This window comes from Micromonospora fiedleri, assembly GCF_016774385.1.
Lineage (GTDB): Bacteria > Actinomycetota > Actinomycetes > Mycobacteriales > Micromonosporaceae > Micromonospora > Micromonospora gifhornensis.
In genome coordinates, this window is sequence record NZ_JAETXL010000013.1 from 1 (window position 1) to 115343 (window position 115343).

General features: G+C 71.8%; 107 protein-coding genes and 1 riboswitch (1 of these 108 running past the window's edge). Of the genes, 21 read left to right on the top strand and 86 right to left on the bottom strand.

Going from position 1 to position 115343, the window contains the following annotated elements; all coding sequences use genetic code 11:
* Nucleotides 1–569: 569 nt before the first annotated feature.
* Complete coding sequence (gene tyrS / locus JMF97_RS27475) at nt 570–1871, bottom strand: tyrosine--tRNA ligase (RefSeq protein WP_203224257.1); 1302 nt, start codon at nt 1869–1871, stop codon at nt 570–572.
* A 97-nt stretch (nt 1872–1968) separates the two neighbouring features.
* Here tyrS and JMF97_RS27480 point away from each other — a divergent pair, with 97 nt between their 5' ends.
* From JMF97_RS27480 to JMF97_RS27495, 4 genes are all read left to right on the top strand, one after another.
* The gene (locus JMF97_RS27480) at nt 1969–2361 is read left to right on the top strand and encodes a PaaI family thioesterase (RefSeq protein ID WP_203224172.1); all 393 of its coding nucleotides are present in this window, start codon (nt 1969–1971) and stop codon (nt 2359–2361) included.
* A gap of 129 nt (nt 2362–2490) precedes the next feature.
* Entirely contained in the window at nt 2491–3717 is a 1227-nt protein-coding gene (locus JMF97_RS27485; protein WP_203224173.1) for an NRAMP family divalent metal transporter, read from the top strand.
* The gene (locus JMF97_RS27490) at nt 3714–4094 is read left to right on the top strand and encodes a hypothetical protein (protein WP_203224174.1); all 381 of its coding nucleotides are present in this window, start codon (nt 3714–3716) and stop codon (nt 4092–4094) included. The genes JMF97_RS27485 and JMF97_RS27490 overlap by 4 nt, the downstream gene beginning before the upstream one ends.
* Nucleotides 4081–4389, top strand: coding sequence for a PRC-barrel domain-containing protein (locus JMF97_RS27495; RefSeq protein WP_203224175.1), 309 nt, complete (start codon nt 4081–4083; stop codon nt 4387–4389). Before JMF97_RS27490 ends, JMF97_RS27495 begins: the two co-directional genes overlap by 14 nt.
* Here the strand turns inward: JMF97_RS27495 and JMF97_RS27500 are convergent.
* From JMF97_RS27500 to JMF97_RS27510, 3 genes are all read right to left on the bottom strand, one after another.
* Complete coding sequence (locus JMF97_RS27500; protein ID WP_203224176.1) at nt 4337–5710, bottom strand: hemolysin family protein; 1374 nt, start codon at nt 5708–5710, stop codon at nt 4337–4339. The two genes, JMF97_RS27495 and JMF97_RS27500, sit on opposite strands and share 53 nt — an antisense overlap.
* 102 nt (nt 5711–5812) lie before the next feature.
* Nucleotides 5813–6430 (bottom strand): hypothetical protein, encoded by a 618-nt coding sequence (locus tag JMF97_RS27505; RefSeq protein WP_126712505.1) that lies wholly within the window; start codon nt 6428–6430, stop codon nt 5813–5815.
* A gap of 72 nt (nt 6431–6502) precedes the next feature.
* Entirely contained in the window at nt 6503–6982 is a 480-nt protein-coding gene (locus tag JMF97_RS27510; protein WP_203224177.1) for a GNAT family N-acetyltransferase, read from the bottom strand.
* A gap of 182 nt (nt 6983–7164) precedes the next feature.
* Between JMF97_RS27510 and JMF97_RS27515 the strand changes: the two genes are divergently transcribed.
* From JMF97_RS27515 to JMF97_RS27525, 3 genes are all read left to right on the top strand, one after another.
* The gene (locus JMF97_RS27515) at nt 7165–9756 is read left to right on the top strand and encodes a cation-translocating P-type ATPase (protein ID WP_203224178.1); all 2592 of its coding nucleotides are present in this window, start codon (nt 7165–7167) and stop codon (nt 9754–9756) included.
* Between the two features lie 19 nt (nt 9757–9775).
* Nucleotides 9776–10669 (top strand): universal stress protein, encoded by an 894-nt coding sequence (locus tag JMF97_RS27520; RefSeq protein WP_203224179.1) that lies wholly within the window; start codon nt 9776–9778, stop codon nt 10667–10669.
* 159 nt (nt 10670–10828) lie between these two features.
* Entirely contained in the window at nt 10829–11668 is an 840-nt protein-coding gene (locus JMF97_RS27525; RefSeq protein ID WP_203224180.1) for a universal stress protein, read from the top strand.
* A 69-nt stretch (nt 11669–11737) separates the two neighbouring features.
* Here the strand turns inward: JMF97_RS27525 and JMF97_RS27530 are convergent, their stop codons facing one another.
* From JMF97_RS27530 to JMF97_RS27545, 4 genes are all read right to left on the bottom strand, one after another.
* On the bottom strand, nt 11738–12361 hold the full coding sequence (locus JMF97_RS27530) for an FMN reductase (RefSeq protein ID WP_203224181.1): 624 nt from the start codon (nt 12359–12361) through the stop codon (nt 11738–11740).
* Nucleotides 12358–13473 carry an LLM class flavin-dependent oxidoreductase gene (locus tag JMF97_RS27535; protein ID WP_203224182.1) on the bottom strand — a complete coding sequence of 372 codons (1116 nt, stop codon included), beginning with the start codon at nt 13471–13473 and terminating at the stop codon, nt 12358–12360. The genes JMF97_RS27530 and JMF97_RS27535 overlap by 4 nt, the downstream gene beginning before the upstream one ends.
* A 163-nt stretch (nt 13474–13636) precedes the next feature.
* Nucleotides 13637–14005, bottom strand: coding sequence for a DUF805 domain-containing protein (locus JMF97_RS27540; protein WP_203224258.1), 369 nt, complete (start codon nt 14003–14005; stop codon nt 13637–13639).
* A 90-nt stretch (nt 14006–14095) separates the two neighbouring features.
* Entirely contained in the window at nt 14096–14713 is a 618-nt protein-coding gene (locus tag JMF97_RS27545) for a DNA-3-methyladenine glycosylase (protein ID WP_203224183.1), read from the bottom strand.
* 181 nt (nt 14714–14894) lie between these two features.
* On the opposite strand from JMF97_RS27545, the gene JMF97_RS27550 reads away from it, so the two are divergent.
* Both JMF97_RS27550 and JMF97_RS27555 read left to right on the top strand, forming a co-directional pair.
* Complete coding sequence (locus tag JMF97_RS27550) at nt 14895–15608, top strand: alpha/beta fold hydrolase (RefSeq protein ID WP_203224184.1); 714 nt, start codon at nt 14895–14897, stop codon at nt 15606–15608.
* 85 nt (nt 15609–15693) lie between these two features.
* Entirely contained in the window at nt 15694–16110 is a 417-nt protein-coding gene (locus JMF97_RS27555) for a DNA-binding protein (RefSeq protein ID WP_203224185.1), read from the top strand.
* 133 nt (nt 16111–16243) lie between these two features.
* Here JMF97_RS27555 and argH read toward each other — a convergent pair whose 3' ends face one another.
* From argH to JMF97_RS27620, 13 genes are all read right to left on the bottom strand, one after another.
* A complete protein-coding gene (gene argH / locus JMF97_RS27560) occupies nt 16244–17707 on the bottom strand; it encodes an argininosuccinate lyase (RefSeq protein ID WP_203224259.1) in 1464 nt (487 codons plus the stop codon).
* 46 nt (nt 17708–17753) lie between these two features.
* On the bottom strand, nt 17754–18269 hold the full coding sequence (locus JMF97_RS27565) for an arginine repressor (protein ID WP_013732826.1): 516 nt from the start codon (nt 18267–18269) through the stop codon (nt 17754–17756).
* Nucleotides 18270–18275: 6 nt separating this feature from the next.
* Nucleotides 18276–19196 (bottom strand): ornithine carbamoyltransferase, encoded by a 921-nt coding sequence (gene argF / locus JMF97_RS27570; protein WP_203224186.1) that lies wholly within the window; start codon nt 19194–19196, stop codon nt 18276–18278.
* A complete protein-coding gene (locus JMF97_RS27575; protein WP_203224187.1) occupies nt 19193–20458 on the bottom strand; it encodes an acetylornithine transaminase in 1266 nt (421 codons plus the stop codon). The genes argF and JMF97_RS27575 overlap by 4 nt, the downstream gene beginning before the upstream one ends.
* Nucleotides 20455–21390 carry an acetylglutamate kinase gene (argB, locus tag JMF97_RS27580; RefSeq protein ID WP_203224260.1) on the bottom strand — a complete coding sequence of 312 codons (936 nt, stop codon included), beginning with the start codon at nt 21388–21390 and terminating at the stop codon, nt 20455–20457. Before argB ends, JMF97_RS27575 begins: the two co-directional genes overlap by 4 nt.
* A 2-nt stretch (nt 21391–21392) precedes the next feature.
* Nucleotides 21393–22565 (bottom strand): bifunctional glutamate N-acetyltransferase/amino-acid acetyltransferase ArgJ, encoded by a 1173-nt coding sequence (gene argJ, locus JMF97_RS27585; protein ID WP_203224188.1) that lies wholly within the window; start codon nt 22563–22565, stop codon nt 21393–21395.
* On the bottom strand, nt 22562–23563 hold the full coding sequence (gene argC, locus JMF97_RS27590) for an N-acetyl-gamma-glutamyl-phosphate reductase (protein ID WP_203224189.1): 1002 nt from the start codon (nt 23561–23563) through the stop codon (nt 22562–22564). Before argC ends, argJ begins: the two co-directional genes overlap by 4 nt.
* 147 nt (nt 23564–23710) lie before the next feature.
* Nucleotides 23711–24736 carry an NAD-dependent epimerase/dehydratase family protein gene (locus tag JMF97_RS27595; protein WP_203224190.1) on the bottom strand — a complete coding sequence of 342 codons (1026 nt, stop codon included), beginning with the start codon at nt 24734–24736 and terminating at the stop codon, nt 23711–23713.
* A gap of 8 nt (nt 24737–24744) precedes the next feature.
* Nucleotides 24745–25524: a glycosyltransferase family 2 protein gene (locus JMF97_RS27600; protein WP_203224191.1), complete on the bottom strand. Its 780-nt coding sequence runs from the start codon at nt 25522–25524 to the stop codon at nt 24745–24747.
* Nucleotides 25521–26723: a nucleotide sugar dehydrogenase gene (locus tag JMF97_RS27605; RefSeq protein WP_126712520.1), complete on the bottom strand. Its 1203-nt coding sequence runs from the start codon at nt 26721–26723 to the stop codon at nt 25521–25523. Before JMF97_RS27605 ends, JMF97_RS27600 begins: the two co-directional genes overlap by 4 nt.
* 182 nt (nt 26724–26905) lie before the next feature.
* Nucleotides 26906–27574 (bottom strand): hypothetical protein, encoded by a 669-nt coding sequence (locus JMF97_RS27610; RefSeq protein ID WP_013732817.1) that lies wholly within the window; start codon nt 27572–27574, stop codon nt 26906–26908.
* Between the two features lie 149 nt (nt 27575–27723).
* Entirely contained in the window at nt 27724–30060 is a 2337-nt protein-coding gene (locus JMF97_RS27615; RefSeq protein WP_203224192.1) for a hypothetical protein, read from the bottom strand.
* Nucleotides 30057–30923: a hypothetical protein gene (locus JMF97_RS27620; protein ID WP_203224193.1), complete on the bottom strand. Its 867-nt coding sequence runs from the start codon at nt 30921–30923 to the stop codon at nt 30057–30059. Before JMF97_RS27620 ends, JMF97_RS27615 begins: the two co-directional genes overlap by 4 nt.
* Before the next feature lie 127 nt (nt 30924–31050).
* Here JMF97_RS27620 and JMF97_RS27625 point away from each other — a divergent pair, with 127 nt between their 5' ends.
* Nucleotides 31051–31935, top strand: coding sequence for a Crp/Fnr family transcriptional regulator (locus JMF97_RS27625; RefSeq protein ID WP_238360287.1), 885 nt, complete (start codon nt 31051–31053; stop codon nt 31933–31935).
* A gap of 52 nt (nt 31936–31987) precedes the next feature.
* Here JMF97_RS27625 and pheT read toward each other — a convergent pair whose 3' ends face one another.
* The 11 genes from pheT to JMF97_RS27680 all read right to left on the bottom strand — a co-directional run bounded on the left by pheT (nt 31988) and on the right by JMF97_RS27680 (nt 42273).
* On the bottom strand, nt 31988–34564 hold the full coding sequence (gene pheT / locus JMF97_RS27630; RefSeq protein ID WP_203224194.1) for a phenylalanine--tRNA ligase subunit beta: 2577 nt from the start codon (nt 34562–34564) through the stop codon (nt 31988–31990).
* A 38-nt stretch (nt 34565–34602) separates the two neighbouring features.
* The gene (gene pheS / locus JMF97_RS27635; RefSeq protein ID WP_013732812.1) at nt 34603–35670 is read right to left on the bottom strand and encodes a phenylalanine--tRNA ligase subunit alpha; all 1068 of its coding nucleotides are present in this window, start codon (nt 35668–35670) and stop codon (nt 34603–34605) included.
* A 223-nt stretch (nt 35671–35893) separates the two neighbouring features.
* Complete coding sequence (locus tag JMF97_RS27640; RefSeq protein ID WP_203224195.1) at nt 35894–36691, bottom strand: TrmH family RNA methyltransferase; 798 nt, start codon at nt 36689–36691, stop codon at nt 35894–35896.
* Nucleotides 36692–36759: 68 nt separating this feature from the next.
* Nucleotides 36760–37152 carry a 50S ribosomal protein L20 gene (rplT, locus tag JMF97_RS27645; protein ID WP_013732810.1) on the bottom strand — a complete coding sequence of 131 codons (393 nt, stop codon included), beginning with the start codon at nt 37150–37152 and terminating at the stop codon, nt 36760–36762.
* A 32-nt stretch (nt 37153–37184) separates the two neighbouring features.
* Nucleotides 37185–37379: a 50S ribosomal protein L35 gene (gene rpmI / locus JMF97_RS27650; RefSeq protein ID WP_013732809.1), complete on the bottom strand. Its 195-nt coding sequence runs from the start codon at nt 37377–37379 to the stop codon at nt 37185–37187.
* 20 nt (nt 37380–37399) lie between these two features.
* Nucleotides 37400–38062 carry a translation initiation factor IF-3 gene (gene infC / locus JMF97_RS27655; RefSeq protein WP_013732808.1) on the bottom strand — a complete coding sequence of 221 codons (663 nt, stop codon included), beginning with the start codon at nt 38060–38062 and terminating at the stop codon, nt 37400–37402.
* A gap of 381 nt (nt 38063–38443) precedes the next feature.
* The gene (locus JMF97_RS27660) at nt 38444–38902 is read right to left on the bottom strand and encodes a PH domain-containing protein (RefSeq protein WP_238360307.1); all 459 of its coding nucleotides are present in this window, start codon (nt 38900–38902) and stop codon (nt 38444–38446) included.
* 155 nt (nt 38903–39057) lie between these two features.
* On the bottom strand, nt 39058–39903 hold the full coding sequence (gene hisG, locus JMF97_RS27665; protein WP_203224196.1) for an ATP phosphoribosyltransferase: 846 nt from the start codon (nt 39901–39903) through the stop codon (nt 39058–39060).
* A 44-nt stretch (nt 39904–39947) separates the two neighbouring features.
* The gene (locus JMF97_RS27670) at nt 39948–40211 is read right to left on the bottom strand and encodes a phosphoribosyl-ATP diphosphatase (RefSeq protein WP_436278259.1); all 264 of its coding nucleotides are present in this window, start codon (nt 40209–40211) and stop codon (nt 39948–39950) included.
* Between the two features lie 107 nt (nt 40212–40318).
* Nucleotides 40319–41692: an IS607 family element RNA-guided endonuclease TnpB gene (gene tnpB, locus JMF97_RS27675; protein WP_203224197.1), complete on the bottom strand. Its 1374-nt coding sequence runs from the start codon at nt 41690–41692 to the stop codon at nt 40319–40321.
* A complete protein-coding gene (locus JMF97_RS27680; RefSeq protein WP_203224198.1) occupies nt 41689–42273 on the bottom strand; it encodes an IS607 family transposase in 585 nt (194 codons plus the stop codon). The genes tnpB and JMF97_RS27680 overlap by 4 nt, the downstream gene beginning before the upstream one ends.
* Nucleotides 42274–42394: 121 nt before the next feature.
* On the opposite strand from JMF97_RS27680, the gene JMF97_RS27685 reads away from it, so the two are divergent.
* The 4 genes from JMF97_RS27685 to JMF97_RS27700 all read left to right on the top strand — a co-directional run bounded on the left by JMF97_RS27685 (nt 42395) and on the right by JMF97_RS27700 (nt 46973).
* On the top strand, nt 42395–43261 hold the full coding sequence (locus tag JMF97_RS27685) for an ABC transporter substrate-binding protein (RefSeq protein ID WP_203224199.1): 867 nt from the start codon (nt 42395–42397) through the stop codon (nt 43259–43261).
* Nucleotides 43258–44103, top strand: a complete 846-nt coding sequence (locus tag JMF97_RS27690) for an amino acid ABC transporter permease (protein ID WP_203224200.1) — start codon at nt 43258–43260, stop codon at nt 44101–44103. The genes JMF97_RS27685 and JMF97_RS27690 overlap by 4 nt, the downstream gene beginning before the upstream one ends.
* A gap of 2 nt (nt 44104–44105) precedes the next feature.
* Entirely contained in the window at nt 44106–44849 is a 744-nt protein-coding gene (locus tag JMF97_RS27695; RefSeq protein WP_238360289.1) for an amino acid ABC transporter ATP-binding protein, read from the top strand.
* 132 nt (nt 44850–44981) lie between these two features.
* Nucleotides 44982–46973, top strand: coding sequence for an acyl-CoA dehydrogenase family protein (locus tag JMF97_RS27700; protein WP_203224201.1), 1992 nt, complete (start codon nt 44982–44984; stop codon nt 46971–46973).
* Nucleotides 46974–47043: 70 nt separating this feature from the next.
* On the opposite strand, the gene ribH is transcribed toward JMF97_RS27700, so the two are convergent.
* The 6 genes from ribH to rpe form a co-directional block, all read right to left on the bottom strand.
* Entirely contained in the window at nt 47044–47544 is a 501-nt protein-coding gene (gene ribH / locus JMF97_RS27705) for a 6,7-dimethyl-8-ribityllumazine synthase (RefSeq protein WP_203224202.1), read from the bottom strand.
* Between the two features lie 5 nt (nt 47545–47549).
* A complete protein-coding gene (locus JMF97_RS27710; RefSeq protein ID WP_203224203.1) occupies nt 47550–48830 on the bottom strand; it encodes a bifunctional 3,4-dihydroxy-2-butanone-4-phosphate synthase/GTP cyclohydrolase II in 1281 nt (426 codons plus the stop codon).
* 103 nt (nt 48831–48933) lie between these two features.
* Nucleotides 48934–49563: a riboflavin synthase gene (locus JMF97_RS27715; protein WP_203224204.1), complete on the bottom strand. Its 630-nt coding sequence runs from the start codon at nt 49561–49563 to the stop codon at nt 48934–48936.
* A 2-nt stretch (nt 49564–49565) separates the two neighbouring features.
* Nucleotides 49566–50627: a bifunctional diaminohydroxyphosphoribosylaminopyrimidine deaminase/5-amino-6-(5-phosphoribosylamino)uracil reductase RibD gene (ribD, locus tag JMF97_RS27720; RefSeq protein ID WP_203224205.1), complete on the bottom strand. Its 1062-nt coding sequence runs from the start codon at nt 50625–50627 to the stop codon at nt 49566–49568.
* 140 nt (nt 50628–50767) lie between these two features.
* A riboswitch (FMN riboswitch) is annotated at nt 50768–50940 on the bottom strand.
* 57 nt (nt 50941–50997) lie between these two features.
* Complete coding sequence (locus tag JMF97_RS27725; protein ID WP_013732795.1) at nt 50998–51978, bottom strand: GGDEF domain-containing response regulator; 981 nt, start codon at nt 51976–51978, stop codon at nt 50998–51000.
* Between the two features lies 1 nt (nt 51979).
* Nucleotides 51980–52660, bottom strand: coding sequence for a ribulose-phosphate 3-epimerase (gene rpe / locus JMF97_RS27730; RefSeq protein WP_203224206.1), 681 nt, complete (start codon nt 52658–52660; stop codon nt 51980–51982).
* A gap of 249 nt (nt 52661–52909) precedes the next feature.
* Between rpe and JMF97_RS27735 the strand changes: the two genes are divergently transcribed.
* Nucleotides 52910–53797, top strand: a complete 888-nt coding sequence (locus JMF97_RS27735; protein ID WP_203224207.1) for a septum formation family protein — start codon at nt 52910–52912, stop codon at nt 53795–53797.
* A gap of 73 nt (nt 53798–53870) precedes the next feature.
* The gene (locus JMF97_RS27740; protein WP_203224208.1) at nt 53871–54755 is read left to right on the top strand and encodes a septum formation family protein; all 885 of its coding nucleotides are present in this window, start codon (nt 53871–53873) and stop codon (nt 54753–54755) included.
* Between the two features lie 57 nt (nt 54756–54812).
* Here JMF97_RS27740 and JMF97_RS27745 read toward each other — a convergent pair whose 3' ends face one another.
* The 19 genes from JMF97_RS27745 to pyrR form a co-directional block, all read right to left on the bottom strand.
* Nucleotides 54813–56270, bottom strand: coding sequence for an RsmB/NOP family class I SAM-dependent RNA methyltransferase (locus JMF97_RS27745; RefSeq protein ID WP_238360310.1), 1458 nt, complete (start codon nt 56268–56270; stop codon nt 54813–54815).
* A complete protein-coding gene (fmt, locus tag JMF97_RS27750) occupies nt 56225–57151 on the bottom strand; it encodes a methionyl-tRNA formyltransferase (RefSeq protein WP_203224210.1) in 927 nt (308 codons plus the stop codon). Before fmt ends, JMF97_RS27745 begins: the two co-directional genes overlap by 46 nt.
* Nucleotides 57152–57156: 5 nt before the next feature.
* Nucleotides 57157–57717, bottom strand: a complete 561-nt coding sequence (def, locus tag JMF97_RS27755) for a peptide deformylase (RefSeq protein WP_102658449.1) — start codon at nt 57715–57717, stop codon at nt 57157–57159.
* A 43-nt stretch (nt 57718–57760) separates the two neighbouring features.
* Nucleotides 57761–59029, bottom strand: a complete 1269-nt coding sequence (locus JMF97_RS27760) for a cytochrome P450 (RefSeq protein WP_203224211.1) — start codon at nt 59027–59029, stop codon at nt 57761–57763.
* A gap of 152 nt (nt 59030–59181) precedes the next feature.
* On the bottom strand, nt 59182–60165 hold the full coding sequence (locus JMF97_RS27765; RefSeq protein WP_203224212.1) for an AAA family ATPase: 984 nt from the start codon (nt 60163–60165) through the stop codon (nt 59182–59184).
* Nucleotides 60166–60487: 322 nt separating this feature from the next.
* Entirely contained in the window at nt 60488–62518 is a 2031-nt protein-coding gene (locus JMF97_RS27770; protein WP_203224213.1) for a primosomal protein N', read from the bottom strand.
* A gap of 29 nt (nt 62519–62547) precedes the next feature.
* A complete protein-coding gene (gene metK / locus JMF97_RS27775) occupies nt 62548–63741 on the bottom strand; it encodes a methionine adenosyltransferase (protein WP_013732785.1) in 1194 nt (397 codons plus the stop codon).
* 73 nt (nt 63742–63814) lie between these two features.
* On the bottom strand, nt 63815–65041 hold the full coding sequence (coaBC, locus tag JMF97_RS27780) for a bifunctional phosphopantothenoylcysteine decarboxylase/phosphopantothenate--cysteine ligase CoaBC (protein ID WP_203224214.1): 1227 nt from the start codon (nt 65039–65041) through the stop codon (nt 63815–63817).
* Nucleotides 65042–65055: 14 nt separating this feature from the next.
* Entirely contained in the window at nt 65056–65319 is a 264-nt protein-coding gene (rpoZ, locus tag JMF97_RS27785) for a DNA-directed RNA polymerase subunit omega (RefSeq protein ID WP_007075826.1), read from the bottom strand.
* Between the two features lie 51 nt (nt 65320–65370).
* Nucleotides 65371–65904: a nucleoside/nucleotide kinase family protein gene (locus JMF97_RS27790; protein ID WP_203224215.1), complete on the bottom strand. Its 534-nt coding sequence runs from the start codon at nt 65902–65904 to the stop codon at nt 65371–65373.
* Nucleotides 65905–65929: 25 nt separating this feature from the next.
* Nucleotides 65930–66247 (bottom strand): integration host factor, actinobacterial type, encoded by a 318-nt coding sequence (gene mihF, locus JMF97_RS27795; RefSeq protein WP_007458370.1) that lies wholly within the window; start codon nt 66245–66247, stop codon nt 65930–65932.
* A 171-nt stretch (nt 66248–66418) separates the two neighbouring features.
* The gene (pyrF, locus tag JMF97_RS27800) at nt 66419–67255 is read right to left on the bottom strand and encodes an orotidine-5'-phosphate decarboxylase (protein WP_203224216.1); all 837 of its coding nucleotides are present in this window, start codon (nt 67253–67255) and stop codon (nt 66419–66421) included.
* 73 nt (nt 67256–67328) lie between these two features.
* Nucleotides 67329–68603, bottom strand: a complete 1275-nt coding sequence (locus JMF97_RS27805) for an adenosylmethionine--8-amino-7-oxononanoate transaminase (protein WP_203224217.1) — start codon at nt 68601–68603, stop codon at nt 67329–67331.
* A gap of 222 nt (nt 68604–68825) precedes the next feature.
* Entirely contained in the window at nt 68826–69866 is a 1041-nt protein-coding gene (locus tag JMF97_RS27810; protein ID WP_203224218.1) for a quinone-dependent dihydroorotate dehydrogenase, read from the bottom strand.
* Between the two features lie 100 nt (nt 69867–69966).
* Complete coding sequence (gene carB, locus JMF97_RS27815; protein WP_203224219.1) at nt 69967–73335, bottom strand: carbamoyl-phosphate synthase large subunit; 3369 nt, start codon at nt 73333–73335, stop codon at nt 69967–69969.
* On the bottom strand, nt 73328–74491 hold the full coding sequence (gene carA / locus JMF97_RS27820) for a glutamine-hydrolyzing carbamoyl-phosphate synthase small subunit (RefSeq protein WP_203224220.1): 1164 nt from the start codon (nt 74489–74491) through the stop codon (nt 73328–73330). The genes carB and carA overlap by 8 nt, the downstream gene beginning before the upstream one ends.
* Nucleotides 74488–75819, bottom strand: coding sequence for a dihydroorotase (locus JMF97_RS27825; protein WP_203224221.1), 1332 nt, complete (start codon nt 75817–75819; stop codon nt 74488–74490). The genes carA and JMF97_RS27825 overlap by 4 nt, the downstream gene beginning before the upstream one ends.
* Complete coding sequence (locus tag JMF97_RS27830) at nt 75816–76742, bottom strand: aspartate carbamoyltransferase catalytic subunit (protein ID WP_013732776.1); 927 nt, start codon at nt 76740–76742, stop codon at nt 75816–75818. Before JMF97_RS27830 ends, JMF97_RS27825 begins: the two co-directional genes overlap by 4 nt.
* On the bottom strand, nt 76739–77326 hold the full coding sequence (gene pyrR / locus JMF97_RS27835; protein ID WP_203224222.1) for a bifunctional pyr operon transcriptional regulator/uracil phosphoribosyltransferase PyrR: 588 nt from the start codon (nt 77324–77326) through the stop codon (nt 76739–76741). The genes JMF97_RS27830 and pyrR overlap by 4 nt, the downstream gene beginning before the upstream one ends.
* Nucleotides 77327–77643: 317 nt before the next feature.
* On the opposite strand from pyrR, the gene bldD reads away from it, so the two are divergent.
* The gene (gene bldD / locus JMF97_RS27840) at nt 77644–78132 is read left to right on the top strand and encodes a transcriptional regulator BldD (RefSeq protein WP_007458348.1); all 489 of its coding nucleotides are present in this window, start codon (nt 77644–77646) and stop codon (nt 78130–78132) included.
* A 101-nt stretch (nt 78133–78233) separates the two neighbouring features.
* Here the strand turns inward: bldD and nusB are convergent, their stop codons facing one another.
* The 4 genes from nusB to aroB all read right to left on the bottom strand — a co-directional run bounded on the left by nusB (nt 78234) and on the right by aroB (nt 81178).
* The gene (gene nusB / locus JMF97_RS27845) at nt 78234–78644 is read right to left on the bottom strand and encodes a transcription antitermination factor NusB (protein WP_199180211.1); all 411 of its coding nucleotides are present in this window, start codon (nt 78642–78644) and stop codon (nt 78234–78236) included.
* Between the two features lie 23 nt (nt 78645–78667).
* Complete coding sequence (gene efp, locus JMF97_RS27850) at nt 78668–79225, bottom strand: elongation factor P (RefSeq protein ID WP_203224223.1); 558 nt, start codon at nt 79223–79225, stop codon at nt 78668–78670.
* Nucleotides 79226–79589: 364 nt separating this feature from the next.
* The gene (aroQ, locus tag JMF97_RS27855) at nt 79590–80030 is read right to left on the bottom strand and encodes a type II 3-dehydroquinate dehydratase (RefSeq protein WP_203224224.1); all 441 of its coding nucleotides are present in this window, start codon (nt 80028–80030) and stop codon (nt 79590–79592) included.
* Nucleotides 80031–80101: 71 nt separating this feature from the next.
* The gene (gene aroB / locus JMF97_RS27860) at nt 80102–81178 is read right to left on the bottom strand and encodes a 3-dehydroquinate synthase (RefSeq protein ID WP_203224225.1); all 1077 of its coding nucleotides are present in this window, start codon (nt 81176–81178) and stop codon (nt 80102–80104) included.
* 128 nt (nt 81179–81306) lie between these two features.
* Here aroB and JMF97_RS27865 point away from each other — a divergent pair, with 128 nt between their 5' ends.
* Together JMF97_RS27865 and JMF97_RS27870 are read left to right on the top strand one after the other, a co-directional pair.
* On the top strand, nt 81307–81876 hold the full coding sequence (locus JMF97_RS27865; protein WP_203224226.1) for a DUF2243 domain-containing protein: 570 nt from the start codon (nt 81307–81309) through the stop codon (nt 81874–81876).
* Entirely contained in the window at nt 81873–82652 is a 780-nt protein-coding gene (locus tag JMF97_RS27870) for a cytochrome c oxidase assembly protein (RefSeq protein WP_203224227.1), read from the top strand. Before JMF97_RS27865 ends, JMF97_RS27870 begins: the two co-directional genes overlap by 4 nt.
* Here JMF97_RS27870 and JMF97_RS27875 read toward each other — a convergent pair.
* From JMF97_RS27875 to JMF97_RS27935, 13 genes are all read right to left on the bottom strand, one after another.
* Nucleotides 82630–83145, bottom strand: coding sequence for a shikimate kinase (locus JMF97_RS27875; RefSeq protein WP_203224228.1), 516 nt, complete (start codon nt 83143–83145; stop codon nt 82630–82632). The genes JMF97_RS27870 and JMF97_RS27875 overlap by 23 nt on opposite strands.
* A complete protein-coding gene (gene aroC, locus JMF97_RS27880) occupies nt 83142–84320 on the bottom strand; it encodes a chorismate synthase (protein ID WP_203224229.1) in 1179 nt (392 codons plus the stop codon). The genes JMF97_RS27875 and aroC overlap by 4 nt, the downstream gene beginning before the upstream one ends.
* Before the next feature lie 73 nt (nt 84321–84393).
* Nucleotides 84394–85317, bottom strand: coding sequence for a glycosyltransferase family 2 protein (locus tag JMF97_RS27885; RefSeq protein ID WP_203224230.1), 924 nt, complete (start codon nt 85315–85317; stop codon nt 84394–84396).
* A complete protein-coding gene (locus JMF97_RS27890) occupies nt 85314–85889 on the bottom strand; it encodes a glycosyltransferase (protein ID WP_238360317.1) in 576 nt (191 codons plus the stop codon). Before JMF97_RS27890 ends, JMF97_RS27885 begins: the two co-directional genes overlap by 4 nt.
* A gap of 104 nt (nt 85890–85993) precedes the next feature.
* Nucleotides 85994–86467 (bottom strand): UDP-N-acetylglucosamine--LPS N-acetylglucosamine transferase, encoded by a 474-nt coding sequence (locus JMF97_RS27895; protein ID WP_203224232.1) that lies wholly within the window; start codon nt 86465–86467, stop codon nt 85994–85996.
* 72 nt (nt 86468–86539) lie between these two features.
* Nucleotides 86540–87784, bottom strand: a complete 1245-nt coding sequence (locus tag JMF97_RS27900; protein WP_203224233.1) for a hypothetical protein — start codon at nt 87782–87784, stop codon at nt 86540–86542.
* Nucleotides 87781–88683, bottom strand: coding sequence for a sulfotransferase domain-containing protein (locus tag JMF97_RS27905; RefSeq protein ID WP_203224234.1), 903 nt, complete (start codon nt 88681–88683; stop codon nt 87781–87783). Before JMF97_RS27905 ends, JMF97_RS27900 begins: the two co-directional genes overlap by 4 nt.
* 7 nt (nt 88684–88690) lie before the next feature.
* The gene (locus JMF97_RS27910; RefSeq protein ID WP_203224235.1) at nt 88691–90292 is read right to left on the bottom strand and encodes a lipopolysaccharide biosynthesis protein; all 1602 of its coding nucleotides are present in this window, start codon (nt 90290–90292) and stop codon (nt 88691–88693) included.
* On the bottom strand, nt 90289–91641 hold the full coding sequence (locus JMF97_RS27915) for an O-antigen ligase family protein (protein WP_203224236.1): 1353 nt from the start codon (nt 91639–91641) through the stop codon (nt 90289–90291). The genes JMF97_RS27910 and JMF97_RS27915 overlap by 4 nt, the downstream gene beginning before the upstream one ends.
* Nucleotides 91642–91643: 2 nt before the next feature.
* Entirely contained in the window at nt 91644–93242 is a 1599-nt protein-coding gene (locus JMF97_RS27920) for a P-loop NTPase family protein (RefSeq protein WP_203224237.1), read from the bottom strand.
* 150 nt (nt 93243–93392) lie between these two features.
* Nucleotides 93393–95315: a delta-60 repeat domain-containing protein gene (locus JMF97_RS27925; protein ID WP_203224265.1), complete on the bottom strand. Its 1923-nt coding sequence runs from the start codon at nt 95313–95315 to the stop codon at nt 93393–93395.
* Nucleotides 95316–95540: 225 nt separating this feature from the next.
* Complete coding sequence (locus JMF97_RS27930) at nt 95541–97259, bottom strand: glycoside hydrolase (RefSeq protein WP_203224238.1); 1719 nt, start codon at nt 97257–97259, stop codon at nt 95541–95543.
* A gap of 181 nt (nt 97260–97440) precedes the next feature.
* Complete coding sequence (locus JMF97_RS27935; RefSeq protein ID WP_307817124.1) at nt 97441–98274, bottom strand: shikimate dehydrogenase; 834 nt, start codon at nt 98272–98274, stop codon at nt 97441–97443.
* A 45-nt stretch (nt 98275–98319) separates the two neighbouring features.
* Here JMF97_RS27935 and JMF97_RS27940 point away from each other — a divergent pair, with 45 nt between their 5' ends.
* Nucleotides 98320–99576, top strand: coding sequence for an endo-1,4-beta-xylanase (locus tag JMF97_RS27940; protein WP_203224240.1), 1257 nt, complete (start codon nt 98320–98322; stop codon nt 99574–99576).
* A gap of 18 nt (nt 99577–99594) precedes the next feature.
* Here the strand turns inward: JMF97_RS27940 and mltG are convergent, their stop codons facing one another.
* The 8 genes from mltG to JMF97_RS27980 all read right to left on the bottom strand — a co-directional run bounded on the left by mltG (nt 99595) and on the right by JMF97_RS27980 (nt 110242).
* Entirely contained in the window at nt 99595–100791 is a 1197-nt protein-coding gene (gene mltG / locus JMF97_RS27945) for an endolytic transglycosylase MltG (RefSeq protein ID WP_203224241.1), read from the bottom strand.
* The gene (gene ruvX, locus JMF97_RS27950) at nt 100792–101250 is read right to left on the bottom strand and encodes a Holliday junction resolvase RuvX (protein WP_126712544.1); all 459 of its coding nucleotides are present in this window, start codon (nt 101248–101250) and stop codon (nt 100792–100794) included. It abuts the gene before it with no gap.
* 73 nt (nt 101251–101323) lie between these two features.
* Nucleotides 101324–104002: an alanine--tRNA ligase gene (gene alaS / locus JMF97_RS27955; protein ID WP_203224242.1), complete on the bottom strand. Its 2679-nt coding sequence runs from the start codon at nt 104000–104002 to the stop codon at nt 101324–101326.
* Nucleotides 103999–104304: a hypothetical protein gene (locus JMF97_RS27960; protein WP_102658476.1), complete on the bottom strand. Its 306-nt coding sequence runs from the start codon at nt 104302–104304 to the stop codon at nt 103999–104001. Before JMF97_RS27960 ends, alaS begins: the two co-directional genes overlap by 4 nt.
* Before the next feature lie 19 nt (nt 104305–104323).
* Nucleotides 104324–104785, bottom strand: coding sequence for a DUF948 domain-containing protein (locus JMF97_RS27965; RefSeq protein WP_013732746.1), 462 nt, complete (start codon nt 104783–104785; stop codon nt 104324–104326).
* A gap of 154 nt (nt 104786–104939) precedes the next feature.
* On the bottom strand, nt 104940–105692 hold the full coding sequence (locus tag JMF97_RS27970; RefSeq protein ID WP_412101329.1) for a hypothetical protein: 753 nt from the start codon (nt 105690–105692) through the stop codon (nt 104940–104942).
* Nucleotides 105693–108457: 2765 nt separating this feature from the next.
* Nucleotides 108458–109969, bottom strand: coding sequence for a replication-associated recombination protein A (locus tag JMF97_RS27975; RefSeq protein WP_203224243.1), 1512 nt, complete (start codon nt 109967–109969; stop codon nt 108458–108460).
* A 75-nt stretch (nt 109970–110044) separates the two neighbouring features.
* Nucleotides 110045–110242, bottom strand: coding sequence for a hypothetical protein (locus tag JMF97_RS27980; protein WP_013732742.1), 198 nt, complete (start codon nt 110240–110242; stop codon nt 110045–110047).
* Between the two features lie 164 nt (nt 110243–110406).
* On the opposite strand from JMF97_RS27980, the gene JMF97_RS27985 reads away from it, so the two are divergent.
* A complete protein-coding gene (locus JMF97_RS27985; RefSeq protein WP_203224244.1) occupies nt 110407–111150 on the top strand; it encodes a GNAT family N-acetyltransferase in 744 nt (247 codons plus the stop codon).
* Here the strand turns inward: JMF97_RS27985 and JMF97_RS27990 are convergent.
* The 4 genes from JMF97_RS27990 to aspS form a co-directional block, all read right to left on the bottom strand.
* Entirely contained in the window at nt 111108–112454 is a 1347-nt protein-coding gene (locus JMF97_RS27990; protein WP_203224245.1) for an MFS transporter, read from the bottom strand. The two genes, JMF97_RS27985 and JMF97_RS27990, sit on opposite strands and share 43 nt — an antisense overlap.
* Nucleotides 112451–113044 carry a helix-turn-helix domain-containing protein gene (locus JMF97_RS27995; RefSeq protein WP_203224246.1) on the bottom strand — a complete coding sequence of 198 codons (594 nt, stop codon included), beginning with the start codon at nt 113042–113044 and terminating at the stop codon, nt 112451–112453. The genes JMF97_RS27990 and JMF97_RS27995 overlap by 4 nt, the downstream gene beginning before the upstream one ends.
* 209 nt (nt 113045–113253) lie before the next feature.
* Nucleotides 113254–114066, bottom strand: a complete 813-nt coding sequence (locus JMF97_RS28000) for a sugar nucleotide-binding protein (protein WP_203224247.1) — start codon at nt 114064–114066, stop codon at nt 113254–113256.
* Between the two features lie 122 nt (nt 114067–114188).
* Nucleotides 114189–115343: the 3' portion of an aspartate--tRNA ligase gene (gene aspS, locus JMF97_RS28005; RefSeq protein ID WP_203224248.1), read on the bottom strand. 651 nt of this gene lie beyond the right edge of the window; only the last 1155 of its 1806 coding nucleotides appear in the window; its start codon lies beyond the right edge, outside the window; it ends in the stop codon at nt 114189–114191.

A 115343-nucleotide genomic window follows, 5' to 3' on the forward strand; every position in this document is an offset into this window, starting at 1 on the left:
CCAACCCAGTCCGGGGTATCAAACTACTTGGCACTGGCTTATCAAGCACCCTGTTGAGTTCTCAAAGAACAACCACACACCATCAAGCAACCCACCAAGGCCACCATCCGGGGCATCTGCTCCGTACTCGCACCCGCCGCTCTCGCGCCGGGCACTTTTACTACGTTAACCGCTGGTTTCCGCCGTGTCAAATCGGCTTGCGCCGGTTTGACACGCTTCCACCCTTTCTCCGGGCATCATGAGCGAATCGGCTGACGCCGTTGCGTTCATGATTTCCGGCAGGCCAGCCGCCGCGGTTTCCCGCTAGCGCGCCTGGGCCCCTGCCAGCGGCCAACCATACCCGGTCGGCTCCGCCTCGCAAAATCCGCCTCGCAGCGGCTCTGGGGCACCACCCGGTCCCGTCTCGAAGCGGCTACGCCGCCCGCTCGGGAAGGTTGACCTGCGCTCCGGCCTTCAGGTCTTTCGACCTGTTTCGTCCGGTCCGCGCTGGCAGAGAGAAAGTTACGCGCCCGGCGGATTGATCGTCAAATCCGCCGGGCGCGTTGCGCGTCACACTCTCCGACAGCGGCTCATTCGACTGTGCCGGAAGCGCCCAGTTCGACACCGGCGAACGACCGCTTGCCCCGGCGCAGCACCAGGTAGCGGCCGTGCAGCAGCTGGTCGGCCCCGATCACCGCGTCCGCCTCGGTGACCCGGACGTTGTTGACGTAGGCGCCGCCCTCGGCGATCACCCGGCGGGCCTCCTTCATGCTGGGCACCAGGCCGGACTCCTTGAGCAGGGCGGCCGCCTCCGGCAGTGTGTCGAGGCGTACCAGGCCGGCTTCGGTGAGGGCGGCGCGCAGAGTCGCCGCCGACAGGTCCGCCAGGGAGCCTCGACCGAACAGCGCCTGACTGGCGGCCACCACCTGGGCCATCTCCCGCTCGCCGTGCACCAGGGTGGTGAGTTCCTCGGCGAGGGCACGCTGGGCGGCACGTGACGCCGGCCGTTCCGCGGTCTCCTTCTCCAGCGCTTCGAGCTCTTCGCGGGAGCGGAAGCTGAAGTAGCGCAGGTAGCGCCCGACGTCGCGGTCGTCGACGTTGATCCAGAACTGGTAGAACGCGTACGGGCTGGTCATCTCGGGGTCCAGCCAGATCGCGCCGCCCTCGGTCTTGCCGAACTTCGAGCCGTCCGACTTGGTGACCAGTGGCGTGGTGAAGCCCTGCACCGGGCCGGCGCCCCGACGTCGGACGTAGTCGACGCCGGCGGTGATGTTGCCCCACTGGTCGGAGCCGCCGAACTGGAGTTGGCAGCCGTGCCGGCGGTGCAGTTCGAAGAAGTCGTTGGCCTGGAGCAGCTGGTAGCTGAACTCGGTGAAGCTGATGCCGCTCTCCAGCCGGGCCCGGACCACCTCCCGCGCCAGCATCTTGTTCACCGGGAAGTGCTTGCCCACGTCCCGGAGGAACTCGACCACCGACATCTCGCCGGTCCAGTCCAGGTTGTTGACCAGCTGGGCTGCGTTGTCGCCGGTGTACGACACGAAGGGCGCGAGCTGGTCGCGGATCCGCTGCACCCAGCCGGCGACCACCTCGGGCGGGTTGAGGGTGCGCTCGGCGCTCTCCTTCGGGTCGCCGATCTGACCGGTCGCGCCACCGACCAACAGCAGCGGACGGTGGCCGGCGAGTTGCAGACGACGTGCCGTGGCGACCTGCATCAGATGGCCGACGTGCAGGCTGGGCGCGGTCGGATCGAAGCCCACATAGAAGACGGCCGCCGGGCCGTCGAGCAGTGCGCGCAGCTCGTCGGGGTCGGTGGAGTCCTGGATCAGGCCACGCCACCGCAGGTCGTCGGTGAAGGAGTCCCGCCCGACCGGCGGGAGGTTGCTGTCGGTCACGGTCACCGATTCTCCCCCATCAGCGCCTCTGGGCCCTACCGGGTTAGCAGCGCTGCAACCTCGGTAGGGTGACGTTGCCAAGATCGAGGAGGCCGCCATGGAGATGTCCGAGCTCTCGACCGGGTTCTTCGCCCTGCTCGGCTTGGAGTACGGCGAGGCCAGCGGTGATCGGGTGACGGTCCGCTGGCGGGTACGCCCGGAGCTGCTGCAGCCGTACGGCATCCAGCACGGCGGGGTCTACTGCTCGGTGGTGGAGACCGCGGCCAGCGTGGGTGCCGGCCTCTGGTTGGGTGAGCGCGGACGGGTGGTCGGCGTGTCGAACCAGACGGACTTCCTGCGGCCCGTCGGCGACGGCGAGTTGACCGCGGTCGCCACTCCCGTGCACCGGGGACGCAGTCAGCAGTTGTGGCAGGTGGAGATCACCGACGCCAAGGATCGCCTGGTCGCCCGGGGACAGGTCCGCCTCCAGAACCTCTACCCCGACAGCTGAGCCCGGCCGGATCACCGTGTGATCCGGAAGTCGTCGAGCCGCAGAGCCAGCCCTATGACCGTTTCACGGTAGTTTGCGGCTTGGCGGCGATATTGTCGCGTCGATGACCGAGCCCGCGACGCCGTCGACGTGAAGAAGCTGCTCGCCGCCACGCTCGGCATCCTCTCCGCGGTCGGTGGCTTCGTCGACATCGGCGACCTGGTCGCCGCCGGTCAGGCCGGTGCCCGCTTCGGCATGGCCCACTCCTGGGTGCTGCTGCTCGGCGTGATCGCGATCTGCGCGTACGCCGAGATGGCCGGACGGATCGCGGCGGTGACCGGCCGGGCGGTGTTCGACCTGGTCCGGGAGCGGCTCGGGGCCCGCATGGCGCTTGTCAACCTGGTGGCGTCGTATGTGGTCACGGTGATCACCCTGGCCGCCGAACTGGGCGGTGTGGCGCTGGCGTTGCAACTGGCCAGCGGGGTGCCGTACCTGCTCTGGGTGCCGGTCGCCGGGGCGGCGGTGTGGCTGGTGCTGTGGCGGGTGCGCTTCCCGGTGATGGAACGGCTCTTCGGACTGGCCGGCCTGACCTTGGTGGTCTTCGCCGTGGCGCTGTTCTGGTTGCCGACCGACTGGGCGGCGCTCGGGCGTGGCGCGGTGAGCATCGACGACGGCGGGCAGGGGTGGGGAGCGTACTGGTTCGTCGCGGTGGCGCTGTTCGCCTCGACGGTCAGCCCGTACGAGGTGTTCTTCTTCTCCTCCGGCGGCGTGGAGGAGCGGTGGAGCGCCGCCGACCTGGCCGACGCCCGGTTCAGCGTGCTGGTCGGCTTCCCGATCGGCGGGTTCCTGGCGCTGTCGCTGATCGCCACCGCGACCGTGGTGCTGCGGCCCGCCGGTCTGACGGTCTCCGACCTCGGCGATGTCGCCCACCCGGTCGTGCTGGCCTTCGGCGGGGTCGGCCTGGCGGTCGCGGCGCTGGCGTTCTTCGCGGTCACCTTCGGCGCCGCGCTGGAGACCGGACTGTCGGCCGCGTACGCCGCCGCGCAGTACTTCGGCTGGCAGTGGGGTAAGCGGGTCAGCCCGCGTGAGGCGGCCCGGTTCCACACCGTGTTGCTGGTCAGCGTGCTGCTCGGGGTGCTTCTGCTGCTCACCAGGATCGATCCGGTGACGCTCACCGAGTACATGTTGATCATCAGCGCGGTGGCGTTGCCGCTGACATACCTGCCGATCCTGGTGGTGGCCAACGACCGCACCTATCTCGGCGACCGGGTCAACGGGCGGTGGCTCAACGCGCTGGGGGCCGTACTGCTGCTGATCATCGTGGCCGCGGCGATCGCCGCCATTCCGGTGGCCATCGGGACCAGAATGGGGCAGTGAGGATCCAGGTCAGCCATGATCTGCTCGATCGCCAGCTCGTCGACGTCGACGGCCGGCTGATCGGCAAGGTCGACGACGTGGAGTTCGCCCTGGACGCCCACGGGACGCCGTACCTGCGGACGCTGCTCACCGGGCCGGGCGCGCTCGGGCTGCGGGTCGGTGGCCGCATCGGCCGGATGCTGGCGTTGACCGCGGAACGGTTCGTCTCCGACCGGCCGATGGTGCCGCTGCGCATCCCGTACGGATTCGTCGCACGCATCGACAGCGCGGTGTGGCTGCGGATCCGGGCCGAGGACCTGCCCACCTCGCCGGTGGAGTTGTGGCTGCGTCGCCACCTGATCGGCAGGATTCCCGGAGCCGGCCGTGCGGGCGGGTGAGCTGCTCGGCCGCACCGCGTACGACGAGCAGGGCCGGCGGCTGGGTCGGGTGGTGGATCTGGTGGTGCGCGGCACGCCGGGCGGACCGCTGCGGTTGACCGATCTGGTGGTCACCCGGCACTGGTACGGGCGGCTCAGCGGCCGGTTGATCGGGCCGGAACGCCATCCCTCCGGGCCGTGGGCGATCCGCGCCGCCGCCCGGTTGCTCGGCCGCAGCACCGTTCAGGTGCCGGTGCACCGGCTCAGGCTCGATCCGCCGGTGCCAGGTCTGCCCGAGGTTCCCCCGAGCCGTTGACGACAGCGGATTCCGGCGCATTCTGCTCGGTCGACTCCGGGTCGGCTGCCGATTCGGCGGCGCGGCACAGTCGTACGCCGGTGATGGCACGATCGTCGACCTGGGTGATCTCCAGCCGCCAACCGTCGACGGTGAGGTGCTCGCCGACGGTGGGGATCCGCCCGAGGGCGGCGAGCACCAGGCCGGCGACCGTGGTGTAGTCGCCGGCCGGGCGGGCCGGCAGTTCCACGCCGATGTCCGGCAGGTCGTGCACCGGGAAGGTGCCGGGCAACGCCAACGCGCCGTCGGCGTCGGTACGCACCTCGCGGACGTCCCGGTCGGTCTCGTCGTAAATTTCCCCGACGATCTCCTCGAGGATGTCCTCCAGCGTGACGATGCCGTCGACGGCGCCGCGTTCGTCCACGACCAGCGCCATGTGCTGGCGTTCCGACTTGAACTGGCGCAGCGCGTCGACCACCGACACCGAGTCCGGCAGCAGCATCGGTGGTCGTACGCACTCGTCGACGGGCTGGTCGTCGCGGACGCCGACCAGGTCCCGCAGGTGGATGACGCCGACCGTGTCGTCCAGTCCGCCGTGGCGGACCACCGGTGCGCGGGAGTGCCCGGAGGCGGCCAGCACCAGCCGGGCCGCCTCGGCGGTGGTGCCGCTGTCCAGGCAGAAGACGCTCAGCCGGGGCACCAGCACGGCGCGCAGCTTCCGGTCGGCGATCTCCACGGCACCGGCGATGATGGTCTGCTGTTCCTTGGTGAAGCCGTGGTGGCCGGCGACGATGTCCCGTAGTTCGTCGGGGCTGATCTCGTCGCGTTCCGGCTCCGGGTTCAGCCCCGCCATCCGGACCACCAGGTCGCTGGTGGCGCCCAGCAGCCACACCGCCGGGCGGGTGAGCGTGGCGAGCAGGTCCAGCGGACGGGCGACGAGCAGTGCCCAGCGCTCGGGGATCTGCATCGCGATCCGTTTGGGGGCGAGTTCCCCGAAGACCAGGGTGACGAAGGTCAGCACCAGGGTGACCAGCACGATGGCGACCGGTTCGGCGGCTCGACCGAGCACGTCCAGCAACGGTGTCAGGGGCCGGGCCAGTGACACCGCCGCCGCCGCCGAGGCGAGGAAGCCGGCCAGGGTGATGCCGATCTGGATGGTGGCCAGGAACCGGTTGGGGTCGCGGGCCAGGCGGGCCAGCACCTGTCCGGCTCGGCTGCTGCGGGCCAGCCGCTGGATCTGGCTGTCGCGCAGCGACACCAGAGCCAGCTCACTACCGGCGAAGATCGCGTTGATGACGATCAGGACCGCGACCAGGGCCAGCTGACTCCAGTAGCTCTGCACGCCCGGCTCCCTCGTTGGACCGCGCCCGGTGGCGCCGCCGGTGGAAGTCCCACCGGCGTAGCGGTGCCTATGCCCATTGGTCCCGACGGTGAATCATCGTCATCATCCGGGCAGGTCGAGCACGTACGACTGGCCGTGCGGACGGAATCCGATGCGCTGGTAGTAGGGGGCGCGCATGCCCGGCGGACTGATCACCCGACGGAAGCCACGGTCGGTGAACAGGCTGCTGCGTCGGTAGACGAACTCGCCCGGGGTGAAGTCCCGGAAGGCCGGGGTGACGTAGTCCAGGTCGACCTGGGCCACGCCGTCTCCGGCGTCGTGGGCGAGCACCACACCGACGACCTCGTCGGCGCGTACCACCAGGAAGGCCGAACGGCCGGTCACCCGGTCGGGGTGGAAGCCCGGGTTGAACCGGGCGATGTCGGCGGCGTGCACCCGCAGCGTGTGCGCCAGGAACGCGTCGTCGGCGCCCACCTCGACCACCTGGTAGGTCTGCTCGTCGTGCCGGGTGGCGAGCAGTCGGCGCAGATACCAGATGTTGATCACCGCCAGGACGATGTTGAGCCCCACCATGGGCCACACCCGCAGCGCGCCGTTGTAGCCGATGAGCACCAGGCAGCCGATCAGGTTGACCGCCCGCAGCCGCAGGATGCGCGTCTGCAGCAGCGACCAGACCAGCAGCGCGGAGCCGGCCCAGCCGACGAGTTCCAGCCAGTTCACCCCGCGAGAGTAGTGCCGCCCAGCCCGGGCCGCCGCCTGGTGGGGTCGGGCCGATCAACCCGGCGGGGGGGGTCAGGCCGGCAACTCCAGCAGGTACTCGTCGATCTCCTCGCCCCGGCCGGGGGCGTACGCCCGTTCGGTGGACCGGACGACGAACCCGCAGCGGCGCAGCACGGTCAGCGAGCCGACGTTGTCGGTGGCCGTGCGCGCGTACAGCGGGCGACGGGTCACCTCGCGCAGCAGGGCGGCCAGCGCGCGGGTGGCGTACCCGCGACCCCACCGGGCCGGGTCGATCCAGTAGCTGACCTCGGTGCGGCCCTCGGCGGGGAACGCCAGCACGTGCCCGACCACCGCGTCGTCGACGGTCACGGTCCAGGCGAGGTTCTGCGGGTCGGTCAGGACGCGCATCCAGTGCGCGGCGAACGCCCGGGTGTCGGCCGGGTCGGCGGCACCGAAGGCGGCCATCCGGCTGGCCTCGGGGTCGAGTTGGTGGGCGTAGAACTCCGGCAGGTCGTCCTCGGCGACGGCACGCAGCCGTAAGTCGTCGCTCATCGCCGACGACGATACGCCGTACGACGGCAGGGCCGTTGGTCCCGTGCCGAGCGGGCCGTCGACTCTGCCGGACACCGGCGGTGGCACGCCACGCTGGTGGTGCAGGGCAGCCGTCGGGGCACGGCCTCGGGGCAGGGGTGAAGCGGTGACGAGGGGTACGAGGGCGTGGGCAGGGGTGCACCGTGAGCACTGACACCGTGACCCGGCCGGTAGCGGTCAACGGACTCAGCGCCGCCGAGGCCGCCGAACGATTGCGCCTCGACGGGCCGAACGCCGCCGAGGCGCCACCCCGCCGGCACCTGACCGTCCGCGTCCTGCGACAGCTCACCGACCCACTGGTCGCCCTGCTGCTGGCCGCCGCCGTGGTCACCACGCTGCTGCGGGACTACCCCGACACGGCGGTGATCCTGCTCGTCGTCGCGGTCAACACCCTCATCGGCGTCATCCAGGAGGTACGCGCCGAGCGGGCGATCGCCGCCCTCGACCAACTGGCCGCACCCACCGCCCGGGTGGTGCGCGACGGCCAGGACCTGATGCTGCCCGCCGCCGAACTGGTCCGCGGCGACCTGGTACGCGTCGAAGCCGGCGACGTGGTCCCCGCCGACCTGCTGCTCGACGAGACCAGCCGGCTGCGCCTGGACGAGTCGGCGCTCACCGGCGAGTCGCTGCCGGTGGCCCGCGACGTCGGCGAGGAGGCCAGCGCCGGCACGGTGGTCACCGTGGGGCGGGCCACCGGCACGGTGGTACGCACCGGCACGGCGAGCGCGCTGGGCCGGATCGCCACCCTGGCGGCCACCACCCGGCCGGGTCCCACCCCGCTGCAGCGGCGTCTGGCAGCGCTCGGCCGGGTCCTCGGCCTGGTCGCCGTACTGCTGTCCGGGCTGGTCTTCGTCGTCGGTGTGCTCGGCGGGCGACCGCTGGTGGACATGGCGGTCACCGCGGTGAGCCTGGTGGTGGCCGCGGTCCCGGAGTCGCTGCCCGCGGTGGTCACCCTCGCGCTCGCGCTCGGTGCGCGGCGGATGGCGCAGGCCCGGGCAATTCCCCGGCGGCTGCACGCGGTGGAGACCCTCGGTTCGGTCACCGTGATCGCCTCGGACAAGACCGGCACCCTCACCGAGGGACGGATGGCCGTGCAGCACGCCCGTACCGCCGACGGCGCCGGCTTCGACGTCACCGGCACCGGGTACGCCCCGCACGGCGCGATCCACCGCGACGGCCAGCGGATCGCGGTCACCGACGAGCTGCGTCAGCTGGCCCGAGCCGGGCTGTTGTGCAACGACGCGACGCTGACCCCACCGGACGACCAGCGGCCCGAGTGGGGTGCCGTCGGCGACCCGTTGGAGGGGGCCCTGCTGGCCTTCGCGGCCCGGTGCGGCCTCGATCCGCAAGCCACCCGCCGCGCGTGGCCGCGCGTCGCCGAGCACCCCTTCGACCAGGAGTTGCGCCGGATGACCACGGTGCACCGCTGCTGCGACAACCGGTATCTGGTGGTCTGCAAGGGCGCGCCGGAGAGCGTGCTGGCCGCGCCGCTGGTCGACGCCGGCGCCGAGGAACTGGCCGAGCTGGCCGCCGCGGCACAGGAGATGGCGGGCGCGGGGCTGCGGGTGCTCGCGCTGGCGGCGGCGCTGGTGGACACCCCGCCGGTCGACCCCGCCCACCCGGTCGGGCTGCGAGCGGTGGGCCTGGTCGGTGTCGGCGATCCGCTGCGCGCCGGCGCGCCGGAGATCGCCGGCAGCTTCACCGAGGCCGGGGTGCGGCTGGTGCTGGTCACCGGCGACCATCCGGCGACCGCGGCGGCCATCGCCGGTCAGCTCGGCGTCTGGGACACCGGCGACCCGGTGGTACGCGGCGACGACGGTGACCCGGCCGAGGCCGACCCGGCGGCCCGGGTGTTCGCCCGTACCCGCCCGGAGCAGAAGCTCGACATCGTCGCCGCCCTGCAGGCCCGCGGGCACGTGGTGGCGATGACCGGCGACGGGGTCAACGACGCGCCGGCGCTGCGCCGCGCCGACATCGGCGTGGCCATGGGCGGCGGCACCGAGGTGGCCCGGCAGGCGGCCGACCTGGTGCTCGTCGACGACGACCTGTCGACCGTGGCGACCGCCATCGGCGAGGGGCGGCGGATCTACGACAACATCCGGCGGTTCCTGCGCTACGCCCTCTCCGGCGGGCTGGCCGAGATCGTGGTGATGCTGATGGGTCCGCTGTTCGGGCTGGCCGTGCCGCTGCTGCCGGCGCAGATCCTCTGGATCAACCTGCTCACCCACGGGCTGCCGGGTGTCGCCCTGGGCGCCGAACCGGCGGAACCGGGGACGCTGCGCCGGGTGCCGCGCTCGCCGCAGGAGTCCGTGCTCGGGGCGGGCCTGGGCCGACACATCCTCATCGCCGGCACGTTGATCTCTGCGGTGACCCTCGGCGCGGGTGTGCTGGCCGCCCACTGGGACCGGCCCTGGCAGTCGGTGGTCTTCGTGGTGCTGGGTCTGGCCCAGCTCGGGGTGGCGTTGGCGGTACGCGCACCGCGCCCGCCCGGTGGGCGGCGGGGCAACCCGGCGCTGCCGCTGGCGGTGGCGATCTCCGCGTTGTTGCAGGTCGCCGGGGTGCTGGTGGCACCGCTGCGGGACCTGCTCGGCACCGAAGCGCTGGGTGCCGTGGAACTGCTCGCCTGCGCCGCGGTGAGCGTCCTGCCCGGCCTGCTGCTGCGGCTGACGATGGTGATTCGTCGCCGGAAGGCGGGGTCGGTGAACCTGACCTCCCCGAATGGGTCAGGCTGGTAGTGAGCCGAAGGAGGACTCGATGAGCAGCAACAGCGCCCCCGTCGTGGTGGGTGTGGACGGTTCCGAGACGGCCCTGCACGCGGTGCGGGCCGCCGCCCGGGAGGCCGCGTACCGGCAGCGACCGCTGCGGGTCGTGCACGCGTTCATCTGGCCGCTGATGCGGGTGCCGCTGGGCCCCGCGCCGGGCGCGCCGGCCGACGCCGGCCTGCGCAACCAGGCCGAGCAGTTCGTGGCCGACGCGGTGGCCGAAGCCACCAAGGTCGCCCCGGAGGTGTCGGTCACCGGCGCGGTGGTGCACGGCGCGGCGCCGGCGGTCATGCTCGCCGAGGCCGCCGACGCCGCGCTGCTGGTGCTCGGCAGCCGGGGCCTGGGCGGTTTCGCCGGGCTGCTGCTCGGCTCGGTGGCCGTGCAGCTCAGCGCCCGGGCCAGCTGCCCGGTGCTGGTGGTCCGGGGTGAGCAGCGCGCGGACGGGCCGGTGATGGTCGGCGTCGACGGCTCCCCCGCCTCCGATGAGGCGATCGGTTTCGCGTTCGAGGAGGCCGCCCGGCGCGACACCGAACTGGTGGCGGTGCACTCCTGGCTCTACCCGGCGCCGGCCGGCCCGGGCGACATCCTGCCGCTGGTCTACGACCTGGACGCCTTCCGGGAGCAGGAGGAACAGGTCCTCGCCGACGCCGTGGCCAGGTGGTCGCCGCGGTACCCGCAGGTGCCGGTGCGGCAACTGCTGGTCCGTGGCTCCCCCGCCCGCGCACTGGTGGAGCAGTCCCGCGACGCCCAGTTGGTGGTCGTCGGCGCGCGGGGACGCGGGGCGCTGGCCGGGCTGCTGCTCGGCTCGGTCAGCCACGCGGTCCTGCACCACGCGGACGCTCCGGTGGTGGTGGTCCGCGAGCCGCGTACCGTCGAAGGTTCGTGATCCGGTGGGGTCGCGCCGCTCCCCCGGCGCCACCTCACCACGGGTGGCAGGCCATCGGCCCGCCCGGCCGCCGGTGGACCGGCCCCGCATCAGGTGTGTCGGGGGCCGGTCTACCGGCCGGCGACGTTCGACAATGGCGTGACGACGTCTGGAGGCATCATGAACCGACCTGTCGTGGTGGGGGTGGACGGCTCCCCGCCGAGCCTGGTCGCCGCGGAGCACGCGGCCCAGGAGGCGGTGTGGCGGTCCCGCCCGCTGCACCTGGTGCACGGCTACCTGCATCCGCTCGGCTACGGGGTGCCGATCAACCCGTACGAGATGGGTCTGCCGGCGCCCTCCGAGGACGGTCGGAAGATGCTCGAACAGACCGCCGCCGAACTTGTCGACCGGTGGCCGTCGCTCACCGTCGAGGTGCGACAGGTGGCCGGTGGACCCGGCGCGACCCTGGTCGAGGAGTCACGTCGGGCCGAGTTGGTCGTGGTGGGCAGCCGGGGCCTGGGCGGCTTCGCCGGCCTGCTGCTCGGCTCGGTCGGCACCCAGGTCGCCGCGCACGGGCACTGCCCGGTGCTGGTGGTGCGGCCCCCGGACCGGCCGCTGCCGACCGACGGGCCGGTGCTGGTCGGGGTCGACGGCTCCTCCTCGGCGGAACTCGCCGTCGGTCACGCCGCCGAGGAGGCCGTCCGACGCGGTGGCTCGCTGCTGCTGGTGCACGTCTCCGGTGAACGGGACGTCGACGGCGAGCACCTGCTGGCCACGGCCGCCGCGGCCACCCGGGGCAGCCATCCCGGCCTGACCGTCGAAGAGCGGGTGATCACCGGCCGCAAGCCCGACGAGGCGCTGATCGAGGCCTCCGGGAACGCGGCGCTGGTGGTGGTCGGGTCCCGGGGCCGGGGCGGGTTCGCCGGCCTGCTGCTCGGCTCGGTCAGCCAGGCGCTGGTGCACCACTCCCGCTGCCCGGTGCTCGTCGCCCACCCGCACGCGGCCGAGCACGCCGTCTGACATCTCGTCGCCCCGCACCACGACGGGTGGTGCGGGGCGATGCCGTACGCCTGCGCCTCGCTCGCCGGGTCAGGCGTCCCCGCCGCGCAGCAACTGCTCGAAGTCGGTGGTCAGCGCGAACGGGTCGACCGGGCCGGACGACGGGGCGCTGCGGTGCACCTGCCCGGCCAGTTCCTCGGCGGCCCGCGCGATCCGGGTCCGCAACACGCCCTGCGCGGTACCGCCCGACCAGTCCTCGGGGGCCGCGAAGACGGCGGTCGGCAGCACCACCGCCCGCAGGTAGGTGAACATCGGCCGGATCGCGTGCTCCAGGGCCAGCGAATGCCGGGCGGTGCCGCCGGTGGCGCCGATCAGCACCGGCCGGCCGCCGACGGCGTCGGCGTCGACCAGGTCGAAGAACGACTTGAACAGCCCGCTGTACGAGGCGTTGAAGATCGGCGTGACGGCGATCAGCCCGTCCGCGCCGGTGACCTGTTCCAGCACCTGCCGCAGCGGCTCCGACGGGAAGCCGGTGAGCAGGTGGTTGACGATGTCGTGGGCGTGCTCGCGCAGCTCGATCGGGTGCAGCGTGACCTGTTCGCCGTACCCGACCAGCTCGTCGCGGGTGGCGGCGGCGAGCTGGTCGGCGAGCAGCCGGGTGGACGACGGCTGGCTGAGCCCGGCCGAGACCACGGCGAGGGTACGCACGGTCACCGACCGGCCTCCGTCCCCGCGCTCTGGTCGGTGGCGGCCTGCTCGGCGGCGGCGCGCAGCGAGGCGTGCGTGGGCGCCGGCGGCACGTGCGCCGGACGCAGCGACTCGAACTCCTTGCGCAGCACCGGTACGACCTCCTCGCCGAGCAGGTCGAGCTGCTCCAGCACGGTCTTCAGCGGCAGACCGGCATGGTCCATGAGGAACAACTGCCGCTGGTAGTCGCCGACGTAGTCACGGAAGCCGAGGGTCCGGTCGATGACCTGCTGCGGGCTGCCCACGGTCAGCGGGGTCTGCGCGGTGAACTCCTCCAACGACGGACCGTGCCCGTAGACCGGGGCGTTGTCGAAGTAGGGGCGGAACTCGCGTACCGCGTCCTGGGAGTTGCGCCGCATGAACACCTGGCCGCCGAGGCCGACGATGGCCTGGTCGGCGGAGCCGTGCCCATAGTGCTCGAAGCGCTGCCGGTACAACCCCACCATCCGGCGGGTGTGCTCGGCGGGCCAGAAGATGTGGTTGGCGAAGAAACCGTCGCCGTAGTACGCGGCCTGCTCGGCGATCTCCGGGCTGCGGATCGAGCCGTGCCAGACGAACGGCGGCACACCGTCGAGCGGACGCGGCGTCGAGGTGAACGACTGCAACGGCGTACGGAACTTGCCCCGCCAGTCGACGACGTCCTCGCGCCAGAGCCGGCGCAGCAGGTCGTAGTTCTCGATGGCGAGGGGGATGCCGTTGCGGATGTCCTGCCCGAACCAGGGGTACACCGGGCCGGTGTTGCCGCGCCCCATCATCAGGTCGACCCGCCCGTCGGCCAGGTGCTGCAACATCGCGTAGTCCTCGGCGATCTTCACCGGGTCGTTGGTGGTGATCAGCGTGGTCGCGGTGGACAGCAGCAGCCGCTCGGTACGCGCGGCGATGTAGCCGAGCATGGTGGTGGGCGACGAGGGCACGAACGGCGGGTTGTGGTGTTCGCCGGTGGCGAAGACGTCGAGGCCGACCTCCTCGGCCTTGAGCGCGATGGTGACCATCGCCTTGATGCGCTCACGCTCGGTCGGCTCCCGCCCGTTGGTCGGGTCGACGGTGACGTCACCGACGGTGAAGACTCCGAACTGCATGATGCGCTCCTCGTGTCGTCCGACCGGGGCGAGGTGGCCCCGGTGCCCCCGACAACATATTTGACGAGTCAACTATTCCGCGACCCGGGCTCCCCTCGTCTCCCCCGGCAGGCCGCTTCCAACCGGCTACCCAGCGGATCGTCGACCCGCACCCAGCGACCCCCTACGACTTCGGGCTGGGACCGAAGCGGTTCGGACCGGGCGTGCCGTTCTGGAGCGCGAACACCAGCAGCACGATCCACCCGACGATCGGGATGAAGGCCAGCAGGAGCCACCAGCCGGTGCGGTCGATGTCGTGCAGCCGCCGCGCGGCGACTGCCAGCGACGGCAGCAGGAGCGCCAGATTGACGAGCAGGGAAACCGGCCCGCCCGATCCCTCGAAGTCGACACCCAGCGCGCTGTCGAGGACCGAAGCCACAATCCCGACCAGGAGAAGGAACAGCGAGAACCACCAGTACTCGGAGCGACGGGCCCGCCCTCGGAACGTGGCGTACTTCGATAAAACGGAACGAATGGCATCGGGGAAGGACACGACCAGCTCCATTCACAGGAAGCGATGCTGATGCCAGCAGGGTAGGTCGTCGTGTCACGCAGCAGTGGCCCATGATCGGCCACGAGAGCGTCAGCGGATCGACGCCGGACGCCGCCGTGGGACATGGCGGCGGTAAGGGCTGACGGTCGGGTCGCCGGTGATCCAGAAGCGCCACGGCACGTCGTGGGCGGCGGCCACGCCGACACGCGGGCCGGCGGAGACGGCCGACGGCGCGACCGGCCGGGTCGGCGGAGTCAGCAGCAGCGGCCCGGTCCCGTCCAGCATGCTGGTGCCGTTGGCCGCCGCCGTCACCCCCAGCGCCATCACCAGCCGGGCCGGTCCACGGGCCAGGTCCCGGTCGGGCACCCCGCCGCGCCGATCACGGGCCAGATCCAGCCCGTCGACCACCTCGCCCGCGCGCAGCAGCACCGCCGCCGCCTCCCCCTCCGCGCCGCAGACAAGATTCAGACACCAGTGCATACCGAAGACGAAGTACGTGTAGGCGTAGCCCGCCGGACCGAACATGACCTTCGTACGGGGCGTCGGACCACGATGGGCGTGCGAGGCCGGGTCCTCGCCGGTGCCCGCGTACGCCTCGACCTCGGTCAACCTGATCCGCACACCGTTGGCCGTCACCTCCCAGCCGAGCAGCGACCGCGCGGCCTGCGCGATGTCGGCGGCGGGGGCGCTCAACCAGGGATGGTCCACCCGTCCAGGTAACCCGGTCCCGCCCTGACCGGCAACCGCGCCCGCACGCTCGGTACGGGTGCCTCCGGTCGAAGAGCGGACCCTGCCGCAGTTGACCAGGGGTTTCGCTCCTACATGACGGGTAATCGCGGGTACCGGCGCTGCCGGCGGTGAACAGGTCTCGGAGTGAGGGAGCGTGCGCATGTCCGATCAGCAGCCCACCATCATTCTCGTGCACGGAGCGTTCGCCGAGTCGGCAAGCTGGAACGGTGTGATCGACCGGCTGGGCGCCGGCTACCACGTGGTCGCGCTCGCCAACCCGCTGCGGAGCCTTCCCGGTGACGCCGCGTACCTGCGGGACGTGATGCGGTGGGTGGATGGCCCGGTCGTGCTCGTCGGCCACTCGTACGGCGGCATGGTGACCACGCAGGCGGCGGCCGACAATCCGTCGGTGCGGGCCCTCGTGTACGTCAACTCGTTCGCGCCGGACACCGGTGAGTCGGCGCTGTCGTTGTCTTCGCAGTTCCCCGGCAGCACGCTCGCCGGCACGCTGGTGCAGTATCCGGTGTCGACCGGCGGCAACGAGGTGGCGATCTCCCAGGAGGCCTACCACAAGCAGTTCGCCGCGGACGCGCCCGCCGACGTCGCCTCACTGATGGCCCGGACCCAGCGGCCGGCCACCGAGCAGGCTCTCAACGACGCTCTCGTCGGCGACCCCGCCTGGCGGTCGCTGCCCAGTTGGTTCGTGTTCGGCGACGCCGACATGAACATCCCGGTCGCCGCGCACCGGTTCATGGCGGAGCGGGCCAACCCGCGGGGCCAGCGCGAGATCGAGGGCGGCTCGCATGCGATGGCGGTGGCCCGACCGGGTGAGGTCGCGGAGACCATCATCGAGGCGGTCCGGGGTTCCAGCTGATCTGGCGGGGTGACGTGCAGCGGCCAGACGGGCCGCCCATCAACGGAGTGTTGACAACACTTCGTTGAGGTGCTGGAGTTGGCGCATGGCCGACTCCAGTTCCACGTTCGAGGACCGAGCGCACCGCAGCTATGCCGCGCTGCAACGACTCACCTCACGGCACGCCGCCAGCGAACAGCAGCGGCGACGGCACACCAACCCGTACGCCGCCGACCCGTACGAGGCGATCGCCGTGCTCCTGGCGCTGGCTGCCGGGGCAGCTCAGCCGGAACCGGGCGAGGAGCCGGTGGACGAGGCGGACCTGCTCGCCGCGCTGGCCCTCTTCCCGCACCTGCGCGCGGAGATCGACACCATGGAGGCGGGCCTGTTCCACCTGGCCCGCAGCCGAGGCCTGACCTGGCAGGCGATCGGCCAGGGCCTCGGCCTGGGCAGCGCCCAGGCCGCCAAGCAACGCTACGACCGCCTCACCGCCCGCACCCCGCCACCCCAACCCGCCCCCTGAACCGCCCTGCCCCCAAGGACCGCAACGCCCTCGTCGATACGTCGGCAGCAAGTTCGGGGAAGATGCGGTCTCGATGGACCTGGAGGCAGCATCTTCCCCGAAGTTGCAGGCACCGCACGCAGCAGCGGAGGGGTCAGCGGGGGACGACGGTTTCGGCGGCCCACTCGCGCCAGGTGGCGAGGTGGTCGGCGGCGGCGGCGAGTTGGTCGGCGACCGGGCCAGGGCCGGTGGAGCCGGGGGTGATCCGGGCCGCGAGGGCCGAGCGGACCGACAGCACGTCGCGTACGGACGGGTCGAGGTGTTCGCTGACGGTGGCCAGGTCGTCGTCGGAGACCTCGTCCAGGGCACAGTCGCGGGCGGCGCAGAGCGCCACCAGCTTGCCGGTGATCTCGTGGGCGTCGCGGAACGGCACACCCTTGCGGACCAGCCAGTCGGCCACCTCGGTGGCCAGCGAGAAGCCCACCGGCGCGGCGGCGACCAGGCGGTCGACGCGTACCGTCATGGTGGAGATCATTCCGGCGAGGGCCGGCAGCAGCAGTTCCAGGGTGTCGACCGCGTCGAAGGCCGGCTCCTTGTCCTCCTGCATGTCCCGGTCGTAGGTCATCGGCAGGCCCTTGAGCATGGTCAGTACGGCGACCAGCCCGCCGACCAGCCGGCCGGACTTGCCCCGGGCCAGCTCGGCGATGTCCGCGTTCTTCTTCTGCGGCATGATCGACGAGCCGGTGGCGAAGGCGTCGTCCAACTCGACCCAGCCGAACTCCTGCGACGTCCAGAGCACCACTTCCTCGCCGAGGCGGGACAGGTGCACGCCGATCATCGCGGTGATGAAGAGGAACTCGGCGACGAAGTCCCGGTCGGCGACCGCGTCCATCGAGTTGGCGAACGACGTCCGGAAGCCCAGTTCCTTGGAGACCGCCACCGGGTCCAGCGGCAGGCCCGAGCCGGCCAGCGCGCCGGCGCCGAGCGGGCTGACCGCGGCGCGGTGGTCCCAGTCGCGCAGCCGCTCCAGGTCCCGCAGCAGCGGCTGGACGTGGGCCAGCAGCCAGTGGCCGAAGGTGACCGGCTGGGCGTGCTGGAGGTGGGTCATGCCGGGCGCGGCGGTGTCGACGTGCCGCTCGGCCTGCTCGACAAGCGCCTCGGCCAGCTCGACCAGCCGGGCGGCCACGCCTCGGGCGTGGTCACGCAGGTAGAGCCGCAGGTCGGTGGCGACCTGGTCGTTGCGGGACCGCCCGGCGCGCAGCTTGCCGCCGAGGCTGCCGAGGCGCTCCAGCAGGCCGCGTTCCAGCGCGGTGTGCACGTCCTCGTCGTCGACGGTCGGCCGGAAGGCGCCGGAGGCGCAGGCGGCTTCCAGGTCGTCCAGGGCGGCGAGGATGCGGCCCAGTTCCTCCGGGTCGAGCAGGCCGGCGCCGGCCAGCACCCGGGCGTGCGCCCGGGAACCGGCGATGTCGTACGGGGCCAGTCGCCAGTCGAACTGGACGCTCACCGACAACCGGGCGAGCGCCTCCGACGGGCCACCGGCGAACCGGCCACCCCACAGGCTCGTCCGGTTGGCTGCGGTGCTGTTCTCGGTCAGGGTCTTGTCGTCCACCCCGCCCATTCTGGTGGTCACGATCGCACCTCATCCAACCGGGCGTACCGAGCGTTCATGGTGTGACACTCCCGTCGACGTTCTCGTCGCGGCGGGCCCAGCCGGCGAGCCGTTCGCCGAGCGCGGCGCCGCCGTCGCTCTCACGGGCCACGACGAGGATGGTGTCGTCGCCGGCGATGGTGCCGACGACCTCCGGCAGGCCAGCCCGATCCAACGCGCTGGCCAGATACTGGGCGGCTCCCGGCGGGGTACGCAGCACGGCGATGTTGCCGCTGGAGTCGACCTCGTTGAGCAACTCGCGCAGCAGCCGTACCAGCCGGGCCGGGGCTGCCTCCGCGTCGCGCAACGGGCGGTGCCCGTCCTCCGGGATGACGTACACGGCGCGTCCGTCGCCGCCGCGGGCGGTGACGGCGCCGAGTTCCTTCAGATCCCGGGAGAGGGTGGCCTGGGTGACCTGGACGCCCTCGTCGCCGAGCAGTTCGGCGAGTTCGGTCTGCGACCGGATCGCCTTGTCACGGATCAGCTCGACGATGCGGGCATGCCGGGCGGCACGGGTCAGCGGTGTCGTCATGGGCTCCTACCCTGCCAGGAGGAAGGCCAGCAGCGCCTTCTGGGCGTGCAACCGGTTCTCCGCCTGGTCGAACACCGCGCTCTGCGGGCCGTCGAGCACCTCGTCGGTGATCTCCTCGCCGCGATGCGCGGGCAGGCAGTGCAGCACGATCGCCTCCGGCGCCGCGTGCCCGAGCAGCGTCTTGTTGACCTGGTAGGGCAGGAACGGGGTGATCCGGTCCAGCCCGTCGCTCTCCTGCCCCATCGAGGTCCAGGTGTCGGTGGCGACCACGTCGGCGTCCCGGACGGCGGCCACCGGGTCGGTGAACACCTGCGCCGAGCCGCCGGTTTCCGCAGCGATCTCCTCGGCCCGGGCCACCACCTCGGCGGCGGGCTGGAAGCCGTCCGGCCCGGCGACCCGCACGTGCATGCCGGCGGTCACCCCGGCCAGCAGGTACGAGTGGGCCATGTTGTTCGCCGCGTCGCCGACGTAGGTCAGCGTCCGCCCGACGGTGCCGCCGCACCACTCCCGCACGGTGAGCAGGTCGGCCAGCAGTTGGCAGGGGTGGAAGCCGTCGGTCAGCGCGTTGACCACCGGCACGGACGCACCGGCGGCCACCTCGGCGATCCGGTCGTCGCCGTGGGTCCGCAGCACGATCGCGGCCACGTACCGGGACAGCACCCGGCCGGCGTCGCTCAGGGCCTCACCCCGGCCGAAGTGCGTGACCTGGGTGTCCACCACGAGGGGGTGGCCGCCGAGTTCGGCGATGCCGACGTCGAAGGAGATCCGGGTCCGCAGGCTCTGCTTGTCGAACAGCACGGCCACCGCGCGGGGCCCGGCCAACGGGGTGTGCGCGAAGCGGTCGGCCTTCATCCGGGCCGCCAGGTCGAGCACGGCGGACTGCTCGGCCGGGGTGAGGTCGTCGTCGCGCAGGAAGTGCCGGGTCATGCGGGGGCCTCCGTCGGGGTCGGGTCCGCCTCGGTCGGCGTGGTTTGTACGGCGATCGGTCCGCGCGGGTGCTGGTCGGTGGCGCCCGGAGCCACCGACGCGGCGGCGGTCAGCGCGATGGGCAGGGCGGCCAGGAAGGCGTCGACCTGCGCGGCGGTGAGGATCAGCGGCGGGGCGAGCCGGAGCACGTCCGGCTGCACCGGGTTGACCAGGAAGCCGGCCGTCCGCAGCGCCGTGGCGGCGGCGGGTGCTACCGGGGCGGTCAGCGTCACGCCGAGCAGCAGCCCGGCGCCCCGGACCCCGGCGACCAGCGGGTGCCCGAGCGCGTCGATGCCCCGGCGGATCCGTTCACCGACCCGCTTGACGTGGTCGAGCAGCCCTTCGTGGGCGATGGTGGAGATCACCGCGAGGGCGGCGGCGCAGCTGACCGGGTTACCGCCGAAGGTGGTGCCGTGCGAGCCGGGGACCAGCAGGTCGGCGGCCGGGCCGAAGGCGAGGGTGGCGCCGATGGGCAGCCCACCGCCGAGCCCCTTGGCCAGGGTCACCACGTCCGGTTCGACGCCCTCGGCCTGGTGGGCGAACCAGTGCCCGGTGCGGCCGATGCCGGTCTGCACCTCGTCGAGCACCAGCAGCGCGCCGTGCCGGGCGGTGATCCGCCGCGCGGCGGCGAGGTAGCCGGCGGGTGGGACGACGACGCCGTTCTCGCCCTGGATCGGTTCCAGGATCACCATGGCGGTGGCGTCGGTGACCGCCGCCTCCAGCGCGGCCACGTCGCCGTACGGGACGTGGGTGACCTCGCCGGGCAGCGGGCGGAACGGGTCGGCCTTGGCGGGCTGGCCGGTCAGGGCCAGGGCTCCCATGGTGCGGCCGTGGAAGCCGCCCACGGTGGCCACCACGTGGGTGCGTCCGGTGCGCCGGGACAGTTTGAACGCCGCCTCGTTGGCCTCCGCGCCGGAGTTGGCGAAGAAGACCCGGCCGGGCCGGCCGGCGAGGGCCAGCAGCAACTCGGCCAGGGCCACCGGCGGCTCGGAGATGAACAGGTTCGACACGTGCCCGAGGGTGGCGACCTGCTTGGACACGGCGGCCACCACTGCCGGGTGGGCGTGCCCGAGGGAGTTGACGGCGATGCCGCCGAGCAGGTCGACGTACTCCTGGCCGGTCTCGTCGACCACGACGGCGCCGGAGCCGGAGACGAGGGCCAGCGGTGGGGTGCCGTAGTTGTCCATCATGGACTGACGCCACCGGTCGCTGAGGGCGGTCATGACGCCACCGAGCCTTCCTGGTTCGCGGGGCCGGCAACCTCGCTGGGCGCGCTCACGACCATGGTTCCGAAGCCTTCCGAGGTGAATACTTCCAGCAGCGTGGAGTGGGCGACCCGGCCGTCCACGACGTGCGCGGCCGGCACTCCGCCGATGACCGCCCGCAGGCAGGCCTCCATCTTGGGCACCATGCCCGACTCCAGCGACGGCAGCAGCTTCGCCAGATCGTCGGTGGTGATCTCGCTGATCAGGCTGGAGGTGTCCGGCCAGTTGGCGTAGAGGCCGGGTACGTCGGTGAGCACGACCAGCTTGCGGGCCTGCAGCGCGATCGCGAGCGCGGCGGCGGCGGTGTCGGCGTTGAGGTTGTGCAGCACCCCGTCGGCGTCCGGCGCCACGGTGGAGATGACCGGGATGCGGCCGGCCGCGATCAGGTCCGTCACCGCGGAGGCGTTCACCGACTCGACGTCGCCGACCTGCCCGACGTCGACCGGCTCCCCGTCGACGTACGCGGGGCGGCGTACCGCGGTGAACAGGCCGGCGTCCTCACCGGAGAGCCCGACCGCGAGCGGGCCGTGGGAGTTGATCAGCCCGACGAGTTCCCGCCCGACCTGGCCGACCAGCACCATCCGGACCACGTCCATCGCCTCCGGCGTGGTCACCCGCAGGCCGCCCCGGAACTCGCTGTCGATGCCGAGTCGCCCGAGCATCGCCGAGATCTGCGGACCGCCGCCGTGCACCACGACCGGCTTGAGACCGACGTGGCGCAGGAACACCATGTCGGCGGCGAAGGCCCGCTGCAACTCCGGGTCGATCATGGCGTTGCCGCCGTACTTGACCACGACGGTGGCGCCGGAGAACCGCTCCAGCCAGGGCAGCGCCTCGATCAGGGTGGCCGCTTTGGCCTGGGCGCGGGTCAGGTCCGTGTTCAGGTTCATGCTCATGTCGAGTAGGCCGAGTTCTCGTGCACGTACGCGTGCGACAGGTCGTTGGTCCACACCGTCGCCTCGGTGGCGCCGGCGTGCAGGTCGATGCGGATGGTGACGTCACGGCCGGTCAGGTCGACCTTCGAGCGGTCCTCGGCGGCGGCGCCGCCCCGGCAGACCCAGATCCCGTTGACGGCCACGTCGACGGCGTCCGGCTCGAACTCGGCGGCGGTGGTGCCGACGGCGGCGAGGATCCGGCCCCAGTTCGGGTCGTTGCCGAACAGCGCGGTCTTCACCAGGTTGTTGCGGGCCACCGACCGGCCCACCTCGACCGCGTCGTCCTCGCCGGCTGCGCCGACGACCTCGATGGCGATCTGCTTGGTGGCGCCCTCGGCGTCGGCGATCAACTGCTGGGCCAGGTCGTGGCAGGCGGCGGTGACCGCCGCGGTCAACTCGTCCGGAGTCGGGGTGACCCCGGATGCGCCGCTGGACAGCAGCAGCACGGTGTCGTTCGTGGACATGCAGCCGTCGGAGTCGACCCGGTCGAAGGTGACCCGGGTGGCGGCGCGCAACGCGGCGTCGAGCGTCTGCGGGTCGGCGACCGCGTCTGTGGTCAGTACGCAGAGCATGGTGGCCATCGCCGGGGCGAGCATGCCGGCGCCCTTGGCCATGCCACCGACGGTCCAGCCGGCACCGGAGATCACCGTGGTCTTCGGCCGGGTGTCCGTGGTCATGATCGCCTCGGCGGCGGCGTCCCCGCCGTCGACGGTCAGGCCCGCGATGGCGGCGCTGACTCCCGGCAGGAGCTTGTCCATCGGCAGCCGCTCGCCGATCAGGCCGGTCGAGCAGATCGCCACCTCACCCGCCCCGAACGGCTGGTCGGGGTGCTGCGCGGTCAGTTCGGCGGCGGCGTGCTCGGCGGTGGCGTGGGTGTCCTGGAAGCCGGCCGGACCGGTGCAGGCGTTCGCCCCACCGGAGTTGAGCACCACCGCGCGGACGATGCCGCCGTGCAGCACCTGCTCGCTCCATGCCACCGGTGCGGCCTTGACCCGGTTGCTGGTGAAGACACCGGCGACCCCGACGTCCGGGCCGTCGTTGACGACCACCGCGACATCCGGGGTGCCGCTGTTCTTGAGACCGGCCGTGACCCCGGCCGCCCGGAACCCGGCCGGCGTGGTGACGGTCATGGCGTGACCCCCAGCGGGGACAGGCCCGTGGTCTCGGGCAGGCCGAACATCAGGTTGGCGTTCTGCACCGCCTGACCCGCGGCGCCCTTGCCGAGGTTGTCCAGCGCGGCGACCACGATCAGCCGACCGGAGTCGACGTCGACGGTGGCCTGCAGGTGGCAGGAGTTGCTGCCCAGGGTGGCTGCGGTGTGCGGCCAGCGGCCCTCGGGCAGCAGGTGCACGAAGGGGCTGTCCGCGTACGCCTGCGCCAGCACCGCCCGGGGGTCCGCCGAGCCGGTCGGGCGGGCGGTCACGGTGGCCAGGATGCCGCGCGGCATCGGCGCGAGCACCGGGGTGAAGGACAGGCCGGTCGCGCCGGTGGCCTGCTTGATCTCCGGTACGTGCTGGTGGGCGCCGACCTTGTAGGGCGACAGGTCGCCCATCACCTCGCTGGCCAGCAGGTGGGTCTTGGCGGCCCGGCCGGCCCCGGAGGTGCCGGACGCGGCGACGACCACCACGTCGGCCGGGTCGGCGACACCGGCGGCGATCAGCGGCGCGAGCGCCAGGGTGATCGTCGCGGCGTAGCAGCCGGTGTTGGCGACCCGGGTGGCGGCGGCGATCCGCTCGGCCTGCCCGGGCAGTTCCGGCAGGCCGTAGGTCCACGCGCCGGCATGCGGGCCGCCGTAGTAGCGGGCCCAGGCGTCACCGTCGGCGAGGCGGTGGTCCGCGCCCAGGTCGACCACCCGGACGTCGGTGGGCAGCTGCGCGGCGAGGGCGGCCGACTGGCCGTGCGGCAGCGCGAGGAAGACCAGGTCGGCCTCGGCGAGCGTCTCCGGTACGGTCTCGGCGAAGGTGTGGTCCAGCCCGACGAGCTGCGGGTGCACGCTGTCGACGCGCTGCCCCGCCTGGCTGTGCGCGGTGGCGGTGACCAGGTCGAACTCAGGGTGCCCGGCGAGCAGGCGGAGTAGTTCACCGCCCGCGTAGCCACTTGCCCCGGCGACCGCGACCCGGATTCCCATGCCTACCTCCGTATGACTATGCAGGGAGGTTAGCAGCAGCGAGACTGGCGCTGCAAGTTCATGCAGTCGACCGTATGAGAATACTTGCTGTGTTAAGAAGGGACCCCTGCTCTACCGGAGGCGTTAACAGGGGGCCCTTCCTTACCCCTACAGGCGGCCGGCGTGCACGGCGTCGGTGACCCAGGGGATGACCTCATCGAGCATCTCGTCCAGCGAGGTGGTCGCGGTGAAGCCGAGCACCTCGGCGGCCTTCGTGGTGTCCGGCACCCGCTTGCGGACGTCGTAGCGGAACGGTTCGTCGCTGACGTACCGGAACGGCACCTCAGCGCCCTTGATCTTGTGCCAGATCAGCTCGGCCAACTCCAGCACCGTGGTCGACCGGGCGGTGGAGAGGTTGAAGTCCTCGTTGTGGGCCGCCGGGTGCTCGATGGCCAGCGCGATACCCCGGGCCAGGTCACCGCCGTAGGTGTAGTGCCGCACCTGGTCGCCCTCGCCCAGGATGTGCAGCGGATCCTGCCCCTTGACGATCTTCTGCACCAGGTCGGGCACCACGTGGGACATGGCCAGCTTCACGTTGCCGGAGAGCACCTCGGCCTGCCCCAGGGCCCGCCCCTCCCCCACCCCGACGCAGTTGAAGGGCCGCACGATCGTGTACGGCAACCGGTACTGCTCCCAGGCGGCCCGGGCGTAGTACTCCACCGCCAGCTTCTGGAACCCGTACGACGACAGGGGTGGCGGGATGCGCCGCTCGTCGCCCTCCCGACTGGGCCAGTGCTCCGTCGACTCGTACACCATCGAGGAGGAGAGGTAGGTGACCTTGCGCAGCGTGCCGTCGCGGTGCGCCCGCAGCGCTGCGTCGCAGGTCGCGGCCATGATCCGCTCGTTGGTGGCGAGCAGGTCGTAGGCGTACGCGTGGAAGTAGGAGATCCCGCCGATCATCGCCGCCCCGGCGACCAGGTGGTCGCAGCCGTCGAGCAGCTCGGTCAGCAGGTCGGTGTCACGGGCGTCGCCCTCGACGAACCGGAACCGCGGATGGGTGTCGTAGCTGTGGCTGACCGGGCCGTACTTGGAGAAGTTGTCCACCCCGACGACCTCGTGGCCCCGGTCCAACAGCTCCGCGACAAGATAGCCGCCGATGAAGCCGGCCGAACCAGTTACCAGGACCTTCGCCACGTGCGCTCCTATGCGGTCTTCTCGTACTCGGTGGACTCGACGCTCTGCACCGCCGCCGGTCGGGTCCGGGCGGCCAGCTTCTCCCGGCTCAGCCGTCGACCGTAGGCGAACAGGTACCAGCGCAGGTAGCCGGGGAGGAACCGGCCCAGGTCGAAGTGGGACTCGCCGAGCGGCCGGTCCAGCCAGATCGTCGGGATCTCGGCCACCGGCAGCCGCAACCGGGTCGCCTTGGCGGTCAACTCCAGCCCGATCTCGAAACCGGTCCGCGACTCGATGCCCACCTCCCGAACGAAGGCGGTGTCGTACGCCTTGAAGCTGTTGGTGGCGTCCCGGGTGCCGACCCGCGCCAGGGTGTAGAGGCTGCGCCCCGCCCAGCGGGACATCAGTCGCTTCAGCCGGGGCCCGCCCACCTGCTGGCCGCCGGGCATGTAGCGGGAGGCGGCGGCGACGACCACGCCCCGGTCCACCAGCCGGGCCAGCTCGTCGATCTGCCGGGGATCGTCACAGCCGTCGGCCATCGTCACCACCACCACCGGGGCCCGCGCCACGTCGATGCCGAACCGGATCGCGTTGGCCGGCCCGCGCCCGTAGGTGTTGAGCACCGCCCGTACCCGGGGGTCGGTGCGGGCGGCCTGCTCGACGTACGGGACGGTGGTGTCCTCCGGCATGTCGTGCACGATGAGCACCTCGGCCGGCAGCAGCATCTCCCGCAGCATCCGCTCCAGACAGCGCACGATCGCCGCGCCCTCGTTGTAGACCGGCACGATCACCGAGACCCGGGGGATCACACCCGCACCCCCTGCCCGGTCAGACCCCACATGTCGATCACCGGTTTGTCGGTGTCCAGGCGGGCGTACTGCTCGTGCGGGGCGGCGATGACCAGCAGATCGGCCCGGCGCAGCACCTCGTCGAGGTCGACGAAACGCTCGTCGATGACGTACGGGTCGGTGCAGAGCGTCTCCCGGGTCTTCAACGCCAGGATCTTGCGCAGCTTGTACGCCAGACTCTCCCGGGGATCGTCGCTGCCACCCTTGAACGCCATGCCGAGGATGCCCACCGTCGAGCTGGCCAGGTCGAACCGGTCCTCCAGCCGCGAGACCAGGTACAACGGCAGACCCTCATTGATCAGCATCGCCGAATGGCCGAGCACGAAGTTGTTCCGGTTGAACGCGGCCAACTGCATGGTGTCCTTGAACAGGCACGGCCCGGCCGCGAACCCGGGCATCGGCAGGTCGGCGGCGCGGGGGTACTCGTACGCCACGGCGTGCCGGATCCGGGCGAAGTCGAGCCCGAAGTCGTTGGCCATCATCCAGAACTGGTTGGCGGTGGCGAACTTGATGTACCGCCAGGTGTTGGTGAACAGCTTCGCCAGCTCCGCCTCCTCCGGCGTCAGCGTGACGATCCGGTCGGTCAGGTGCCGGAACAGCTTCTCCGCCCGGGCCAGCGACTGCGGGGTACGCGCCGCCACGATCTGCGGCAGCGTGAACAGCTCGGTCATCGCGTGCCCCTCGGCGATGCGCTCCGGGCAGAAGGCGACATCCGCCTGCACTCCCCGGCCGACCAGCAACTTCTCGGTCAACGCGGTCACTCCGGGGTAGACGGTGCTGCGCAGCACCACCAACTGCCCGTCGCGCAGATGCTCCGCACAGCGTTCCAACGCCCGCGGCACGGCCCCCAGGTCCGGGTTCAGATGCTCGTCGACCGGGGTGCCGACCACCACCACCAGATGCTCGGAGGTGCCGACAGCGGCCGGGTCGGTGGTGGCCCGCAGCCGCCCGGCGGCCACCGCCTCCGCGAGGGGCTCGGCCGCCCCGGCCTCGGCGAACGGCAGGGTCGCCGAGTTGACCGTGGCGACGGCGTCGGCGTTGATGTCGTACAGCACGACGGAGAGCCCGCGGGCGGCGAACGCGATGCCCAGTGGCAGGCCCACCCGGCCGCAACCACCGACTATGCAGACGTCGACCGAGGCGGGTGGCTCATCGGGCATGAGGGGGCTCCCGTGGGGGTGGCGGGTGTGATCCCAGGGTCATCGGGGTCACAGCAGGCTAACCCCTCAGAGGTGACTCGTGGGTAACCAAATAATCCAACCGTCGTGACCTTTCGGCCGATGCCGCCCGCCGCCGACTCCTCCCCCGCCCGATCAGGGGGAAGAGTCGACGACCCGAGTTGTCACATCGACTGTCGGGTAAGCCCCTGCTGCCGCTCGTAGGTGCGCAGCGCGATGTCCCATGCCTGGGTGTACTCGGACGGGCCGAGACCGAGATCGCCGTGTCCCTTGACGGCCTCCCGCAGCAACTCCACAAGCTTCGGAACGATGTCGCGGCGTTCCGTGACGTAGCGCTGGAACACCTCGGCGAACTCCGCGCCGGTCAGTCTGGCGGCGTACGCGGTGACCGGTTCGTCCTGGAGGTTCTGCAACACCGCCGCCCACCGACGGGTCAGATCGTCGGCCTGCCGGGTACGGATCTTCTCCAGTTCGTGCTCACACTCCAGCGCGATCCGCTGTTCCCAGTACGGACGCAGCCATTCCCGCACCCGCTCGTCCGGGCTGACCCGGAGCCGCACCGTGAACTGGGGCAGGTGCGCTTCCTGCGGCCAACGCTGGTGCATCAGCAGATCGTTCAGCGCCCGTTCGAGGTCGTGGGAACGGTGCGGCTCATGCTCGCGAGCCAGGTCCACAGCACGCTCACGGACGATCCCCATCGCCCAGGGCAACAGCGCCTCGGCCCGCAGCCGCAGCCCGTCGAAGGTCATGTTGGTCGCGGTCCACAGGTAGACGACGTGCAGGTTGAAGTCGAATGCGTCGCCCTTCGCCGGCACCAGCAGGGGTTGTGGCACGTCCTGCCGAAAGGTGACCCGGGTAGGTGCCGGGGGCGGCAGTGCGGGGGCGGGAACCGGGGCGGGCGGAAAGATCGCGTGCCACCAGCGGCGAGGCCGCGGCGGCACACCCTGCCGCACGTGAGACGTCCCGGAAGGTCCAGTGGTCATCAGGCATCCTCAAAGGTCAGAGTTTCGACGTCGTTGAGCAGGGCGCACCCGGGCATGACCGGGCGCCAGACGTGACGCAGCTGGTGATGGAGCCGACGACGCAGCGGAGGCCGTCCGGCCAACACCAGCCGCAGCAGCGCCAGCACGTGCGCGGACACCTCGGCCTGACCGTCCGCCCGGCTGAGCCAGAAGCCGAGCGTCCGCCAGGATCGGTACGCCGTCTCGGGCAGGCTCAGCGCTGTCGCCCAGAGAGTTGCCAGGTCGTGGGCGGAGACGATCTCGCTACGCGCCAGATCCAGCAGCTCCGGCCAGTGTTCCCGAGGTGGTCGTGCCCACCGTTCGGCCAGGATCCGCAACGCTCGCGCGGCGTGCAGCCGCACCTCTCGGTCTTCCGGGTCGGTCGATCTGGCCCACTGCGCCAGAGACGTCACCAGAGCAGCCCCGTGTCCGCCCTGGTAGACCTCGACCAAGCCACGCACGACCGAGTTGTGCCAGCGTTGCATCCGCCCGGAGGCGACCAGCCGAAGCTGCACCAGGGCGGCGTCCGGCCACAGCCGGGCCAGCCCCAGTTCGTGGGCGCGGGCGACGGTGTCGCGCAGATGTGCCGCCGGCCCGGCGGCCCAGCGGTCCAACTCGACGCTGACCCGCTGCCGCAACCGAGGCTGCATCGCAATCGCGACAAGAACGATCGCGGCCGCCTGCCGTACGCTCGCTCGCCGCTCCCGGGCAAGGTCGCGCACAGTGTCCAGGGCCGTCTGCACGTCCCGCCCGGCCGACCATCCGATGGCGGCGGCTGCCGCCTGTCGTACGTCCGGCTGCTCGGCCCGCACCATGTCCGCGAACCAGCCGAGCAGCGCCCGGGGCGTCCACCAGTCGGTCCAGGCCACATCCAGGACAGCGGACCGCAGCTGCTCGGTGCCGGCCGAGAACTGCATCCGGATGCCGCCGGTCGCCCAGTCCTCGTCCGGTATAACGATGGCGCCGCGCAGCATCGGTCCGAGCACCTCGTCGAGGGTGACGCCGCGCAGACGTACCGTGGCCGACTGTAGCCCTTCCGGGCCGGACACCAAGCGTTCAGCCGCGAGGCGGATCTCGACCGTCGACAGTCCGGCGAGAACCACGCAGGCCAGCCGGAAGGCCCGTACCTGCTCAGCGGACCAGCCCACCGAGGCACCGGCGTCGGCCGGCACGTCGAGGATCTGGGAGGCACGCTCACGAAGCTGTCGGGGCAGCAGTTGCGCCAGCCGGTCCGTCAGTGCCCTGGCGCGCGGCACCGTCTGCGCGAGCGCCGCCACGACGGGGACCACCTCGCGGGGCCGAGGTGCTCCGGCCAGGTACACCGAGAGCAGTTGATGCCGGAGGCATTCCTCGTCGACGTACTGATCCACGCACTCGCCGACACAGTGGCCGGCGCAGAAGCCCACACAGCGCCCGGCCAACTCCCGCCGTAGAGCGGCCCGGAACACCTCGGCCGCAGGTGCCGGACGGTGCTCGACGACGTGCCCGGCGAGGTCCTGGACACGCCGGGAGAAATCGCCGACCAGCAGCAGTGTCATGGCATTGGCCGCAGCCCGCTCGGCGAGCCCCATCAGGGTGTAGCCGTCCAGCGCACCGACCATCTCATCGGTCAGCCGCAGCACGTAGCCGCTGCCCCGGCGCTGACCCAGCTTCGTCCGGAACACATCGGTGAGCTGCTCGACCCCGAGGATGTTCACCCCGCCGACACCGTGCCGGCGAGCCGAGGCGACCAGCGCTGAGGTGAGTCTTCCGCTGCCCGACGGTCCGGACAGGCACACCAGATGGCGCTGCTTCAGATGGTGATCGAGTTGCTGATCGCTGCCGGCCAGCGCGTAACCCCGCACCAGGTCCAGCACCGTCGTCTCACTGAGCGTCTCCGACCAGACCCGACGGCCGTCCACCGAGTCGGACGCCGCAGTGACGTTGACCGTACCGATGGCGAGGGCACCGTGCCCGGTCGCGTTCTGGCCCCGGACGTACATGTTGCCGGCATCGATCCCCGCGTCACCGAACAGACCGGCCAGCCGGCGCAGCACGTCACCGGAGTCGAGCGCATCCTCACGGTCCTCCTCATCGCCGTCGTCCGACTCGTCGTTCGGAGCTGGGTCGGCGTCCGTGTCCGGTGCCGATCCGTCAGCGGCACCACTGGCCGGATCACCGGGACGTCCCGGACCCGAATCGCCGCCGGCATCTGGTCCGACTTCGGCCGCCCCGGCTTCGGACTGGCCCGGCCGGGATCCGCCCGCCTCGCCGAACGTGTTCGGGTCGGTGCGCCCCGGCGGGTCCCCGGCCACCGGCTCCGGATATCGGTCGTTCATCGGTCCACGTCCGGGCGCAGGATGGCGTCACGGCCGATGGATCCGATCGCCATCGCACCCGGTCCCACGGCGTTCTGGCCGTTGACCCGGATGTTGCCGGTACGGATGCCGCCGGCCGGCGGCTCACCACCGCGCCCGGTTCCGCTGTCCCCGCTCGGCTGCGCCGCCTCGCCCGGTTTCACCGCCTCGTCCAGCGACGATGGCTGCTGGCCGGGCGACGCCTCGTCCCGCCAGGAGGTCACATCCTCGTCGAGAACGCAGAGCCACGCCGGCTCAGAGAACCCCTTCTCTGGCTGGACCACCTCGATGCGCCGGAACCGGTCCGGCCGAATCTCCTCCGGGTACTCGGTCACCACGTCCCGGTAGATGTCGGAGGAGACCACCAGGGCAACTCCGGCGTCCGGGAAGGCCGCCAACGCTCGGCGCACCGGTGTCGCGTCGCAGAGCCGACTGACCATGACGACCGCCTGGCCGGGAAAACCGTTGGCCCCGTCCAGGTGCACCATGCCCTGATGTACCGCCACACGTAGCCGGATACGGGCCACCGGGAGACGGCTGGCGTTGTACTGCCGCAGTCGCCGGTTCAGTTCCGGCAGGAACCGTCCGATCACCCTCGCCTCGGGAATCTCGCGGGGCAGGATGGCCAGTTCGCCGTCGCCCGCCTGCTGCGTCGTCCAGCCGACACGATCCATGCCCACCCCGTCGGCTGCCTCACGCAGCAGCCGATGGAAGTCCTGCTGCGCTTCGTACTGCTGGACGTTGCCGCGCCGGCTGTAGCGCTCCATGTCCACGCAGACCAACAACCGCCGCTCCGGATGTTGCATCTCGTCACCCTCCTCACCCCGGTCCGTGAGGCCGGGCACGAGCGACATCCAACTGGGGTCGACGCCCGGAGACCCCGTAGAAGTACGGCTTCAGTGGCAATGTCCGTCAGCAGTCATCCCGCACGACACGGGTATTTCGGGCGGCTGTCCAGGGTGGACTGGTGGCATGTGGAGCGTCCCGATCGACGTGCTGTTGGAGCTGGGCCTGGATCTGCACCTCACACTCGGGCTGTTGCTCGCCTACCTGCTCGGTGTGGTGCTGGCACGATGGGTGAGACGTATCGCGGCCGGACGGTTACGCTGCGGACGCTGTCGTCGCTTGAGCGGAGTGGGAGCCTGGATGCGGTGCGAACCTGCCCAGAACTCGCAGTGGCCCTACGGCACATTTCTGCAACGGCTCGGCCCACCCGTACGCTCCGCCCTGTTGGAGCTCGGCGTACGTCGTCAGGTGCCGGCCGGTCAGATCCTGATCCACGAAGGACAGCAGCAATCACACCTGGTGCTGATCGAAGAGGGCCTGACGAAGGTCACCGCCGCCCTGCCCGACGGCCGCACGGCGCTGTTGTCCCTGCGGGTCGGCGGTGACCTGGTCGGCGAGATGTCGGCGCTCAACGACCGGCCACGCTCCGCGACTGTCACCACCTGCAGCGCCGCCCGCTACAGCGTGATCCCCTCGGAGCGGTTCCGCGCGTTCCTCAGAACCAATCCGGACGCCGCGCTCGAACTCGCCGCCATGGTCTCCGACCGGTTGCGCTGGTCGAACCGCCGACGGATCGACTTCTCCTCGTACCCGGTCAAGATCAGGGTCGCCCGGGTGATCGCCGAACTGTCACGTACCCACGGCCGCCAGACCCCCGACGGCGTCGTCATCGACGTCCGACTCACCCAGCCGGAACTGGCCTCCATCTGCGGCGCCTCCGAGACCTCGGTCCAGAAGATCCTCCGGGAGCTGCGCGCCGACGGGCTGGTCGACACCGACTACCGCCGGATGACCGTCCGGAATCTGCCCGGCCTTCAGCAGGTCGGGCAGCTCCAGGCCGACGAATGTTAAGAAGGGCCCCTTCCTATGCACGAGGCGTTAAGAAGGGGCCCTTCCTTACATGTCAGGCGCCGCGGAGGGTGGCGCCGACGCGTTCGGTGGCGCGGGCCACCGCGGCGTCGCGGGCCGCCACGGCCTCCTCGACGGTGAGGGTGCGGTCGGGTGCCCGGAAGGTGAGCTTGTAGGCCAGCGACTTGCGGCCGGCGCCGAGCTGCTCGGAGGCGTACACGTCGAACAGGCGCACCGCCTCCAGCAGTTCACCGGCGCCCTCGGTGAGGGCCTGCTGGACGTCCTGGGCGGGGACCGCCTCGTCGACCACCAACGCCACGTCGATCAGGGCCGGCGGGAAGCCGGAGACCCCGGGCGCGGGCAGCACCGGCGCTGCCGGCAACGCGTCCAGGTCCAGCTCCATGGCACTGGTACGCCGAGGCAGTTCCAGGGTGGCCAGCACCGCCGGGTGCAGTTCACCGGCGTGACCGACGACAGTCCCGTCGACCAGCAGCTGCGCGCAGCGGCCGGGGTGCCAGGGGGCGTACTCGGCGGCCCGTACCTCGATCCGGTCGGCGGGCACGCCGGCGGCGGCGAGGACGTCACGGCCCGCCTCCACGGCGTCCGCCCAGGTGGCCGGTCGCCCGGCACCCCACCAGCCGGCCGGCTCGATGTCGCCGGTCAGCACGACGGCGACGTGCCGGGGCTGGTACGGGACCACCGCGTCGGCGGCGGCGAACTCGGCGTCGGTGGGTCGCCGGTCCACCCCCATGGCCGGCGGGCTGCCGGCGCCCGGGCGCGGCTGGAAGACCACGCCCATCTCGTAGAGCGCCAGGTCCCGCAGGCCACGACCGAGGTTGCGGCGGACGATGCCGAGCAGCGGGCCGAGCAGCGTGGTCCGCAGCAGCGGCTCCTCGTCGGAGAGCGGGTTGGCCACCCGTACCGCCTGGCGACGCGGGTCGTCGGCGGGCAGGGCGAACTGGTCGGCCAGGTCGGCGGCGACGAACGGATGCGCCAGCACCTCGACGTAGCCGCGCTCGGCCAGCGCCCGGGACACCGCCCGGTTACGCCGCTGCTGCCAGGTCAGCCCCCGGCCGGGCGGTGCGGTGGGCAGCAGTGACGGCACCTTGTCGTACCCGTCGAGGCGGACCACCTCCTCCACCAGGTCGGCCGGGTCGGTCAGGTCGGGCCGCCAGGTCGGTGGGGTGACGCTGAGGACGTCGGTGTCACCTGCGGCGACGGCCACGTCACCAGGATCCTCGGCGAGCCGGTCGGTGCCCCGCGCCACGGTGCAGCCGACCTGTTCCAGCAGGGCGACCACCCGTGCCGGCGGGTACGCCACACCGACCCGCCGGCCGGGCAGGTCGACCGGCAGCGTCACCGGGGTACGCGCCACGACGTGGTCGATGTCCAGCACCTCGTCGCCGGCGGTGCCGCCCGCGTGCTCGGTGAGCAGGGCGACCGCCCGGTCCAGGGCGACCAGCGGCAGGGCCGGGTCGACGCCCCGCTCCCACCGCTTCGCCGCCTCACTGAACAGCTTGTGCCGACGCGCGGTACGCCCCACCATCGCCGGGTCCCAGTGCGCGGCCTCGAACAGCACGTTGACGGTGCTGGGCAGCACCTCACTGGTCTCGCCACCCATCACGGCGGCGAGCGAGATCGGCACCCCGTCACCGTCGCCCGCGACCGGGTTGGGCAGGCCGGCGTCGCAGATGACCATGTCTTCGGGGGTGAGGGCGCGGGTCACCCCGTCGAGCGTGGTCAGCTTCTCCCCCGGTACCGCCCGACGGACCACCAGCGGGCCGGCGAGACGGTCGGCGTCGAAGGCGTGCATCGGCTGCCCGAGTTCGAGCATCACGTAGTTGGTGATGTCGACGGGCAGCGAGATGCTGCGGATGCCGGCGACGGTGAGCCGCCGCTGCATCCACTCCGGGGTCTGCGCCGTCGGGTCGACGCCGCGCACCATCCGGGCCGCGAACCGATCACAGCCGACCGGGTCGCGTACCTCGACCGGGTACGCCGGTTGGGTGGTGCCCGGCGTGGCCGGCACCCGACCCGGGTCCTGGAAGCTGAGGCCGAGGGCGTGCGCCAGTTCGCGGGCGAGCCCGCGCAGGGACATCTGGTAGCCCCGGTCCGGGGTGATCTCCACCTCGACGACGATGTCGTCGAGCCCGACCACGGGACGGGCGTCGTCGCCGGGCTTGGCGGCGACGTGTTCGGGCAGCACCAGGATGCCGGAGTGGTCGTCGCCCAGGCCCAGCTCCTTGGCGGAGCAAATCATGCCGTGGGAGTTGCGCCCGTACGTCTTGCGGGCGCCGATGGCGAAGCCGCCGGGCAGCACCCCGCCGGGCAGGATCACCACGACCCGGTCGCCGGGGGCGAAGTTGCGCGCCCCGCAGACGATCTCCTGCGGTTCACCGGTGCCGTTGGCGGCGCCCACGTTCACCCGGCAGAACCGGATCGGCTTCTTGAAGCCGGTCAACTCCTCGATCTCCAGGACCTCGCCGACCACCAGCTGTCCGGTGACCGTGGTGGACAGGTCCATGATGGACTCGACCTCGATGCCGAGGTCGACCAGGGCCCGCTCCAGGTCGGCGGCGGGCAGGTCGGGCAGGTCGACGTACTCCCGCAACCAACTGACAGAAACTCGCATGACTCGTTACCACCGTCTCCGTTACTCGCGCGCCCGCACTACGCCCCGTGGCCGAACGCCCGGGTGAACCGGACGTCGCCCTCGACCATGTCCCGCATGTCGCCCACCCCGTGTCGGAACATCACGGTGCGGTCGATGCCCATGCCGAAGGCGAACCCGGAGTAGACCTCCGGGTCGATGCCGCAGGCGCGCAGCACCCGCGGGTTGACCATGCCGCAGCCACCCCACTCGACCCACTGTGGGCCCTTGCGGTGCTCCGGGAACCACACGTCGAACTCCGCCGACGGCTCGGTGAACGGGAAGTAGTGCGGCCGGAACCGGGTCTTCGCGCCCTCGCCGAACATGGCGCGGGCGAAGTGGTCGAGCGTGCCGCGCAGGTGGGCCATGGTGATGCCCTTGTCCACCACCAGGCCCTCGACCTGGTGGAAGACCGGCGAGTGGGTGGCGTCCAGCTCGTCGGTGCGGTAGACCCGACCGGGCACCACCACGTAGATCGGCGGCTGGCGGGTCAGCATCGTACGCGCCTGCACCGGCGAGGTGTGGGTGCGCAGCACCAGCCCGGACTGCTCGGGGGCGATGTGGAAGGTGTCCATCAGGCCCCGGGCCGGGTGGTCGACGGGGATGTTGAGCGCGTCGAAGTTGGTCCACTCCAGCTCGACCTCGGGGCCCTCGGCCACCTCGTAGCCCATCCCGATGAACAGGTCGCTGATCTGTTCCATCAGCACGCTGACCGGGTGCCGGGAGCCACGCGGGCGCCGGTCGTAGGGCAGCGTCACGTCGACGCGCTCGGCGACCAGGACCCGCTGCGCCTGCTCGCGGTCGAGCACCTCGGACCGGGCGGCATAGGCCTGCTCGATGCTGCGACGGGCCTCGTTGACCCGCTTGCCGGCGTCGGCCTTGGCGGCGGGCGGCAGCGCGCCGATCTCCCGACGGGCCAGCGAGACCGGGGCCCGGTCGCCGAGGTGCGCCGGGCGGACCGCGGCCAGCGCGTCGGGGTCACCGGCGGCGGCGAACGCCTTCTCGGCCTCGGTCACGGCCTCGGCCAGGGCGGCCGGGTCGAGCAGGGCGACCTGCTTCGGGTCGTACGGATCGTTGCGGTAGGTCATGGCGTACGGGCACTCCTCACGGCGGCGCCGGCCCTCACAGGCGGCGAAGCGAGTCTACGGACGCGCGGCTGCGCCGCAGCCCGCCGGTGGGAGTGGTGCGGAGAGCAGGTCAGGCTCGCCGCCCGCCGACACCGGCGGGCTGGCTAAACGTACGCCGTGGTGCGTCCACCATCACCGGCCGCTCTCCTCGTGCTCTGCACATGTTCCTGCGCGTGATCTCATGTCAGCGCTGGGCTCTCGCCGAAGCGTACAGGCAGACCGCCGCGGCCGCAGCCAGGTTGAGGCTCTCGGCCCGCCCGTGCAGCGGGACCCGGACCCGGGCGTCGGCGGCGGCGATCAGCTCGTCGGGCAGGCCGTGCGCCTCGGACCCGAACAGCCAGGCGGTGGGAACGGCGAGTCGGCCGGCGTCGGCCAGGTCGTCGAGATCCGCTTCGCCGTAGCCGGTCGCGGCGAGCACCACCAGACCGGCGGCGCGGGCGGCGTCGACCACCGCCGCCGGGTCGCGTTCGCGTACCACGTCGACGTGGAACAGGCTGCCCGCCGAAGACCGGACGCATTTGCCGTTGTACGGGTCGACCGTCTCCCCGGCGAAGACCACCGCCGCGGCGCCGGCCGCGTCGGCGGTCCGCAACACGGTGCCGGCGTTGCCCGGGTCCCGGATGCCCGCGAGCACCGCGACCAGCCGCGGACCGCGGGACAGCGCGGTCGCCAGCGGCACGTCGAGGTGCTGGCAGACGGCGACCAGGCCCTGCGGGGCGACGGTCTCGGCGAGCGCCGCGAGCGCCTCGTCGGTCACCTCGGAGACGGGTACGTCGGCGCCGGCGGCGGCTGCCGCCAGGTCGGCGTGGCGGTCGAGCGCGGTGGGCGTACCGAACAGTTCGAGCACCGTCCGGGAGCGGGCCAGGGCCTCGCGGACCGCCTGCGGTCCCTCGGCGAGGAACCGGCCGGTGGCCTCGCGGTCGCGGCGGCGTTGCAACCGGCGGGCGGCGACCACCCGGGGTGTACGCGGCGTGAAGGGCATGGTGTCCTCACCACACACGCGCGAGGCGCCCCCCTCGTCGAGGGACGCCTCGCTGCGTTGTGCGGGGATCAGGCGGCCTGGGCCGCCGCGCCGCCGGTGCCCTCGGCCTGCACCGCGGCCCGGGCCAGCTCGACGATCGCCGCGAAGGCGGCGGCGTCGTTGACGGCCATGTCGGCCAGGATCTTGCGGTCGACCTCGATGCCGGCCAGGCGCAGGCCCTGGATCAGCCGGTTGTAGGTCATGCCGTTGGCGCGGGCACCCGCGTTGATCCGCTGGATCCACAACTGCCGGAAGTCGCCCTTGCGGTCGCGACGGTCCCGGTAGGCGTACTGCATCGAGTGCAGCACCTGCTCCTTGGCCTTGCGGTACAGCCGGGAGCGCTGACCGCGGTAACCACTCGCGGTCTCCAGCAGGGTACGGCGCTTCTTCTGGGCGTTCACAGCCCGCTTGACGCGTGCCATCTCAACTCCTTCTTTGGCTCAGGTGGCGCGCGTCAGCGGCCGAGCAGCTTCTTGAGGCGCTTGACGTCGGACTTGGCGGCCTCGACCACGCCCGTCAGCCGCCGGGTACGGGTGGAGGGCTTCTTCTCCAGGTTGTGGCGCAGACCGGCCTGCTGCTTCATGATCTTGCCCTTGCCGGTTACGCGGACCCGCTTACCCGTCCCCGTGTGGCTCTTCATCTTCGGCATGTGGAACGTCTTCTCCCCTGTTACTGGCCGCTGGTGTCAGCGGTCCCGCCGGTCTCACCGGCTGCTGCGCTCTCACCGGCCGTCACGGACTCGGTAGCCGCCGCGGGCTCGGTAGCCGCCGCGGAATCCTCCGCGGTCCGCTCCCGAGGTCCACCACGCGACGCCGTGGCGGCGACCGCGGAGGCCTTCACGGCCCGGTGCGGAGCGAGAACCATGATCATGTTTCGGCCGTCCTGCTTAGGAGCGGACTCGACATATCCCAGTTCCGTGATCTCCGATTCGAGCCGACGCAGGAGCCGGTAACCCAGCTCCGGGCGACTCTGCTCGCGACCGCGGAACATGATCGTCACCTTGACCTTGTCTCCGGCCTTGAGGAACCGCACCACGTGACCCTTCTTGGTCTCGTAGTCGTGCGGATCGATCTTCGGTCGGAGCTTCATCTCCTTGATGACGGTCTGCTGCTGGTTACGCCGCGCTTCGCGCGCCTTCAGTGCGCTCTCGTACTTGAACTTGCCGAAGTCCATGAGCTTGCACACCGGCGGGCGCGCCATCGGCGCAACCTCGACCAGGTCCAGATCGACGTCCGCGGCCAGCTGAAGGGCGCGCTCCAGCGGGACGATGCCCACCTGCTCACCCTCGGGGCCGACCAGTCGGACCTCACGTGCCCGGATCTGCTCGTTCACGCGTGGTTCGACGCTGATGGGGCCTCCTCGAGTCGGTTCTTCATCGGTGGCCGACCCGTGCGGCTCCCGTCGGGAACAGCGCGGAAAGCAGAAGGCCCCGGCGCATGCCAGGGCCCGCTCGACCGGTCGGCACGATCACAGGATCGCGCATCCGGAGCCGGGACGTGCCCGGAACCGGTGACCGGACCCGGCCGCCGCAGTTGGCGAACTCGGGTGGGAGCAGGCGCCCCACTTTCGTGGCCGCCCGCTCACACGGACAGCCTGGTCGACTTGACCACACTACACCCCGGTCACCGAGGCCTCAAACCGACCCACCGTGTCGCCTGCGCTGTCGCACGGACCAGTGGTGCCGACGCTGTCCGCCGCCGGGCGGCAGGCAGGTCAGGGGCCGGGGGTGCGCTCGGCAAGGACGGCCAGGTGCGCCTGGTGCAGCCGGCGCAGGGCACGCACCCCGTCGACCGCGTGCTGCTTGTCGGCGGCCTGCAGCGCCACCACCGGCAGCAGATCGTCGTCGTACAACTCCAGGGCGGCCCACGGCGCGCCGCGGTCGAACCGGATCCCCCGGACGACCTCCCAGGGCAGCTCGTACGAGCCGATGATGTTGCGGACCCGCACCCCCCGCGCGTCCGCCTCCACCCGGGGACGGGTGAACAGCAGGGCACCGAGGGCGAAGAGCACGCCGAGCCCGATCATGGCGAACTGGTCGCCGCGCTGGAAGGTGCCGTAACCGTTGCCGGTCGGCCCGGTCAGCGTGGTGGCGACCACCGCGAACAACACCACCACCACGACCGCCGACACCCAGCAGACCACCCGGATGCGCCGGGGCCGCAGCCGCACCAGCTCGCCGCCGGTCACCGACCCACGGTCGGCCGTATCGGCACCCGGCTGCGCTGCACCCCGCTGAGCTGCGTCCCGCTGACTCATGGCACCAGTCTGCCATCCGCCCCCGGCCCGGCGGACGGTGCCACACGCAGCGACACCGTCCGCCGCACCGGTCACAACCGGCAGGCGTGGATGTTGGTGACCAGGATCGCCCGGGCCCCGAGCTCGTAGAGCTCGTCCATGATCCGGTGCACGTCGTCGCGGAGCACCATGGCCTGCACCGCCACCCAGCCCTCACGGTGCAGCGGCGAGACGGTCGGTGACTCGATGCCCGGGGTCAGCGAGCTGGCCCGGTCCAGCAGGCCAGCCGGCACGTCGTAGGCGAGCATGACGTACCGGCGGGCCACCAGCACCCCGTGCAGCCGGCGCAGCAACTGCTCCGCCTGCGGGTGCGCGGTCGCGCCGGCCCGGCGTACCAGCACCGCCGAGGAGCGCAGCAGCGGCTCGCCGAAGACCACCAGGCCGGCCTGGCGCAGCGTGGCGCCGGTCTCGACCACGTCGGCGACCACGTCGGCCACGCCCAGGCGGATGGCGTTCTCCACCGCGCCGTCGAGGCGGATCACCTCGGCCTTGACGCCCAACTCGGCGAGGTGCCGCTCGACCAACCCCGGGTACGCGGTGGCGATCCGGTGCCCACCCAGCTCCTGGACGTCGTCGACGTCGTCCGGGCGGGCGGCGAACCGGAAGGTGGCCCGGCCGAAGTTCAGGTCGACGACCTCCTCGGCCGGCGCGCCGGAGTCGATCAGCAGGTCCCGGCCGGTGATCCCGACGTCCAGGTCACCGGAGCCGACGTAGGTGGCGATGTCCTTCGGTCGCAGGTAGAAGAATTCGATGTCGTTTGCCTCGTCCCGGCAGACCAGGTCCTTCGGGTCGCTGCGCTGGCGGTAGCCCGCCTCGCGCAGCATCTCGGCGGCCGAGGCGGCCAGGGCGCCCTTGTTGGGTACGGCGACACGCAGCATGACGGAGTGCTCCTTCGATCGGGTCAAGAGTCGACGGCGGGCACTCAGAGATGTCGGTAGACGTCCTTGAGCTCCAGTCCGCTGGCGAGCATCAACACCTGCACCTGGTAGAGCAGCTGGGAGATCTCCTCGGCGGTGCGTTCCGGCCCCTCGTGCTCGGCGGCCATCCACGACTCGGCGGCCTCCTCGACCACCTTCTTGCCGATGAAGTGCACCCCCTTCTCCAGCGCGACGACCGTGCCCGAGCCGGGGGTGCCGGCCGCGGCCTTGGCCTGCAGCTCGGCGAACAACTCCTCGAACGTCTTCACGGAACCGGATTCTCCCAGTCGCCCTGGGTGGCGGATCGCACCGGGTCCGGTGGTGACCGGTGGGTGAGTGGGTGTGGGGGTGAGCGGGACCTGTATTCCGTTACCTTTCAGTGCGCTTTGGTGAGCACACGATCGGTAGTCCCGCCTTGCGGTGGGACGGTCCCGGTCTGACCCGCTGACGCGGTGCCGGGTTGACGCTTCACAGCCACCGGCCCCGCGAGCGGGGTCTTACGGTCGGCTCCACGTCCTGCCACCGGGCCACTCCCGGCGGTTGCCGCCGCGAGGGCGGCGAGGTTGGCTGCGGCGTTGTGGTCCCGGTCGATGACCAGGCCACACGTCTGGCATTCGTACTCGCGCTCGGACAGGGCCAGCTTGGCTTTTACCGCGCCGCAACCCGAACACGTCTTGGAGGACGGATACCAGCGGTCGGCCACCACGAGCCGGCCACCGTTCCACGAAGTTTTGTACGTCAACTGGCGGCGGATCTCGGCGAATCCGGCGTCAGCGATGTGCCGGGCCAGCCTGCGGTTGGCCAGCATCCCCGCCACGTTGAGGTCTTCCACCACGATCGTGCCGTGCTCACGGGCGAGGCGGGTGGTGAGTTTATGCAGTCCGTCGCGGCGCAGGTTCGCTACCCGTGCATGCGCGCGGCCCAGCCGGGCGGACGCACGCTGCCACCGGCGTGACGGGCGCTGCCCGGTCCGCCGGTCAGGGCCACTCTTGCGCGATAGCGCCCGGCCAAGCTGCCGCAGTCGGGCCTGCGCGGCGGCCAGGTGACGGGGGTTCCGCACCATTTCGCCGGTGGACAGCACGGCGAGGTGCTTCACGCCGACGTCCACCCCGAGCACCGAGGCGGGCCGGGTCGGGCGGCGTACGGCGCGGTCGACTTCGACGCAGAACGCGACGTGCCAGCGTCCGCCGTCGCGGCGCACCGTGGCGGACATGATCCGGGCGGTGCCGTTGTCGAGACGGCGGGCGAGTTTGCGGGCGGACTCGTGCAGCTTCAACCGGCCCAGCCGGGGCAGCACGACGTGTTTGCGGTCCGGCTCGACGCGGATGGCGCCGGTGGTGAACCGCACGCTCGGGGTGGTGCCGCGGCGGGACTTGTACCGGGGGAACCCGACCGGCCTGCCCGCGCGTCTACCGGTGCGGGAGTCGGCCCAGTTCTTGAGCGCACGCGTCAGGGCATCCAGGCCGGTGTTGAACGCCTCCTTGGAGCACTGCGGCCACCACGGGGCGACGTCATTTTTCGCTGCGTTCCACACTCGGCGTAGCGCCGGCAGTGACCAGGACAGCGACGGAGTCAGCAGTTCGCCGGGGATGCCGTAGGAACGTTCCGCTGCCCGTTGGTCCATGACCGCTTTGACCCGGGCCAGAGCCCAGTTGTGCGCGACCCGCGCGGCCCCGGCGTGGGCGAGTATCGCCCGTTGCTGCGCCGGGGTGAGGTCGAGGGCGAACCGGTACGCCTGGATCGTCTTCACGTCGTCGCGTCCGGGTCGGTAGCGGCTTCGATGGCGCGGCGGGCACGGTTCGCGGCGGCGCGACGCCCGTACAGGCGGGCGCACAACGACGTCAGGATTTCCGTCATGTCCCGCACAAGGTCGTCGTCCACCTCGGCCGGGTCAACCACCAGAAGGCGGCGACCCTGCGCCGACAGGGCGGCCTCCACATACTCGGCTCCGAAGCGGGCGAACCGGTCGCGGCGCTCGACCACGATCGTCGTCACAGCCGGATCACGCAGCAGACTGAGGAACTTCGTACAGTGCCCGTTCAGCGCTGACCCAACCTCGGTCACCACCCGCTCCACCGCGAGTCCTTGACTGGTCGCCCAGGTGGTGACTCGGGCGACCTGACGGTCGAGGTCGGGTCTCTGGTCGGCGGACGAGACGCGGGCGTACACCACGATCTGCCCGGCGTCGGCGGTCGCGCCGGTCACCGGTTCACCAACCATGATCAGGCGGCCAAGTCGGTATGTAGGAACAGGCAGCGTCCCAGCCGCGTACCGCCGCCGAGCGGTGATGTACGCGATACCGGTGCACGCGGCCCATTCCTTCAAGTTCACCTGATCACTATAGGTACTCAAAGAACGCTAAAGATCGCTGTTATCGCTGCGGATGTTGCCCTTACCACCGTGGTGGGACAGCGCTACGGCAGCTACCGATGGTGGTCGTACGCTGTCGGCCATGGTCAGCACCCCACGCATCCGTACGCTAGCCACGGCCGGCGCGGTCCTTTTCGCCGTCACCGCCTGCGCGCCGCAGAACGAGCCCGCTCCCCCGCCCTCGACCTCCGACGCCGCCTCGTGCGCGAAGGAGAACCTGCCCACCCAGACCCCCGGCAAGCTCACCATCGCCACCGACCAGCCGGCCTACCAGCCGTGGTTCGTCGACGACAAGCCCGAGAACGGCCAGGGCTACGAGTCCGCGGTGGCGTACGCGGTGGCGGAGAAGCTCGGCTACACCCGCGACGAGGTCGTCTGGACCCGGGTCAAGTTCGACTCGGCGATCGCCCCCGGACCGAAGTCCTTCGACTTCGACATCAACCAGTTCTCGATCACCGACGAGCGTAAGAAGGCTGTCGACTTCACCGCGCCCTACTACCTGGTGCGGCAGACCGTCATCGCCCTGAAGTCGTCCAAGATCGCCGGCAAGACCAGCCTGGCGGACCTGCGCGAGGCCAAGCTCGGCGCCCAGGTCGGCACGACCAGCTACCAGGCGATCACCGACGTGGTGAAGCCGACGACGAAGCCGCAGGTCTACAACAGCAACGACGACGCCAAGAAGGCCCTGCAGAACGGTCAGCTCGACGGCCTGGTCGTCGACCTGCCCACCGCCTTCTACATCACCGCCGCGGAGATCGAGGACGCGGTGATCGTCGGCCAGTTGCCGCAGGTGGGCACGCCGGAGGCGTTCGGGTTGCTGCTGGACAAGGGCTCGCCGCTCACCGGTTGCGTCAGCAACGCGGTCGGGCAGCTCACCGCCGAGGGCGTGTTGAAGCAGTTGGAGCAGCAGTGGCTGGCCCAGGTCGCGGGAGCCCCTGAACTCACGTGAGCGCAACCTCGTACGTCCCCTCCCCCGCCCAGCGGGCCCGAGAGGAGTACCGCCGCCGGCAGACCGTACTGAGCGTGCTGATCGCCGCCGCCTCCACGGCGGCGGTCGGCACGCTGCTGGCGTTCGCGGTGACCGGGGCGCCCGGCTGGGACCGCGTACGCGCCTCGTTCTTCGACCCGCAGATCGCCCGGGACGCGCTGCCGGCGGTGCTGACCGGGCTTTGGCTCAACCTGCGGTTGCTGGTCTGCTGCGCCATCGGTGCGTTGCTGCTCGGGCTGGTGATCGCGGTCCTGCGTACCCTGCGCGGGCCGGTCTTCTTCCCGATCCGGGCGCTGGCCACCAGCTACACGTACGCCTTCCGGGGCCTGCCGCTGATCATCGTGCTCTACCTGCTGACCCTCGGCGTGCCGGGCCTGCGGTTGCAGGGCATGCCGCCGGTGCTGGTGCTGGGCGGGCTCGCGCTGGTGCTCACCTACAGCGGGTACCTGGCCGAGGTGTTCCGCGCCGGCATCGAGTCGGTGCATCCCAGTCAGCTCGCGGCGGCCCGGTCGCTGGGGCTGACCTACCGGCAGACCATGCGGCACGTGGTGCTGCCGCAGGCCGTCCGGCGGGTGGCGCCGCCGCTGCTCAACGACGTGGTGGCGTTGCAGAAGGACGTCGGCCTGGTCTCCCTGGCCGGGCCGATCGACGCGGTCCGGGCCGCGCAGATCGCCACCGCGCAGAGCTTCAACTACACGCCGTACATCGTGGCCGGGGTGCTCTTCGTGCTGCTGGCCATTCCGCTGATCGCCGTCACCGACCGGGTCACCCTGCGGGCGGCCCGACGTCAGTCCGGAGGCTGAGCATGGACGTGTTGCGGTGCCGCGGGCTGCGCAAGGTCTTCGGCGACCAGGTGGTCCTCGACGGTCTCGACCTGACCGTGGCCGAACACCAGGTGGTGGCCCTGATCGGGTCCTCCGGGTCGGGCAAGTCGACCCTGCTGCGCTGCATCAACCTGCTGGAGGACCTGCACGACGGCACGATCGAGCTGGACGGCGAGGACATCTCCGCCCCCGGCGTCGACCCCGACAAGGTACGCCGCCGCATCGGCATGGTGTTCCAGTCGTACAACCTCTTTCCGCACCTGAGCGTGCTGGACAACATCACCCTGGCGCCGCGTCGGGTGCACCGCCGGGCGCGGGCCGAGGCGGAGGCCCGGGCCCGGGAGCTGCTGGAGCGGGTGGGGTTGGGGGCGAAGGCCGACGCGTACCCGGACCGGCTCTCCGGCGGCCAGCAGCAGCGGGTGGCGATCGTCCGGGCACTGGCCAACTCGCCCCGGCTGCTGCTGCTCGACGAGGTCACCTCGGCGCTGGACCCGGAGCTGGTCGGTGAGGTGCTGACGATGATCCGCGACCTCAAGACCGAGGGCATGACGATGATCCTGGCCACCCACGAGATGGGCTTCGCCCGCGACGTGGCCGACCAGGTCTGCTTCCTCGACGCCGGCCGGGTCATCGAGTCCGGCCCGCCCAGCCAGGTGCTCGCCGATCCCGTTCACCCGCGTACCCGCCAGTTCCTGGCCCGGATCATCGAGGCCCGCCGCCTCTGACCGACCCGGTCGAGGGCGGGGAGAGCGTTTACCGGCACCGATTACGCCATGATCGAGGCCACAAAGTGGTGGCTGGGTAAGCTCGATTGGGTACAAAACGCACCCATGACGATGTCGCCAGAGGTAGCAGCCATGTCCAGTCAGCCGTCCGTACCCGTCGACGTCGCCCGCCTGCGAGAGGTGCTGGACGGACGGTGGGCCGAGGTCCGCGAGGCCCACCGCACCGAACTCGACGACAGCTTCCTGCCGGTGTACGGCGAAACCGGCGACCAGGCCCGGGAGCGGATCACCGGACTGCTGCCCCGGCTGCCGGTCACGATGGGCATGCCCGCAGCCTTCCCCGCCGAGTACGGCGGCCGCTCCGACATCGGGGCCTCGATCGTGGCCACCGAGATGCTGGCCCAGGTCGATCTGTCCCTGATGGTCAAGGCGGGCGTGCAGTGGGGCCTGTTCGGCGGCGCGGTGCTGTCGCTGGGCACCCGGCGGCACCACGACGCCTACCTGCGCGACATCGTCGCCGGTGACATTCTCGGCTGCTTCGCGATGACCGAGACCGGGCACGGCTCGGACGTGCAGCAGCTGCGCACCACCTGCACGTACGACCCGGCCACGCAGACCTTCGACCTGCACACCCCGCATCAGGCGGCCCGCAAGGACTACATCGGCAACGCGGCCCGCGACGGCCGGATGGCGGTCGTCTTCGCCCAGCTGATCACCAACGGGCAGCGGCACGGCGTACACGCCTGGCTGGTTCCGATCCGCGACGCGGCCGGCAACCCGATGCCCGGGGTGACCATCGGCGACGCGGGACCCAAGGCCGGCCTGCTCGGCGTGGACAACGGCCGGCTCAGCTTCGACCACGTCACCGTGCCGCGGGACATGCTGCTGGACCGGTACGGCCAGGTGGCCGCCGACGGCACCTACTCCAGCCCGATCGAGAACGACTCGCGACGCTTCTTCACCATGCTCGGCACCCTGGTCCGGGGTCGGGCGAGCGTGGGTGGCGCCGCGGCGGCGGCCACCAAGGTGGCGCTGACCGTCGCGGTGCGTTACGGCGACATCCGCCGCCAGTTCAGCAGCCCCGACGCCGAGCGCGAGGTGCTGCTCAACGACTACCTGGCCCACCAGCGCAAGCTGCTGCCCGCGCTGGCCACCACGTACGCCCTGCACTTCGCCCAGGCCGAGCTGGTCGCCGCGATCGACGAGGTGCAGGGCGGCGACGGCCCGGTCGACGAGCATCGGCAGCGGGAGCTGGAGTCGCGGGCCGCCGGCCTGAAGGCCGCGCAGACCTGGCACGCCACCCGCACCATCCAGATGTGCCGCGAGGCGTGCGGCGGAGCCGGCTACCTGGCCGAGAACCGGCTGCCCGGCCTGAAGGCCGACACCGACGTCTTCACCACCTTCGAGGGCGACAACACGGTGCTGTTGCAGTTGGTGGCCAAGGGACTGCTCACCGGCTACCGGGACGAGTTCGGCTCGCTGGACGGCTGGGGGCGGGCCTCGTTCGTCGCCGAACAGGTCCGCGAGATGGTGTTGGAGCGTACCGCCGCACGGTCGCTCATCGAACGGCTGGTCAGCGCCGTGCCCGGCCGCGACGAGGAGGTCGCGGTCACCGACCGCGGCTGGCAGCTCAAGGCCTTCGAGGATCGTGAACGACACCTGCTCGACGGTGCGGTCCGGCGGCTGCGCAACGGCGCCAGCACCAAGAAGGACCGGCCCTTCGACATCTTCAACGACGTGCAGGACCACGTCCTGGCCGTCGCCGCCGCGCACGTCGACCGGGTCACCCTGGAGGCGTTCGTCGCCGGCATCGAGGCCACCTCGGATCCGGCGGTGAAGGCGCTGCTGTCCCGGGTCTGCGACCTGTACGCGCTCAGCGTCATCGAGGCCCACAAGGGCTGGTTCCTGGAGCACGGCCGGCTCACCCCGGCCCGCGCCAAGGTGATCACCGCCGTGGTGAACAACCTGCTCAAGGAGCTACGCCCGCAGATGGGCACGCTGGTGGACGGGTTCGGCATCCCGCCGACCTGGCTGCACTGCGCCATCCTGCGCGAGGAGGCCGACCGGCAGGAGGCCATGGCCGCCCACGACGCCGCCGGTGACCCGCAGACCGTCGCGGCGTAACCGGACCGACGGTCGGCGGCGGGACCGGGCCGACCGGTCGGCGGCGGGACCGCCGGGGTGGCGTACGCCCTCAGACGCCGAAGCCGACGCGCTGGTTGCCGCCGGTGCTGACGCCACGGATGGCCAGGGCGGCGTCCAGCGCGGCGACGGTGGCGGACCAGCCCTTGTCCTCCGCGGAGCCGGGCAGCCCGGCCCGGTCGCGGGCCTGGTCGAGGGTGTCGACGGTGAGCACCCCGTGCGCCACCGGCTTGCCCTCGTCGAGCGCGATCCGGGTCAGCCCGTCGGTGACCGACCGGCAGACGAAGTCGAAGTGGGCGGTGGCGCCGCGTACCACCACGCCGAGGGCGACCACCACGTCGCAGCGGCGGGCCAGGGCCTGGGCCACCACCGGCAGTTCCACCGAGCCGGCCACCCGGGCCACCACGGCCTGCGCTCCGCACGCCTGCGCGGCGGCCACCGCCCGGTCGAGCATGTGGTCGGTCAGCTCACCGTGCCAGCGGGCGGCGACCACGCCCACGGTCATTCCCGACGCGTCGACCGGGGTCGTCCCCGGCTCACCGAAACCTGCCATCTGTCCTACGCTCCGATCTCGTTGCCCGCCACCGGGCGACCCATCGGGGCCTCGGCGGTCTCGTCCACGTCGAGCAGGTGCCCCATCCGGTCCCGTTTGGTGCGCAGGTAGCGCACGTTCTCCGGGTGGGTGCGCACCGGCAGGCTCTCCCGGCCGGTGACCGTGAGCCCGTAGCCCTCCAACCCGGCCCGCTTGGCGGGGTTGTTGGTGAGCAGCCGCATCGAGCGCACCCCGATGTCGTAGAGGATCTGCGCGCCGGTGCCGTAGTCCCGCGCGTCGGCGGGGAGGCCGAGGTCGAGGTTCGCGTCGACCGTGTCGCGGCCCTGGTCCTGCAACTGGTACGCCTGAAGCTTGTGCAGCAGCCCGATGCCCCGCCCCTCGTGACCGCGTACGTAGAGCACCACGCCCCGCCCTTCCCGGGCCACCCGGTCCAGGGCGGCGTTGAGCTGGGGACCGCAGTCGCAGCGCACCGAGGCGAAGGCGTCTCCGGTCAGGCACTCGGAGTGCACCCGGACCAGCACGTCCCGGCCGTCACCGATGTCGCCCATCACCAGGGCCACGTGCTCGGCCGAGTCGGTCTCGCTGCGGTAGCCCAGCGCCCGGAACACCCCGTGCTCGGTGGGCATCCGGGCGTCGGCGACCAGTTCGACCTGCTTCTCGGTACGCCGCCGGTAGGCGATCAGGTCGGCGATGGTGATCAGGGCCAGCGAATGCTCGGCGCAGAACTTCTCCAGGTCCGGCAGGCGCATCATGCTGCCGTCGTCGTTGACCAGTTCGCAGAGCACCCCGGCGGGTCGCAGACCGGCCAGCCGGGCCAGGTCGACGGCCGCCTCGGTGTGTCCGGCCCGCCGCAGCACCCCGCCCGGGCGGGCCCGAAGCGGCACCACGTGCCCGGGCCGGGCCAGGTCGGCCGGCCCGGTCGACGGGTCGGCGAGCAGCTGGATGGTGTGCGCCCGGTCGGCCGCCGAGATGCCGGTGCTCACCCCCTCCCGGGCATCCACCGTCACCGTGTACGCCGTCTGCCGGCGGTCCTGGTTGGTGTGGTGCATCGGCGGCAGGTCGAGCCGCTCGCACTCGGCTTCGGTCAACGCCGCGCAGATGAAGCCCGAGGTGTGCCGTACGGTGAACGCCAGCAGTTCCGGGGTGGCCAGTTCGGCGGCGAAGATCAGATCGCCCTCGTTCTCCCGGTCGGGGTCGTCGACCACGACGACCGGCCGACCGGCGGCGATGTCGGCGAGGGCCTGCTCGATGTCGGTGAAGGGTCCCGGCTCGCTGTGCTCGGTCATGCGACGGCCTCCGCGTAGGTGGATGGAATCGGGACGGACGTCGCGGTGGTGGCCCGCGTGGTACGCCACCCCACGGCGGTGAGCGACCGGCCGAACGCGCCGGTCACGACGCCACCGGGCCGGACACGGGGGCGTCGGCCTGGCGGGCGTCGAGCAGCCGCTCGACGTACTTGGCCAGCACGTCCATCTCCAGGTTGACCGGGTCGCCGACGGCTCGGGTGCCGAGGGTGGTCAGCGCCAGGGTGGTCGGGATCAGGCCGACACTGAACCAGTCGTCGCCGACCTCGGCCACGGTCAGCGAGACCCCGTCGATGGTGATCGAGCCCTTCTCCACCACGTACCGCGACAGCGCCGCCGGCAGCCGGAACCGGACGGTCTCCCAGCGCGGCGCGGGTTCCCGCGCGAGCACCTCGCCGACGCCGTCGACGTGCCCCTGCACCAGGTGCCCGCCGAGGCGGCTGCCCAGCGCGGCGGCGCGTTCCAGGTTGACCGGGTCCCCGGCACGCAGCGCGCCCAGCGCCGAGCGGCGCAGCGTCTCGCCCATCACGTCGGCGGTGAACACCCCGCCGTCGACGTCGACGACGGTCAGGCAGACGCCGTTGACCGCGATCGAGTCGCCGTGCCGGGCGTCGGAGGTGACCAGGGGGCCACGGACCGCGACCAGGGCGGAGTCCTGCGCCGTCGGGGTCACCCCGACGACCTCGCCCAACTCCTCGACGATGCCGGTGAACATGCCTAGCCCTCCCTCTTGCGGGGAAACGCGGTGATACGTAGATCGGGACCGATCTGCGTAACGTCGGTGATCTCCAGGTCGATGGCCTCGGCGATGGTGGTCACACCGGCGTCGACCAGCGCCGCCGGGCCCGCGCCGAGCAGCCGGGGGGCGAGATAGCCGACCACCCGGTCGACCAGGCCGGCGGCGAGGAACGCCCCGGCCAGCTTCGGCCCGCCCTCCAGCAGCACGGCCCGTACCCCCTTGGTGTGCAGGGCGGCCAGCAGCGCGGTCAGGTCCACTCCGCCGTCCGGGCCGGCGCCCACCTCGGCCGCGGTGGCGATCCAGGTGCGGGCGGCGGCGTCGCGGATCTGGGCGTCGAGCGGGGTACGTCCGGCCGAGTCGACCACCACGCGCAACGGTTGCCGGATGGCCAGGCTGCCGTCACGCAGGTTGCGCACGGTCAGTCGCGGGTCGTCGGCGAGGACCGTGCCCACCCCGACGATCACCGCGTCGACTGTCGCGCGGAGCGCGTGCACGTCCATCCGGGCCGCCTCGGACGTGATCCACATGCTGGTGCCGTCGGCAGCCGCGGAGCGGCCGTCAAGCGTCGCCGCGTACTTCCAGATCACGTACGGCCAGCCCCGGCGCATCGCGGTCAGCCAGGCGACGTTGCCGTGCTCCGCCTCGGTGGCGCGTACCCCCAGGTCGACCCGGATGCCGGCGGCCCGCAGCGTCGCCGCACCCCCGGCGGCGACCGGGGTGGGGTCCGGCACCGCGATCACCACGCGCGCCACCTGCGCCTGCACCAGGGCGTCGCTGCACGGGCCGGTGCGCCCGGTGTGGTCGCAGGGCTCCAGGGTGACCACCGCGGTACCGCCCTTCGCCCGGTGCCCGGCCTGGGCCAGCGCGACGATCTCGGCATGCGGCCCACCGGCGTACGCGTGGAAGCCCTCGCCGACCACCTCGCCGTCGGCGTCGAGCAGCACACAGCCGACCACCGGATTGGGACTGGTCGTGCCGAGCCCGCGCGCCGCGAGTTCGATCGCGCGACGCATCGCCTCGTCCACGGAGACGCTCGCCATCGCCTGACCCCTGCCCTCTCGCTGTCCGGGCGCGGGCGGGGAGGCGACAGGCATGCGGGCGGAATCCGGCAACGGCACAGCCGCCCCGGCAGGGAGGGTGCGCACGCCACGACACGGCGAGCACCGACCCCTTCCGATCCGCGCGCTGTCTCCCATCCGGACTGTCTGGGCGCGGACGGGCCGCACCCAACCGTCGGCCCCGGATTCTCACCAGGTCCACCGGGCGGACGAACCGCTCCCGGGTCGCGGGCTTACCACGGTCGGACCGTGGATCACCGCCGGTTCGGAATTACACCGAGTCCCGCCAGCGCGTGGTGGGTACTGAGGGAAGTCTTACACGGCGAGTGGGTGGTTTGGCCAGAGCGGCGAGCTACTTCACATGACGCTGATTCGGATCGGAGACGCCGCGCCGACGATCCACCGCCACGTACGAACCGGGCTGGCTCTTGGCCACGCTCTTCATCTCCGAGGCAATGGTCATCGCCTCAAGTGGGCTGGTCAGACGCTTGTCGGCGTCGGAAACGCAGACCCCGATGGACAGCGTCACCAAAGCCGCTTTTCGCATGTTTCCGCGCCGGTCCTTCAGCTCCACATACCCCCGTTCGCGGTCCGTGGGGTCGTACAGCGCGTCGGCCGCCTTCTCGAAATCTGCGGAAACTCGGGACGTCAACGCCAGAACCTGATCCGGGGTACAGACGAACACGAAGTCGTCACCGCCGACGTGACCGAGGAAGGCCGGCGGTGGCGCCACCGAGACCACCGCCTGGTGCAGGGTCCGGGCCAACGCGGCGATGAAGTCGTCGCCGCGGACGAACCCGTACCGGTCGTTGACGCTCTTGAACCGGTCGATGTCGATGTACCCGACCGCGTAGTCGGTGCCGCTGCGGACCCGGTCGGCGATCTCCCTGCGGATGCGGCTGTTGCCCGGCAGCCCGGTCAGCGGGGAGACCTCGCGGAACTCCTTGTTGCGGCGCAGCGTCGAGGTGACCCGGGCCAGCAGTTCCAGGGTGTCGAAGGGCTTGACCAGATAGTCGTCCGCGCCCGCGCTGAGCCCGTTGACCTTGTCCTGGGTCATCCCCTTGGCGGTCAACATGATCACCGGCAGGACCGCGGTCATCGGGTCGGCCCGCAGCCGCCGGGTCAGCTCCAGGCCGTCGATGCGGGGCATCATCAGGTCCACCACGGCGAGATCGGGACGCTGACGTTCGATCAGCTCCAACGCCTCCTGACCGTCGCTGGCCAGCATGACGTCGAAACCGTGCAGCCGCAGGTTGAACTCGACGAAACGGGCGATGTCCTCGTCGTCGTCGACGACGAGGATCACGTCCCTGCGGTCACCTGCGGCCTCCACGTCACTGCCCGTCGGCCGCGCGCTCCGCCAACTGCCGCAGCCGGCGTACCGCCTCGGCCGGATCGTCGGCGCCGTAGACCGCGGTGCCCGCGACGAAGGCGTCGGCACCGGCCGCCGCGGCCTGCTCGATGGTGTCGGCGGCGATCCCCCCGTCGACCTCGATGCGCAGTTCCAGATGGCCGGCGTCGCGGTGCCGGCGGGCGGCACGGACCTTGTCCAGCAGCTGCGGGATGAACCGCTGGCCACCGAACCCGGCCTTGATGGTCATCACCAGCAGCGTGTCGAAGTGCGGCAGCAGGTCCAGGTACGGCTCGATCGGGGTGTCCCGGTCGATCGCCAGCCCCGCCTTGGCGCCGGCGGCACGCAGGTCCTTGGCCAGCGCCACCGGATCGTCACACGCCTCGGCGTGGAAGGTGACGTTGTAGGCGCCGGCGTCGGCGTAGCCGGGCGCCCACCGGCGCGGATCTTCGATCATCAGGTGCACGTCGAACGGGAGTTCGGTGGCGGCGCGCAGGCTCTGCACGACGGGCAACCCGATGGTCAGGTTCGGCACGAAGTGGTTGTCCATCACATCGACGTGCAACCAGTCCGCGGCGTTCTCGACGGCACGGACCTCTTCGGCGAGGCGGGCGAAATCAGCGGCGAGGATGCTCGGCGCGACGATCAGCGGCGGTACGGTCACGCGGCCAGTGTACGAAGGCGGCCACCGGCCGCCGCCAGCACGGCTCCATCCGCAGGACACCGCGTGACCCAGAGGTGACCAATGGTGCAGAATGGCACCCGCCGGAGTCGATGGCACAGTGTGCGGGTGATCCCGACTGGCCAGACGGGCGAATCGCGGCGACACTCCATCCGGGACGGTGACGGTAACGTGCAGGCCGGTTGGCACGGGAGCCGACAGCCGGGCACCGGCTCCCGGAAAGGGCGGACGATGCGACGGTGGTTCGCAGCGCTGGCGTTGGCGAGCGCGGCTGCGATTGCACTGAGTGGCTGTGTACGGCAGGGCGCGACGGACGGCGACCTCACCGACGACTGGCCCGCGATGCGCGCGCCGACCATGTTCGTCCCGGCGACCGACGCCTGCCTGCCGCGGGTCACCGCGATCGTGCAGGCGAGCACCTACGAGACGGTCGACTGCGCCCGCAACCATCTGGCCGAGGCGGTGCACGTCGGCGCGTTCACCGGACGGGCGGCCAACGGTCCGCGACCTGAGCCCGGTTCCGCGGCGCTGCGCACCGCGCGGGCCGAGTGCGACCAGCGGGCCCGGCTGGTGCTCGGCGGCGACTGGCACGTCGCCCGCCTGACCCTGAACATCGCCCTGCCGTCGGTGTCGGCCTGGAACGGCGGCGCGCGCTGGTTCCGCTGCGACCTGAGTGAGACCGACAGCATCGACAACACCCGGCCGGTCAACCGCACCGGCAGCCTGCGCGGGGCGCTGATCGGCGACTCGCCGCTGGTGCACCGCTGCTTCGACCCCAAGCTCATCGGCAACAGCCTGAACTACATGGCGCCGGTGCTGTGCACCGAGCCGCACGGCGCCGAGTTCGTCGGGGTGTACACCGAGCAGGACATGACCTGGGAGGAGTTCACCAACTCGGCCGGCCAGGCACACCGCCGCTGCATGTCGCTGATCGCCGAGTACGCGGACGTACCCAACAACTCCGACCTGCCCTACCGCGCCGGCTCGATCTTCTACCCGCCGTCGCAGCGCGAGTGGGAGGAGGGCGACCGGGGGGTGCGCTGTCTGTTGTGGAGCGACGATCGCAAGCTCACCGGTTCGATGCGGGGGGTCGGCCCGCAGGGACTCCCCGTGACGTGATCACCGTGCCGTATGCTGCCGCTGCGCGAGCCGGCGGGCGGGGCTGGCGCGGACGGCGGGAGGGCCGACGGGGATGCGACGATGGCTGACCGGGATCGCGCTGGGCACGGTGGTGACGCTGGCGCTGGCCGGCTGCACGAAGCCGGCCGGGATCGACGGCGACCTCAGCGACGACTGGGCACCGATGGCCGCGGCGCAGGTGTTCACCCCCGACGCGGGGACGTGTCACACCCAGGTGCTGGACATCGGCTACGTCGGCGCGTACGACCCGGTGGAGTGCGATCAACCGCACCGGGTCGAGACCCTGCACGTCGGCGCGCTCACCTCGGCCGACGGGGCGACGCCACCGGACGTGGGCAGCGCCCCGATGCGTACCGCCTTCACCGAGTGCGACCGGCAGGTGCGCACCGCCCTGGGAGCCGACTGGCGTAGCGCCCGGGTCCGGCTGGGCGTGGTGTTCCCCTCACCGGCGGCGTGGGGCGGCGGCGCCCGCTGGTTCCGCTGCGACGTGACCGAACTTCGCGGCCTGGACACCCCGGATCCGGTACTGCGCAAGGCCAGCCTGGCCGGGGCGCTGTCCGGGACATCGCCGCTGCGGCACGGCTGCTTCAACGCCAAGACCAGCGGCGACAAGGTCACCGAGATGGTCGCCGTGAAGTGCACGGCGCGGCACCGGGCCGAATTCGTCGGTGTCTGGACGGCCCCGAAGGGCAGCTACAAGGCTTTCCTGGACAACGCCGACCGGGCCCACCGGGCCTGCCGCAGCCTGATCGCCAAGTTCGCCAAGCTGCCGGACGACAACAACGTCCAGTACCGCGCCGGCACCATCTTCTACCACCCCGCCGAGGACGACTGGCGCAACGGCAACCGCGGGGTGCAGTGCTTCCTCTGGAGCAGCGAACGTGTCCTGACCCGGTCGATGAAGGGTGCCGGCAGCCGAGCCCTGCCGATCAACTGAGGCCACGGGCCGCAGCTGTCCGGCAGGACCGGTGCCAGCGTCGATCAGGGCTGAACGTCAGCCGCGACGCAGCACGGCGAGGAACATCGCGTCGGTGCCGTGCCGATGCGGCCACAGCTGCACCGTCGGCCCGTCCCCCAGCCCCGGCATCCCCGCCGGCAACAACGGCCGGGCGTCGACGAAGTCCACCGAGGCACCGGACCGGCGGGCCGCCTCGGTGACCGTCACATGGGTCTCCACGGTGTGCGGGGAACAGGTCACGTAGGCCACCACGCCACCCGGGCGGACCGCACGGAGCCCGGCGGTGAGCAGCTCGCGCTGCAACCGGGTCAACGCCGGCAGGTCCGAGGGCTGACGCCGCCACCGCGACTCCGGACGGCGGCGCAGCGAACCCAGACCGGTGCACGGGGCGTCGACCAGCACCCGGTCGAAGTGCCCCTCGGGCAGCTTCGGCTCGGCGCCGACCAGCCGCCCGTCGGTGTGCAGCACGGTCACCGGCAGGCCACGGGTGGCACCCTCGACCAGGCGCGCCCGATGCTCGGCCACCTCCACCGCGGTCACTCGCGCGTCGCGTTGCGCGGCGAGCGCGCCGAGCAGGCCCGCCTTGCCGCCCGGCCCGGCGCACAGGTCGAGCCAGCGGCCGTCCGGGCCGTCGATCGGCGCCACCGCCAGGGCGTTGGCGACCAGCTGGGAACCCTCGTCCTGGACGTGGGCGCGCCCGTCGGCCACCGCCGCCACGTCGCCGGGGGAACCGCCACCGAGATAGACGGCGTACGGCGAGAAGGCGCCCGGCGCGCCACCGGTGGCGTCGGCGAGCTCGACCGGGTCGGCGAGACCCGGGCGGGCGCACAGGTGCACCGGTGGGCGTTCGTTGTCCTCGATCAGCAGCCGGGTGGTCTCGCCGAGGTCGCCGTCGAGCGCCTCGGAGAACGCCCGCACGATCCACTGTGGATGGCTGTGGGCGAGAGCCAGGTGACCGATCGGGTCGGTCTCCATCGGCGGGGCGAGGCGGGACACCCACGCGTCCAGGTCACACGCGGCGACCTCGCGCAGCACCGCGTTGGCGAAGCCGGTGGCGCCCTGACCGACCATCCGGACCAGGTCGACGGTCGAGGAGACCGCCGCGTGCGGGGGCACCCGGGTGTGCAGCAGCTGGTACGCGCCGATGCGCAGCGCGTCGCGTACCGGCGGGTCGATGCGCTGCACGTCCCGACCGGCGGCGGAGGTGAGGATCGCGTCGAGGGTGCCGAGGTGCCGCAGCGTGCCGTAGGTCAGCTCGGTGGCGAAAGCGGCATCCCGCCCGAACAGCCCCTCCTCGCGCAGGATCGACGGCAGCACCAGGTTGGCGTACGCGTCGTCCCGGTTGACCGCGGCGACGGCCTGGTACGCGGCGTACCGGGGACGGTCCACCGTCGGACGCGCAGGGCGTGCGCCCCGACGGTCCGTTCCCCCGCGGGGCGCGGTGTCCCTCACGCCAGTTCCTCCCCGGCATTGACCCGGACGCCGCGCGCCCAGTCGGTCGCCGGCATGGCCCGCTTGCCTGCCGCCCGCACCTCGCCGAGGCGAATCGGGACGGTGGCCGTGCCGACCAGCACCCGCGACTTCTCCACCTTCAGCTCCCCGGGCTTGAGGGCGTCGGCGTCCGGTGCCGCGACGACCGGTCCCAGCTTCACCCGCTCGCCCCGGAACGTCGTCCACGGCCCGGGCGCGGGGGTGCAGGCGCGGATCCGACGGTCGACCGCGAAGGCGGGATCGGACCAGCGGACCCGGGCGTCCTCCACGGTCAGCTTCGGTGCCAGGGTCACCCCGTCGGCGGGCTGCGGCTCGGCGCGGGCGGTGCCGTCGGCCAGCGCGTCCAGCACCGCCACCAGCAGCCCGGCGCCGGAGTGCGCCAGGCGCTCCAGCAGGTCACCGGAGGTGTCGGCGGGCCGGATCTCGTCGGTCAGCGTGCCGTAGACCGGACCGGTGTCCAGCCCTTCCTCCAACTGGAAGACGCTGGCGCCGGTGAGTTCGTCGCCGTGCAGCACCGCGTGCTGCACGGGTGCGGCACCGCGCCAGGCGGGCAGCAGCGAGAAGTGCAGGTTCACCCAGCCCAGTCGGGGAATCTCCAGCGCGGCCGGCGGCACCAGCGCGCCGTAGGCCACCACCGGCACGCAGTCCGGGGCGAGGTCGCGCAGCCGCTCCAGGAACTCCGGCTCACGCGGACGGGCCGGGGTGAGCACCTCGACGCCGTGCTCGTCGGCCCAGGCGCCCACGGGGGAACGGACCAGGCCACGGCCGCGACCGGCCGGCGCGTCGGGGCGGGTCACCACGGCGATCAGCTCGTGCCGGGACTCGGCGACGGCGGCGAGGGCGGGTACGGCCACGGCCGGGGTTCCGGCGAAGATCACACGCATCCCGGTCACCGCCCCAGACCGAAGGGGCTGCCGGCGGCGTGCGGGCTCACCTTGACCGTGGGCGGGGCGGCGTCGTCGTACCACTCGGCCTGGCGGATCGCCTTCATCGCCTCCTTGCGACCGGCCGGGTCCAGCCGGTCGATGAACAGCACACCGTCGAGGTGGTCGGTCTCGTGCTGCACGCAGCGGGCCATCAGGCCGGTGCCGACGATCTGCAGCGGGTCGCCGTAGCCGTTGAAGCCCTTGGCGATCACGTTCTGCCGGCGCTTGGTGTCGAAGTACATCCCGGGGATGGACAGGCAGCCCTCCGGGCCGTCCTGCTCCTCGGCGTCGGGAAACTCCAGCACCGGGTTCACCAGGTGACCCACCACGTCGTCGACGTCGAAGGTGAACACCCGCAGGCCCACACCGAGCTGTGGCGCGGCGAGACCCGCCCCGGCGCTGTCACGCATGGTGTCGGTCAGGTCGGCGATGAGCTTGCGCAGCTCCACGTCGAAATCGACAACCGGATCGGCCGGCGTGCGCAGCACCGGATCGCCGAACAGACGGATGGGCTGGACGGTCACGCGGGTTGACTCCTTAACGGGCGGGCGGTGGTGCCGTACCAGTCTACGGAGTGTCCGGGGTCGCCCCGACCGGCGCACCATGATCGGCGACCGGGGCCAGCTCACCCACGGTGACCGGCAGCGTCTCGTACCCGCGCAGGGTCAGTCGCGACCGGCGCCGGGGCGTACCCGACAACGCCAGCGCGGGCAGCCGGTGCAGCAGCCGGGTGAAGGCGACCTGCCCCTCCAGCCGGGCCAGCCCGGCACCCAGGCAGTAGTGCGGGCCGGCCCCGAAGGACAGCGGGCTCAGCAGCGCCCGCCACGGGTCGAAGCGGGCCGGGTCGGGGTAGCGCCGGGGATCACGGTTGGCCGCCCCGAGCAGCAGCAGCACCCAGCTGCCGGCCGGCAGTTCCACCCCACCGGCGCGCAGCGTCTCGCTGCTGGTACGGCTGGTCAGTTGCACAGGCGAGTCGTAGCGGAGCAGTTCGTCGACGTACGCCGGGGCGTGCTCCGGGTGGCGTCGCAGCACGTCGGCGGCGGCGGGATGGGCCAGCAGCACGGCCAGACCGTTGCCCAGCAGGTTGGTGGTGGTCTCGAAGCCCGCGACGAGCAGGACCACGAGGTTGGCCAGCAGTTCGTCGCCGGTGAGCCGGTCACCGGCGTCGTGCGCCTGCACCAGGGCGGTGGTCAGGTCGTCGGCCGGCCTGCGTCGACGAGCCGCCACCAGCTCGGTGAAGTAGCCGACCAGCTCGGTGGCGCCCGCGTCGGCGACCACCAGTTCGTCCCAGGTGATCTCGGGTTCCAGGACGCCGGTCAGATCGGCCGCCCACCGCCGGAACAGCGGACGGTCGGCGGCGGGTACCCCGAGCAGCGCGCAGATCACCGCCACCGGCAGCGGATAGGCGAAGTCGGCCATGAAGTCGACGGGTCGGCCGCCACGGCCGGCCGACGCCATCGCCTCGATCAACTCGTCGGCCTGGGCAGCCACCACGTCCCGCATGGCCGCGATCCGGCGTGGGGTGAAGGCCCCGGCCGCGAGTCGGCGCATCCGGCTGTGATCCGGCGGGTTGGTCTCCAGCATCGACCGGGCGATCGTGGACAGGGCCGGGCTGTCCCGCCACTGCGGCAGCATCATGTCGCGCCACTGGTCGTCGGAGACCCGCATCCGGGGGTCCCGTAGGAGTTCGTCGACCTCGGGATAGCCGGTGACCGCGTACACGCCCGGACCGGTCTGGACCACCGGCCCGTGGGCACGCAGCCGCTCGTACGCCGGATAGGGGTCGAGGCGTCCCTCGGGCGACATGAGGGTGGCGAAGGTCTCCGCAGGGTCCATGGCTGGCCTCCCCGGTGTGCCGGAAGGCTTCATCATGCCCACCGCACGCCACCCGGCGGCACCGCAGGGCCCCGGCCGGCTGATTGATCAGCGCGCCCGCGCAGGTGGTCAGCGCGCGTGGCGCGGGTGGTCAGCGCGCGTGGCGCGGGTGGTCAGCCGAGGCCGCCGGGCTCACCGGCCAGCACCGCGTCCCCGGCGAGCAGGGCGTGCTCGGGCAGCGGCAGGCGGATGTCATGGGCCGCCTCCCAGTCGTGGATCAGGCTGGGGCGGGCCTGGGCGGCGAAGAAGTCGACCGCGCTCGTGGTGCCCACCACCGGCTCGTCGACCTCGGCGACCAGCCGGCCGGGCACCAGCCGGAAGCCGTTGCGCAGGGCGGCGCTGAGCCGACGGTGCCCGTTGATCACGAAGAAGTACTCGCCGGTGTAGCCGAGTTCCAGCGGCTCCAGCCCGGTCTCGCCGGCCTCGGCCACCTCCCCGACGTACGTCGAGTCCCACAGGCCACGCAGACCGGCGACGTCCTCGGTCGGGTAGACCCGCGCCGGGTCGAGCAGCAGCAGCGGCGGCGCGGTGCGCAGCACCTCGGGGGCGAGCCGGCCCTCGTACACGTCGACGATGCGCTCGATCACCTCGTCGGCGGGGGCCCGGGTGGTGTCGCAGACCAGGTCGTAGTTGCGCAGCCGGGCCTTGTCCACGCCGTAGCGGATCAGGAACCGGCCCCGCTCGCTCTCGCTGCGTTCCCTGAGCTTGGCCTTGGCCTCCTCCAGCGAGGTGTAACTCTCCGCCGGCCCGGAGGGGCGCAGCAGCACCCGGCGGGCCGCCTCACCCGGCTCGGTGATCATGTGCACCTTGAGCGCGTCGGTGAAGAAGTGCCAGGCCAACCGCGAGTCCATGACGAGGCTCTCACCGGAGGCGGCGATGTCGCGCTGGAGCTGGTCGACGTAGCCGTCGACGGCCTGGTCCAGCTCGGCGTGCAGATTGAGCTGGAGCGCGGTCATCTGACGCTCCTGGGCCATCTGCCGGTAGAGGTCACCGACGCTGACCCGGCGCAACCCCAACCGCTTGGAAATCTCCACCGACACGGTGCTCTTGCCGCTACCGAGGTCACCGTTGAAGACGATCGACTGACGTACGGTCACGACTGGCCCACCCCTGATAACCGGCTGATTTGGAAGCATCGATATCGCGCCGGACCGACGCGGTCGCGCCGTCCTGCGACAACCCCTACCCTTGCGCGCCTGCCGCCGCGCCGTGACCTGGAGCTGTCGTGCGCCCCGGCATGACGGGCGACTCTATCACCTTCGGTACGGCGGCCCCGAAGACACGACCACCGCCGCGCGCCGTCGACACGCACGGCAATGGTGGCCTCACATATGGCAGATAATTGCCGTGTCGGCCGCCACACAAACCTGACCGGACCGGATGGCGCACCGGGCGTGGGCAGACCTGAGCAAGTGGGCGTCAGAACATCGCGAGCGGGTCGACCTGCAGGCGTACCGGATCGGCAGCCTTCCGGGCGCTGCGCACCCCGGCCGCCGCGTGCAACGCCTCGGCCAGCGCCGCCGCCCGTGCCCGGGGCACCCGGACGAGCATCCGCTCCCGGTCACCGTCAGCCGGCACCGGGCCGAGCAACTGCGCCTCCTCGGGCAGGCGCGCCTGCGCCAACAGGTCGGCCACGGCATCCGGGGTACCGGTCAGGCTGGCCATCCGCACGGCCGGCGGGAAGCCGAGTTCCCGCCGCTCGGCCAACTCCCGGGCGGCGAACCAGGCGGGATCCCAGCGCAGCAGCGCCTGCACGGGGGCGAGCGCGCCGTCGGCCACCACCACGACCCGCCCCCCGTCGGCGGCCGGTCGGGCCAGCGCGGCCGCCGCCGCCCACCGCCGCAGCGCCTCCTCCCCCGCGCGCAGGTCGGCTCGGGTGAGCAGGGCCCAGGTGTCCAGCAGCAGCACCGCCCCGTAGCCACCCTCGGCGACCGGCTCGGCACCCGGGGTGGCGATCACCAGTCCGGCGCCGCCGGGAACGTCCGCCAGCACCTCCTCCCGTCCGGACGTGCGCACCGGCACGCCGGGAAAGGCCCGCCCCAGTTCCTCGGCGGTCCGTCGGGCCCCGGTGACCGAGGCCCGCAGCCGCCGCCCACCGCAGTGCGGGCAGGCGTACGCGGCCGCCACCCGTCCGCACCAACGACAGGCCGGAGTCCCCCCGGCGGACGGCAGCGCCAACGGCCCGGCGCAGTGCGCACACCGTGCCGGGGTACGACAGTCGTCGCAGGCCACCGACGGCAGGTAACCGCGGCGAGGCACCTGCACCAGCACCGGAGCCTCCGCCCGCAGCGCCTCCCGGGCCGCGGTCCAGGCCAGGCTGGGCAGCCGGGCGGTCGCCGCCGCCGGATCACGGGCCAGCTGAGGGTCGTCGCCGGTCGGCGCGACCGCCGGGGCCCGGGCCCGCAGCACCTCCCGGGCCGCCACCACCTCGCGGGCCCACCCGGTCTCCGCCAGCAGTTGCGCCTCGGTGGTGCGGGCGTAGCCGCCGACCAGTGCCGCGGCCTCGTCGAGCTGGGCGCGGGTGAGCAACACCTCACGGGCGTGCGGGTACGGTGCCCGCGGCTCGGCGTGCAGGTCGTCGCCGTCGTCCCAGATCGCCACCAGACCGAGTCGGGCCACCGGGGCGAACATCGCGGCCCGGGTGCCGATGACCACCGGCGCATCGTGGTGGCGGGCGGTGAGGAAGGCGCGATAGCGGCGGGCCGGGCCGAGCGCGGCGGAGAGGCAGACGTGCCGGTCCGGCCCGAGGGTCGCGGTCAACGCGGCGTCCAGCCGGTCCAGGTCCCGGCCGTCGGGGACCACGACCAGCGCGCCCCGGCCGGCGGCCACGGTCGCGGCGACCGCGGTGGCGTACCTCGCCGCCCAGTCCTCGCCCGGCAACGCCGACCAGACGGCCCGGGCCGGGCGACCGTCCGCGAGGGCCCGCAGCAGTGCCGGCCCGGCCGGGTAGTCCCGCCAGCGGCCCGGCTCGACGGGTCCGACCGGTCCATCGGCCGCGACGGCCGGCATCTGCGGCCCGGCGTCGGTGGAAACGGCTCCGGTGGGAGCGGAACCCGGTTCGGTGGGCGGGGTGGGCGTCGCGGTGGCGTCGGTGCGGGGAAGGAACTCCTTCTCCACCCGGGCGTGCCGGGGTGGGATCGCCAGACGCAGCACGTCGGCGAGGCTGCCGGCGTACCGGTCGGCGACCGCGCGGGCCAGCCGGAGCACCTCCGGGGCGAGCACCGGCACCGGCGAGACCACCTTCTCCAGGTACGCCAGCCGGGGGTGATCGGAGTGGTCGAGGCGTTCCAGCAGCCAGCCGTCGACCTGCTGGCCGGCGAAGCGCACCTTCACCCGTACGCCGGGCCGCGCGTCCTCGCCCAGCCCGTGCGGCACCAGGTAGTCGAAGGGGCGATCCAGGTGGGGCAGCGGCACGTCGACGCAGACACGAGCGACCGGCGACCCGTCCACGGGCCGCCGGTCGTCTCGCCTGGTGCCGGTCAGGCTCCCGCGGCCGACTTGAGGTCGGCGGCCCGGTCGGTGCTCTCCCAGGTCAGCTCCGGCAGTTCCCGGCCGAAGTGACCGTAGGCGGCGGTCTGCGCGTAGATCGGGCGCAGCAGGTGCAGGTCCCGGATGATGGCGGCCGGACGCAGGTCGAAGACCTCGGTCACCGCCTTCTCGATCGAGGCCACCGGCACGGTCTCGGTGCCGAACGTCTCGATGAACAGGCTCACCGGGTGCGCCTTGCCGATGGCGTAGGCGACCTGCGCCTCACACCGCTCGGCCAGGCCGGCGGCGACCACGTTCTTGGCCACCCACCGCATCGCGTACGCGGCCGAGCGGTCGACCTTCGACGGGTCCTTGCCGGAGAAGGCGCCACCGCCGTGCCGGGCGTAACCGCCGTAGGTGTCCACGATGATCTTCCGGCCGGTCAGGCCGGCGTCGCCCATCGGGCCACCGATCTCGAAGCGCCCGGTCGGGTTGACCAGCAGCCGGTAGCCGTCGGTGTCCAGGCCGAGGCTCTCCAGCTCCGGGGCGATGACGTGGTCACGCACGTCCGGCGTGAGCAGCGACTCCAGCGAGATGTCGGCGGCGTGCTGGCTGGAGACGACGACGGTGTTGAGGCGTACCGGCCGCAGCCCCTCGTACTCGATGGTGACCTGGGTCTTGCCGTCGGGCCGCAGGTAGGGGACGGTGCCGTCCTTGCGGACCGCGGCGAGGCGACGCGCCAGCCGGTGCGCCAGGGCGATCGGCAGCGGCATCAGCTCGGGCGTCTCGGAGCAGGCGAAGCCGAACATCATGCCCTGGTCGCCGGCGCCCTGCGCGTCGAGCGCGCTCTCCGACGCGCCGGTACGCAACTCGAAGGCGTTGTCGACACCCTGGGCGATGTCCGGTGACTGGGAGCCGATGGAGACGCTGACACCGCACGAGGCGCCGTCGAAGCCCTTCTTCGACGAGTCGTAGCCGATGCCGAGGATGGTCTCCCGCACGATCGTCGGGATGTCGGCGTACGCCTTGGTGGTCACCTCGCCGGCGACATGCACCTGACCCGTGGTGATCAGGGTCTCCACCGCCACCCGGCTGTGCGGGTCCTGGCTGAGGAGGGCGTCGAGGATGCCGTCGCTGATCTGGTCGGCAATCTTGTCCGGGTGGCCTTCCGTGACCGATTCGGACGTAAATAGGCGGCGTGTCACGGCACTCCTAAGTCAGTGGATGTCGTTCGGCGGCAGTGTAGTCACCAACAGGTACGGGTACGTCGATGGTCGTCTAGCGGTCCACCCGTAAGGAGGAGCCGCCGCCCAGCCTAACGACGACCTGGTCCCACACCTCGTCGGCGAGATCCTCCTTGGACTGTTCGGCCAGCCGGGTGACCGAACCGTCCACGTCGATCACGGTGGCCGCGTTCGTGTCGGCGCCGAAGACCTTGTCCGGCCCGACCTCGTTGATGACGATGAGGTCGGCCCGTTTCCGGGCGAGCTTGGCCCGGCCGTTGGCCTCGGCGTCGCCGGTCTCGGCGGCGAAGACCACCAGCACCTGCTCCGGCCGCCGCCGCTGACCCAGCTCGGCGGCGATGTCCGGGTTGGTCACCAGCTCGATGGTGGGGGCCACCCCGTCGTCGGTCTTCTTGATTTTGCCGGATGCGTAGGTCGCCGGCCGGAAGTCGGCCGGCGCCGCCGCCATCACCACCGCGTCGGCCTCGTCCGCGGCCTTCAGGGTGGCGTCCCGCAGCTCGGCGGTGGTGCCCACCCGGATCAGATCGACCCCGGCCGGATCGGGCAGCGACACGTTGGCCGAGATCAACGTGACCCGGGCGCCGCGGGCCACCGCGGCGCGGGCGAACGCGTAGCCCTGTTTGCCGGAGGACCGGTTACCCAGGAAGCGCACCGGGTCCAGCGGCTCCCGGGTGCCCCCGGCGGTGACCACCACGTGCCGGCCGGTCAGGTCGGCCGGGGCGGCGACACCCCGGGCCAGGGTCCGGCGGGCGACGGCGAAGATCTCCGCCGGGTCGGGCAGCCGACCCTTGCCGGTGTCGGCACCGGTGAGGCGTCCCACCGCGGGCTCGATGACCCGCACCCCTCGACGTCGCAGCGTCGCCACGTTGTCGACGGTGGCGGGATGCTCCCACATCTCGGTGTGCATGGCCGGTGCCAGCACCACCGGGCAGCGGGCGGTGAGCAGGGTGTTGGTGAGTAGGTCATCAGCGATGCCCTGGGCGGCCTTGGCCAGCAGGTCGGCGGTGGTGGGTGCGACCACCACCAGGTCCGCCTGCTGGCCGAGACGTACGTGCGGCACCTCGTGCACGTCGGACCAGACGTCCTCGGCGACCGGTTGCCCGGAGAGCGCGGCCCAGGTCGGCGCGCCGACGAACCGGAGCGCGGCGGCGGTCGGTACGACCCGGACCTGGTGGCCCGACTCGGTGAAGAGTCGGAGCAGTTCACACGCCTTGTACGCGGCGATCCCGCCGCCGACCCCGAGGATGATCCGGGCGTTCATCGAACGTGGAACAGTTACGGCTGGTCGGTCGGTTCAGCGGTGAGCAGACCCGCGTTGATCTCACGCATCGCGATGGAGAGCGGCTTCTCCTGAGGGGTGGTCTCGACCAGCGGGCCGACGTACTCGAGCAGGCCCTCGCCGAGCTGGCTGTAGTAGGCGTTGACCTGACGCGCACGCTTGGCCGCGAAGATGACCAGAGCGTACTTCGACGTCGTCTTCTCCAGGAGCTCATCGATCGGCGGGTTGGTGATGCCTTCTGGGTTGGCGATGGATCCCACGGATAAACCTCTGCGTCTTTCGCACGGACCGCGCGAACGCGGTGCCGGCGCTCAACCGCGCAGGCGCGGCCGGGCCGGAGCCAGGAAGGAAGAACCGATGAATCCTACCAGTTCGTCCACGACCTGCTCAGTGCGGTCGTACGAGACGGCGTGGTCGAAGGCCGCCGTCACGGTCGGCACCGGCATCCGACCGGGTGGGTGAAGCAACACCAGGCGGGCCTGCGGCCAGGCGGCCCGCACCAGCAGTGCCCCGTCGAGGTCCAGGGGCAACAGGACCGGCACGCCGGCGGCGATGCGGCTGCGCAGCGGGGCGATCTCGGTGCCCCGGCGGTGCGCACCGAACCGGCTCCACTCCAACAGGTCACCGGCGGCCAGGCGCCGCTCGAACTGCTCAGGGGTCAGGAAGTGGCGATCGACGCCGTCCAGCTCGCCCTCACGTCGGGGGCGGGTGGTGACCGGAATCGGCCGCCACACGGACGGAGAACGCGCCCGGACCAACTCGACGACACTCTCCCTACCGGCACCGGATGGGCCAGCCAGGACAGTGAGCCGAGCCGCCGGGCGCGTCTCGTCATCCAAGCTCACTGCTTGTTTCTACACGCAGCCACACTCAGTTGGCGGCGAACTCCCCAAGCAGGGCCTTGCGCTGCTGCTCGCCGAGGCCACGCAGGCGACGGCTGTCGGCGATCTTGAGCTTCTCCATGATCTGGGTGGCCCGGATCTTGCCGATGCCCGGCATCGCCTGCAGCACGGCCGACACCTTGAGCTTGCCGACGACGTCGTCGGACTCGGCCCGTTCGAGAACGGCTCCGAGGGTGGTCTTGCCCTGCTTGAGCTGCTCCTTCAGCTCGGCACGGGCTTTGCGGATCTCCGCAGCCTTCTCCAGCGCGGCTGCGCGCTGCTCGGGGGTCAGTGACGGGAGCGGCACCAGTTCTCCTCAGGTCCCTATCGCGACGGGCGGGACGCACCGCCGCATCTGTGAAACGTGGTGTCGCTGTGAACCCAGGGGTTCCCAGCGCCGGGAAAACTAGCGGTCAACGGAGCTTTCGGCAACGTGGGCGCGCGATGATCACCACAAAGTGACCGAGCCATCAGTCAGTCATGACAGCTTCAGCGCGGCCCGGCAGCCGACTACCGCTCGGTCGGCTGCGGCCCGCAGAGCCTCCGGGTCTGGGCCCGCTCCCAACACCTCTCGGGAGTACGAAGGCAGCACGGCGGGCAGGTTCGAGCCGAACACGACGCGGAGATCCGCCGCCGTGGCGCCCTGCGCGCCGAGGCCCGGCGCGAGCAACGGACCGTTCATCGCCGACAGGTCGCAGCCGGTCTCGCCGACCGTCGCCCCGACCACCGCACCGATGCTGCCGAGCGGCTCCGCACCGGCGTTGAGCTGCGAAATCTCGTCAATCACGGTCTGCGCGACGGTGCGTCCGTCGGCGGTCGTGGCCCGCTGGACCGAGGCACCCTCGGGGTTGGAGGTGAGCGCCAGAACGAAGACCCCGCCGCCGTGTTCGGCGGCCAGTTCGAACATGGGGGCCAACGATCCGACCCCCAGGAATGGGCTTGCCGTGATCGCGTCGACATGCATGGGGCTGGATGGGTCGAGGTACGCCGACGCGTACGCCTGGACCGTCGAGCCGATGTCGCCACGCTTGACGTCGAGCAGAACGAGCGCGCCGCGCTCACGCAACTGTCGGATAGTTGACTCAAGCACCGCCACCCCGTGGGACCCGAATCGCTCGAAGAACGCCGACTGCGGCTTGACCACCGCAACCCGGTCACCGAGGGCGTCGACGACCGCCCCGGCGAAGCGGCGGAGCCCGTCCACGTCGTCGGCCAGACCCCACCGGGCCAGCAGTGCCGGGTGCGGATCGATGCCGACGCAGAGCGGGCCGCGCTCGCGAACAGCCCGATGCAGCCGGGCCCCAAAGCTCTCCATCCGTGCCTTCCTCTCAGTGCTCAATCTGCCCTGTCCGACTACTCAAACTCAGCTCCTGCGGGCCACCGGTTACTCAGGCAACCCGGGCGGCCGCGCCGATAGCCGCCGCGATCCGGGCCAGGTCGGCGTCGTCGGTGACGTACGGCGGCATCGTGTAGATCAGATCCCGGAACGGGCGCAGCCACACCCCCTGGCCCACCGCTGCGGCGGTGGCGGCCGCCATGTCGACCTCGTGGTCCAGTTGCACCACGCCGATGCCGCCGAGGACCCGGACATCGGCCACGCCCGGCAGGCCGCGCAACGGCTCCAGGCCGGCCCGCAGATGACCCTGGAGCCTCGCCACCTGCCCGGCCCAGTCGCCCGCCCGCAGCAGCCCCAGCGAGGCGTTGGCGACCGCACAGGCGAGCGGGTTGCCCATGAACGTCGGGCCGTGTGCCAGCACCCCACCCGTACGGATGCCCGCCGCCACCTCGGCGGTGCACAGCGCGGCGGCGAGGGTCAGGTAGCCGCCGGTGAGGGCCTTGCCCACACACATCACGTCCGGAACGACCCCCGCGTGCTCGGCGGCGAACATCGTCCCGGTACGCCCGAACCCGGTGGCGATCTCGTCGAAGATCAGCAGCACCCCGTGCGCCCGGGTCACCTCGCGCAGCACCCTCAGGTAGTGGGGGTGGTGGAACCGCATGCCACCGGCGCCCTGCACCACCGGCTCGACGATCACCGCGGCCAACTCGTCGGCGTGCCGCTGCACCGCGTCGACGAGCGCCGCCTCGTACGCCGGATCGGGGGGTGTGTCGAAGCCGCCCGGCGGCACCGGCGCGAAGACCTGCCGGGGCAGCACGTCGCCCCAGAGATGGTGCATGCCGCCCTCGGGGTCGCAGATGCTCATCGGGTGGAACGTGTCCCCGTGGTAGCCACCGCGCCAGGTACCCAGCCGCCGCCGCTGCGGCCGGCCGGTGGCCCGCTGGTACTGCAGGCACATCTTGATCGCGACCTCGACGCTGACCGAGCCCGAGTCGGCCAGGAACACGTGCTCCATCCCGTCGGGGGCCAACTCGACGAGCGTGCGGGCCAACTCGACGGCCGGGGCGTGGGTCAACCCGCCGAACATGACGTGGCTCATCCGGCCCAGTTGGTCTTTCACCGCCGCGTCCAGCACGGGATGCCGGTAGCCGTGGATCGCCGCCCACCACGACGACATCCCGTCGACCAGCTCACGCCCGTCGGCCAGCCGCAGCCGCACCCCCTCGGCCGCCTCCACCAGATACGGCGGCACAGCCGGCGGCAGGGTCGCGTACGGATGCCAGACGTGCGCGGCGTCGGCGGCGAGCAGTTCCTCCGGAGTCACCAGGTCTCCCCTCCGGCACCCGGTCGTCGGTGCCGCGAACGGCCCGCGCCCGGTGCCCGTCGCTCGTACACCTCGGCCCCTTTGCTCTGCTTCACCGCACGCACCGGTTCCGGTCGAAAACCGGTGCGTGGGTTGAAGCAGAGCAAAGGGGCCAGGAACAGGTGGGTCGGGCCGGTCGCGGCCCGCCGTCGGGTCCGGCGCAGCCCGCCCCACCGTGATCGGTCATGGTGTGGTGGTGGCCGCCCGCGGTGCGGTCGCCGCCGCCCGGGCGACGGCGCGGGGCAGGGCCGGGCCTCGGTAGATGAACCCGGTGTAGAGCTGCACCAGGCTGGCGCCGGCGTCGAACATCCGGGCGGCGTCGTCGGGGTGCACGATGCCACCCACCCCGATGATCGGCAGCCGTCCACCGGTCTCCCGGTGCACGAAGTCGACCACCTGTCGGGCCCGGTCGGTCAGCGGTCGACCGGACAGGCCGCCGGCCTCGTCGGCGCGGTGCCGGTCGCTCGGCGCGAGGCCGTCGCGTCCCAGGGTGGTGTTCGTGGCGATCACCCCTGCGGCACCCCGGGCCAGGCACACCTCCAGCAGTTCGGCGATGGCGGGTTCGGTCAGGTCCGGGGCGATCTTCACCAGCACCGGCTTCTCCCCCACCAGGGCGGCGAGCAGCGCGTCCAGGTGGTCCCGGTCCTGCAGGGCACGCAGGCCGGGGGTGTTCGGCGAGGAGACGTTGACCGCGAAGTAGTCGCCGTGCCCGCGCAACGCGCGGTACGACGCCTGGTAGTCGGCCACCGCCTCGTCCAGCGGTGTCACCTTGGACTTGCCGAGCGAGATCCCCAGCGGTACGCCCAACGGGCGCGGCAACGCCGCCAGCCGGGCCGCCAGGGCCTCGGCTCCCGCGTTGTTGAAGCCCATCCGGTTGATCACTGCCTCGCTGTCCGGCAGCCGGAACAGCCGGGGCCGGGGGTTGCCCGGCTGCGGGTACGCCGTCACCGTGCCGACCTCGACGAACCCGAAGCCCAACGCCGGCCACGCCGGCAGCGCCACCCCGTCCTTGTCCATCCCGGCGGCCAGTCCCACCGGATTCGGAAACCGCACCCCGAACACCGTCCGGGGCGCGGCCACCGCGTACCGGGCACGCAGCACCGCCAACGCCCCCGGCGTCCGCGACAGCGCACTCAACCGCCGCAACGTCCACTCATGCGCCGCCTCAGCATCCCCCCCACCGACCCGGAACAACCCCCGCCGCACCGTCTTCTCAAACATCACGCTTCACCTCCCGGCGCCACCCAGTTGATCATGAGGTTGACGGCGATGTGGATCTCCTCCACTACCGTTAACCTCATGATCAACGCGGACGGGGTGGGGATCACTGCGGGGTCCGGAGGGTGGCGTGGAGGGCCTGGAGGGGGCGGACCTGCATGTCGCCGCGGATGAGGGCCTCGATGCCCATCACGGCGGCGGCGACACCGGGCACGGTGGTGACGCAGGGGATGTCCGCCGTGACCGCGGCGCTGCGGATCTCGTAGCCGTCGGAGCGGGCGCTGGCACCGGACCCCTGCGGGGTGTTGATCACCAGGGCGATCTGGTTGCTGCGGATCAGCGACACCGCGTCGTCGTCGGCACCGGCCTCGTAGTGCTTGCGGGCAACCTCGCAGGCGATTCCGTGCCGGCGCAGCACCTCGGCGGTACCGGCCGTCGCCACGATCTCGAAGCCCAGATCCGCCAGCCGCTTCACCGGGAAGATCATGCCGCGCTTGTCCCGGTTCGCCACCGAGACGAAGATCTTGCCCCGGACGGGCAGTGACCCGTACGCGGCCGACTGGGACTTGGCGAAGGCGTGCCCGAAGGCGGTGTCGATGCCCATCACCTCACCCGTCGACTTCATCTCCGGGCCGAGCAGCGAATCCACCCCCTTGCCGGCCGGCGTCCGGAAACGCTTGAACGGCAGGACCGCCTCCTTGACCGCGATCGGGGCGTCCGGCGGCAGGGTGCCACCGTCCCCGGTCGCGGGCAGCATGCCCTCGGCCCGAAGCTCGGCGATGGTCGCCCCGAGGGCGATCCGGGCCGCCGCCTTGGCCAGCGGCACCGCCGTCGCCTTGGAGACGAACGGCACCGTACGCGAGGCGCGCGGGTTGGCCTCCAGCACGTACAGGGTGTCGTCCTTCAGCGCGTACTGCACGTTGAGCAGGCCGCGTACGCCGATGCCCCGGGCGATCGCCTCGGTGTACCGGCGGACCTGCGCCACGTGCGAACCGGCCAGGGTGATCGGCGGCAGGGCGCAGGAGGAGTCGCCGGAGTGGATGCCCGCCTCCTCGATGTGCTCCATCACACCGCCGAGATACACCTCCCCGTCGGCGTCGCAGAGCGCGTCCACGTCGATCTCGATGGCGTCGTCGAGGAACCGGTCCACCAGCACCGGGTGATCCGGCGAGATGTCGGTGGCCCGCCCGATGTAGTCACGCAGCGTGGCATCGTCGTAGACGATCTCCATGCCCCGGCCGCCCAGCACGTACGACGGGCGGACCAGCACCGGGTAGCCGATCTCGTCGGCGATCTCCTTCGCCTCCTCGTACGAGGTGGCGGTGCCGTGCTCCGGCGCCCGCAGACCGGCCCGGGCCAGCAGCGACCCGAACGCGCCCCGCTCCTCGGCCAGGTGGATCGACTCCGGGGAGGTGCCGACCACCGGCACGCCGGCGTCCTTGAGCCGCTGCGCCAACCCGAGCGGGGTCTGCCCGCCCAGCTGCACGATCACGCCCACCACGCCGGGCCCGCCGGCCTCCCGACCGGAGGAGTCCTCGGCGTGCCAGACCTCCAGCACGTCCTCGAAGGTCAACGGCTCGAAGTAGAGCCGGTCGGCGGTGTCGTAGTCGGTGGAGACGGTCTCCGGGTTGCAGTTGATCATCACGGTCTCGAACCCGGTGCCGCCGACGCCCGACTGCGCACCGCGCAGCGCCTGGACCGCGTGCACGCAGGAGTAGTCGAACTCGATGCCCTGCCCGATCCGGTTCGGTCCGGAACCGAGGATCAGCACCTTCGGTCGCGGCGACCCGATCACCTCGGTCTCCGCGTCGTACGACGAGTAGTGGTACGGGGTGGTCGCCTCGAACTCGGCGGCGCAGGTGTCCACCGTCTTGTAGACCGGCCGGATCCCGAGCCGGTGCCGCAGGGTCCGCACGCCGTCCTCGGCGGCCAGTTCGGGCCGCAGCGCGGCCAGCTGACGGTCGGACAGGCCGGCCCGCTTGGCCTGGTACAGCAGGTCACCGTCGAGCACCGGCGCGGCCACGATCTCGTTGCGCAGCTCCACCAGCGCGGCGATCTGGTCCACGAACCACGGGTCGATGCCACCCGAGGCCGCGGTGACCTCGGCGATCGAGGCACCCAGGCGCAGCGCCCGCTCCACCGTGTAGAGCCGGCCGTCGTGCGGGGTGGCCAGGGCGGCGAGGGTGTTCTCCTTGGTCGCGCCGACCGGGTCGGGCACCGTCCAGAAGCCTGCGGCCTTGGTCTCCATCGACCGCATCGCCTTGTTCAACGCCTCGGTGAAGTTGCGCCCGAGGCTCATCGCCTCACCGACGGACTTCATCGTGGTGGTCAGCTCCGGGTCGGCGCCGGGGAACTTCTCGAACGCGAACCGGGGGATCTTCACCACCACGTAGTCCAGCGTCGGCTCGAACGCGGCCGGCGTCTTACGGGTGATGTCGTTGGGGATCTCGTCGAGGGTGTAGCCGATGGCCAGCTTCGCGGCGATCTTGGCGATCGGGAAGCCGGTCGCCTTGGAGGCCAGCGCCGACGAGCGGGACACCCGCGGGTTCATCTCGATGACCACGATCCGCCCGTCGGCCGGGTTGATCGCGAACTGGATGTTGCAGCCGCCGGTGTCCACCCCGACCTCGCGCAGCACCGCGATGCCCAGGTCACGCAGCTGCTGGAACTCGCGGTCGGTGAGCGTCATGGCCGGTGCCACGGTCACGCTGTCGCCGGTGTGCACACCCATCGGGTCGATGTTCTCGATCGAGCAGACCACCACCACGTTGTCGTGCCGGTCCCGCATGAGTTCGAGCTCGTACTCCTTCCAGCCGAGCACGCTCTCCTCGATCAGCACCTCGTGCACCGGGCTGGCGGCCAGCCCCGCGCCGGCAATGCGCTCCAGGTCCTCGTCGTTGTGCGCCATGCCGGAACCGAGACCGCCCATGGTGAACGACGGCCGGATCACCACCGGCAGGCCGAGGTCGGCAACGGTCTCGCGGACCTCGTCCATCGAGTGGCAGACCCGCGAGCGGGGCACCAGGCTCTCCGGGTCGGCCACCTCGAGCCGTACGCCCGCCTTGGCCACGATCTCCTTGAACAGCTGCCGGTCCTCGCCGCGGCGGATCGCGTCGATGTTGGCGCCGATCAGCTCGACGCCGTACTTCTCCAGCACCCCGGCCTCGTGCAGCGCGACCGCGGTGTTCAGCGCGGTCTGCCCGCCGAGGGTCGGCAGCACCGCGTCCGGCCGCTCCTTGGCGATGACCAGCTCGACGAACTCCGGGGTGATCGGCTCGACGTACGTGGCGTCGGCGAACTCCGGGTCGGTCATGATCGTGGCCGGGTTCGAGTTGACCAGGCTGACCCGGATCCCCTCGCTGCGCAGCACCCGGCACGCCTGGGTGCCGGAGTAGTCGAACTCGCAGGCCTGCCCGATGACGATCGGCCCGGAGCCGATCACCAGAATGTGCTTGAGATCGCTCCGCTTAGGCATTGCTGTGTCCCTCGTTGTGGGTCCGACCCTCGATCAGTTCGGCGAAACGGTCGAAGAGGTAGTCCGCGTCGTGCGGGCCGGACGCCGCCTCCGGGTGGTACTGGACGGTGAACGCGGGCACGTCCAGGGCCCGCAGCCCCTCGACCACGTTGTCGTTGAGGCAGACGTGGCTCACCTGCACGCCGCCGAACTCGGTCTCGATGACGTCGTCGGGCACCGCCGCGCCGGGCGTGACGCCCGGCACCTGCACGGCGAAGCCGTGGTTGTGGCTGGTCACCTCGACCTTGCCGGTCATCCGGTCCAGCACCGGCTGGTTGATGCCCCGGTGGCCGTAGTCGAGCTTGTAGGTGCCGAAGCCGAGCGCCCGACCGAGGATCTGACTGCCGAAGCAGATGCCGAACAGCGGCACCTTGCGGCGCAGCACCTCACGGGCCAGCTTCACCGGGCCGTCGGCGGTGGCCGGGTCACCCGGACCGGGCGAGAAGAAGATCGCGTCCGCGCCGGTGGCCAGCAGATCGTCGATGGTCGCGGTGACCGGCAGCACGTGGGTGGTCACACCCCGGGCGGCGAGCCGACGCGGCACGTTGCGCTTGATGCCCAGATCCAACGCGGCCACCGTGAACCGGTGCTCGCCCTCGGCGGCCACCACGTACGGCGCGGTGGTGGTCACCTCGGCGGACAGGTCCGCGCCCACCATCTGCGGCGACTGGCGGACCCGGGCCAGCAGGGCGCGCGGGTCGTCGTCGATGCTGGAGATGCCGACCCGCATCGCGCCACGCTCGCGCAGGTGCCGGGTCAACGCCCGGGTGTCCACCCCGCTGATGCCGACGATGCCCTCGGTGGCCAGCCGGTCCTCCAGCCCGCCGGTGGCGCGCCAGTTCGAGCTGATCCGGGCCGGGTCACGCACCACGTAACCGGCCACCCAGATCCGCCGGGACTCGTCGTCCTCGGCGTTGACACCGGTGTTGCCGACGTGCGGAACGGTCTGCACCACCACCTGCCGGTGGTACGACGGGTCGGTCAGCGTCTCCTGGTAACCGGTCATCCCGGTGTTGAAGACCGCCTCACCGAAGGTCTCCCCGACACTGCCGTACGCCTCACCATGAAACGTGCGCCCGTCCTCCAGGACGAGAATCGCTGGACGCCTACGACTCACTTGACTGCCTTTCCGTCCAGGACCGTCGCCTCGCCACGCAGGAAGGTCGCCACGATGCGACCCGGCAGCGTCATCCGGGCGTACGGGGTGTTGCGGCTGCGACTTGCCGACTCAGCCGGGTCGATCAGCCGGCGGGACGCCGGGTCGACCAGGGTCAGGTTGGCCGGGACTCCGGGGGCGGGATCACGGCCGTGCTCGGTCAGTCCGGCGATGCGGGCCGGGGTGCGCGACATCCGTTCGGCGATCATGTCCCATTCGGGGCCGAGCACGTCGAGCGCGATCGACAGCGCCGTCTCCAACCCGAGCATGCCGGGCCGGGCGTACGCCCACTCGCACTCCTTGTCCTCCACGGCGTGCGGGGCATGGTCGGTGGCGATGATGTCGATCACGCCGTCGACCAGCGCGGCCCGCAGGGCGGCGACGTCGGCGGCGGTACGCAGCGGCGGGTTGACCTTGTACACCGGGTCGTACGCCCCGGCCGGGCGCCAGGTGTCCGCGATGGCGGGGCTGGCGAGTTCGTTGCTGCCGCCGACGACCGAGTCGGTGAGTAGCAGGTGGTGCGGGGTCACCTCGGCGGTGACCCGTACGCCGCGCGCCTTGGCCTGGCGCAGCACCTCGACGCTGCCCGCGGTGGAGACGTGGCAGACGTGCAGTCGGCTGCCGACGTGCTCGGCCAGCAGCACGTCCCGGGCGATGATCGCCTCCTCGGCCACCGCCGGCCAGCCGGTCAGGCCCAGCCGGGTGGAGACCTCACCCTCGTGCATCTGCGCGCCCTCGGTGAGCCGGGGCTCCTCGGCGTGCTGGGCGATGATGCCGTCGAACGCCTTGACGTACTCCAGGGCGCGGCGCATCAGCCTCGGGTCGGCGACGCAGTGCCCGTCGTCGGAGAAGATCCGCACCCGGGCGGCGGAGTCGGCCATCGCGCCCAGCTCGGCGAGGCGCTCGCCGGCCAGCCCGACGGTGACCGCGCCGATCGGCTGTACGTCGACCAGCCCGGCCTCCCGACCGAGCCGCCAGACCTGCTCGACCACCCCGGCGGTGTCGGCCACCGGCGAGGTGTTCGCCATCGCGCAGACCGCGGTGTAGCCGCCCAGCGCCGCCGCCCGGGAACCCGTTTCGACGGTCTCGGCGTCCTCCCGGCCCGGCTCGCGCAGGTGGGTGTGCAGGTCGACCAGGCCGGGCAGGGCCACCAGCCCGTCGGCGTCGACCACGACGGCGTCCGGCGCGGACAGCCCTCGGCCGGTCTCGGCGACCACGCCGTCGCGCAGCAGCAGGTCGGTCGGTGCCGCGCCGAGCACGCTGACGTTTCTGATCAGGTACGAGTTCACCGGTTGTTTCCCCCGAGCAGCAGGTAGAGGACGGCCATCCGCACGGAGACTCCGTTGGTGACCTGTTCGACGATGGTGGAGCGGGGCGAGTCGGCGACCTCCGGGGTGATCTCCATGCCCCGGTTCATCGGACCGGGGTGCATGACGATCGCGTGCTCCGGCAACCGGCGCATGCGGGCGCCGTCGAGACCGTAGCGGCGGGCGTACTCGCGGGCGGACGGGAAGTAGGAGTCGCCCATCCGCTCCCGTTGCACCCGCAGCATCATCACCACGTCCGTCGACGGCAGCACCGCGTCGAGGTCGTAGCAGACGGCGGTGCCGGGAGCCAGGGCGGCGGCGATGTCGACCGGGATGAGGGTGGGCGGCCCGACCAGGGTGACCTTCGCGCCGAGGGTGGACAGCAGCAGCACGTTCGACCGGGCCACCCGCGAGTGCAGCACGTCCCCGACGACCGCAACCGACAGGCCGGCCAGCCGGCCCATCCGGGAGCGCATCGTGTACGCGTCCAGCAGCGCCTGGGTGGGATGCTCGTGGGTGCCGTCGCCGGCGTTGACCACCGAACCGTCGACCCAGTCGGCGAGCCGGTGCGGGGCGCCGGAGGCCGGGTGCCGGACGACCACCGCGTCGGCGCCCATCGCCTGGAGGGTCAGCGCGGTGTCCTTGAGGCTCTCGCCCTTGGCGACGCTGGACCCCTTGGCCGAGAAGTTGATCACGTCGGCGCTGAGCCGCTTCGCCGCCGCCTCGAAGGAGATCCGGGTCCGGGTGGAGTCCTCGTAGAAGAGGTTGACCACCGTACGGCCGCGCAGCGCGGGCAGCTTCTTGACCTCACGGCCGGAGACGGCGGCCATCTCGGCCGCGGTGTCCAGGATCTGGATGGCGGTGTCGGCGTCGAGATCGGCGCCGGAGAGCAGGTGCCTGATCATGAGAGGGCGCCCTCCCCGTAGAGCCGTACCTCGTCGACGCCGTCGGTCTCGGCCAGCGTCACCTTCACGCTCTCGGCGAGGGCGGTCGGGATGTTCTTGCCGACGTAGTCGGCGCGGATCGGCAACTGCCGGTGGCCCCGGTCGACCAGCACCGCCAACTGCACGGACGACGGACGCCCGAGGTCGCTCAGCGCGTCGAGGGCGGCGCGCACCGTACGGCCGGAGAAGAGCACGTCGTCGACGAGGATCACCCGCATGCCGTCGATCCCGCCGGGTGGCACCTGAGTCGGGCCGACCGCCCGGGTGGCGTTGCGACGCAGGTCGTCGCGGTAGAGGGTGATGTCGAGCACACCGACCGGCACCGCAGTGCCCTCGAAGGCGTTGATCCGCTCGGCGAGCCGTCGCGCCAGCGGGGCGCCCCGGGTCGGCACTCCGAGCAATACGGTGTCGGCCGCGCCCTGGGTCTTCTCCAGGATCTGGTGGGCGATCCGGTCGACGACACGTTGCACCTCGGCACTGGTCAGAATCACCTTCACCGAGGGTTGTCGCGGTGGCGACGGATGGGCAGCCGGTGGGCAGGCCACGGCGGACCTCCTTCCCCGCCTCACGGGACGGGTCGTTAAAGGATGTCGGATCCCCCCAGGTCAGCCGGGTACGGCTGGCGGGCGGGCTTGGGCCACGTTACCAGTGGTCGTTGCCGTAACCACGGTCGGGCACGAGTGGCTCAGACCACGTCGGGGAGGGACCGGTCGACGTATCGGTTCAGCGGGCAGAACGGGACAAGTCGACCTGGGTGTCCAACTGAGGTATCACCACCACTTGACCACGTTTACGAATCCCCGTACCGTCACGCTCCGTAGCGATCGCTGGGAGAACCCCGAGCAGCACTGGGAGTGTCCGAATGCCCTCTGAATACGCCAAGTCTCTGGGCGCCCGTCTGCGCTCCATTCGCCAGCAGCAGGGTCTGTCCCTGCAGGGCGTGGAGGAGAAGTCGAACGGGCGTTGGAAGGCGGTTGTGGTCGGCTCGTACGAGCGCGGTGACCGGGCCGTCACGGTGTCCCGCCTGGCCGAGTTGGCCGAGTTCTACCGCGTACCGGTCTCGGAGCTGCTGCCCGACGGCAGCGGGGTGCGGCACGAGCCCACCAGCAAGATCGTCCTGGACCTGGAGCGGCTCTACGACGAGGCCAGCGAGGACCTCGCCTACGTCGCCCGGTACGCCCGCGCCATTCAGCAGCAGCGCGGTGACTACAACGGCCGGGTCCTGTCGATCCGCGCCGACGACCTGCGGGCCCTCGCGATCGTCTACGACGCCTCGCCCTCCGGTCTGATCGAGCGGCTGACCGAGCACGGCGTGCTGGTCGCCGACCCCCGGGCGTTCTTCGCTTCCTGAATTCCCAGCAACGAAAGGCCCGCGCCGTCCGGCGCGGGCCTTTCCGTTCGTCGCACTCCCCGACGGCTACGACCGCAGGCGGTGTCCCGCGTCGGAGCCGATCAGCGGGTGGCGTACTCGGCGATGCGGCCGAGCAGACCGTTGAGGAAACGAGGCGAGTCGTCGGTCGACATCTGCCGAGCCAGTTCGACGGCCTCACTGATCGCCACCGCGTCGTCGATCTCGTCGACGTAGAGCAGTTCGTAGACCGCGATCCGGGCGAGGTTACGGTCGACCACCGGCATCCGGTCCAGCGTCCAACCCTCGGCGTAGCTGGCGATCAGCTCGTCGATCCGGTCGAGATGACCGGCCACGCCCTCGACCAGGCCGACCGCGTACCCGAGGTGGTCGGGGCGCGGCTTCTCGATCCGCTCGATGTAGCCGGCCAACACCTCGACCGGCGGACGATCACGCAGGTCGGCCTCGAAGAGCACGTCCAGCGCCCGCTTGCGCGCCTTGCGGCGCGCGGGCATCTGCTGCTTCGGACCCTCGGCCATCAGGCGCGGCCGAGGTAACGGCCGTCGCGGGTGTCGACCTTGATTTTCTCGCCGGTGGTGATGAAGAGCGGCACCTGCACAGTCGCGCCGGTCTCCACCGTCGCCGGCTTGTTGCCACCGGTGGACCGGTCGCCCTGCAGGCCCGGCTCGGTGTAGGTGATCTCCAGCACGACCGAGGTCGGCAGCTCGACGTAGAGCGGCACACCCTCGTGCGTGGCCACGATCGCCTCGGCCTCGGGCAGCAGGTAGTTCGCCGCCTCGCCGACCGTGCCGCCGGGCACGGTGATCTGGTCGAACGTCTCCATGTCCATGAAGACGTAGTCCTCGCCGTCGGCGTAGAGGTACTGCATGGTGCGCTTGTCAACGGTCGCGGTCTCGACCTTGGTGCCCGCGTTGAAGGTCTTGTCGACGACCTTGCCGGAGAGCACGTTCTTCAGCGTGGTACGCACGAACGCACCACCCTTACCGGGCTTGACGTGCTGGAACTCGACGACGGACCAGAGCTCCCCGTCGAGGTTGAGTACCAGGCCGTTCTTCAGGTCGTTGGTGGTGGCCATTTCCTGCCTTGATCGTCATTTGGCGGACAGACCTTACAAGTCTACTAGCCACCCTGCGGTGCCCCGACCGCCGCCGTCCACGGTCAGCCCGCTCCGACCCGCCCCGGACAGCCACTGACAGTGACGCAACCCACCCCACCGCCTCCCCCACCCCACCCCTTTGCTCTGCTTCAACCCACGCAACGGTTACACCCCGTCGCGATAGCGCGGAACACGTGACGCCGCCCGCAGCACGAAGGTGCTGCTCAGCGACGGTTGCGTGGGTTGAAGCAGAGCAAAGGGCGAAGCGAGGGTACGGGGGACGGAACGTCGAGGTTCACGCAGCGTCAATGCAGCGGCAAAGCGGAACGTGATGCCTTCGAGGTCAGCCGTTGTGGTCGCGGCGGGCGGCGAGGTGGTGCAGGGCGAGGCGGTAGCCGTCGACGCCGAGCCCGCAGATCACGCCGGTCGCCACCGCCGAGACCACCGAGCGGTGCCGGAACTCCTCCCGCGCGTGGATGTTGGACAGGTGCACCTCCACCAGCGGCCCGCGCAGCATGGCGCAGGCGTCGCGCACCGCGATGGAGTAATGCGACCAGGCGGCCGGGTTGAGCACCACTGCGGCACCCTCGTCCGCGGCGGCGTGCAGCCAGCCGAGCAGCTCGTGCTCGGCGTCCGTCTGCCGCACGACGACGTCCAGGCCCAGGTCCCGTCCGGTCGTCTCGCAGAGCTTGACCAGGTCGGCGTAGCTGGTCGTCCCGTAGACGTCGACCTGGCGGGTGCCCAGCCGGCCCAGGTTCGGCCCATTGAGCACGTACACCTTCATGCTGGTTCGCCTTCCACTCGCGACAGTTCAGCCGCAGACCCGCGACATCTACGCCGCAGACCCTCGACAGTTCAACGGCAGACCGCGTTGTACGCGGTGCGCAGCAGGTCGTCGTCGGGACCGTCCAGGATCGCCGGTCGGGCCAGCCCGTCGAGCACCACGAACCGCAGCCGGTTGCCCCGGGCCTTCTTGTCGACCCGCATGGCGGCCAGCAGGCCGGACCAGGCGTCGGCCGGGTAGTGGGTCGGCAGGTCGAGGGCGGTCAGCACGGCACGGTGCCGGCCGGCGGTGGCCGCGTCCAACCGGCCGGTGAGGCGGGCCAGTTCGGCGGCGTAGACCAGGCCGACCGAGACGGCGTGACCGTGCCGCCAGCGGTACTCCTCGACCTTCTCGATGGCGTGCGCCAGGGTGTGCCCGTAGTTGAGCACCTCGCGTACGCCTGACTCACGCAGGTCTCCGCCGACCACGTCGGCCTTGACCCGGATCGCCCGCTCGATCAACTCTCGGGACACCGGCCCGGTCGGATCGACGGCCGCCGCCGGGTCGCTCTCGACCAGGTCGAGGATGACCGGGTCGGCGATGAAGCCACACTTGACCACCTCGGCCAGACCGGCGGCCAGGTCGACCGGCGGCAGGGTGTCCAGCGTGCTGAGGTCCGCCAACACCCCGACCGGCGGGTGGAAGGCACCGACCAGGTTCTTGCCGGCCGTGGTGTTGATGCCGGTCTTGCCGCCCACCGCCGCGTCGACCATGCCCAGCAGCGAGGTGGCCACCGGCACCCAGCGCACCCCGCGCAGCCAGCAGGCGGCCACGAACCCGGCCAGGTCGGTGACCGCGCCGCCGCCCAACCCGACCACCGCGTCGGTACGGGTGAACCCCGCCTCGCCGAGCCGGTCCCAGCAGGCCGCCGCCACGTCGACGTGCTTGCCGGCCTCGGCGTCGGGCACCTCGATCGGCAGCGGTGTCATGCCGGCGGCGCTGAGCCGGTCACCGATGGCGTCGGCCAACTCCTTCAGCGGCGGAGCGTGCAGCACCGCCACCCGGGTGGCATCGGGCAGCAGGCCGGGCAGCGTGTCGAGCAGGCCACGACCGACCAGCACGTCGTACGGCCGTTCGCCGCCGACCGGGATCCGGGTCACGTTGTCCATCGCCGGGAGCCTAGCCCACCGTCGACCGCCCGGACCCCATCCGCGCACCGGTGCCCGATCAATGGAACGGAGGTTTACCGCTTCGTGGACCGGGCAGGGGCACCATCACCAGCTATCCAGGGGGCGCCATGACCGAGCGGACGATCGACGGCGCCGACATCCGGCTGCCGGCCACAATCCTCGGCGTCGGGCTCGGCGGTTTCGTCGACGGCATCGTGCTGCACCAGGTTCTCCAGTGGCACCACCTGCTCAGCAACACCGGCGCCGACAACATCGGCATCCGCGAGTACCCGGTGGACACCGTCGCCGGACTGCAGATGAACACCCTGTGGGACGGGCTCTTCCACGTGGTCACCTGGGTGGCGGTGCTGACCGGCCTGGCCATGCTCTACGCCCGGGTGACCCGCTCCCGGGGTCGGCTGTGGCGCTCGCCGATGCTGTGGGGCTGGGCGTTGCTCGGGTGGGGGCTGTTCAACCTGGTCGAGGGCATCATCGACCACCACATCCTGGCCATCCACCACGTCCGGCCCGGCGAACACCAACTCTGGTGGGACCTCGGCTTCCTCGCCCTGGGCGTCGTGCTGATCATCGTCGGTCTGCTCGTGCAACGCCGCGCCGCCGCCGTGGACCTCTGCGCCGACGACCCTGGCTCGCGTGGCGCTGCTGGAGAAGCGCCGTCGGCGAGCCGACGCCGATGAGCGTGGCGCACACCGCGCAGCACGCCACGACCGTCGGCCCGGCTGTGCTCGTACCCCTGGTGGCGGGTTGGTGTTATCTGGCTGCCGTGTTGCGGCAGCGCGAGCCGGACCGGCCGGGCTGGAGCCACTGGCGTACGGCCGCGTTCGCCGCCGGGTGTGCGCTGCTCGCCGTCGCTCTGCTGCTGCCGGCCGACGGGTTCGCCGCGCACATGTGGCAGCACCTGCTGCTCGGCATGCTCGCCCCGCTGGGCCTGGTGCTCGGCGCGCCCGGCACCCTGCTGTTGCGTACCGTCGACCGGCGGGTCGGTCGGGCGGCGCTGCGGGCGCTGCGGCATCCGGTGGCGCGCACGCTCGCCCACCCGGTCACCGGGCTGCTGCTCACCGCCGGCGGGCTGTGGCTGCTCTACCTCACCCCGCTGTACCGGGCCACCCTCGCCAGCCCGGTGCTGCACGACCTGGTCAACCTGCACTTCCTGCTCAGCGGGTTGCTGTTCACCTGGTCGATCGCCGGCCTGGAACCATACCGGCACCGGGCGTCCGTGCCGGTGCGGCTGGTGGTGCTCGGCGTCGCGGTCGTCGCGCACGCCAGCCTGGCCCAACTCCTGTACGCGGGGCTGCTGATCGACGTGCCGGCCCCGTCGGATGCGCTGCGTGCCGGTGCGGCGGTGATGTACTACGGCGGCGACGCGGCCGAGATCCTGCTCGCCCTCGCCCTGCTGGCCAGCTGGCGCCCGCAGCCGCGCCGCGTCTTGCTTACCGCTTCAGCAGGGGGATGATCTCGGCGGCGATCTCCTCGGGAGTGCGGCCGTCGGTCACCACCGTCACGGTCGCCACCTCGGCGTAGAGCGGTCGCCGCTGGTCCATCAGGTGTTTGAGGGTGGCCCGCGGATTGATCGCCAACAGCGGACGGCCGGCACCGAGGCCGACCCGCTTCACCGCGTCGGTCAACTCGACCGACAGGTGCACCACCTGGTGACCGACCAGCGCGGCCCGGTTCTCCTCGGCCAGCACCGCGCCGCCGCCGAGGGCCAGCACCCCGTCGCAGGAGGCCAGCGCCGCGGCCACCGCCGCCCGTTCGAGGGTACGGAAGTGCTCCTCCCCCTCGTCGACGAAGATCTCCGGGATCGGCTTGCCGGCCAGCCGCTCGATGTCGGCGTCGGTGTCCCGGAACTGGACCCCCAGCTCGGCTGCGAGGACCTCACCGACGGTGGTCTTGCCGGAGCCGGGCGCGCCGACCAGCACACAGACCGGACGGGTCGAAGCGGTCACCGGATCACCAGCGCGTCGAGGTAGCCGGCCAGGTTGCGGCGCATCTCGGCGATCGAGTCGCCGCCGAACTTCTCCACCGCCGCCTCGGCCAGCACCAGCGCCACCATCGCCTCGGCGACGACGGCGGCGGCGGGCACCGCGCAGACGTCGGAGCGCTGGTTGATCGCGGTGGCCGGCTCACCGGTGGTGATGTCGACCGTCGCGAGGGCCCGGTTCAGCGACGAGATCGGCTTCATCGCGGCCTTCACCCGCAGTGGCTCGCCGGTGGTGATGCCGCCTTCCAGGCCACCGGCCCGGTCGGTGACCCGGCGTACGCCGGTGGCGGTGGGGATGATCTCGTCGTGCGCCTCGGATCCACGCGAGCGGGCCTGCTGCCAGCCGTCGCCGATCTCCACACCCTTGATCGCCTGGATCGACATCAACGCGGTAGCCAGCCGGGCGTCGAGCTTGCGGTCCCACTGCACGTGGCTGCCCAGGCCGGGCGGCACGCCGTACGCCAGCACCTCGACCACACCACCCAGGGTGTCGGCGGCCTTCTTCGCGGCGTCGACCTCGGCGACCATCCGGGCGCTGGCCTCCGGGTCGAGGCAGCGCAGCGGGTCGGCGTCGATGCGCTCGGCGTCCTCCGGGCGGGGCCGCAGCCCCGGCTTGACGGCGACCGGGCCCAACTCCACCACGTGCGAGACGATCTCCACGTCGAGGGCCTGCCGCAGCAGCGCCTTGGCCACCGTGCCGACGGCCACCCGGGCGGCGGTCTCCCGCGCGCTGGCCCGCTCCAGGATCGGCCGGGCGTCGGTGTGGCCGTACTTCTGCATGCCGGCCAGGTCGGCGTGCCCGGGCCGGGGCCGGGTGAGCGGGGCGTTACGGGCCTGACTGGCCAACTCGTCGGGGTCGACCGGGTCGGCGGCCATCACGGTGCGCCACTTGGGCCACTCGGAGTTGCCGACCCGGATGGCGACCGGGCTGCCGAGCGTCACCCCGTGCCGCAGGCCACCGATGACCTCGATCTCGTCCTGCTCGAAGGACATCCGCGCACCCCGGCCGTAGCCGAGCCGGCGGCGGGCCAACTCCCCGGCGATCTCGGTGGTGGTCACCTCGATCCCGGCCGGCACCCCCTCCAGCAACGCGACGAGGGCGGGTCCGTGCGATTCCCCTGCGGTCAACCAGCGCAACACAGCCATGAGTCTGTCACGCCCGGTGCCCGCCGCACCGCACCGCCCGCCCCGTCCCGCCCTACGGACGTCTGCCTCAGATGCCCCGGCCCCGCTTGTGCAGGGTGCGCAGCACGGCGTCGGCGCGGACCACCCGCCCGGCCACCGCCAGGGCCAGGTACGCCCGAGGCTCACGCGGATTGCGGCGAATGGTGCGTCGGGCCCAGCGCATCGCCCCGCGCCGGTCCCCGGAGGCGGCCCGGGCGAAGGCGATCTGCCCGGTGACCCGGGCCTGTCCCGCCGGCTGGGTGGCGAACTCCGGGTAGCGCTCCAGCAGCCACTGCAACGCCTCGGAGATGGTGTCCCAGCGCTGCGCGAAGTACGACCGCTTGTGCCAGCGCACCAGCACGTACGGGGTGCGCAGGTTGACCAGCGGGGCGCTGCGGGCGGCCCGCAGCAGGAACTCGTAGTCCTCGGCGTAGCTGCCCGGGATCTCCTCGTCGACCAGCCCGAACCCGTCGCGCAGGGCCGCCGCCCGGATCAGGAAGGTCGACGGGTGCAGTTCGGTCATCCGATCCCGCAGCAGGTCGGACAGGCTGATCGAGTCGCGTTCCAACACCCGCTCGACGGTGTGCCCGTCGTAGCTGACCCGGATGCCGCAACTGACGAACTCCGCACCCGGCACCGCGTTCAGGGCGTCGACCTGAGCGCGCAGCTTGCCCGGCAGCCACTCGTCGTCGTCGTCACAGAAGGCGATCAGCTCACCGGTGGCGGCCATGGTGCCGGAGTTGCGGGCCCCGGCCAGTCCCGCGGTGCGGGTATTGGTCACCACCCGCACCGGCCGGTTCGCGGCCGACAGCTCGGCAGCCAGCGACAGGTCCGGCTCGGACTGGTCGTACACCACGACCGTCTCGACCTGCCCCGGATAGTCCTGCCCGACGATGGCCCGTACGGCCGCCCGGAGCAGTTCGGGACGATCCCGGGTGGGTACGACGGCGGTGACGCTCGGGTACGCGGTCATAGCTTGCGCCTTCCATTCGGGCCGGGCCCGCGCCACGGCCGCCACCAGGGCCGGTGACGCCGCTGCGCGGCCTCGGCCACCAACTCCTCGACGATCATGCCCACCCGGCGCACGGCGGTGCGCTGCGCCTCGGCCGCCTCGGCGTCCACGGTGACGGTGAACCGTCCCGGGTCGGCCAGGCCGGCGGTGAGGGCGTCGCGCAGCTCCTGCCGGGTCTCGCAGAGCGCGACCAGGCCGGCCGCACCGAGCCGGCGGGCGAACAACTGCTGATGGTTGTCGACGTGCTCGCCCAGGCTCGGGTCCCGGGGCACGACGATCGGCAGGTGCCCGTGTCGGCGGGCCTCCAGGATGGTGGCCGGGCCACCGTGGCAGACCACCAGGTCGGCCCCGGCCATCGCGGTCTGCAACTCGGCGTGCCCGAGGAACGGCACCGCGTCGGGCAGACCCTCGACCCGGGTGTGGCCGTGCTGCACGGTCAGCACCACCTCGTCGGCGACCTCGCCGTACCACTCCCTCAGCCAGCCGACCAGCCGGTCGAAGGGGTGCTTGTCGGTGCCGACCGCCACCAGCAACTGGGCCCGGCCGACCCGGTTGCCGTCGCGGGGCGCCGGAACGTGTCCGGCGGCCCGGTCGGCGGCTACGCCGAACTGCTCGTCGGTGCGCGTCGCCTCGCCGCTCACAGCAGCGTCCCCACGACGGTTGCCTCCGGGTACTGACGGCGCTGCTCGTCCCACTGCACGAGCATCTTCGACAGGAACGGGCGACACAGCCGGGCGGTCAGCGTCGGGGTGTCGATCCGGTCGTAGACCTCGATGTAGACCGTCGGGATGCGGCGTAGCCGGGCCAGCACGACGAACGGCAGCGCCACCCCGGCCCCGGTGGTCACCACGGCGGCGATCCGCCGCCGGCGCAGCACCCGGGCCGCCAGCAGCGTGTTGCGCAACAGGTTGCGCACGTTGCGGGTGGTCGGATGGTAGGCCGGGATCAGGTCCTCGCCGGCCAGCAGGGACACCGCCTCCGGCGTGTCGAAGGTCACCCAGCAGCGCTGCCAGGTCTCGTACCAGGGTTTCAGGGCGAGCAACTGGGCCAGGTGCCCACCGCTCGACCCGACCAGCAGCAACTGCTGCCCCACTTTGTCTACGTTGTCCACGCGACTCCCCACAAGTCCGCTGTGCCTGCACCACGGTCGAGCCGTACCCCCAGCGGTCGGCCCGACCATTGCTCACTGTCGTTTCTCGATGACGTCCAGCAACGCCGGATGCAGCGCCGGGTTCCAGCCGGCACCGGCGTCGGCCAGCCGCCAGGTCCGCAGCCACATCTCGATCAGGTACGCGTCGGCGACCAGGCGGCGGCGGGCCGGGTCCAGGCCCAGCCGGTCGCCGTACCGGTCCAGCCACTGCCGTACCTGCTCGGCCGCGGTCGCGGCCGGTTCACCCCGCAGCACCAGGGACCGCTGGAACGCGTCGTGGGCCAGGTCGAAGCCGACCGGTACGTCCGGCCCGCTGTGCTCCCAGTCCCAGGCGACCAGCTCACCGGCGTGCCGACCGAGGTTCCACGGCACCCAGTCGCCGTGCCAGTGGCCGAACTCGACGGCCACGTCGCCGTGCCGGCGGGCCAGTTCGGCCACCGCCGCCACCGCCCGCGCCCCGGCCGGGTCCGTCTCGGCCGCCCGCTGCGCCTGTACGGTCAACCGGTCGAGGAACGACGAGCCGGCCAGCGGACGCGGGGTCGCCGGTGGCCGACCCCGCCGGGCCACCGCGAGCAGCGCCGCGAGCTCCGGCGGGGCGTCGACCGGCATTCCGCGTACCCCGATGGGCAGCGGTTCGACAAGCGCCACGGCCTGCCCGGCCCAGCTGGTCTCGGCGAGCAGTCGGGGGGTGGCCGGATGCCCGGCGACGCCGGCCACCTCGGCCACCTCGCGCAGTGCCGCCGCCTCGGCGGTGACCAGCGCCCGGGTCGCGTCGTTCCAACCGATCTTGGCGTAGCCGCGGGGCGTCCCCGCGTGGTCGAACAGTTGCAGGGTCGGCTTGTGGTTCGGATCCGGCGGGCGGACCCCGCAGGCCGCGTACGCCCGGCCGCCGCCCAACTCGGTGCTGAGCCGCTCGGCGAGCAGCACCTCGGCGGGATCGAGCGCGGTCGGCACGGCGACGCTCAGCACCGGAAACGGCGCCCGGGCGACCACACCGGCCCGCGCCGCCACGCCGAGCGCGGCCCGCACGGCCCGCACCTTCACCGGCCGCAACGCGTTGTACGCCAGCAGCGCCGCCGCGGTGGCCCGTGACGAGCCCAGCGGCAGCAGGAACCGGGCCCGGTCCACCGACGGGACGACGGCGTAACGGGCCACCACCGTGTGCCCGGCCGGCACCGGGGCGTCCACGGCCAACGTGATCCGCTGGTCACCGAAGACCGCCCGGGTGACCCACCCCAACCCGTCCTCGCGGCTACGCAGATCGTCGACCCTGCTCACGCGGCCTGGTCCGGCCAGTCGAGGCGCAACCCCAGCCGCTGCCGCAACGCCTCGTTGTACGGGCGGTAGTACTGCGTCAACTCGGCCCGCAACGCCGGCTCCAGCGGCGCCGACCGCCGGTCGTTGTAGACCTTGAAGTCGGGCAGGTCGTGCGCGGGCAGCCCGAGGAAGTCCAGGGTGCGCCGGTAGGTGGCCCGCGCGTCGCGGTACAGGTCCTCGCTGGGCAGGAAGAGCAGCTGCCCGCGGTCGAAGTGCGTCAGCCACGGCTCCAAGTGCTCCAGGTAGCGGCCCCGCGCCCGGTAGGTGTACCAGTCGTAGGGCTCGCTGAAGTACTCCGGCTCGGCGATCAGCCGCTCCCGCTCCCCCGCCGTACGCTCCGGCTCGGCGGCCAGCGCGGCGGCGAAGTCCAACGGCTCCACCCCGTTGGTACGCCGCTCCTTCCAGTGCGAGTACGCCCGCTCCACCGGATCCCGCAACAGCACGATGAGCTTCACCTGCGGCATCAACGCGGCGACCCGCTGCGCGGCCAGCGGGTGGAACATGTACAGCGGCGCGGCCTCACCCACCCGCACCGGCCCACCGTGCCGGTTCTCCAGCGTCTCCCGATGCCGCTGGGTCGGGAAGTGCGACCGGTACCACGCCTCGCCCCGGCCCCAGTTCTCCTCGAAGTAGTGCGAGGACTTCGTGTTCCAGGCCGGGAAGAGTCGCGGCACCAGCGGATGCTGGATGAGGTAGTTCCACAGCGATGTGGTGCCGCCCCGCTTGGTGCCGATGATGAGGAAATCCGGGAGTGGTCGACGGTCGCTGGTGCGTACCCCGTAGTCGACGAGGCTCTCCCGCACCCGGCTCGTCACCTGGGTCGGCACCAACTGCTTCACCCGGTCGCGGATGGACGCCACGACGATGTCACCTGCCCTTCGAGGGTCGTGGCGAGACGCTCGGCGCCCCGCCACGGATCTGCACCATGGTCGCCCGGATGCCCTGCCGCACCCGAGGCAACGTCAACAAGCCGACGCAACCGACGGCCAGTACGGCCAGCGCCACCGCCAGGCCGACGATCCCCCGGCCACCGGCCAGCACTCCGACGATCGCGGCGGCACCCACGCCACCGACCGTGAGCAGCGCGGCCCGCAGCATCGACAGGTCGGCCAACGGCTGACCGACGACGATGCGGGCACAGGTCACCGCGATCAGGTTCTCCGTGACGATGCCCGCCGCCCAGGCGCAGGCCGCGCCGGTGACACCGTGGGCGGGGATCAGCACCAGGCCGAGGGAGACGGTGACCGTGAGGCCGGCCACGGTCGCCGCGAGATGCAGCCCGCTGCGCCCGCTCATCAGCAGCATGCTCTGCACGTTGCCCACACCCGTGTTCACCAGCATGGCCAGCGCGAGCACGGTCATCGCGGTGGCGCCGCCGGCGAACCCGGAGCCGAAGAGTTCGAGGAACCCCGCGCCGAAGACGGCCAGCAGCAGGTACACCGGCCAGGACAGCACCAGCGCCCAGGTGGTCAACTGCCGGTGCAGGGCGGCGGCCGCGTCGGGCCGGTCCTGCCCGAACAGCCGGGACAACTGCGGCGACACCGCCACCCGCAGCCCCTGCATGGCGAGTTGGCCGGCCAGGATGTAGCGGCTCACCGCGCCGAAGATGCCGGCGTCGGCCGCACCGGCGAGCACGGTGGTGAGCAGCACACCGATCCAGACCGCACCCGAGTCGATGGCCGCCGACGCGGCCCGGGGCAGGGAGAACCGCCAGAAGGAACCCCACTCGTCGCGCCCGGCGCGCAGTCCCGCTCCCCGGCCGATCCCCAGCGGCCTGACGACCAGCAGCAGGGTCACCGCAGCGGCCAGCAGGGCCGGCAGCACCCAGCCGGTCATGCCGGCCAGCAGACCGCCGCCGGCCAGCAGCACGGCCGCGCCGACCAGCAGCGGCCGCGCGGTGGGCAGCAGAACCGACTGCACCGCGACGTACATCCGCATCGGCCGGACGCAGCGCAGCACGCCGAACAGCAGGGTCATCGCCACCACCACCGGCACCGCGGCGAAGCTGACCCGCAGCAGCGCAGCACCGTCGACGCCCGCGCCGTCCAGCAGCCGGCGCGCGAGCGGGTCGGCGGCGAGGATCCCGACGGTCGCGATGACGAGCGCCGCCGACAGCGGCGGAATCAACGCCACCGGCAGCATCCGCGCCGCGTCGCCCTGCGGGCCGAGCCGGCGTCGGGGCAGGCTCCAGATCAGGCCGGTCTCCGCGCCCAGCACGCAGAGCGCGGCGGCCACCGTCACCACACCGATCGCCGCGAAGAAGACACCGGAACCCTCGGTGCCGTAGCCGCGGGTGATGACGACCACCAGGACGAAACCCATCAGCCCGTTGACGGCGGCGCCGAGCAGCCCGGCCGCGCCGCTGCGGGCGCCCCGGCGGGTCTCGGTCGCGGTGCTGTCCGGCGCGGGCTCGGCGGGGCCGCCCGTGGCGGGTGGCTGCGGCGCGGGCGGGTGGACGGGGAGGCTCATGCCGCCACCTCCGGTTGGGCCGCGGACGGGTGGGGCAGGGCCGGGCCGGGCGGTCGGGCCTCGCGTTCCACCAGGGACATGGTCAGGGCGACGGCGAAGAACGCCACCGCGAGGTTCGGGCTGGCCAGGCCGTAGAACGGGATCTGCACGATGCACACCACCGGCACCACCGCGAGCCACTGGCCCGCCGCCGAGCGGGCCCGCGCGCAGATCACCGCCGCGAGCGCGAACCAGGCCAGGAAGAACAACAACGCCGGTACGCCGTGACAGAACAGCACCATCCACAGCTGGCCCTGGGTGCCCACCGGAACGGGTGCGCTGATCGTGTCGACGGTGGCCGGCGCGCCGTAACCGAGCCAGGGTGACTCCGCCACCCGCCGCAGCACCTCTTCGTAGAGGGCGAACCGGTCGCTGTTGGTGTCACTGGACTCGACCCGGTTGCCGATCAACTCGGCGACCGGGATCACCATGGCGGCCAGGCCACCGATGAGCAGCACACCGACCACGGAGGCACCGACCCGGACGTTGCCGCGCCGGGCGGCCCGCAACCCGAGCACCAGCAGCCCGGCGCCGAGGCTGACGAACATCGTCCGGTTGAGGGTGAAGAAGGCCGGCGCCAACGACAGCGGCAACGACGCGATCACCGCCCAGCGCAGCACGCCGTGGCGACGCAGCATGACGAAGGCCACCACGCAGGGCAGCGTCATCGCGTACGCGCTGCCGTAGTTGTTGGTGTACGGGAACGGTGCGGACGGCCGGTAGATGGGGTTGAGCGCGCGCGGGCTGTACTCGCTGGCCGCGATCCGTACCAGGTCCTGGATGTAGGCGTTGCCGGAGACGCCGCCCGGCAGGAGCATCTCCATCGGCGTGCTCATCTCGAAGCGGGGCGCCAGCACACCCAACCAGCCGAGTACGACCAGCCCGAACCAGAACAGGCAGATCGGCACCAGCAAGGTGGCCAGGTCGATGCCCTGGCGCGCCACCGCGTACACGTACACGCCCACCACGAGGGCGGTCACGTAGAAGCCGAGTCGCAGGCCGAAGGCGAGCAACGAGCCGACCGAGGACAGTTGGGTGGCGCTGACCACGACCAGCGACAGGAACAGCAGCCACAAGCCGGTGCCCGGCGGCAGCGGCACCCGGCCCCGGACCAGCAGCAACGCCAGCAGCACCGCGCCCAGCAACGACCAGCCCAGATAGAACGCGCCGGCCAGCCACCAGAGCGGCACCAGCCCGAACATCACCACCAGCGGCCACACCGGCAGCCGGGGCAGCACCGGGGCGACCAGCCGGGCGCCCGGATGCTGGCCAGCCGGCTCGTCGACCGACGGCGGGCTGAGGGTGGGCATGGTCAGCCCCGGCCGGTGCGGGTCAGGACGAATCCCAGCGGGGCCACTCCGGCGGCCCGCAGTCGCTCCGCCAGGCGGCGCAGATCGCCCTGCTTCGTCCGATCCTGCTCGACCACCACGACGGCGGTGCCCTGCCGGGCGGCGGCCACGCCCCGCTCGTCGGCCTCGGCCGGCGGGGCGTTGAACAACACCAGCCCCTGGGCGGCGCGCTGCCGCCAGGTGCCGAAACGGACCCCACCGGCGCCCACCGGCACCTCGTCGGCCTGCTCGGTGACCGGGCTCTTCGCGGTCACCGGGCCGCCGCTCATCCGGGGCAGCATCATGGTCGCCTCCGGGTCACCGGCCGCCGGCCGGCCCGGGTTGGGATGCGGGGACGGACGGCGTACCGGCGTGATCTGCTCGGTTACGTCGTCGATGGAACCGGAGCCGTCCGGGCGCGGCTTGGGGATGGTGGGGCGGGCCGGGTTGACCGCGGCGGGCAGCCGACCGCGATCCGTCATCACCGTCGCGCGCAACTCGTCCAACCGGCCGCTGTCGTCGGCCACGTAGACGTCCCGGCCGGTGGCCGCCAGGGCCACCGCCAGGCCTGCGGTGAGGGTGGTCTGGTCCTCGCGGGTGGTCAACAGGGCGATCCGGGCCGGTTCGCGTACCCGCTCCGCGATGGCCATCGCCACGTACCGGATGTCCGCGTCCACCGGCCGGCGCCGCCCGAACAGCCCCTGCCCCCGTACGGTGCCCAGCAACGGCAGGCCGGTGGCGTCGCGCCCGTCGTCGACCGAGCGGATCCGCCGGTCCATCGACTCCCAGGCGTAGGCCAGCACGACCCCGAACAGCAGACCACCGAGCAGCCCCGCCGCCACGTAGAGCGGGCCGCGCCCGCTGGAGGAGACCAGGGCCTTCTCCGCACTCTGGGTGACCCAGCCCGGATTGACGTCGACCGCCGCGATCTCGGTACGGGCGGAGCTGAGCTGGGTCAACTGGTTGTTCACCCCGGCGAGTTCGGCGACGGCCGCATCGCGCGCCCCGTCCCGCGCGTTGGCCATCCGTTTCTGCAGGGCCGCCTGCCGCGCGGCCACTTCCTCGATGCTCTCGTCGTACGAGCGCAGCATCTCTTCCCGCTGCCGTTCGTACATGCTCCGGCGTACGTCCAGGTAGGACTGGGCGGCCAAATTGGCATTGTGCACCGCCGACTCGGCCGAGTCGGCGGTGAAGGTGAAACGCAGAATCTGCCCGCCGGCGGGTACCTCCACCTCCAGCGCGTCGCGCACGTCGCGGGGATCCCGGCCACCGGAGTCGGCGAGCCGCTGCACCACGTCGGTGCCGGTGGCGATTCCGCTCTCCACGTTCATGTTCACCGCCCGGTCGGCGGCCGCACCGCTGGGGGTGAAGGCGTCGGTGACCACCGGGCGGACCGCGACCACCGCGCTCGCGCTGACCGCACCGGGGATCAGGAAGACGTACCCGATCGCCGCCGCCAGACCCAGCACCGCGACTGCGGCCACCAGCCGGATCCGGTGCAGCGGAACCCGCAGCAGATCGGTCAGCGTGACCGTACGAGCCGCAACCGTACCGCCGGACCAGCCGGGCTGTGCATCAGTCATGAACGCCACCGTCGCTACGTTGTCGAAAAGGAGCATCGCGGGTGCAGCGGCCTGCGGGACAGCTCCGCCCAGCGCTCGGGCCGGCGACGGGAATCCGCCGCCGGCCCGACCTGAACAAGTTACCGACCTTCTGCTACAACGGGTACACCCCTACTGCACCGCGAAGAACATCCGCGGAATCGACCAGGAGAGCCCGTCCGCGGCCGTGGTGAGCACCGTACTCGCCGCACCGTTGACCGCGGGCGCGGCCGTCGGGTCGAACGGCACGCTGCGCAGACTGCCATCGGTGTGACCGTACACGATCTTGCCGTCGACCCAGGCCAGCCCCCGGACCGCGGACCAGGTCACGCCGGTGGTCGGCAGGGTGAACTCGGTGGCGCCCAGGTAGTTGCCGTCTACCTCGTAGTACCGGTAGTAGAGCCCGTTGGCACCGGTACGGGTGTAGTAGAGGCGACCGTCGAGGAAGAAGGCGCCGGTCATGTTCGCCGGGTTGTACCAGGCGTTGAAACCGGACGACTCCCACGGCACCCCGACATTGCCGCCGTTGAACATCGAGATGTCGATCCGGCTGCCGGTGGTGCTGCCGGGGACGGTCCGCGACCAGTAGATCCGGTCACCCAGACCCCAGGTCGCGCCGGCACCGGTGTAGTTGGGCTGGCTGACCGTGGTCGGCGTGCCGACGGTGGTGCCGTCGAACGGCACCCGCTGCAGTTCGCCCGCGGTCACACCCAGGTACAGGTGACCGGAGCTGGCCGCCGACGGGTTGCGCGGAGTGATCGTCCGACCACCGGCGATCGGGAACATGCCGAGCCGGCCGTGGTACTCGTTGGCCATGCCGTCGGAGTTGTGCCCGAAGTAGAGCCCGTCGCTGCCCCGCCAGATCACCGGCACGGCCGAGCCCCAGTTGCTGGCCCCCGAGGGCAGGGCGCTGCCGCCCCGACGACCCGGGTTCCAGTTGACCGGCATACCGGTGGCCGGGGTGACCGCGGCGATACCGAGTCGGTCGACCGCGCCGTTACCGGCCCGGTCGCTGGCGTTCGGGTTGTTCAACCAGCGGAAGTGCCCACCGAGGTAGATGATGTTGTCGGCCACCTCGACCGACGTGATCGTGTCGTTACCGGTGTAGTTGACCCAGGTGCCCAGCTGGTTGGGACCACGCGCGGCGGTCTCGAACCGGATCAGGGCGTCGCAGTAGGCGGCCGGCCAGCCGGAGCCACCGTTGGTGCCGACGACGAACCAGCTGCCGTCACCACCGAAGCGCAGGTCCTGCACGTAGTGCACGAAGGTGGCCGGGTCCACGCACGGCGCGACGAACTTCTCCGAGCTCCAGTCGATCACGCTCGGCGTACCGGTCAGATCGATGAGCGCGATCTGGTTACGGGACAGCCCGTCGACGAGCGTGAAGTTGCCACCCACGGCCATGGTGCTGCCGTCCGGGGTGACGTCGATGGTCCAGGCGTACGAACCGGTGCCGTGCCGACCGACCGTGGCGTTGATGTTGAACGTCGGGTCGATCGCGCCCGTGGAGGCGTTGAGCCGGGCGAGCCCGGAGTGCGCGGTGCCGTTGATCCAGTTGAAGGCGCCGGCCAGGTAGAGGTCGTTGCCGTGCAGGACCATGTCGCGGATCATTCCGCCGTCGGAACGGCCGACCCAGCTGTCGATGGTCTCGCCGGTGGCCGGGTCGAGAGCGACCAGGTTGCGACGCGACTCACCGTTGACGTTCTTGAACGCCCCGCCGACGATCAGCGTGCCACCCGGCCCGGCGATCAGGGCGTTGACGGCGCCGTCGAGCACCGGCACGAAGGCGGTGTTGATGACACCGGTGGTGCGGTTGTACGAGAACAGGTACCGCTGGGTGATCCACGGAGAACTGGCGGTCTGCCGGATCTGGGTGAAGTTGCCCCCGACGAACACGGTGTTACCCACTTCGGCGAAGGTGCGAGCCTCACCGTCGCGGCCGTGCGGGGTGTGGTCGACTGGGTTCGTCGACACGAGGGTGCCCGTCTCAGGTACGGGCAACACGGCCGCCTCGGCCGCCTTGGGCACGGCCAGTACCGCCGCGAGAGTTGCCAACGCGACAGCCGCGACCCGTACCCGACGTCTACGGGTGGGATGCCGCGGGAAGGAGATTATGGGCACGCTACGCCTCCAGGGTGGACGGGATTGCCGGTAGCCTCTCGCGTCCACCCCGCAGGGCGACATCCGCCGATTGGGCGGTCGGTGAATCCGTTAGCGGACAGTGGCGACACCAGAGGCTTCAGCAGCGACCGAGTGTCCCAAACCGCTGTCCGGTTGCCGTCAGCGGCTCCCTCCGGTGGGTTGCCGCAGGTAGCTGTCCCGCCCCGCGGCGGTGAACCCGGCCAGCGCCGCGGCGTCGTGATTCATCGTCATGTTGCAGGTCTTGGTCGTGGTCGTCATGCCCGGCGAATTGAAGTAGATCGCCGCCTTGATTTTCGGGTGGGCCTTCAACGCCGCCGGGAATTCCTCGAACCAACGCCGCTTGGCGTTCGGATCATTCGCGTCGAAGTTCGTACCGAACTCGGCAAGCATCCGCGGCTTGCCCGCACCGATGCCCTTCTCGTCCAGCCACCGGTAGAACGATCCGACGGTGGTGCTCGGGCTCTTCCAGACCGTACTGCCGTTGCAGACGTGGAAGTTGTACGGATCCCAGGCGACCCAGTCGACGTACCGGTCACCGGGGTAGAGCCCGGCGTACCTGTCGTAGTGACCGGACCAGCCCATCATCGTCCACACCCAGACCGCGTTGCGGACGTCGGCCACGGCGAACCGGTCGTGCACGTACCGCCAGGCCCGGACGAAGTCGGCGTCGCTGCCCTTGGCCGGCTCGTCCTCCGGTTCGTGGTCGAAGCCGATGAAGACCGGCTGCCCCACCGCCCGGATCCGGCCGGCGACCGCGTCGATCGTCTCGTCGTACCGGCCGCTGTACACGTCCTTCCAGGTCAACACGGTGCCGGAGGAGAAGACCCGGCTCTCCCAGGCGAAGAACATCAGCCGACCCTCGCGCATCTGCTGCTGCTGGTACGCGTCCGGGAACGCACCGTTGCTGCCGGTGTTGGAGAAGTCGTGGTAGCGGTGCACGATGTCGAACTTGCGACCCACCTGCGCCTCGATGTCGGTGACGGCCCGGCCGTGGTCCCAGGTCTGGGGGTTGGTCGGCGAGTACATCCCCCACCAGGCGCCGCAGGACGGCACCAACTTGTCCGACACCTTCCCGCAGGCGCCGGAGTCGGCCGGCGGTCGGGTCGGGGTCGGCGTCGGCCGCGCGGGCGTCGGACTCAGGCTGGGCGAGGCGCTGGGCGACGGGCTCGGCGAGACGGGCGGCCGCGTCGGCTCGGCGGGGGGCGGCAACGTGGCGCTCGGCGGGGGCGGCGGCGCCGGACGACCGGCGACCTCGTAGCTGAGCACCAGGTTGGGCCGCAGATCCGCGCTGCGGTTCTCGGCCGAGGCCCAGTAGATGCGGGTGTCGAGACCGGCCTGGGCCAACGAGACCGTCCAGATGCCGTTACCCGTGACCAGCCCGGAGACGTCCCACTCGTTGAACCCCTTGGCGACGCCGGTGACCGTGTCCAGCGCCGAGGCGAGGCGCTCCGGTGCCGGGCGCTGCGCGGTGGCGTCCAGGTTCGACGCGTGCGCGCTCACCGTGGCCTTGAACGCCTGCCAGGCGTGCACCCGCAGGGTGGCCCGGACGTTCGTCGCGTTCGCGGGCAGTGTGGTCACCATGAAGGCGAGCACCGCGTCCCGGCCACCACGTGGATTTCCGTCGCACCGCGCCGGGCAGGTGGCCAGGGTCGACTTGACGCTGTTGTCCCCGTCCTGCATCACGGCCGTGGCGGTGGTGTCGGCGACCACCGGGATGGAGACGTCGTCGTCGGCGAGCAGCGGCACCATGGTCGCGGTGAGTCCGAGCACGACCGTGATGCCGAGGGCACCGAGGACAACGGCCTTGCGCCGGGGACCGGGGTGCCGGATGAGGCGATGTAGTCCACGCCTGGTCACGGAAACTCCTTGCGTCTGCGGCGGTAACGCTGTGCAGCGTATCGGTGTACACAACAGAGCATGGGCATGACAGGGGGACCTAAGCGGGTCTTAATCCTCACCTAAGACTCAGCGCAGAAACGACCCTTTCGGTCCGTGATCACTCTCGTTCGTATCGAGCATCACCACACTCGTTCGTAGATCATGGACGGTCGGAGTAGGCGGCGGTCAACGCCGAGGACATCGCCGCACGTGGGGCCGGCACGCCGGTGAACTGCTCGAACTGGCCGATCGCCTGGGCCAGCAGCAGGTCAAGACCGGAAACGATGCGGCAGCCGGCGGCGGCGGCCGACGCGGCGAGCGGGGTGGGCCAGGGATCGTAGATGGCCTCGAAGAGGACGGTGCTGGGACGCCAGGCCACCGTGTCGGCCAACCCGTCGGCGGCCCCCTTGGGCACTGTGGAGATCAGCACGTCGGCGTTCGCCGATGCCACCGCCTCGGACCAGGGCGCGGCGGTCAGCGCCAGGCCGAGGGTGTGCGCCACCGGTGTCAGTTCGGCGACCGCCGCCGGTCGGCGGGCGATCACGGTGACGCCGGCCGCCTGCAACCGGGCCGCCGCCGCCAGCGCCGCCCGGGCGGTGCCACCGGCACCCAGCACGGTGACCGTGGCACCGGCGCCCACCCCCGCCTCGGTCAGCACCTCGACCATGCCGGTGACGTCGGTGTTGTCGGCGTACCAGGAACCGTCGGGTCGGCGTACCAACGTGTTGGCGGCACCGACGGCGGCGGCGACCGGCGAGACCTCGGCGGCCACCGCGAGCGCCGCCTCCTTGCCGGGCATGGTCACCGACAACCCGGCCCACTCCGGGCCCAGGCCCGCGACCAGATCCGCCAGCTCCGCCGCCGCGCACTCGATCCGGGTGTACGACCACCCGTCAAGCCCGGCGGCCGCGTAGCCGGCATTGTGGATCACCGGGGAGAGGGAATGCGCGATCGGCTTGCCCACCACCGCCGCCTTGTGCACCGAGCCCGCCACCGACGCTCCTCCACCGTAGGGACGACTGTCACCTAACATCCAACAATGTCCGACAGCAGCCTGCGACACCGCATCGGAAAGACCACCCTCACCCTGCGCGGGCCGGACCGGCAGGCACTCGCCGAGCAGGTCGTCACGGTCGCGCAGCGGCGGCACGCCTTCGCCTTCGGCAACATCGGCTTCGACTTCGTCGACCTGGTCGGCGGCCCCGATCCCGAGAGCGCCCAGCCCTTCGGCGGTACGGATTCCTCGGATCTCGACCGGCTCGGTGACCTGTGGCTCGGCCTCTTCAACACCGCCACGCTGCCGTTCTACTGGGGCAGCTACGAGCCACGACGCGGCGCACCCGACACCGAGCGGTTGACGAGGACCGCGCGCTGGCTGGCCGATCACGGCGTGACGGTCAAGGGTCACCCGCTGGTCTGGCACACCGTGCAGCCGCCGTGGCTGCTCGGCCTCGACCTCGACGAGGTCGAGGCGCTGCAACGGGCCCGCATCCGCGACCTGGTCGGTGGGTTCGCCGGCCTGATCGACACCTGGGACGCGATCAACGAGGCGGTCATCATGCCCGTCTTCGTCAACGGGGACAACGCCATCACCGACCTGGCCCGGGCCCGGGGCCGCATCCACATGGTGCGGATGGCGTTCGAGGAGGCCCGGGCGGCCAACCCGGCGGCGACCCTGGTGCTCAACGACTTCGACCTCAGCTCGGCCTACGAATGCCTGATCGAGGGTGTCCTCGAAGCCGGCGTCGGCATCGACGCGATCGGCCTGCAGACCCACATGCACCAGGGGTACCGGGGCGAGGAGTACATGAACGAGATGCTCGACCGGTTCGCCCGCTACGGCCTGCCGCTGCACCTGACCGAGACCACGCTGGTCTCCGGCCACCTCATGCCGGCGGAGATCGAGGACCTGAACGACTACCAGATCCCGCAGTGGCCGAGCACCTCCGAGGGCGAGGCCCGGCAGGCCGAGGAGATCGTCCGGCACTACCGGTCCCTGCTCGCACACCCGGCAGTCGAGTCGGTGAACTACTGGGGGCTCACCGACCGGGGTGCGTGGCTGGGCGCCCCTGCCGGCCTGGTCCGTGCCGACGGCAGCCGCAAGCCGGCGTACGACGCCCTCGAAGCCCTGATCAAGGGCGAGTGGTGGCTACCGCCGACCCCGATGCGCACCGACGCCGACGGCCGGGTCACCGTCGAGGGCTTCCTCGGCGACTACACGGTCAGCGCGGGTGAGCACCGCGCCCACGTCACCCTCGACGCCGCCGACACCACCACCACGATCGACCTGGCCTGAGCACCGACGGAGCGGAACTCAGATGATGCCGGCCTGGCGGGCCTTGGCCTCATTCTTCAGGTGGTCCTGGTAGGTCTCGGCGAAGGCCGAGTTGCCCTCCTTGTCGATGGCCACGAAGAAAAGCCAGTTCCCGTTCGGCGGATCCATCGCACCTTCGAGGGCTTCCTTGCCCGGATTGTTGATCGGGGTCGGGATCATGCCACGCAGTTTGCGGCTGTACGGGTTCTTGGTGTCGAGCAACTCGTCCCGCGTCATCTCGGCCGACGTCTTGGTCTTCTGTCCGGTCGACTCCAGGTAGTAGTTGACCGTGACGTCCATCTCCAGGCAGCCGCAGTCGAAGTTGCCCTTGTACACCCGGTTGTAGGCGACTCGGGCGACCTTGCCGAGGTCCTTCTTGGTGCCGGCCTCGGCCTGGGCCAGCGACGCCACGATCAACGCCTCGTACGGGCTGATCCCGCCGCGTTCCTTCTGCACCCGGTCGGCGAACTCCATCTCACCGGTGACGCTCAGGAAGTGGTCGACCATCTGTCCGAGGATGATCTCGGCGGTGGCGTTCGGCGGGATCTCGTAGGTGTCCGGGAAGAGGAAACCCTCGATGGACTTCTTGGGCTTCTTGCCGTCGGAACGCTTGAACCACCAGTCCGGCACGCCGAGCTTCTCCGGGTCCTTCGCGGCGGCCTCGAACTCCTTGACCGGGATGTCGGTCTTGTCGCTGAGCAGCTTGAAGATGCTCTTGGCGGTACGCCCCTCAGGAATGGTGATCCCGTTGACGACCCGGTTGGCCGGGTCGAGCATCGCGGCCAGCGCCAACTCGCCGCTCATCTGCTTACGCAGCTTGTAGGTGCCCGACTGGATGTTGCGGCTACGGGAGTTCTTCTCGGCCGCCTCGATGAACGCCTTGGTGCTCTTGATCACGCCCGCGTCGTAGAGCGCCACGGCCATGTCGGCCAGGAACGCGCCCTGCGGAATCTGGATGGTCACTTCCTCGGTGCCCGCGCCGTCGTAGTCGGGGGTGACGAAGTAGCTCTGGACCCGGTCGAAGCCGTAGAAGGCACCGCCACCGATGCCGCCGAGCAGCACCAGGGCGAGCAGCAGCGCCAGCGCTGTCTTGCCCCGGCCCCCGCCGGAGCGACCGCCCCGCTTACGACCTCGGCGGTGCTTGCCCTTGTCCCCCCGATCCTGCTCATCGTGACCGAGGTCCAGCTCGTCAAACATCTACGTCCGCCTCCGCTGCGTGTCCAGCCAGCTCTGCAGAATCTCCACCGCGGCGGCCTGGTCGACCACCGCGCGTTGCTTCTTCCCCCGGACACCTCGTTCGGCCAGCCTACGGCTCGCCACGACCGTGGACATCCTCTCGTCGGTCAGCGTCACCGGGACAGGCGCTATCACCTCGGCCAGTTGTCGAGCGTACGCCTTGACGTGCTCGGCTGCGGGCCCATGTCGACCGGCCAGGTTGACCGGCAGGCCGACCACCACCTCGACCGCCTCGTGTTCGACGACCAACCCGGCGATCTCGACAAGATCCTTCGGCACCGCGTCCGGCCTGGGATTCTGCTCCCGAGCGACGGTGACCAGCGGGGTGGCGAGCACCCCGTGCGGATCGGACCGGGAGACCCCGATGCGGACCTGACCGACGTCCACACCCAGCCGTACACCCCGGGACAGCTCAGTCACCGACCGTCACCTCTGTTGTGAAAGAGGCCAGGGCGGACCGAAGTGGTCCGCCCTGGCCCGCTGTGCCGATGATTCACGCCTCGGCGATCGCCTTCTCGACCGTCAGCAGCAGGGTCGGCACCTCCGACTCGGGCAACCCGCCGCCCTGGGCGAGGTCCGGGCTGCCGCCGCCGCGCCCGGAGAACGCCGCCTTGACCAGGTCGTTGGCGGCGAGCCCTCGGCTGCGGGCGGCCGGGTTGACCGACACCACCAGCGACGCCTTGCCGTTCGATCGGGACGCCACCGCGACCACGCCCGGCCGGGCCGGGTCGATCCGGCCCCGGATCTCCTGGGCGAGGGTGCGGACGTCGTTGCCGGCCGCGCCCTCGGGCGCCTCGATGCCGACGTAGGCGACCCCGCGGACGTCCTTGGCCTGGGCGGCGAACGCCGCCGCGCCGCCGAGGACCAGCTGGGCGCGCAGCTTCTCCAGCTCCTTCTCCGCGTCGCGCAGCTGGGTGACGGTCTGCTCGACCCGGTCGGCGACCTGTTCGGAGGGGACCCGGTACAGCTCGGCGAGGCGGGCCACCAGCAGGTGCTCCCGGGCCAGGAAGTTGAACGCGTCCATGCCGACGAGCGCCTCGACCCGGCGCACGCCGGACCCGATGGACGACTCCGAGAGGATCTTGACGAGGCCGAGCTGGCCGGAGCGGGACACGTGGGTGCCGCCGCACAGCTCGCGGGCGTAGTCACCGACCTCGACCACCCGGACCTGCTCGCCGTACTTCTCGCCGAACAGCGCCATCGCGCCGATGCGACGCGCCTCGTCCAGCGAGGTGACGAAGGCGTGCACCTCCAGGTCGGCCAGGAGCACCTCGTTGACCTGCTGCTCCACGTCCCGCAGCACGCTCGGGGCGACACCGGTCGCGGTGTTGAAGTCGAACCGGAGCCGACCCGGAGCGTTCAGCGAACCGGCCTGGGTGGCGGACTCGCCGAGGAAGTTGCGCATCGTCTGGTGCACCAGGTGGGTCGCGGTGTGCGACCGGGAGATGGCCCGCCGCCGACTGGTGTCGATCTCGGCGTAGCCGGTCTCCCCCGCGCGCACCTCGCCCCGGATCACCCGGGCCCGGTGCACGATCAGCCCCGGCACCGGCTGCTGCACGTCGAGCACCTCGACCTGCCCACCGCCCACGGTGATCATGCCGAGGTCGGGCTGCTGCCCACCACCCTCGGCGTAGAAGGGGGTGGTGTCGAGCACCAGCTCGACCATGTCACCCTCGACCGCCGCCGCACGCGGGCCGTCGGTGCCGAGCACCGCCCGTACCGTCGACTCGCGGGCCGTCTCGGTGTAACCGGTGAAGGTCACCGGGCCCCCGGCGTCGAGCACCGACCGGTACGCCGACAGGTCGGTGTGCCCGGTCTTGCGCGCCTGCGCGTCAGCCTTGGCCCGGGCCCGCTGGTCGGCCATCAGCCGACGGAAGCCCTCCCGGTCGACGTCGAGCCCCTGCTCGGCGGCGATCTCCAGGGTCAGGTCGATCGGGAAGCCGTACGTGTCGTGCAGCTGGAACGCCTTGTCACCGGAGAGCGCCGGCTTGCCCGCCGACTTCGTCTCGGTGATCGCGGTGTCCAGGATCGTGGTGCCGGCGCGCAGCGTGGCGAGGAAGGCGTCCTCCTCGGCGTACGCGTACGCGGAGATCCGGTCGAAATCGGTGGCCAGCTCCGGGTAGGAGGGGGCCATGCAGTCCCGGGCCACCGGCAGCAGCTCGGGCAGCGCCCGCTCCTGCCAGCCGAGCAGCCGCACCGCCCGGATCGCCCGACGCATGATCCGCCGCAGCACGTAGCCCCGGCCCTCGTTGGACGGGGTCACCCCGTCACCGATGAGCATCAGCGCGGTCCGCACGTGGTCGGCGACCACCCGCAGCCGTACGTCGTCGGGGTGCGACTGGTTTGCCGCCTGACCGGACTGCGCGCCGTACCGCTTGCCGGTCAACTCGGCCGCGCGCTCCAGGATCGGCCGGACCTCGTCGATCTCGTAGAGGTTGTCGACGCCCTGCAGGATGGAGGCCATCCGCTCCAGGCCCATGCCGGTGTCGATGTTCTTCTTCGGCAGCTCACCGACGATCCGGAACTCCTCCTTGCTCCGGACGTCCGCGATCTCGTACTGCATGAAGACGAGGTTCCAGAACTCCAGGTAGCGGTCCTCGTCGACCTCCGGGCCGCCTTCGAGGCCGTACTCGGGGCCCCGGTCGTAGTACAACTCCGAGCAGGGGCCCGCCGGTCCGGGGATGCCCATCGACCAGAAGTTGTCCTTCTTGCCCCGGCGCACGATCCGCTCCGCCGGCACGCCGGTGCGCAGCCAGATGTCGTACGCCTCGTCGTCGTCCAGGTAGACCGTCGCCCAGATCCGCTCCGGGTCCAGCCCGAAACCACCGGCCTCGACGGACTTGGTGGCCAGGTCCCAGGCGAACGGGATCGCCCCGTCCTTGAAGTAGTCACCGAAGGAGAAGTTGCCGTTCATCTGGAAGAACGTGCCGTGCCGGCTGGTCTTGCCGACCTCGTCGATGTCCGGCGTGCGGATGCACTTCTGCACGCTCACCGCGCGGGGGAACGGCGGTGACTGCTGGCCCAGGAAGTACGGGACGAACTGCACCATGCCGGCGTTGACGAACAGCAGGTTCGGGTCGCTGATGGCGGGCAGCGGAGCGGACGGCACCACGGCGTGGCCATTCGCCTCGAAATGGGCGAGATACCGCCGCTTGATCTCCGCCGTCTTCATCGCTGGTGTTCCTCCGGAAAGATTTCTCGATCACCGATCCGCGGGTCCTCCCGCAACTCGGCGAACTGGTCGTCGAACGCCTCACCCTGCGCGAACGCCTCGTGGATCTCCTGCTCCCGCTCGGCCATCCCGGCGCGCACGTCCGCCACGAAGCTACGCAGTTCCTCGACGAGGCCGCCAGCGGATTGCGACAGGTTGTCGGCGATGCCGGCCGGAGTGTACGCGTGCGCGGCACGGGTCGCCTTGCGGACCACCACCACGCCGACGGCCAGTCCGATACCCAGCCAGAACAGACGCCTCATGCTCGTACCTCCCGACGGGTCACTGGTTGCCGCGCCGGGCGGCGCGCCGCTGGGCCTTGATGGTGTCGCGGACCTCGCGCTCGGTCTCGGCGTGCCGGCGGGCGGACGCGGCCTTGCGCACCCCGTAGCCGAACGCGGCCACCTTGACCAGCGGGTTCGCCGCGGCGGCGGAGACGACGGTGACCAGGTTGGCGACGTTGGCGCTGATGTTCTGCGCGTGGCTGGTCATTGTGTCGACCTTGGCGAGTTGCAGGTTCACCCCGTCGAGCGAGGTCTGCACCTGCTCCAGGGTGACGTTGACATTGCGCACCGTGGTGTTGACATCACCCAGCAGCGGGCCGGTCCGGTCGTTGAGCTCGTTGATCATCCGGGTGGTGGCGTCCACGGTGTGCCGCAGCCGCAGGATGGGCAGCGTCAGGATCAGCACCAGCATCGCGAACGCGATCGCCGCGATCAGCGCCGCGACCTCCAAAAAGCCCACGCCTGTCCTCCTCAACGAAATGTCTCGGGGCGGCATTATCCCCGATCCGCACGACCGTCTCGCCCGCGCCGACGCCCGCTGGCCCTGCCGAACGAACGGCAGGGTGACACGCGTGACGCCAGACCAGACCCTACCGTCCGTGATGACATTCGGCTCAGGACGGTGGTGACGGCGTCAAGTCACCCAACGGGTCGTCGCCCAGGGTCGGGTAGGGGTCCACACCGGTCAGTGACGGATCGGTGCTCGGCTGGGGCCGGGTCCGGTCGTCGTCGATCGCGTTGCGCACCTTCACCGTCACCAACGATCCAGGGCACTCCTCGGCGGCGGTCTCCGGGTCCAGCGACGGCACCACCGCCGGCTCACCGTCCACCGGAGGCGGTACGCAGGTGGGTGCCCGGACCCAGAGATCGAGGGTCAACTCGTCCCGCCGCCAGCAGGTGTAGCTGCCCTTCTCCTCCTGTTCGGGGCAGTAGGCCGGCTTCCACGGCTGCCAGCCGTCCTGACTGAGCGCCGACTCGTACACCTGGGCGGTCTCCTCCGGTGACCGCTCGGAGTTCACGGTCCGCTCCCGCAGCCGGCAGTCCAGCAGACACCAGCGGCTGCCGCTGACGGCGTCGACCGGGTCGACCGCCGCCCAGGTGGGTACCGCCAGGTCGTCCAACGAGGCGAAGACCGGGTCGCGGCCCTCCGCCCGCAGACCGAAGAAGGCAGGTACCACGCCGAGCAGCAGCACACTGACCACCGCCAGGACCATCACGCGCAGCCGTTGGTTGCCGCCACCCTGGTGGCGCAGTTCGCCACCGGCGTCCGGCCCGTCGTCGAGCGTCCCGTCGGCGTCCCCGCGTTCGGCGTCAGCGGGTCGCCGTACCTCCGGCTCCGCCCCGGGTCGGAGCACGGCCGGGCCCATCGGCGCGACCGCCGCGGCGGCCCGGGCCACCACCGGCGGTTCACCGACCCGCGGCGGCGGGGGTACGGGTGCGGCGCCGGACGGTTCCGGGCGCGACGGGTTACGCGGCGGCGGGGCGGCCCGGCCCGCCTGCCGTTCCTCGGGGCGAACGTTGCCCCGGTGAGGGCCCGGTGGCGGGCCACCGGGTCGGCCGGGGCCACCGGCGGGTGCTCCGTCGGGACCGCCCGCGACGCGCGGTCCGCCGCTGGTGGGGGCCGCCCTCGGCGGCACCGGCGGTTCGTCGCCACGCCGCGCCCCCGGCGGAGGTACGGACGCGAACTCGCCCGACCGTCCCGTCCTCGGCGGCTCCGGCAGCTTGCCGGGGCGTGCCACACCCGGTGGCAGGTCGTCCGGCTCGACGGCGCGGCGCGCCGGTCCGGGCACTGCGGTGTCCGGTTGCCCCGGCACCCGGACAGGCCCCGCCGCCGGCGCTGACCCGGCGCGCCCGGCCACCGACGCCGAGCCCGCCCGCCCGGCCGTCGAGGCCGTTCCGGGCCAGCCGGGTACTGACTGGCCGGTGGTCGACGGCCCGCCCGACGGTGGCTGACTGCTCGCCGGAGGCATGCCCGGCTGGTTGCCGACCGGTGGCATGCCGGGCGGCACCGCACGGCCACGGCCGGTGGGCGGCTCGTCGTGGCGCGGTGCGCCGGCGGCCGGCCGCCGTGGTCCGGTGCCGGGCCGACCCGCCTCGGCGCCAGGGGCCGGACGACCCGGTGGCGGCCCGGCGGGAGTGTCCATACCGCGCTGCTCACGCGTCGCGGGCAGGTCGCCGGTGGACGAACCGGCGGCCCGACCGGCCGGGGCGTTGCCCGGCCGGATCGTGCGCAGCGCCGGATCGGTGTGATGGGCACGACCGGCCTGTCGCAGCCAGTCCGCCGGCCGTTGTGGGCGGTCACCGCGGCCGGCGCCGCCAGCCGGGTCCGCTGGCGGGCGGTCGACAGGGCTGGCCGGGTCGCCCGGTCGTGGGGCGCGTCCGGTGCCGCTGGCCGGGTCCGCCGGGCGTGGGGCGTGCCCGGCACCGCTGGCCGGGTCCGCCGGGCGTGGGGCGTGCCCGGCACCGCTGGCCGGGTCCGCCGGGCGTGGGGCGTGCCCGGCACCGCTGGCCGGGTCCGCCGGGCGTGGGGCGCGACCGGCACCGCTGGCCGGGTCCGCCGGGCGTGGGGCGCGACCGGCACCGCTGGCCGGGTCCGCCGGGCGTGGGGCGCGACCGGTGCCGCCGGTCGGGTCGGCCGGGCGTGGGGCGTGGTCGGTGCGGCCGGCGGGATCCGCCGCCCGCCGCCCCAGGTCATCGGCCGGGCCGGACCGGGCGACCGGCCCTTCCTCGGCGGCTCGGCGGCCGGGCCGGCCCAGCGGTTCCGGCTCCCCTGGGCGTACCGGGGCGGGCACGTCCATCGGGCCGGCCGCCCGAGCACCGGTGACCGGCGGCTCGGGTGCTGCCCGACGCCCCCGGGACGGAGTCGTCGGGGTCTGCGGCGGGACCGGCGACGCGGCCCGGCGGGCCCGGGGCGGATGCTCGTCGCCGGCGGAGGACGACTCGGGAATCGACGGAGCGTTGCCGGACAACGGCACCATCGGTTGGCCCACGTCGGGCTCGGCGGCGCGCCGTCGACCGGCGCGTCGGCCGCCGGCAGGTGCGCCGGTGGGACCGGCCCCCGACACGGGCGTCAGGCCGGCCGGCGGACGACCCGGGCCGCGCTCGACCGGTTCGCCGCCGGGAGGTGCCTCGGGAACCGCCCGACGACCCGGCTGAGCGTACGGGCGTGGCCCGGTGTTGCCTTCCGCCGGACCGGGGACGCCAGCAGGATCCAGGTGTTCCGGTGCGGCACGACGGGGGCCGGCAGGAGTCCCGGCCGGCCGACCGACGGTGCGACGCGACGTGGGCGGGCCCGACACCGGGCCGATCGGGGCACCGGAGACCGGGCCGTCCGGCGTACCGGGGATCGGGCCGGTCACCGGCCCACCGAAGGGCGGCGGGCTGCCGGCCGGACGGGGCCCACCGGCCGCAGCAGGCCCTCCAGGCACAGCGGGTCCCCCACGCGCGGCGGGCCCCCCATGCGCGGCGGGCCCCCCATGCGCGGCGGGGCCGCCAGCCGGGATGGGCCCCCCAGCCGGGCGAGGGCCGCCAGCCGGGGAGGGGCCACCGGCCGGACGGGGTCCGCCAGCCGGGGTGGGGCCACCGGTCTGATGAGGGCCGCCAGCCGGGCGGGTGAGCGGAGCGCCTGGCCAGGGGCCGTCCACCGGGCGGGCGCGGGGCGGTTCGGCGGTTGCCGGGCGTGGCAGGGACGACGGGTCGGCAGCAGTGGGACGTCCGAGATCCGGTTGCGTACGCGCGTCAGCGGTGGGCCCTGGGACCGGCCCCGACGAGCCGGCCGGGGCCGGGTGGGGGCGGCCCGGAAGCGGACCGATGTGGCCGGCGGCCGGCGGGCCGGAACGGTCCGGGCCGGGTGGCACCACCGCGCCGGGTGGCACCGCCGGACCCGGTGGCACTGGACCGGGTGGCACTGCCGGGCCGGACCGGGCGGCCGGTGCCTCGGGCGTGGGTGGCGCGCCGTCGGGACCGAGTCCACCGCGCTGCTGCTTGGCCGAGCGCAGATCGTCGATCCAGCCGAAGTCCTCGCCGCCCTCCGGTTCCTCCGCGACGGCCTCGGACTTGTTGCGGCCCCAACGGCGGTTCTTGGGACGCCGCTCGTCCTGGCCGTCCTCCGGTCGCTCCGAACCAGGCGATCTCACTGTTGACCCTTCCCGTCGGCGCGATCGCCGACCTCATCGGTCACTTCGGCGTCCGCGGTCGTCAACTGCGGTTCCTCGGCACCGGGTCGGGCCGGAGCCCGACCGGAGACCGGTGGCGTCGTCGTGGGGGCGGCCAGTCCACGGACGATCCGGCGCAACAACGGCAGCCGGGTGGCCACCGACCGTTCCGCGCCGTGCTGGCTCGGCTGGTAGTAGTCGGTCCCGACCAGGTCGTCCGGCACGTACTGCTGGCGGACCACGCCACGCTGGTCGTCGTGGGGGTAGCGGTATCCGGTGCCGTGACCGAGGCCGCGGGCACCGGCGTAGTGGGCGTCGCGCAGACTCCGCGGCACGGCGCCACCCCGACCCGCCCGTACGTCGGCGATCGCCGCGCCGATCGCGGTGGTGGCCGAGTTCGACTTGGGTGCGGTGGCGAGGTGGATCACCGCCTGGGCGAGGTTGAGCTGCACCTCGGGCAGGCCGACGTACTCGACCGCGTGCGCGGCGGCGGTTGCCACGCTGAGCGCGCTCGGGTCGGCCATGCCGACGTCCTCGCTGGCGAAGATGACCAGCCGTCGGGCGATGAACCTCGCGTCCTCCCCGGCGACCAGCATCCGGGCCAGCCAGTGCAACGCGGCGTCCACGTCCGAACCCCGCATGCTCTTGATGAAGGCGCTTGTCACGTCGTAGTGCGCATCGCCGGCACGGTCGTAGCGCACAGCCGCGGTGTCCACCGCCCGCTCGGCGGTGGCCAGGTCGATCCGACCGGTGCCCAGCGCGGTGGCCGAGCCGGCCGCCGCCTCCAGCGCGGTCAACGCCTTGCGGACGTCCCCGCCCGCCAGTCGGACGAGATGGTCCTCGGCCTCGCTGTCGAGGGTGAGCGCACCGGCCAGGCCCCGCTCGTCGGTCATCGCCCGGCGCAGCAGGCCGCGCACCGCCGCGTCGTCGAGGGGTTGCAGGGTGAGCAGCACGCACCGGGACAGCAGCGGCGAGATGACCGAGAAGTACGGGTTCTCCGTGGTGGCCGCCAGCAGCGTGACGGTGCGGTCCTCGACGGCGGCGAGCAGGGAGTCCTGCTGGGTCTTGCTGAACCGGTGCACCTCGTCGATGAAGAGCACGGTGGGCGGTCCCCCCGACCGGCGCTGCCGCCGCGCGGTGTCGATCACCGCTCGGACGTCCTTCACCCCGGCCGACAACGCCGACATGGCGACGAACCGCCGGTCGGTGGCAGCGGCCACCAGATGGGCGATGGTCGTCTTGCCGCTTCCGGGCGGCCCCCAGAGGATGACCGACATCGGGGCGTCACCGGTGACGAGTTGTCGCAGTGGCGCGCCGGGGGCGAGCAGGTGGTCCTGACCGACGAGTTCGTCCAGGGTCGCCGGACGCATCCGCACCGGCAGCGGGGCGTCCGGGCCGACCGGGGTGAAGCCGCCGACGCCACTGGGACCCGCCACCGCACTGGCTGCTGCGGCAGGTTCACCCAGGGTGAAGAGCGTCTCGGACTCCATCACGAGAACAGTACCGGGCTCGACCGACGGCGCCAGAATCACGCCGCCGACCGAGCCCGGGATGATCCTTCTCGGTCAGCCGCGACCGGGGCGACGGCCCCGGTACCAGCGGCCACCGCGCCCGCCCACGCCGGCCAGGTGCAACGCGAGCAGCAACAGGCCGATGAGTACGAGAGTGTTCCAGTTGAACAGGTCCGGCGCTCCGAGGTTGCTGCCCAGCAGGTCGAGCAGAAGCGCGAAGCCGAAGACCACGGCGGCGGCGATAGCGAGCATGACGTTCCTCCGGTGGGGGTGCCAGTAGGGTCGTCCCCGCATGTACCCGATCGGTCCCGACGCCAATCTCCACGGTGGACCAGCGACCCGCCCCGACATGGGGTGGGCGACCGCCCGCGAGGGGTCGTTTCGTGCCCTGATCCCGGCACGCCTAGGCTCACCTCATGGTCATCGCCGACGGGGCGCTCGCCGAGCGGGAGGCGATCCTGAGCGCCGTGGACCAGCATCCGTTCGTCCGACACTCGCTGCCGACGCAGGAGCCCTTTCGGGTCTGGCGACGGGGCGGTGCCGTGGGCTGGCGGCTACCCGCTGCCACCCTGGGACCGGTGGGTGGAATCATGGGGCCGCCGGCCGAGGCGCTCGACCTGTTCGGCACGCTCGCCGCCGAGGGTGTCTTCGAGTCCGGCCGCTGGGTGCACCTGCCCCGACTGCCACCGCAAGCCCTCGACGCCGTACCAAGTGTGACGGGCCACGAGGACTGGGACTTCCTCTGGACGGCCACGCTGCCGCCACCGCAGCCGGGCGAGGAGCGGGTGGTCCGGCTCTCCGAGGCCGATCACCCGGCGTTGACCGCACTCATCGACGAGTCGTATCCGACCTCGACGGCACGGCCGGACAATCCGCAGGTCGTCGACTGGTACGGCATCCGCGAGGGTGACCGGCTGATCGCCTGCGGGGCCGACCGGACCCGGGGCGACGTGGGTTTCCTCGCCGGCCTGACGGTGGATCCGGCCTTCCGCGGTCGCGGCCTGGGCGCCGCGCTCACCGCCGGCATGAGCCGCGCGCTGGCGGCCCGTCACGACGCGCTGGCGCTGGGCGTCTACACAGCCAACGTCGGCGCGCTCCGGCTCTACCGCCGGCTCGGTTACACCGCCGTCGTTCCGCTCACCTCGGTCCGCTGCGCCTGACCAGCCGCCGGCTCACCGTCCCCCGACGTTCTGGCCGCCGGCACGCCGACCTCCAGCGCATCGGCTGCGGGGTGGCGGCCGGCGCGCCAGGCCGGTAGGTAGAGCGGCGCGGCGACGGCCAGCACCACCGCGCCGACCAGCATCGCCGTACTCACTCCGGCCCGGTCGCCGATGTAGCCGAGCACCACCCCACCGAGGGCGCCCGCCGGCATCGCCACCATGGAGTTCAGCGAGATCAGACTGGTCCGGTACGGGCCGGCGACCTGCCGATGCAGCAGCCCCATGTGCAACGGGTTGGACGCGCCGTGCACGGCGTAGCAAACGATGAAGGCGATCAGCACTCCGGTCGGACCGGCGAACAGTGCCATGCCGACGACGGTGATGCCCTGCAGGATCCGCAGCACCGCGGCGCCGGGCGCGGCACCGAGCCAGCGGATGAGCAGTGGCGTCAACGCCGCGCCGCCGGCCGAGGCGAGCCACGCCGCCGTATTGGCCGGGCCGAGCAGGGTGGCGGCCCGATCGGCGTCGGCGACCACCTCGGCCAGCCGGATCGGCAACAGCCCCTCGAAGGTGGCCATGCCGAAGCCCCAGAACAACTCGACAGCCACCAACGCGAGCAGCACCCGGGAGCGGCGCAGCAGGCCGAACGCCTCGCCCACCATCCGTGGGGCCTCCCGCACCGAGGCGCGCAGCGCGGCCGGCCCGGTCACCGCGCGTCGCTCCGTCAGCAGAGCCAGCAACGCCACCAGGTAGACCACCTGCAGGCCGACGGCGGCGATCACCGGTCCGGTCAGCGCACTGACCGGACCCATCGGTCCGAGGGCCACCATGGCGCCGCTGAGCAGCGCGCCGGCCGCCATGGCCAGGCCGAGCACCGTGCCGCCCTGGCCGAGCCCGTTCTCGTACCGGGCGTCGGGGTCGGCGGCCAGGGTGGTGTCGACGTACCAGGACTCCAGGGGGCCGCTGTCCAGGGCGCGGAACACACCCTGCAACGCCCAGACGGCGACCAGCAGGGCGAAGGAGTCCGCCACCACCAGCAGCCCGGTCGAGACGAGACCGACCAGGCTCGCCACCACCAGCACCGGCTTGCGCCCGAGGGCGTCGGCGAACCCGCCGGTCGGCAACTCCAGCGCGAGGACCACCACGCCCTGCGCGGCGATGGCCAGACCGATCTGGGTCAGCGTCAGGCCGCGTTCCTGCATGAGCAGGATGGTCACCGGGATCAGCAGGCCGACCGGCAACCAGCGCAGGCCGTGCAGGACCAGGTAACGCCGCCGGACCTGGCGTACGGACAGGGGGTTCACCGGTTGCCACCGATCAGCAACGGCAGCGCGGCGAGGAAGATCTGCACCTGCTCGGCATCGGGCTCGGCCGGATCAGCCTCGGCACGGTAGCGCTCCAGCACCTGCCACACCTCCGTGCGCAGCTCCGCCAGCCGGGTCACCGGAATGGTCATGAAGATGTCGCTCATGCCGAACGCGTCGCGCCAGGCCGGCGGCCACTGGTCGCGGACGGCGAACCACCGCTCGGCGTGCTCGGCGTACTGGCGTACCTGCTCGGCCTGAATCCACTCGACGGCCGCCCGCGCATCCGGGTCGTCGTCGAAGTCGGTGTTCTCCCAGTTCGTGACGTCGTGCGCGGCCCGCCACCACCGCTGCCGCCCGGTCCCCCGGTCGGGCTCCTCGACCACCAGCCCCACCTCGGCCAACTGCCGCAGGTGATAACTGGTCGCCCCGGTGTTGGTGTCGAGCAACTCAGCGAGGCCGGTCGCCGTCGCCGGCCCCTTGATCCGCAACGCCCCCAACAGCCGCGTCCGCAGCGGATGCGCCAACGCCCGAACCTGCCGCCCATCGATCCGCACCCGCCTGGGCCGACCCCCCTCACCACTCCCCATACATCCACAATACTTATGCACAACTCCTATGCACAATCCCTGTGCACCTTCCTTCTCCCCGCGATCTTGCACTTGTGGTCGCCCTTTGGCGTCATTCGCGCGGGTTTGTCCCGACAGAAAGCGCAAGATCGACGGGCGCGGGGCCGCGCGGGTTGCCCGCGCGGGGGTGAGGCTCGCGCGGGGCGGGGGTGGCTCGCGCGGGGGTGAGGTTAGCGGGTGAGGAGTTCGGTGATGCTGCGTAGGCGGGTGCGGAGCAGGGTGGTGGCGCGGGTGGTGTCGAGGCGGATCGTGGTGGGACGGACCAGCCCGTACTCGACCGTGGTCGTGGTCTTCAGGGCGGACGCGTCGAGTCCCTCGTGGTGCGCCACCAGCCGACCCAGCTCGGCCCGGCTGACCGCCTCCGGACCGGCCACGTTCAGCGTGCCGGCGTAGTCCGAAGTCGCCAGTTCCACCACGGCGCTGGCGAGGTCGGTGACGTCGATCGGGCAGCACAGTTCGTCGGTGAAGAGGGTGGCTCGACCGGCCAACGCGTCGCGGCAGAGCTGGATCTGTGTGCTGCCCGCACCCACGATCAGCGAGGTACGCACCAGCACCGCGGACGGGTCGAGCGCCCGTACCGCCGTCTCCGCGGCCGCCTTCGCCGCACCGTACGGGAAGATCGGGGTGGGTGGGTCGTCGTCGGCGTACGCCTCGGGACGCCCGGCGTGCAGCGCGTCGCTGGACATGTGCACCAGCCGGGCACCCACCTCGGCTGCGGCCCCGGCCACGTACGCCGCCCCGTCGGCGGTGACCGCCCAGTCGTCGTACCGGTAGGAGGTGTTGACCACGACGTCCGGGCGCACGTCCGCGACCAGCGCACGCACCGCGGACCGGTCCGTCACGTCCACCCGCCGGACCACCACCCCCGGCACCCGCACGTCACCGGAGTGGCACGTCCCGACCACCGACCACCCCGCGCCGATCCCCCGCCGACACACCTCCCGCCCCAGAAACCCACTACCCCCCACCACCAGAACCCGCATCCTCGGCCTCCCCCGGTTGGTCGATCAAGAAGTTTGCGTCGCCAAAGCGCCTCGATCATGACGCAAACTTCTTGATCACCCAGGAGAGCCAGGAGGGCGAGCAGGAGGGGTGGGTGGGTGGGTCAGGTGGGGTCGGCTACCGGGGCGGCGGGGCCGGCGGTGCCGGGGTGAGAAGGCTGGGCCGGCTTGGGCTTGGCGTCGATGCCGGCCTCGGTGCGCTGCTGGGCGGTGATCGGGGTGGGGGCGCCGGTGAGGGGGTCGAAGCCGCCTCGGGTCTTCGGGAAGGCGATCACCTCGCGGATCGAGTCGGCCCCGGCCAGCAGCATGCAGACCCGGTCCCAGCCGAAGGCGATGCCGCCGTGCGGCGGCGGGCCGTAGCTGAACGCCTCCAGCAGGAAGCCGAACTTGTCCTGCGCCTCCTCGGGCGTGATGCCGAGCAGGTCGAAGACCCGCTGCTGCACGTCGCGGCGGTGTATACGGATCGAGCCGCCGCCGATCTCGTTGCCGTTGCAGACGATGTCGTACGCGTACGCCAGCGCCCGGTCCGGCGCCTCCTCGAAACGGTCCACCCACTCGGAGTTCGGCGAGGTGAACGGGTGGTGCACCGCCGTCCAGCCACCCTCGTCGGTCTTCTCGAACATCGGCGCGTCGACCACCCAGCAGAACGCCCAGGCGCTCTCGTCGATCAGACCGGCCCGCTTGGCGATCTCGATCCGGGCGGCGCCGAGCAACTCCTGCGCCTCCCGGGTCTCGGCGCTGGCGGCGAAGAAGATCGCGTCGCCGGGCTTGGCGCCGACCGCGTCGGCCAGCCCGTTCAGGTGCTCGGCCGACAGGTTCTTCGCCACCGGGCCGCGTGCCTCGCCGGTCTCGGCGTCGAGCACCACGTACGCCAGGCCCTTGGCGCCGCGCGCCTTGGCCCAGTCCTGCCAGCCGTCCAACTCCTTGCGGGTCTGGGACGCGCCACCGGGCATCACCACCGCGCCGACGTAGCCGCCCGCGTCGATCGCGCCGGCGAAGACCCGGAAGGTGGTGCCGCGCAGGTAGTCGGTCAGCTCGGTCAGCTCAAGGCCGTAGCGCAGGTCCGGCTTGTCCGAGCCGTACCGGGCCATCGCGTCGTGCCAGGTGATCCGCGGGATCGGCCGGGGGATCTCGTAGCTGGCCAGATCCGACCAGAGGGCGGACACGATCGCCTCACCGAGGTCGATCACGTCGTCCTCGGTGACGAAGGACATCTCGATGTCCAGCTGGGTGAACTCCGGCTGCCGGTCGGCCCGGAA

What these genes read in the sequence shown, in the direction of transcription:
- JMF97_RS27480 (WP_203224172.1), top strand. Translation starts at nt 1,969, where the DNA reads ATGGAGATGTCCGAGCTCTCGACCGGGTTCTTCGCCCTGCTCGGCTTG.
- JMF97_RS27510 (WP_203224177.1), bottom strand. Translation starts at nt 6,982, where the DNA reads ATGAGCGACGACTTACGGCTGCGTGCCGTCGCCGAGGACGACCTGCCG.
- JMF97_RS27520 (WP_203224179.1), top strand. Translation starts at nt 9,776, where the DNA reads ATGAGCAGCAACAGCGCCCCCGTCGTGGTGGGTGTGGACGGTTCCGAG.
- JMF97_RS27525 (WP_203224180.1), top strand. Translation starts at nt 10,829, where the DNA reads ATGAACCGACCTGTCGTGGTGGGGGTGGACGGCTCCCCGCCGAGCCTG.
- JMF97_RS27535 (WP_203224182.1), bottom strand. Translation starts at nt 13,473, where the DNA reads ATGCAGTTCGGAGTCTTCACCGTCGGTGACGTCACCGTCGACCCGACC.
- JMF97_RS27550 (WP_203224184.1), top strand. Translation starts at nt 14,895, where the DNA reads ATGTCCGATCAGCAGCCCACCATCATTCTCGTGCACGGAGCGTTCGCC.
- JMF97_RS27555 (WP_203224185.1), top strand. Translation starts at nt 15,694, where the DNA reads ATGGCCGACTCCAGTTCCACGTTCGAGGACCGAGCGCACCGCAGCTAT.
- argH (WP_203224259.1), bottom strand. Translation starts at nt 17,707, where the DNA reads ATGGGCGGGGTGGACGACAAGACCCTGACCGAGAACAGCACCGCAGCC.
- JMF97_RS27565 (WP_013732826.1), bottom strand. Translation starts at nt 18,269, where the DNA reads ATGACGACACCGCTGACCCGTGCCGCCCGGCATGCCCGCATCGTCGAG.
- argF (WP_203224186.1), bottom strand. Translation starts at nt 19,196, where the DNA reads ATGACCCGGCACTTCCTGCGCGACGACGACCTCACCCCGGCCGAGCAG.
- JMF97_RS27575 (WP_203224187.1), bottom strand. Translation starts at nt 20,458, where the DNA reads ATGACCGCCCTCAGCGACCGGTGGCGTCAGTCCATGATGGACAACTAC.
- argB (WP_203224260.1), bottom strand. Translation starts at nt 21,390, where the DNA reads ATGAACCTGAACACGGACCTGACCCGCGCCCAGGCCAAAGCGGCCACC.
- argJ (WP_203224188.1), bottom strand. Translation starts at nt 22,565, where the DNA reads ATGACCGTCACCACGCCGGCCGGGTTCCGGGCGGCCGGGGTCACGGCC.
- argC (WP_203224189.1), bottom strand. Translation starts at nt 23,563, where the DNA reads ATGGGAATCCGGGTCGCGGTCGCCGGGGCAAGTGGCTACGCGGGCGGT.
- JMF97_RS27605 (WP_126712520.1), bottom strand. Translation starts at nt 26,723, where the DNA reads ATGCCCGATGAGCCACCCGCCTCGGTCGACGTCTGCATAGTCGGTGGT.
- JMF97_RS27615 (WP_203224192.1), bottom strand. Translation starts at nt 30,060, where the DNA reads ATGAACGACCGATATCCGGAGCCGGTGGCCGGGGACCCGCCGGGGCGC.
- JMF97_RS27625 (WP_238360287.1), top strand. Translation starts at nt 31,051, where the DNA reads ATGTGGAGCGTCCCGATCGACGTGCTGTTGGAGCTGGGCCTGGATCTG.
- pheT (WP_203224194.1), bottom strand. Translation starts at nt 34,564, where the DNA reads ATGCGAGTTTCTGTCAGTTGGTTGCGGGAGTACGTCGACCTGCCCGAC.
- pheS (WP_013732812.1), bottom strand. Translation starts at nt 35,670, where the DNA reads ATGACCTACCGCAACGATCCGTACGACCCGAAGCAGGTCGCCCTGCTC.
- JMF97_RS27640 (WP_203224195.1), bottom strand. Translation starts at nt 36,691, where the DNA reads ATGCCCTTCACGCCGCGTACACCCCGGGTGGTCGCCGCCCGCCGGTTG.
- rplT (WP_013732810.1), bottom strand. Translation starts at nt 37,152, where the DNA reads ATGGCACGCGTCAAGCGGGCTGTGAACGCCCAGAAGAAGCGCCGTACC.
- rpmI (WP_013732809.1), bottom strand. Translation starts at nt 37,379, where the DNA reads ATGCCGAAGATGAAGAGCCACACGGGGACGGGTAAGCGGGTCCGCGTA.
- hisG (WP_203224196.1), bottom strand. Translation starts at nt 39,903, where the DNA reads ATGCTGCGTGTCGCCGTACCCAACAAGGGCGCCCTGGCCGCCTCGGCC.
- JMF97_RS27685 (WP_203224199.1), top strand. Translation starts at nt 42,395, where the DNA reads ATGGTCAGCACCCCACGCATCCGTACGCTAGCCACGGCCGGCGCGGTC.
- JMF97_RS27695 (WP_238360289.1), top strand. Translation starts at nt 44,106, where the DNA reads ATGGACGTGTTGCGGTGCCGCGGGCTGCGCAAGGTCTTCGGCGACCAG.
- JMF97_RS27700 (WP_203224201.1), top strand. Translation starts at nt 44,982, where the DNA reads ATGTCCAGTCAGCCGTCCGTACCCGTCGACGTCGCCCGCCTGCGAGAG.
- ribH (WP_203224202.1), bottom strand. Translation starts at nt 47,544, where the DNA reads ATGGCAGGTTTCGGTGAGCCGGGGACGACCCCGGTCGACGCGTCGGGA.
- JMF97_RS27710 (WP_203224203.1), bottom strand. Translation starts at nt 48,830, where the DNA reads ATGACCGAGCACAGCGAGCCGGGACCCTTCACCGACATCGAGCAGGCC.
- JMF97_RS27715 (WP_203224204.1), bottom strand. Translation starts at nt 49,563, where the DNA reads ATGTTCACCGGCATCGTCGAGGAGTTGGGCGAGGTCGTCGGGGTGACC.
- ribD (WP_203224205.1), bottom strand. Translation starts at nt 50,627, where the DNA reads ATGGCGAGCGTCTCCGTGGACGAGGCGATGCGTCGCGCGATCGAACTC.
- JMF97_RS27735 (WP_203224207.1), top strand. Translation starts at nt 52,910, where the DNA reads ATGCGACGGTGGTTCGCAGCGCTGGCGTTGGCGAGCGCGGCTGCGATT.
- JMF97_RS27740 (WP_203224208.1), top strand. Translation starts at nt 53,871, where the DNA reads ATGCGACGATGGCTGACCGGGATCGCGCTGGGCACGGTGGTGACGCTG.
- fmt (WP_203224210.1), bottom strand. Translation starts at nt 57,151, where the DNA reads ATGCGTGTGATCTTCGCCGGAACCCCGGCCGTGGCCGTACCCGCCCTC.
- JMF97_RS27760 (WP_203224211.1), bottom strand. Translation starts at nt 59,029, where the DNA reads ATGGACCCTGCGGAGACCTTCGCCACCCTCATGTCGCCCGAGGGACGC.
- coaBC (WP_203224214.1), bottom strand. Translation starts at nt 65,041, where the DNA reads ATGAACGCCCGGATCATCCTCGGGGTCGGCGGCGGGATCGCCGCGTAC.
- pyrF (WP_203224216.1), bottom strand. Translation starts at nt 67,255, where the DNA reads ATGGAGAGCTTTGGGGCCCGGCTGCATCGGGCTGTTCGCGAGCGCGGC.
- carB (WP_203224219.1), bottom strand. Translation starts at nt 73,335, where the DNA reads ATGCCTAAGCGGAGCGATCTCAAGCACATTCTGGTGATCGGCTCCGGG.
- JMF97_RS27830 (WP_013732776.1), bottom strand. Translation starts at nt 76,742, where the DNA reads ATGATCAGGCACCTGCTCTCCGGCGCCGATCTCGACGCCGACACCGCC.
- bldD (WP_007458348.1), top strand. Translation starts at nt 77,644, where the DNA reads ATGCCCTCTGAATACGCCAAGTCTCTGGGCGCCCGTCTGCGCTCCATT.
- nusB (WP_199180211.1), bottom strand. Translation starts at nt 78,644, where the DNA reads ATGCCCGCGCGCCGCAAGGCGCGCAAGCGGGCGCTGGACGTGCTCTTC.
- efp (WP_203224223.1), bottom strand. Translation starts at nt 79,225, where the DNA reads ATGGCCACCACCAACGACCTGAAGAACGGCCTGGTACTCAACCTCGAC.
- aroQ (WP_203224224.1), bottom strand. Translation starts at nt 80,030, where the DNA reads ATGAAGGTGTACGTGCTCAATGGGCCGAACCTGGGCCGGCTGGGCACC.
- aroB (WP_203224225.1), bottom strand. Translation starts at nt 81,178, where the DNA reads ATGGACAACGTGACCCGGATCCCGGTCGGCGGCGAACGGCCGTACGAC.
- JMF97_RS27865 (WP_203224226.1), top strand. Translation starts at nt 81,307, where the DNA reads ATGACCGAGCGGACGATCGACGGCGCCGACATCCGGCTGCCGGCCACA.
- JMF97_RS27870 (WP_203224227.1), top strand. Translation starts at nt 81,873, where the DNA reads ATGAGCGTGGCGCACACCGCGCAGCACGCCACGACCGTCGGCCCGGCT.
- JMF97_RS27885 (WP_203224230.1), bottom strand. Translation starts at nt 85,317, where the DNA reads ATGACCGCGTACCCGAGCGTCACCGCCGTCGTACCCACCCGGGATCGT.
- JMF97_RS27910 (WP_203224235.1), bottom strand. Translation starts at nt 90,292, where the DNA reads ATGAGCCTCCCCGTCCACCCGCCCGCGCCGCAGCCACCCGCCACGGGC.
- JMF97_RS27915 (WP_203224236.1), bottom strand. Translation starts at nt 91,641, where the DNA reads ATGCCCACCCTCAGCCCGCCGTCGGTCGACGAGCCGGCTGGCCAGCAT.
- JMF97_RS27920 (WP_203224237.1), bottom strand. Translation starts at nt 93,242, where the DNA reads ATGACTGATGCACAGCCCGGCTGGTCCGGCGGTACGGTTGCGGCTCGT.
- JMF97_RS27940 (WP_203224240.1), top strand. Translation starts at nt 98,320, where the DNA reads ATGTCCGACAGCAGCCTGCGACACCGCATCGGAAAGACCACCCTCACC.
- mltG (WP_203224241.1), bottom strand. Translation starts at nt 100,791, where the DNA reads ATGTTTGACGAGCTGGACCTCGGTCACGATGAGCAGGATCGGGGGGAC.
- alaS (WP_203224242.1), bottom strand. Translation starts at nt 104,002, where the DNA reads ATGAAGACGGCGGAGATCAAGCGGCGGTATCTCGCCCATTTCGAGGCG.
- JMF97_RS27960 (WP_102658476.1), bottom strand. Translation starts at nt 104,304, where the DNA reads ATGAGGCGTCTGTTCTGGCTGGGTATCGGACTGGCCGTCGGCGTGGTG.
- JMF97_RS27970 (WP_412101329.1), bottom strand. Translation starts at nt 105,692, where the DNA reads ATGGGCCCGGCCGTGCTCCGACCCGGGGCGGAGCCGGAGGTACGGCGA.
- JMF97_RS27975 (WP_203224243.1), bottom strand. Translation starts at nt 109,969, where the DNA reads ATGGAGTCCGAGACGCTCTTCACCCTGGGTGAACCTGCCGCAGCAGCC.
- JMF97_RS27980 (WP_013732742.1), bottom strand. Translation starts at nt 110,242, where the DNA reads ATGCTCGCTATCGCCGCCGCCGTGGTCTTCGGCTTCGCGCTTCTGCTC.
- JMF97_RS27985 (WP_203224244.1), top strand. Translation starts at nt 110,407, where the DNA reads ATGGTCATCGCCGACGGGGCGCTCGCCGAGCGGGAGGCGATCCTGAGC.
- JMF97_RS27995 (WP_203224246.1), bottom strand. Translation starts at nt 113,044, where the DNA reads ATGGGGAGTGGTGAGGGGGGTCGGCCCAGGCGGGTGCGGATCGATGGG.
- JMF97_RS28000 (WP_203224247.1), bottom strand. Translation starts at nt 114,066, where the DNA reads ATGCGGGTTCTGGTGGTGGGGGGTAGTGGGTTTCTGGGGCGGGAGGTG.